The sequence below is a fragment of the Neobacillus niacini genome (assembly GCF_023715415.1).
GTDB lineage: Bacteria > Bacillota > Bacilli > Bacillales > Cytobacillaceae > Neobacillus > Neobacillus niacini_C.
In genome coordinates this window covers 57,672-173,014 of the sequence record NZ_JAMBOB010000008.1, presented here as the reverse complement: position 1 = coordinate 173,014, position 115,343 = coordinate 57,672, and the positions used below count along the sequence as shown (strand labels likewise).

The 115,343-nt window shown below is 37.5% G+C and carries 120 protein-coding genes and 3 pseudogenes (1 of these 123 only partly in view); 39 read left to right on the top strand and 84 right to left on the bottom strand.

Annotation, left to right across the window (positions count from 1 at the left end; genetic code table 11):
• From M3189_RS19615 to M3189_RS19605, 3 genes are all read left to right on the top strand, one after another.
• Positions 1-402 carry the end of a sodium-dependent transporter gene (locus M3189_RS19615; protein WP_251636878.1) on the top strand. The gene continues 1,104 nt to the left of window position 1, outside the view, so only the last 402 of its 1,506 coding nucleotides appear in the window; its start codon lies off the left edge, out of view; it ends in the stop codon at positions 400-402.
• A 1-nt stretch (position 403) separates the two neighbouring features.
• Complete coding sequence (locus M3189_RS19610) at positions 404-523, top strand: methionine/alanine import family NSS transporter small subunit (protein ID WP_251636875.1); 120 nt, start codon at positions 404-406, stop codon at positions 521-523.
• A 454-nt stretch (positions 524-977) separates the two neighbouring features.
• The gene (locus M3189_RS19605; RefSeq protein ID WP_251636873.1) at positions 978-1,466 is read left to right on the top strand and encodes a hypothetical protein; all 489 of its coding nucleotides are present in this window, start codon (positions 978-980) and stop codon (positions 1,464-1,466) included.
• Between the two features lie 62 nt (positions 1,467-1,528).
• Here the strand turns inward: M3189_RS19605 and M3189_RS19600 are convergent, their stop codons facing one another.
• From M3189_RS19600 to M3189_RS19580, 5 genes are read right to left on the bottom strand one after another with little or no spacing between them, the layout of a single operon-like run.
• On the bottom strand, positions 1,529-1,846 hold the full coding sequence (locus M3189_RS19600) for an antibiotic biosynthesis monooxygenase family protein (protein ID WP_251636871.1): 318 nt from the start codon (positions 1,844-1,846) through the stop codon (positions 1,529-1,531).
• A gap of 50 nt (positions 1,847-1,896) precedes the next feature.
• Entirely contained in the window at positions 1,897-2,844 is a 948-nt protein-coding gene (locus tag M3189_RS19595; protein WP_251636869.1) for a siderophore ABC transporter substrate-binding protein, read from the bottom strand.
• Between the two features lie 19 nt (positions 2,845-2,863).
• On the bottom strand, positions 2,864-3,625 hold the full coding sequence (locus M3189_RS19590) for an iron ABC transporter ATP-binding protein (protein WP_251636867.1): 762 nt from the start codon (positions 3,623-3,625) through the stop codon (positions 2,864-2,866).
• Positions 3,622-4,572 carry an iron chelate uptake ABC transporter family permease subunit gene (locus M3189_RS19585; RefSeq protein ID WP_251636865.1) on the bottom strand — a complete coding sequence of 317 codons (951 nt, stop codon included), beginning with the start codon at positions 4,570-4,572 and terminating at the stop codon, positions 3,622-3,624. Before M3189_RS19585 ends, M3189_RS19590 begins: the two co-directional genes overlap by 4 nt.
• Positions 4,565-5,515: an ABC transporter permease gene (locus M3189_RS19580; protein WP_251637102.1), complete on the bottom strand. Its 951-nt coding sequence runs from the start codon at positions 5,513-5,515 to the stop codon at positions 4,565-4,567. Before M3189_RS19580 ends, M3189_RS19585 begins: the two co-directional genes overlap by 8 nt.
• A 388-nt stretch (positions 5,516-5,903) precedes the next feature.
• Between M3189_RS19580 and M3189_RS19575 the strand changes: the two genes are divergently transcribed.
• Positions 5,904-6,647 carry a C39 family peptidase gene (locus tag M3189_RS19575; RefSeq protein ID WP_251636862.1) on the top strand — a complete coding sequence of 248 codons (744 nt, stop codon included), beginning with the start codon at positions 5,904-5,906 and terminating at the stop codon, positions 6,645-6,647.
• Between the two features lie 126 nt (positions 6,648-6,773).
• Entirely contained in the window at positions 6,774-7,220 is a 447-nt protein-coding gene (locus tag M3189_RS19570) for a redoxin domain-containing protein (RefSeq protein ID WP_251637100.1), read from the top strand.
• A 37-nt stretch (positions 7,221-7,257) separates the two neighbouring features.
• Here the strand turns inward: M3189_RS19570 and M3189_RS19565 are convergent, their stop codons facing one another.
• Positions 7,258-7,572 (bottom strand): DMT family transporter, encoded by a 315-nt coding sequence (locus M3189_RS19565; protein WP_251636859.1) that lies wholly within the window; start codon positions 7,570-7,572, stop codon positions 7,258-7,260.
• Positions 7,572-7,934, bottom strand: a complete 363-nt coding sequence (locus M3189_RS19560; protein ID WP_251636856.1) for a DMT family transporter — start codon at positions 7,932-7,934, stop codon at positions 7,572-7,574. Before M3189_RS19560 ends, M3189_RS19565 begins: the two co-directional genes overlap by 1 nt.
• Before the next feature lie 120 nt (positions 7,935-8,054).
• Here M3189_RS19560 and M3189_RS19555 point away from each other — a divergent pair, with 120 nt between their 5' ends.
• Entirely contained in the window at positions 8,055-9,821 is a 1,767-nt protein-coding gene (locus M3189_RS19555; protein ID WP_251636853.1) for an ABC transporter ATP-binding protein, read from the top strand.
• Between the two features lie 21 nt (positions 9,822-9,842).
• On the opposite strand, the gene M3189_RS19550 is transcribed toward M3189_RS19555, so the two are convergent.
• A complete protein-coding gene (locus M3189_RS19550) occupies positions 9,843-11,126 on the bottom strand; it encodes an MFS transporter (RefSeq protein WP_285889747.1) in 1,284 nt (427 codons plus the stop codon).
• Positions 11,127-11,319: 193 nt separating this feature from the next.
• Here M3189_RS19550 and M3189_RS19545 point away from each other — a divergent pair, with 193 nt between their 5' ends.
• The gene (locus M3189_RS19545; RefSeq protein ID WP_251636851.1) at positions 11,320-13,155 is read left to right on the top strand and encodes an LTA synthase family protein; all 1,836 of its coding nucleotides are present in this window, start codon (positions 11,320-11,322) and stop codon (positions 13,153-13,155) included.
• A 38-nt stretch (positions 13,156-13,193) separates the two neighbouring features.
• Here M3189_RS19545 and M3189_RS19540 read toward each other — a convergent pair whose 3' ends face one another.
• The 9 genes from M3189_RS19540 to M3189_RS19500 all read right to left on the bottom strand — a co-directional run bounded on the left by M3189_RS19540 (position 13,194) and on the right by M3189_RS19500 (position 20,588).
• Positions 13,194-14,219 (bottom strand): DUF418 domain-containing protein, encoded by a 1,026-nt coding sequence (locus tag M3189_RS19540; RefSeq protein ID WP_251636848.1) that lies wholly within the window; start codon positions 14,217-14,219, stop codon positions 13,194-13,196.
• A 15-nt stretch (positions 14,220-14,234) separates the two neighbouring features.
• A complete protein-coding gene (locus M3189_RS19535; RefSeq protein ID WP_251636845.1) occupies positions 14,235-14,735 on the bottom strand; it encodes a hypothetical protein in 501 nt (166 codons plus the stop codon).
• Between the two features lie 11 nt (positions 14,736-14,746).
• Complete coding sequence (locus M3189_RS19530; protein ID WP_251636844.1) at positions 14,747-15,622, bottom strand: aldo/keto reductase; 876 nt, start codon at positions 15,620-15,622, stop codon at positions 14,747-14,749.
• A gap of 223 nt (positions 15,623-15,845) precedes the next feature.
• The gene (locus M3189_RS19525) at positions 15,846-16,523 is read right to left on the bottom strand and encodes a DUF2642 domain-containing protein (protein ID WP_251636841.1); all 678 of its coding nucleotides are present in this window, start codon (positions 16,521-16,523) and stop codon (positions 15,846-15,848) included.
• 29 nt (positions 16,524-16,552) lie between these two features.
• On the bottom strand, positions 16,553-17,911 hold the full coding sequence (locus tag M3189_RS19520; protein WP_251636839.1) for an arsenic transporter: 1,359 nt from the start codon (positions 17,909-17,911) through the stop codon (positions 16,553-16,555).
• Between the two features lie 316 nt (positions 17,912-18,227).
• Positions 18,228-18,992, bottom strand: coding sequence for a type I 3-dehydroquinate dehydratase (aroD, locus tag M3189_RS19515; protein WP_251636838.1), 765 nt, complete (start codon positions 18,990-18,992; stop codon positions 18,228-18,230).
• Between the two features lie 33 nt (positions 18,993-19,025).
• Positions 19,026-19,529, bottom strand: coding sequence for a shikimate kinase (locus tag M3189_RS19510; RefSeq protein WP_251637096.1), 504 nt, complete (start codon positions 19,527-19,529; stop codon positions 19,026-19,028).
• A gap of 380 nt (positions 19,530-19,909) precedes the next feature.
• Entirely contained in the window at positions 19,910-20,134 is a 225-nt protein-coding gene (locus tag M3189_RS19505) for a hypothetical protein (RefSeq protein ID WP_251636828.1), read from the bottom strand.
• A 109-nt stretch (positions 20,135-20,243) separates the two neighbouring features.
• Positions 20,244-20,588: a nitrous oxide-stimulated promoter family protein gene (locus M3189_RS19500; RefSeq protein ID WP_251636826.1), complete on the bottom strand. Its 345-nt coding sequence runs from the start codon at positions 20,586-20,588 to the stop codon at positions 20,244-20,246.
• Positions 20,589-20,833: 245 nt separating this feature from the next.
• Here M3189_RS19500 and M3189_RS19495 point away from each other — a divergent pair, with 245 nt between their 5' ends.
• Complete coding sequence (locus M3189_RS19495; protein WP_251636824.1) at positions 20,834-22,024, top strand: MFS transporter; 1,191 nt, start codon at positions 20,834-20,836, stop codon at positions 22,022-22,024.
• Positions 22,025-22,063: 39 nt separating this feature from the next.
• On the opposite strand, the gene M3189_RS19490 is transcribed toward M3189_RS19495, so the two are convergent.
• Positions 22,064-22,486: a DUF4395 domain-containing protein gene (locus M3189_RS19490; RefSeq protein WP_251636822.1), complete on the bottom strand. Its 423-nt coding sequence runs from the start codon at positions 22,484-22,486 to the stop codon at positions 22,064-22,066.
• Positions 22,487-22,642: 156 nt separating this feature from the next.
• Between M3189_RS19490 and M3189_RS19485 the strand changes: the two genes are divergently transcribed.
• A complete protein-coding gene (locus M3189_RS19485; RefSeq protein ID WP_251636819.1) occupies positions 22,643-23,461 on the top strand; it encodes a PRD domain-containing protein in 819 nt (272 codons plus the stop codon).
• 55 nt (positions 23,462-23,516) lie between these two features.
• On the opposite strand, the gene nagE is transcribed toward M3189_RS19485, so the two are convergent.
• Positions 23,517-24,962: an N-acetylglucosamine-specific PTS transporter subunit IIBC gene (gene nagE / locus M3189_RS19480; RefSeq protein ID WP_251636816.1), complete on the bottom strand. Its 1,446-nt coding sequence runs from the start codon at positions 24,960-24,962 to the stop codon at positions 23,517-23,519.
• Positions 24,963-25,643: 681 nt separating this feature from the next.
• On the opposite strand from nagE, the gene M3189_RS19475 reads away from it, so the two are divergent.
• From M3189_RS19475 to M3189_RS19460, 4 genes are all read left to right on the top strand, one after another.
• A complete protein-coding gene (locus M3189_RS19475) occupies positions 25,644-27,134 on the top strand; it encodes a peptide MFS transporter (protein WP_251636814.1) in 1,491 nt (496 codons plus the stop codon).
• Between the two features lie 145 nt (positions 27,135-27,279).
• Positions 27,280-27,759: a glutathione peroxidase gene (locus tag M3189_RS19470; RefSeq protein ID WP_251636812.1), complete on the top strand. Its 480-nt coding sequence runs from the start codon at positions 27,280-27,282 to the stop codon at positions 27,757-27,759.
• A 13-nt stretch (positions 27,760-27,772) separates the two neighbouring features.
• Complete coding sequence (locus tag M3189_RS19465; RefSeq protein ID WP_251636810.1) at positions 27,773-28,210, top strand: MarR family winged helix-turn-helix transcriptional regulator; 438 nt, start codon at positions 27,773-27,775, stop codon at positions 28,208-28,210.
• A 127-nt stretch (positions 28,211-28,337) separates the two neighbouring features.
• Entirely contained in the window at positions 28,338-28,637 is a 300-nt protein-coding gene (locus M3189_RS19460; RefSeq protein WP_251636808.1) for a hypothetical protein, read from the top strand.
• A gap of 51 nt (positions 28,638-28,688) precedes the next feature.
• Here the strand turns inward: M3189_RS19460 and M3189_RS19455 are convergent, their stop codons facing one another.
• The 3 genes from M3189_RS19455 to M3189_RS19445 all read right to left on the bottom strand — a co-directional run bounded on the left by M3189_RS19455 (position 28,689) and on the right by M3189_RS19445 (position 31,485).
• A complete protein-coding gene (locus M3189_RS19455; RefSeq protein WP_251636806.1) occupies positions 28,689-29,369 on the bottom strand; it encodes a DUF2294 domain-containing protein in 681 nt (226 codons plus the stop codon).
• Positions 29,370-29,508: 139 nt separating this feature from the next.
• Positions 29,509-30,186, bottom strand: coding sequence for a Na-translocating system protein MpsC family protein (locus tag M3189_RS19450; protein WP_251637094.1), 678 nt, complete (start codon positions 30,184-30,186; stop codon positions 29,509-29,511).
• Positions 30,187-30,411: 225 nt separating this feature from the next.
• Positions 30,412-31,485 (bottom strand): ATP-binding protein, encoded by a 1,074-nt coding sequence (locus tag M3189_RS19445; RefSeq protein WP_251636804.1) that lies wholly within the window; start codon positions 31,483-31,485, stop codon positions 30,412-30,414.
• A gap of 324 nt (positions 31,486-31,809) precedes the next feature.
• Here M3189_RS19445 and M3189_RS19440 point away from each other — a divergent pair, with 324 nt between their 5' ends.
• The 3 genes from M3189_RS19440 to M3189_RS19430 are packed head-to-tail and all read left to right on the top strand — an operon-like array spanning position 31,810 to position 35,459.
• On the top strand, positions 31,810-33,288 hold the full coding sequence (locus M3189_RS19440; RefSeq protein WP_251636802.1) for a spore germination protein: 1,479 nt from the start codon (positions 31,810-31,812) through the stop codon (positions 33,286-33,288).
• A 10-nt stretch (positions 33,289-33,298) separates the two neighbouring features.
• Positions 33,299-34,399 (top strand): GerAB/ArcD/ProY family transporter, encoded by a 1,101-nt coding sequence (locus M3189_RS19435; RefSeq protein ID WP_251636800.1) that lies wholly within the window; start codon positions 33,299-33,301, stop codon positions 34,397-34,399.
• Positions 34,383-35,459 carry a Ger(x)C family spore germination protein gene (locus tag M3189_RS19430; protein ID WP_251636798.1) on the top strand — a complete coding sequence of 359 codons (1,077 nt, stop codon included), beginning with the start codon at positions 34,383-34,385 and terminating at the stop codon, positions 35,457-35,459. The genes M3189_RS19435 and M3189_RS19430 overlap by 17 nt, the downstream gene beginning before the upstream one ends.
• 55 nt (positions 35,460-35,514) lie before the next feature.
• Here M3189_RS19430 and M3189_RS19425 read toward each other — a convergent pair whose 3' ends face one another.
• From M3189_RS19425 to M3189_RS19400, 6 genes are all read right to left on the bottom strand, one after another.
• A complete protein-coding gene (locus M3189_RS19425; RefSeq protein ID WP_251636796.1) occupies positions 35,515-36,924 on the bottom strand; it encodes a GntP family permease in 1,410 nt (469 codons plus the stop codon).
• Between the two features lie 174 nt (positions 36,925-37,098).
• Positions 37,099-38,115 carry a 4-hydroxy-2-oxovalerate aldolase gene (gene dmpG / locus M3189_RS19420; RefSeq protein ID WP_251636794.1) on the bottom strand — a complete coding sequence of 339 codons (1,017 nt, stop codon included), beginning with the start codon at positions 38,113-38,115 and terminating at the stop codon, positions 37,099-37,101.
• Between the two features lie 20 nt (positions 38,116-38,135).
• A complete protein-coding gene (locus M3189_RS19415; RefSeq protein ID WP_251636784.1) occupies positions 38,136-39,023 on the bottom strand; it encodes an acetaldehyde dehydrogenase (acetylating) in 888 nt (295 codons plus the stop codon).
• A 59-nt stretch (positions 39,024-39,082) separates the two neighbouring features.
• A complete protein-coding gene (locus M3189_RS19410) occupies positions 39,083-39,916 on the bottom strand; it encodes an IclR family transcriptional regulator (RefSeq protein WP_353057456.1) in 834 nt (277 codons plus the stop codon).
• 134 nt (positions 39,917-40,050) lie between these two features.
• Entirely contained in the window at positions 40,051-40,320 is a 270-nt protein-coding gene (locus tag M3189_RS19405; protein ID WP_251636775.1) for an iron-sulfur cluster biosynthesis, read from the bottom strand.
• A 19-nt stretch (positions 40,321-40,339) separates the two neighbouring features.
• Positions 40,340-41,173, bottom strand: a complete 834-nt coding sequence (locus M3189_RS19400) for a TetR/AcrR family transcriptional regulator (RefSeq protein WP_251636773.1) — start codon at positions 41,171-41,173, stop codon at positions 40,340-40,342.
• Positions 41,174-41,273: 100 nt separating this feature from the next.
• On the opposite strand from M3189_RS19400, the gene M3189_RS19395 reads away from it, so the two are divergent.
• Positions 41,274-44,357 (top strand): efflux RND transporter permease subunit, encoded by a 3,084-nt coding sequence (locus M3189_RS19395; RefSeq protein WP_251636771.1) that lies wholly within the window; start codon positions 41,274-41,276, stop codon positions 44,355-44,357.
• A 19-nt stretch (positions 44,358-44,376) separates the two neighbouring features.
• Here M3189_RS19395 and mnhG read toward each other — a convergent pair whose 3' ends face one another.
• The 7 genes from mnhG to M3189_RS19360 are packed head-to-tail and all read right to left on the bottom strand — an operon-like array spanning position 44,377 to position 50,202.
• A complete protein-coding gene (mnhG, locus tag M3189_RS19390) occupies positions 44,377-44,772 on the bottom strand; it encodes a monovalent cation/H(+) antiporter subunit G (protein ID WP_251636769.1) in 396 nt (131 codons plus the stop codon).
• On the bottom strand, positions 44,750-45,034 hold the full coding sequence (locus M3189_RS19385) for a Na(+)/H(+) antiporter subunit F1 (protein WP_251636767.1): 285 nt from the start codon (positions 45,032-45,034) through the stop codon (positions 44,750-44,752). The genes mnhG and M3189_RS19385 overlap by 23 nt, the downstream gene beginning before the upstream one ends.
• Positions 45,031-45,510 (bottom strand): Na+/H+ antiporter subunit E, encoded by a 480-nt coding sequence (locus tag M3189_RS19380; protein ID WP_251636758.1) that lies wholly within the window; start codon positions 45,508-45,510, stop codon positions 45,031-45,033. Before M3189_RS19380 ends, M3189_RS19385 begins: the two co-directional genes overlap by 4 nt.
• A 41-nt stretch (positions 45,511-45,551) precedes the next feature.
• The gene (locus M3189_RS19375; protein ID WP_251636756.1) at positions 45,552-47,042 is read right to left on the bottom strand and encodes a Na+/H+ antiporter subunit D; all 1,491 of its coding nucleotides are present in this window, start codon (positions 47,040-47,042) and stop codon (positions 45,552-45,554) included.
• On the bottom strand, positions 47,035-47,373 hold the full coding sequence (locus M3189_RS19370; RefSeq protein ID WP_251636753.1) for a Na(+)/H(+) antiporter subunit C: 339 nt from the start codon (positions 47,371-47,373) through the stop codon (positions 47,035-47,037). The genes M3189_RS19375 and M3189_RS19370 overlap by 8 nt, the downstream gene beginning before the upstream one ends.
• Positions 47,373-47,798, bottom strand: a complete 426-nt coding sequence (locus M3189_RS19365; protein ID WP_251636751.1) for a Na(+)/H(+) antiporter subunit B — start codon at positions 47,796-47,798, stop codon at positions 47,373-47,375. Before M3189_RS19365 ends, M3189_RS19370 begins: the two co-directional genes overlap by 1 nt.
• Positions 47,782-50,202, bottom strand: a complete 2,421-nt coding sequence (locus M3189_RS19360) for a Na+/H+ antiporter subunit A (RefSeq protein ID WP_251636749.1) — start codon at positions 50,200-50,202, stop codon at positions 47,782-47,784. The genes M3189_RS19365 and M3189_RS19360 overlap by 17 nt, the downstream gene beginning before the upstream one ends.
• 156 nt (positions 50,203-50,358) lie before the next feature.
• Here M3189_RS19360 and M3189_RS19355 point away from each other — a divergent pair, with 156 nt between their 5' ends.
• Positions 50,359-51,042, top strand: coding sequence for a universal stress protein (locus M3189_RS19355; protein WP_285889753.1), 684 nt, complete (start codon positions 50,359-50,361; stop codon positions 51,040-51,042).
• Between the two features lie 197 nt (positions 51,043-51,239).
• On the opposite strand, the gene M3189_RS19350 is transcribed toward M3189_RS19355, so the two are convergent.
• The 16 genes from M3189_RS19350 to M3189_RS19275 form a co-directional block, all read right to left on the bottom strand.
• Positions 51,240-51,803 (bottom strand): tyrosine-type recombinase/integrase, encoded by a 564-nt coding sequence (locus M3189_RS19350; RefSeq protein WP_251636744.1) that lies wholly within the window; start codon positions 51,801-51,803, stop codon positions 51,240-51,242.
• Between the two features lie 182 nt (positions 51,804-51,985).
• Positions 51,986-52,285: a hypothetical protein gene (locus M3189_RS19345; protein ID WP_251636742.1), complete on the bottom strand. Its 300-nt coding sequence runs from the start codon at positions 52,283-52,285 to the stop codon at positions 51,986-51,988.
• Between the two features lie 287 nt (positions 52,286-52,572).
• Positions 52,573-52,962 carry a hypothetical protein gene (locus tag M3189_RS19340; RefSeq protein ID WP_251636740.1) on the bottom strand — a complete coding sequence of 130 codons (390 nt, stop codon included), beginning with the start codon at positions 52,960-52,962 and terminating at the stop codon, positions 52,573-52,575.
• Positions 52,962-53,660: an ABC transporter ATP-binding protein gene (locus M3189_RS19335; RefSeq protein WP_251636738.1), complete on the bottom strand. Its 699-nt coding sequence runs from the start codon at positions 53,658-53,660 to the stop codon at positions 52,962-52,964. The genes M3189_RS19340 and M3189_RS19335 overlap by 1 nt, the downstream gene beginning before the upstream one ends.
• Before the next feature lie 2 nt (positions 53,661-53,662).
• Positions 53,663-54,718 carry an ABC transporter permease gene (locus tag M3189_RS19330; protein ID WP_251636736.1) on the bottom strand — a complete coding sequence of 352 codons (1,056 nt, stop codon included), beginning with the start codon at positions 54,716-54,718 and terminating at the stop codon, positions 53,663-53,665.
• Between the two features lie 112 nt (positions 54,719-54,830).
• A complete protein-coding gene (locus M3189_RS19325) occupies positions 54,831-56,225 on the bottom strand; it encodes a HAMP domain-containing sensor histidine kinase (RefSeq protein WP_251636734.1) in 1,395 nt (464 codons plus the stop codon).
• Positions 56,226-56,897, bottom strand: coding sequence for a response regulator transcription factor (locus M3189_RS19320; RefSeq protein ID WP_251636731.1), 672 nt, complete (start codon positions 56,895-56,897; stop codon positions 56,226-56,228). It abuts the gene before it with no gap.
• Positions 56,898-56,902: 5 nt separating this feature from the next.
• Positions 56,903-57,424, bottom strand: a complete 522-nt coding sequence (locus M3189_RS19315) for a DUF1456 family protein (RefSeq protein ID WP_251636729.1) — start codon at positions 57,422-57,424, stop codon at positions 56,903-56,905.
• Between the two features lie 48 nt (positions 57,425-57,472).
• Complete coding sequence (locus M3189_RS19310) at positions 57,473-58,180, bottom strand: M48 family metallopeptidase (protein WP_251636727.1); 708 nt, start codon at positions 58,178-58,180, stop codon at positions 57,473-57,475.
• Between the two features lie 440 nt (positions 58,181-58,620).
• Positions 58,621-59,883, bottom strand: a complete 1,263-nt coding sequence (locus M3189_RS19305) for an MFS transporter (RefSeq protein ID WP_251636724.1) — start codon at positions 59,881-59,883, stop codon at positions 58,621-58,623.
• A gap of 148 nt (positions 59,884-60,031) precedes the next feature.
• Complete coding sequence (gene cysK / locus M3189_RS19300; protein WP_251636722.1) at positions 60,032-60,955, bottom strand: cysteine synthase A; 924 nt, start codon at positions 60,953-60,955, stop codon at positions 60,032-60,034.
• 412 nt (positions 60,956-61,367) lie between these two features.
• Positions 61,368-62,540 carry a sulfite reductase subunit alpha gene (locus tag M3189_RS19295; protein ID WP_251636720.1) on the bottom strand — a complete coding sequence of 391 codons (1,173 nt, stop codon included), beginning with the start codon at positions 62,538-62,540 and terminating at the stop codon, positions 61,368-61,370.
• Between the two features lie 152 nt (positions 62,541-62,692).
• The gene (locus M3189_RS19290; protein ID WP_251636718.1) at positions 62,693-63,769 is read right to left on the bottom strand and encodes an ABC transporter substrate-binding protein; all 1,077 of its coding nucleotides are present in this window, start codon (positions 63,767-63,769) and stop codon (positions 62,693-62,695) included.
• Positions 63,766-64,566 carry an ABC transporter permease gene (locus M3189_RS19285; protein WP_251636716.1) on the bottom strand — a complete coding sequence of 267 codons (801 nt, stop codon included), beginning with the start codon at positions 64,564-64,566 and terminating at the stop codon, positions 63,766-63,768. Before M3189_RS19285 ends, M3189_RS19290 begins: the two co-directional genes overlap by 4 nt.
• Entirely contained in the window at positions 64,567-65,370 is an 804-nt protein-coding gene (locus M3189_RS19280; protein WP_251636714.1) for an ABC transporter permease, read from the bottom strand.
• Positions 65,360-66,457: an ABC transporter ATP-binding protein gene (locus M3189_RS19275; protein ID WP_251636712.1), complete on the bottom strand. Its 1,098-nt coding sequence runs from the start codon at positions 66,455-66,457 to the stop codon at positions 65,360-65,362. Before M3189_RS19275 ends, M3189_RS19280 begins: the two co-directional genes overlap by 11 nt.
• A gap of 211 nt (positions 66,458-66,668) precedes the next feature.
• On the opposite strand from M3189_RS19275, the gene M3189_RS27010 reads away from it, so the two are divergent.
• Positions 66,669-66,791 carry a hypothetical protein gene (locus tag M3189_RS27010; RefSeq protein WP_285889745.1) on the top strand — a complete coding sequence of 41 codons (123 nt, stop codon included), beginning with the start codon at positions 66,669-66,671 and terminating at the stop codon, positions 66,789-66,791.
• A 54-nt stretch (positions 66,792-66,845) separates the two neighbouring features.
• Here the strand turns inward: M3189_RS27010 and M3189_RS19270 are convergent, their stop codons facing one another.
• Complete coding sequence (locus tag M3189_RS19270) at positions 66,846-67,802, bottom strand: tRNA dihydrouridine synthase (RefSeq protein WP_251636710.1); 957 nt, start codon at positions 67,800-67,802, stop codon at positions 66,846-66,848.
• A gap of 274 nt (positions 67,803-68,076) precedes the next feature.
• Between M3189_RS19270 and M3189_RS19265 the strand changes: the two genes are divergently transcribed.
• Positions 68,077-69,630, top strand: a complete 1,554-nt coding sequence (locus tag M3189_RS19265; protein ID WP_251636708.1) for an ABC-F family ATP-binding cassette domain-containing protein — start codon at positions 68,077-68,079, stop codon at positions 69,628-69,630.
• 94 nt (positions 69,631-69,724) lie between these two features.
• Here the strand turns inward: M3189_RS19265 and M3189_RS19260 are convergent, their stop codons facing one another.
• The 6 genes from M3189_RS19260 to M3189_RS19235 form a co-directional block, all read right to left on the bottom strand.
• The gene (locus tag M3189_RS19260) at positions 69,725-70,555 is read right to left on the bottom strand and encodes a carbohydrate ABC transporter permease (protein WP_251636706.1); all 831 of its coding nucleotides are present in this window, start codon (positions 70,553-70,555) and stop codon (positions 69,725-69,727) included.
• A complete protein-coding gene (locus M3189_RS19255) occupies positions 70,552-71,496 on the bottom strand; it encodes a carbohydrate ABC transporter permease (protein WP_251636704.1) in 945 nt (314 codons plus the stop codon). Before M3189_RS19255 ends, M3189_RS19260 begins: the two co-directional genes overlap by 4 nt.
• A 160-nt stretch (positions 71,497-71,656) precedes the next feature.
• Positions 71,657-72,961 (bottom strand): ABC transporter substrate-binding protein, encoded by a 1,305-nt coding sequence (locus M3189_RS19250; protein WP_251636702.1) that lies wholly within the window; start codon positions 72,959-72,961, stop codon positions 71,657-71,659.
• Between the two features lie 174 nt (positions 72,962-73,135).
• A complete protein-coding gene (gene dhaL, locus M3189_RS19245; RefSeq protein ID WP_251636699.1) occupies positions 73,136-73,777 on the bottom strand; it encodes a dihydroxyacetone kinase subunit DhaL in 642 nt (213 codons plus the stop codon).
• A 15-nt stretch (positions 73,778-73,792) separates the two neighbouring features.
• Positions 73,793-74,794 (bottom strand): dihydroxyacetone kinase subunit DhaK, encoded by a 1,002-nt coding sequence (locus tag M3189_RS19240; protein ID WP_251636697.1) that lies wholly within the window; start codon positions 74,792-74,794, stop codon positions 73,793-73,795.
• Positions 74,795-74,867: 73 nt separating this feature from the next.
• Entirely contained in the window at positions 74,868-75,683 is an 816-nt protein-coding gene (locus M3189_RS19235) for a sugar phosphate isomerase/epimerase family protein (RefSeq protein WP_251636695.1), read from the bottom strand.
• A gap of 267 nt (positions 75,684-75,950) precedes the next feature.
• Between M3189_RS19235 and M3189_RS19230 the strand changes: the two genes are divergently transcribed.
• A complete protein-coding gene (locus tag M3189_RS19230; protein WP_353057455.1) occupies positions 75,951-76,733 on the top strand; it encodes a DeoR/GlpR family DNA-binding transcription regulator in 783 nt (260 codons plus the stop codon).
• 121 nt (positions 76,734-76,854) lie between these two features.
• Here M3189_RS19230 and rpiB read toward each other — a convergent pair whose 3' ends face one another.
• Positions 76,855-77,340, bottom strand: a complete 486-nt coding sequence (gene rpiB, locus M3189_RS19225) for a ribose 5-phosphate isomerase B (RefSeq protein WP_251636685.1) — start codon at positions 77,338-77,340, stop codon at positions 76,855-76,857.
• 412 nt (positions 77,341-77,752) lie between these two features.
• Between rpiB and M3189_RS19220 the strand changes: the two genes are divergently transcribed.
• The 3 genes from M3189_RS19220 to M3189_RS19210 all read left to right on the top strand — a co-directional run bounded on the left by M3189_RS19220 (position 77,753) and on the right by M3189_RS19210 (position 81,039).
• A complete protein-coding gene (locus M3189_RS19220; RefSeq protein WP_251636682.1) occupies positions 77,753-78,652 on the top strand; it encodes an NAD(P)-binding domain-containing protein in 900 nt (299 codons plus the stop codon).
• Between the two features lie 76 nt (positions 78,653-78,728).
• A complete protein-coding gene (locus tag M3189_RS19215) occupies positions 78,729-79,433 on the top strand; it encodes a sialate O-acetylesterase (RefSeq protein WP_251636679.1) in 705 nt (234 codons plus the stop codon).
• Positions 79,434-79,896: 463 nt separating this feature from the next.
• Positions 79,897-81,039, top strand: coding sequence for a hypothetical protein (locus M3189_RS19210; protein ID WP_251636676.1), 1,143 nt, complete (start codon positions 79,897-79,899; stop codon positions 81,037-81,039).
• 119 nt (positions 81,040-81,158) lie between these two features.
• Here M3189_RS19210 and M3189_RS19205 read toward each other — a convergent pair whose 3' ends face one another.
• Positions 81,159-81,764: an SAM-dependent methyltransferase gene (locus M3189_RS19205; protein WP_251636674.1), complete on the bottom strand. Its 606-nt coding sequence runs from the start codon at positions 81,762-81,764 to the stop codon at positions 81,159-81,161.
• Positions 81,765-81,897: 133 nt separating this feature from the next.
• On the opposite strand from M3189_RS19205, the gene M3189_RS19200 reads away from it, so the two are divergent.
• The 6 genes from M3189_RS19200 to M3189_RS19175 all read left to right on the top strand — a co-directional run bounded on the left by M3189_RS19200 (position 81,898) and on the right by M3189_RS19175 (position 85,805).
• Positions 81,898-82,611 carry a cytochrome c biogenesis CcdA family protein gene (locus tag M3189_RS19200; protein ID WP_251636672.1) on the top strand — a complete coding sequence of 238 codons (714 nt, stop codon included), beginning with the start codon at positions 81,898-81,900 and terminating at the stop codon, positions 82,609-82,611.
• A 15-nt stretch (positions 82,612-82,626) separates the two neighbouring features.
• The gene (locus M3189_RS19195) at positions 82,627-83,325 is read left to right on the top strand and encodes a response regulator transcription factor (protein WP_251636670.1); all 699 of its coding nucleotides are present in this window, start codon (positions 82,627-82,629) and stop codon (positions 83,323-83,325) included.
• Positions 83,312-84,379, top strand: a complete 1,068-nt coding sequence (locus tag M3189_RS19190; RefSeq protein WP_251636668.1) for a HAMP domain-containing sensor histidine kinase — start codon at positions 83,312-83,314, stop codon at positions 84,377-84,379. Before M3189_RS19195 ends, M3189_RS19190 begins: the two co-directional genes overlap by 14 nt.
• An 85-nt stretch (positions 84,380-84,464) precedes the next feature.
• Positions 84,465-84,608 (top strand): hypothetical protein, encoded by a 144-nt coding sequence (locus M3189_RS19185; RefSeq protein WP_251636666.1) that lies wholly within the window; start codon positions 84,465-84,467, stop codon positions 84,606-84,608.
• Positions 84,605-85,231, top strand: a complete 627-nt coding sequence (locus tag M3189_RS19180) for a hypothetical protein (RefSeq protein WP_251636664.1) — start codon at positions 84,605-84,607, stop codon at positions 85,229-85,231. The genes M3189_RS19185 and M3189_RS19180 overlap by 4 nt, the downstream gene beginning before the upstream one ends.
• Positions 85,224-85,805 carry a peroxiredoxin family protein gene (locus tag M3189_RS19175; protein WP_251636661.1) on the top strand — a complete coding sequence of 194 codons (582 nt, stop codon included), beginning with the start codon at positions 85,224-85,226 and terminating at the stop codon, positions 85,803-85,805. The genes M3189_RS19180 and M3189_RS19175 overlap by 8 nt, the downstream gene beginning before the upstream one ends.
• A gap of 182 nt (positions 85,806-85,987) precedes the next feature.
• Here M3189_RS19175 and M3189_RS19170 read toward each other — a convergent pair whose 3' ends face one another.
• The gene (locus M3189_RS19170; RefSeq protein WP_251636659.1) at positions 85,988-86,479 is read right to left on the bottom strand and encodes a cytochrome c-type biogenesis protein CcmH; all 492 of its coding nucleotides are present in this window, start codon (positions 86,477-86,479) and stop codon (positions 85,988-85,990) included.
• A 241-nt stretch (positions 86,480-86,720) separates the two neighbouring features.
• On the opposite strand from M3189_RS19170, the gene M3189_RS19165 reads away from it, so the two are divergent.
• Entirely contained in the window at positions 86,721-86,897 is a 177-nt protein-coding gene (locus tag M3189_RS19165) for a hypothetical protein (RefSeq protein ID WP_251636657.1), read from the top strand.
• A gap of 15 nt (positions 86,898-86,912) precedes the next feature.
• Positions 86,913-87,227, top strand: a pseudogene (locus M3189_RS19160) (redoxin domain-containing protein); the annotation flags it as partial.
• A 425-nt stretch (positions 87,228-87,652) separates the two neighbouring features.
• Here the strand turns inward: M3189_RS19160 and M3189_RS19155 are convergent.
• The 15 genes from M3189_RS19155 to M3189_RS19085 all read right to left on the bottom strand — a co-directional run bounded on the left by M3189_RS19155 (position 87,653) and on the right by M3189_RS19085 (position 102,185).
• The gene (locus M3189_RS19155) at positions 87,653-88,111 is read right to left on the bottom strand and encodes a hydrogenase maturation protease (RefSeq protein WP_251636655.1); all 459 of its coding nucleotides are present in this window, start codon (positions 88,109-88,111) and stop codon (positions 87,653-87,655) included.
• Positions 88,111-89,517: a nickel-dependent hydrogenase large subunit gene (locus tag M3189_RS19150; RefSeq protein ID WP_251636653.1), complete on the bottom strand. Its 1,407-nt coding sequence runs from the start codon at positions 89,515-89,517 to the stop codon at positions 88,111-88,113. Before M3189_RS19150 ends, M3189_RS19155 begins: the two co-directional genes overlap by 1 nt.
• Positions 89,510-90,415: a hydrogenase small subunit gene (locus M3189_RS19145; protein ID WP_251636651.1), complete on the bottom strand. Its 906-nt coding sequence runs from the start codon at positions 90,413-90,415 to the stop codon at positions 89,510-89,512. Before M3189_RS19145 ends, M3189_RS19150 begins: the two co-directional genes overlap by 8 nt.
• Positions 90,415-90,942, bottom strand: coding sequence for a cytochrome b5 domain-containing protein (locus tag M3189_RS19140; protein WP_251636649.1), 528 nt, complete (start codon positions 90,940-90,942; stop codon positions 90,415-90,417). The genes M3189_RS19145 and M3189_RS19140 overlap by 1 nt, the downstream gene beginning before the upstream one ends.
• Before the next feature lie 55 nt (positions 90,943-90,997).
• Positions 90,998-92,005 carry a hydrogenase expression/formation protein HypE gene (gene hypE / locus M3189_RS19135; protein ID WP_435368108.1) on the bottom strand — a complete coding sequence of 336 codons (1,008 nt, stop codon included), beginning with the start codon at positions 92,003-92,005 and terminating at the stop codon, positions 90,998-91,000.
• Positions 92,006-92,010: 5 nt separating this feature from the next.
• Positions 92,011-93,117 carry a hydrogenase formation protein HypD gene (gene hypD / locus M3189_RS19130; RefSeq protein ID WP_251636646.1) on the bottom strand — a complete coding sequence of 369 codons (1,107 nt, stop codon included), beginning with the start codon at positions 93,115-93,117 and terminating at the stop codon, positions 92,011-92,013.
• On the bottom strand, positions 93,074-93,325 hold the full coding sequence (locus M3189_RS19125) for a HypC/HybG/HupF family hydrogenase formation chaperone (RefSeq protein WP_251636644.1): 252 nt from the start codon (positions 93,323-93,325) through the stop codon (positions 93,074-93,076). The genes hypD and M3189_RS19125 overlap by 44 nt, the downstream gene beginning before the upstream one ends.
• Before the next feature lie 34 nt (positions 93,326-93,359).
• Positions 93,360-95,678: a carbamoyltransferase HypF gene (gene hypF, locus M3189_RS19120; RefSeq protein WP_353057453.1), complete on the bottom strand. Its 2,319-nt coding sequence runs from the start codon at positions 95,676-95,678 to the stop codon at positions 93,360-93,362.
• A complete protein-coding gene (gene hypB, locus M3189_RS19115; protein ID WP_251636642.1) occupies positions 95,630-96,289 on the bottom strand; it encodes a hydrogenase nickel incorporation protein HypB in 660 nt (219 codons plus the stop codon). The genes hypF and hypB overlap by 49 nt, the downstream gene beginning before the upstream one ends.
• On the bottom strand, positions 96,286-96,645 hold the full coding sequence (locus M3189_RS19110; protein WP_285889744.1) for a hydrogenase maturation nickel metallochaperone HypA: 360 nt from the start codon (positions 96,643-96,645) through the stop codon (positions 96,286-96,288). Before M3189_RS19110 ends, hypB begins: the two co-directional genes overlap by 4 nt.
• Before the next feature lie 439 nt (positions 96,646-97,084).
• Positions 97,085-97,621: a CueP family metal-binding protein gene (locus tag M3189_RS19105; protein WP_251636637.1), complete on the bottom strand. Its 537-nt coding sequence runs from the start codon at positions 97,619-97,621 to the stop codon at positions 97,085-97,087.
• 158 nt (positions 97,622-97,779) lie between these two features.
• Positions 97,780-98,925: a YncE family protein gene (locus M3189_RS19100; RefSeq protein WP_251636636.1), complete on the bottom strand. Its 1,146-nt coding sequence runs from the start codon at positions 98,923-98,925 to the stop codon at positions 97,780-97,782.
• 338 nt (positions 98,926-99,263) lie between these two features.
• Positions 99,264-99,632, bottom strand: coding sequence for a hypothetical protein (locus M3189_RS19095; RefSeq protein WP_251636634.1), 369 nt, complete (start codon positions 99,630-99,632; stop codon positions 99,264-99,266).
• Positions 99,633-100,324: 692 nt separating this feature from the next.
• The gene (locus M3189_RS19090) at positions 100,325-101,689 is read right to left on the bottom strand and encodes a 4Fe-4S binding protein (RefSeq protein WP_251636632.1); all 1,365 of its coding nucleotides are present in this window, start codon (positions 101,687-101,689) and stop codon (positions 100,325-100,327) included.
• A 1-nt stretch (position 101,690) separates the two neighbouring features.
• The gene (locus tag M3189_RS19085) at positions 101,691-102,185 is read right to left on the bottom strand and encodes a hypothetical protein (RefSeq protein ID WP_251636630.1); all 495 of its coding nucleotides are present in this window, start codon (positions 102,183-102,185) and stop codon (positions 101,691-101,693) included.
• A gap of 247 nt (positions 102,186-102,432) precedes the next feature.
• Here M3189_RS19085 and M3189_RS19080 point away from each other — a divergent pair, with 247 nt between their 5' ends.
• Entirely contained in the window at positions 102,433-102,690 is a 258-nt protein-coding gene (locus tag M3189_RS19080) for a hypothetical protein (RefSeq protein ID WP_251636628.1), read from the top strand.
• A gap of 157 nt (positions 102,691-102,847) precedes the next feature.
• Here M3189_RS19080 and M3189_RS19075 read toward each other — a convergent pair whose 3' ends face one another.
• Entirely contained in the window at positions 102,848-103,429 is a 582-nt protein-coding gene (locus M3189_RS19075; RefSeq protein ID WP_251636626.1) for a YdhK family protein, read from the bottom strand.
• A gap of 230 nt (positions 103,430-103,659) precedes the next feature.
• Here M3189_RS19075 and M3189_RS19070 point away from each other — a divergent pair, with 230 nt between their 5' ends.
• Complete coding sequence (locus M3189_RS19070) at positions 103,660-104,352, top strand: response regulator transcription factor (protein WP_251636624.1); 693 nt, start codon at positions 103,660-103,662, stop codon at positions 104,350-104,352.
• A gap of 113 nt (positions 104,353-104,465) precedes the next feature.
• Positions 104,466-105,833 (top strand): sensor histidine kinase, encoded by a 1,368-nt coding sequence (locus tag M3189_RS19065; protein ID WP_251636622.1) that lies wholly within the window; start codon positions 104,466-104,468, stop codon positions 105,831-105,833.
• 137 nt (positions 105,834-105,970) lie between these two features.
• On the opposite strand, the pseudogene M3189_RS27335 reads toward M3189_RS19065, so the two are convergent.
• From M3189_RS27335 to M3189_RS19040, 6 genes and pseudogenes are all read right to left on the bottom strand, one after another.
• Positions 105,971-106,229 (bottom strand): annotated as a pseudogene (locus M3189_RS27335) (urease accessory protein UreH domain-containing protein); the annotation flags it as partial.
• An 869-nt stretch (positions 106,230-107,098) separates the two neighbouring features.
• On the bottom strand, positions 107,099-110,914 hold the full coding sequence (locus M3189_RS19060) for a GH32 C-terminal domain-containing protein (RefSeq protein WP_251637085.1): 3,816 nt from the start codon (positions 110,912-110,914) through the stop codon (positions 107,099-107,101).
• Between the two features lie 22 nt (positions 110,915-110,936).
• Positions 110,937-111,263 (bottom strand): annotated as a pseudogene (locus M3189_RS19055) (sugar ABC transporter permease); the annotation flags it as partial.
• On the bottom strand, positions 111,230-111,376 hold the full coding sequence (locus M3189_RS19050; RefSeq protein WP_251636620.1) for a hypothetical protein: 147 nt from the start codon (positions 111,374-111,376) through the stop codon (positions 111,230-111,232). The pseudogene M3189_RS19055 and the gene M3189_RS19050, both read right to left, overlap by 34 nt.
• 510 nt (positions 111,377-111,886) lie before the next feature.
• Complete coding sequence (locus M3189_RS19045) at positions 111,887-112,231, bottom strand: extracellular solute-binding protein (RefSeq protein ID WP_353057460.1); 345 nt, start codon at positions 112,229-112,231, stop codon at positions 111,887-111,889.
• A 15-nt stretch (positions 112,232-112,246) separates the two neighbouring features.
• The gene (locus M3189_RS19040) at positions 112,247-112,555 is read right to left on the bottom strand and encodes a hypothetical protein (RefSeq protein ID WP_251636616.1); all 309 of its coding nucleotides are present in this window, start codon (positions 112,553-112,555) and stop codon (positions 112,247-112,249) included.
• A gap of 39 nt (positions 112,556-112,594) precedes the next feature.
• On the opposite strand from M3189_RS19040, the gene M3189_RS19035 reads away from it, so the two are divergent.
• From M3189_RS19035 to M3189_RS19020, 4 genes are read left to right on the top strand one after another with little or no spacing between them, the layout of a single operon-like run.
• Positions 112,595-112,753, top strand: a complete 159-nt coding sequence (locus M3189_RS19035) for a hypothetical protein (RefSeq protein ID WP_251636614.1) — start codon at positions 112,595-112,597, stop codon at positions 112,751-112,753.
• Between the two features lie 20 nt (positions 112,754-112,773).
• Positions 112,774-113,043 carry a hypothetical protein gene (locus tag M3189_RS19030; protein WP_251636612.1) on the top strand — a complete coding sequence of 90 codons (270 nt, stop codon included), beginning with the start codon at positions 112,774-112,776 and terminating at the stop codon, positions 113,041-113,043.
• A complete protein-coding gene (locus M3189_RS19025) occupies positions 112,971-113,570 on the top strand; it encodes a recombinase family protein (protein WP_251636610.1) in 600 nt (199 codons plus the stop codon). Before M3189_RS19030 ends, M3189_RS19025 begins: the two co-directional genes overlap by 73 nt.
• Positions 113,571-113,617: 47 nt before the next feature.
• Positions 113,618-113,887, top strand: a complete 270-nt coding sequence (locus M3189_RS19020) for a hypothetical protein (protein ID WP_251636608.1) — start codon at positions 113,618-113,620, stop codon at positions 113,885-113,887.
• Between the two features lie 16 nt (positions 113,888-113,903).
• Here the strand turns inward: M3189_RS19020 and rlmD are convergent, their stop codons facing one another.
• A complete protein-coding gene (gene rlmD, locus M3189_RS19015) occupies positions 113,904-115,292 on the bottom strand; it encodes a 23S rRNA (uracil(1939)-C(5))-methyltransferase RlmD (RefSeq protein ID WP_251636607.1) in 1,389 nt (462 codons plus the stop codon).
• Positions 115,293-115,343: the final 51 nt, after the last annotated feature.

Here is a 115,343-nt window from a genome sequence, read left to right as displayed (position 1 = left end):
TTACTTTTCGCAACAAATGGAGGACTGTACATCCTAGATGTCGTTGATTATTTCATCAATAACTTTGGGGTTGTTACTGCAGGATTGGTAGAAGTAGTGTTAATTGCATGGTTCTTCAAAGGACTTAACGGATTACAGTCCCACTCTAATGCCATCTCAGACCTGCGTGTGGGAGCATGGTGGAAGATATGCTTAACTTTCGTTACACCGATTGTACTTGGTTATATGATGTTTGATAACATCCGCCAAAACCTAAAGGAAAATTACGAAGGTTACCCAACAGACCTTATCATGTACGCAGGTTTACTAGTAGTTGTGGTAAGTATCCTTGGAGGAATACTCCTCTCACTCAAAGGCTGGAAAGCAAATATGAATACAGAACAAAAAAAGGAGGCTGTTTAACATGTCAGCAAGTTCAATCACAATGATGGTAGTTGGAATGGTCATACTCTGGGGCGGTTTAGCAGCCAGCATCCTTAACGTAGTAAGAGTATCTAAAAAAGCATCCAAAAACTCTTTGTAAATCCAAAAGGATGGGGACCGCTCTGGTCCTCATCCTTTTTTTTGCTTGAAGTGTCCGCCTGAGGGGTGGAGGTGTCCACCCTAGGTGGAAAGTGTCCACGGGCGGTGCCTGTCACCGTTAGACGACCTTTATTTTATTTTAATCCGGCAGTTTTTGCACACTTTGATTGTTTGGCCGGTTTCTGCTTTATACGGATACAACAGTTTAATTCTTGTCCTTCCACATAAAGGACATGTCCCTCGGCCTCTTGATGGCAGGTAGTTAATTGTTTTCCCTCTGTTCCTCTTTGCCATTTTCACTCCATCCTTATCCCTAATTATTCTTGTCTCTTTATCTAATGTTGGACTGGCATAAAGATTGATAGGCATTTAATTGTTTTTTCAAAATCATTCCGATTTTGTTCATACATAGTGGACTTCCATTTGTTCATATAATGGTCGATGGAGGTGGGGTTATGCGAAGGAAGCGAATGTTAGCTGTGATGGTATTTGGTTTCTTTTTTATTTTAGCTGCGTGTGGCGGTCCTGTTCAGGATGACATTTTGAATTATATAAATGAGGAGATGAAGACAGCACAGGGGCTGGAGGAAAAGGCGGTTACAGCTTATGAGGGAGTTGCTGGGGCCAATTATAAGGATGATCAAACCATGTATGATGCTCTTGTAAACGTGGTACTACCCAACTACACTGATCTAATTACTGAACTTGAGAATGTACCCATTGAGACAGATGAACTTAAAGAGATTCATGACATTTATCTATCTGGAGCGAAGGTCCAATTAAGTGCCTTTGAGAAAATTATTGAAGCCATCGAAAAACAAGATTCTAACTTGATTGCTGAGGCCAATCAACTTCTAGAAGAAGGGCGTCTGCAAATCGAAGACTACAATGAAAAGCTAGACGAATTGGCAAAAGAACATAACGTGGAAATCGAAAAAGAATAATAAAAAAAAGGCTGATCACATTAGATCACAGCTGTGATTCTAAAGGTCAGCCTTTTCAAGATTTATCCTTTTACATAGTAAAGATCATGACTGGTTTCAACGATGTACTCAGGTTTTTCAGCAGCCGCACCTGCACTGCGCTTCGCCTTATGACCGGCAATATGCTCTGGACTCTTCTCCCAATTTTTCCAATCCTCTTCAGATTCCCATTGAACCATTACCATAACTTCCTCTTCGCCTCGGCGAACCTTCTTCACCAAAATCTGTTTTCCAATATATCCAGGTCGCTGAGCCATCAAGCCTCCTCGATTTGAAAAGTTCTCGACTACCTGCTCACTGAATCCCTCTTTCACTATGATTCTTCTAATCTGATAAAACATGAATATCCCTCCCTAAAAGTAAAGCCAGGCGGAAAACCTGGCTCGTCATTTTATAACGCAGCTTCGATTTCTTCAGCCATCAGTTTTACAGATTGTAGTCCGCCACCGCTGAGGTACCAAGCATCTGGATCTAAGTAAATGATGTTATTGCCTTTAAAAGCAGTTGTCTTTTTAACAAGTTCGTTTTCAATTACTTTTTCAGCTCCAGCTTCGCCGCCTACTGCTGAGTTTCGGTCAATCACAAACAATACGTCTGGATTCGTCTCCATAATGTATTCCATGGTAATGCTTTGACCATGCGTTGATACTTCAATTTTCTCATCTGCTGCACCGAAACCAAATACATCATGGATGACACCAAAACGTGAGCTTGGTCCATAAGCACTTACTTTTCCTTCATTTGCTAAGACGATTAACCCTTTTTTATCAAGTGCCGAGGCCTTTTTATTTACCTCTTCAACACTTGCTTTAATCTCTTCTACCGCACTTGCTACTTCATCCTTCTTATCAAAAATGTCACCAACAAGATTCATGTTTTTCTCAAATGACTCCATATATTTTGTATAATCTAATTCCACATAAACCGTTGGAGCGATTTCTGCGAACTGTTCGTATAACTCCGCTTGGCGAGTAGAGATGAAAATAACATCCGGCTGCATCGCATGAATCGCTTCAAAATCAGGCTCTTTTAAGCTTCCAACGTTCGTATATCCTTCACCAGCATATTTTTCTAGATATGCTGGAATCGCTGTTTGCGGAACTCCCGTTACTTCCACACCAAGTTCATCTAATGTATCTAAAATTCCAAAGTCAAAAACAACTATTTTTTCTGGATTCTTTTCAATAACTGCTTCCCCATATTTATGTTCAATCGTCATTTTCTCTGCTGCTGCCGTTTTTGCATCGGTTGATTCTGATTTGCTATCTTCCATAGACCCACAAGCTGCTAATAATAACATCATTGAAATCATTACAACTAAGAAACTCCACTTTTTCATTCCTAAATCTCTCCTTTTTTCATGAGCTAAAGTATACACAAATTCTGCAGCCATCCATCTTCTGGATGGGAATATCCATATCGTAAATTTCTTTTAATGCCGCCGATTCAATAATTTCTTCCGTAGGTCCATCTTTCACGACCTTACCATCCTTCATCGCTACAATGCGGTCAGAGTAAACTGACGCAAAGTTGATATCATGAAGTACAATGACAACGGTTTTACCAAGCTCATCCACCAGACGTCGCAGAATCTTCATAATTTGAACGGAATGCTTCATATCTAAATTGTTCAATGGTTCATCGAGCAAAATATACTCTGTATCCTGTGCAATAACCATCGCAATAAACGCACGCTGCCTTTGACCGCCTGATAACTCATCTAAAAAGCTATCCTGCATATCGGTAAGGTGCATATACTCAAGAGATTGATCAACCATCCGTTCGTCTTCCTCCGTCAACCTCCCCTTAGAATAAGGAAAACGTCCAAAGGATACCAATTCACGAATCGTCAAGCGAACATTCATGTAATTGGACTGTTTTAAAATCGAAACCTTCTTGGCAAACTCATTAGAGTTCATCTTTTTCACATCGAACTTGTCTATTAGTACTTCACCTGTATCTAAATCTAAAAGACGGCTTACCATGGATAGTAACGTCGATTTACCTGCTCCATTCGGACCAATAAAGCTCGTGATTTTCCGCGGCTGAATATCAACGGTTACATCCTCAACAACCGACTTTTTACCATATAACTTTGACAAAGCTCGGACCTGTATCATGCAGCTTTCCTCTCCTTTAGCAGTAAATAGATGAAGTACACTCCACCAATAAAGTTAATAATGACACTTAGCGTTGTTGAAAAACTAAAGACTCTTTCAACCACCCATTGTCCGCCAACCAGAGCGATGATGCTCATGAGAATTGCACCCGTTATTAGTACGGTGTGTTTGTAGGTTTTGAAAAATTGATAAGACAAATTGGCAACAATTAAGCCAAAAAAGGTAATCGGTCCTACTAAGCCAGTCGAGATTGAAATGAAGACTGACACAATTACAAGCATTTTTTTGACAATCGAATCATAGGGAACCCCTAAATTAATGGCCGTATCACGGCCTAAGGATAATACGTCTAGATACCTTAAGAACCGCCATGCATAGATCATTACAAGGCAGACAATCGCAATGGCCAGCCAGACTAAGTCTGAATTTATATTATTAAAACTCGCAAACATTTTGTCTTGTACAATCTGAAATTCATTTGGATCAATCAACACTTGGAAAAAAGTAGAGATACTAGAGAAAAACGTTCCTACAATGATTCCCACAAGCAATAAAAAGTAGATTGGCTGATTGCCCTTTTTAAATAGAAACTTATATAAAAAGAGTGCAAATACAATCATTACGACCACTGAAAGTATAAAATTCACCTGTTTATTAACAATTATTATGTGGCCTGAGCCTAAAAAGAAGATAATCAATGTTTGTAACAGCATATAGAGTGAATCGAGCCCCATGATACTCGGTGTTAAGATTTTATTATGGGTAATAGTTTGAAATACAACAGTTGCATAAGCAATCGTGACACCTGTTAAGACCATTGCCAGCACTTTTATCGTTCGTTTTGGCAGGGCATATCCATAGCTTCCGTTTAGATCATGAAATAAATAGACGGCACAAGCTCCCGCAGCGATCAGTGCGAGTATAGCCAATTTTACTGAGTTACGCATAGGCCTTCCTCCGGAACAATAAGTATAAGAAAATTCCGCTTCCGATTACTCCAACCATGAGACTGATTGAAATCTCATAGGGATAAATGAGCACCCGGCCCAATATATCGCAAATCAGAAGGAAAATAGCTCCAAGGAGTGCTGTGTGCGGCAACGTTTTTTGCAAATGATCACCTTTAAAAATCGATATGATATTCGGAATAATTAAACCTAAGAACGGGATAATTCCTACTGTTAAAACGACTGTGGTCGTAACGAGTGCAACAAGGATAAGTCCTATATTCACAACACGCCGATAAGCAAGCCCAAGGTTTTTTGAAAAGTCCTCACCCATACCAGCCACAGTGAAGCGATTAGCATAGAAATAAGCAATGATTAATATCGGAAGACTTATGTAAAGGAGTTCATACCTGCCCTTCATTATCATTGAAAAATCCCCTTGCAGCCAAGCAGACATATTTTGAATAACGTCAGCGCGATAAGCGAAAAAGGTTGTTACGGAGGACAAAATATTCCCAAACATCAACCCAACAAGCGGGATGAAAATAGCATCTTTAAATTTAATTCGATCAAGAATTTGCATAAACAAAAAGGTACCAGCAAGTGCGAACGCAAAGGCTACTGCCATTTTTTCAAGCATCGTTGCATTTGCAAACAACAGCATAGAAACAAGAATCCCCAGCCGGGTTGCGTCTAGCGTTCCCGCCGTAGTTGGCGAGACAAATTTGTTTCTGCTTAGCTGCTGCATAATCAAACCTGCAATACTCATCCCAGCTCCTGCAAGCAGGATTGCCACTAGCCTTGGAAGTCGGCTGATAAGGAAAATCTGGGTCTCCTCGGATTGGACATCCAACAAATCCAATGGTGATATACTGCTAACCCCAACAAACAAGGAAACAGCAGATAAGAGTATTAATCCTAGTAGTAAATAGCTTTTCTTCATCATCGTCGCAGTCCCCAACATTTCAATTATTCTCTCATTCTTATTCTAATTGAGAATCTTTATCACTTATAAACAAAAATAAATGACATTGAAAATCATTATCAACGTCCTATACATTTGATTATAAACAGTGTAATTTGTCTAGTCAATAAACAATTGAGAACTATTTTCACTAATTTCTGAATAATTTGTGACATAAAGATGGTGTTAACCTCGTAAATCTTCAATAGAGTGCTTTACTTTAAGGATTAAAATACTATTTGGAGGAGAAATCCCTTTCAATGGGGAATTTGTAATAATTAGGTAAAAAGTAGTAGCTTAGTTCAGCGACCATAGTATAAAATTCTAGAATCTTAGTTAGTTAGAAAAATAGAAAAGGAGTTCTTACATGAAAAATCATCAGCCAAAAAAAATAACATTGGTAAGTCTCCTTTTAATTTTTCCCATCTACTTCGCTTCTACCTTACCGATAAAAACGAGCGCAGAATATAAATCAGATGTTCATATGAATCGGACGGTGGTTGTATATCAAAAGGAGACCCTTATGAGAGAAAGCATACTATTGTCTGTTCCGGCCTTGATGCAATTTCCTGAACTACCCCGTGGCTGTGAAGTAACCAGCCTGGCAATGCTAATAAATTTTGCTGGCGTTCCAGTTGATAAGCTCACTCTCGCAGATGAAATAACCAAGGTACCTTATCTAAGTGATGGAATGTATGGAAATCCCCATCAAGGATTCGTTGGGAATATGTATACCTATAATGAACCTGGCTTAGGTGTTTATCATGAGGTAATTGAAGACCTTGCAAATCAATACCTGCCGAGTCAAATTGATAATATAACCGGAGACCCTTTTTCTTCTGTACAAAAAAAGCTTAACGAGGGTAAACCGGTTTGGGTGATCGTCGGAAGCACCTATACCTTTGTACCGGAAAAACACTGGGAAACATGGAATACAAATGAAGGTGAAGTCAAAATCACCCGAAAAGTCCATTCCGTTCTTGTAACCGGTTATGATGAGAATAATGTGTATTTCAATGATCCCTTTTTTCCCGACCAAAATAGATCAGCTGATATTGAAAACTTTGTAACGAGCTGGGCCCAATTTGGAAGCCAGGCCATTTCCTATTAAGTACGATGATGGTGCCAGGCACCATCTTTTTTTGTCTAATTTCCTATCAACTTGGAGAACCTAGCAATAGACTTAGTTTTTAGAAAGGAGTGATTTTTCTTGGAAGCATCCTTAAAGATTGGGGACATGGCCCCTGATTTTTCATTACCTGCAACAACTAAGGACCCCCTTTCACTTTCGGAGTATCGAGGAAAGATGAATCTGGTGGTTGCCTTTTATGGAATGGATTTTACTCCCGGCTGAATTAAGGAAATCGCCTCTTGGAAAGAGGACTACAAAAGATTTGAACAGTTAGGTGCTGAGGTTATTGGAATCAGTGCAGATCATATTCATTCGCACAGAGTTTTTGCTGCCAGCATGGGGACATTGCCTTATCCTTTAGTATCCGATTGGAAAAGGCAGACCATCAAAGACTATAAGGTGTTTAATGAAAAAGGCGAGGTTGCCATCCGCTCCGTCTTTGTAATCAATAGAGATGGGATGATCACTTACATAAACACTTCCTTTAAAGCGGATAAAAAGGAAGATTATGAAGCGGTATTTTCAGAGCTTGAGAAGTTAACTACACAATAAATGAAAACATCTCCCGATTATTCGAGAGATGTTTTTATTAATGTACGAGCTTTAAGCCAACGACTGAGAAAATAATACCTAATATACATGCAATCCGCAGCCAGCTCTTTGATTCCTTAAAGAATACCATCCCAACAATCGCTGCCCCTACTGTTCCAATCCCAGTCCAAACGGCATAGGCAGTTGATAACGGTATCGTTTCCATTGCCTGAACGAGCAGCTGGAAACTCATGATAAATCCTCCAATTAGTATGAGGTAATTGACAAAGTTTCCTTTATCAGCCGTCCTTTTTAAACCGATCACCCCAATGACTTCAAAACATCCTCCTAAAACAAGCATCAGCCAATCCATTAAACTTCACCATCCTTATTTGTTAATTTCAAGCCAATAATACAAGCCAGCAGTAATAAAATAAGGAGTATCCGTAATGGACTGACCGAGCCATTTTCAAAAATAACCTCGACAATGACAGTTCCTATCGTACCAATCCCGGCAAATACAGCGTAAACCGTCCCAACTGGGATAACTTTCGTGGCTCTAATAATTAAATCGAAACTTAATAAGATGGCTATAAGAACAACGAGGGTAGGAACCTCCTCGTATTTAAATCCGCTTGCCCAGACCACTTCGAGAAATCCCGCAAGAACAACGTACAACCATGCTCTGGATTCACTCGCTGTATTTGAATTTGTTATCACTTTTGATTCATTCATACTATCTATAATTCCTCTCTTTCTTTTCCTTGCTCCATCTTATCAAATTATCATTTGCATATCACTTCATATGAAAGTATTATGCATATTGAAGTAATTTTTTGGAATGGAGTCGTACGTATGAACCCTAATCAAGATGGTTTAAAGCCATTTATTTCCCTTATTTTATCAGCAAAAATCCCAAAGCTTGCATTAGGTATTGGATTGACAGCAAGTCTGATTACAACTCTTGCTGGCCTTCTTGTTCCAGTGTTAACGAAAAATTTAGTAGATGGATTCTCGGTGTCCTCTCTAAGTGTTCCGCTCATGATTGGGATTGGAGCAGCTTTTATTTTCCAAGCGGTCATCAATGGGGTATCGATATACCTTTTAAGCTTTGTTGGTCAAAAAATTGTCGCCCGGCTCCGTGAAAAGATGTGGGTCAAATTAATTCGTTTACCCGTAAGTTATTTTGATAAACAATCGAGTGGTGAAAGTGTCAGCCGTGTTATCAACGATACGAGTATTGTCCGTGATTTAATTTCAAATCACTTTCCGCAATTTATTACAGGTATTATTTCCATCATCGGCGCCATAACGATTCTCCTGATTATGGATTGGAAAATGACATTATTAATGTTAATCTCTGTTCCCCTTACCTTTATTATTATGATGCCGCTTGGCAGGAAAATGGCGAAGATTTCACGTGGTCTGCAGGATGAAACAGCTGCCTTTACCGGTAACATCCAGCAAACGTTAAGCGAAATCCGATTAATGAAGGCTTCAACAGCAGAAAAGCATGAAGAGACAAAAGGAATATCAGGGATCGAGAAATTACTAGGGTTTGGTTTAAAAGAAGCACGGATTACGGCGTTAATCGCTCCCATCATGTACCTGGTTGTCATGATGGTGATCGTGATGATTATTGGATACGGAGGCATGCGTGTGGCAAATGGAACGATGTCCACCGGTTCACTTGTTGCATTTTTACTTTATCTCTTTCAAATTATTTTTCCCATTACCAGTTTCGCTATGTTTTTTACACAGCTACAAAAAGCAAAAGGAGCAACCGAGCGGATAATTGAAATTTTGAACCTCCCTCTAGAAGAAGGCCAAAAAGGCATGGAATTGGACATCAGTAATAAGCCAATTCAGGTTCAAAATGTTTCCTTTTCCTATAGTGAAGATGAACCTGTCCTTCTTGATGTGTCATTTGAGGCGCAGCCTGGGGAAATGATTGCATTTGCAGGTCCAAGCGGCGGAGGAAAGACTACTATGTTCGGCTTAATTGAACGCTTTTACGAGCCGACCTCAGGAAAAATTATGGTTGGCGAAATCCCAATCACGGATTTATCGGCTGCAGCCTGGCGCAGTCAAATTGGTTATGTCTCACAGGAAAGTGCCATGATGGCGGGAACTATCCGCGAAAATTTATGTTACGGGCTTCCCGATGTTGAAACCATTTCTGATGAAAGACTCTGGAAAGTTACAGAAATGGCGTATGCAAGTGAATTTATTAAAGCCTTCTCAGACGGATTAGACACAGAGGTTGGAGAGCGCGGGGTTAAACTTTCAGGCGGGCAAAGACAGCGCATTGCGATTGCACGTGCCTTTTTACGTGACCCTAAGATCTTAATGATGGACGAAGCAACGGCAAGCTTGGACAGCCAATCAGAAGGAATTGTCCAGCAGGCTTTATCCCGATTAATGGAAGGCCGTACTACCTTTGTCATTGCTCATCGCCTATCAACCATAGTGGATGCAGATAAGATTATTTTTATCGAAAAAGGAAAAGTAACGGGAATCGGCACCCATCACGAATTAATACAATCCCATGATTTATACCGTGAATTCGCAGAACAACAATTAACTAGCCAAGAAAATACTAAAAAAGGTGCATTAAGTTGAGCTAAATGCACCTTTTTTATCCTAAGCATGAGGCTGTTTCTCTGTCATTGGGAGAATTGCCCCCTCCTCTTTTATTTTAAAAAGAGGAACAATGAGTAAAGCACCTAGCAAAAATAATATACCCGAAAGAGTGTAGACACCAGATATTGTCATGGGAACTTTTATGACTCCTGCCACTGACATTCCAATGACCATCGTTCCCATAAACAATGGATTAAGTACGCCATTTACCCGCCCAATGAAGTTTTCCTCTGTATACTTAAGAATAATCGTATTAATTCCTATATGAATACATGGGAAGAACATGCCGTTTAATACTTGTAAAACAAGCGTCAATACAACACTGGTAGACCAACCTACCCCAATAGTAAAGAACATACTTGCAAAGATTCCAAGCGCCAAGAGCTTCTGTGGGGAGATCTTCTTGGAAAAAGCCATCACAATTCCACCGCCAAGTAACATACCAGCACCATTTGCCATTAATAACCACTGGAGAAATTCTTTAGGCATTTGCAGTTTCTCCATCGTGACAAAAATTGCAAGAGGTGAAATCAAACCCACCGCTAAACCACAAACGGTAAAAACGCCGCCCATTGATTTTAAAATCTTTTTGGAGAGGACATAGCGGAAACCATCTCCCAATTCTTTCTTAAAGTTATTCTCCACATTCGTTTTTTCCTTCTCAATATCGCGAGGAAGGAACATTAATACAAGCCCGGAAAGTAAAAACATCGCTCCCATAACGCCAATTGAGATGTAAATTCCATATCTTTGATAAACAAGTGTTCCAATAACTGGCCCAATAACCATAAATATGGCCATTAACGATTGGAACATCGCCATAACAGATTGTAATTGTTCACCAGGAACATGCTGCTTTAAGAGCTTCATTGCTGAAGGCATGGAAAACTGTGATAGAATGGCTGAAACGAGTGTGGCTAAGAAGATTGCCTGCCACGATCCGTAGAGAAGGGCCAACAACACCAACCCAATCGATACGGCAGATAACAAATCGCACCAAACCATCGTTAGTTTAGGCTTCCAACGGTCTGCAAATGTTCCACCAATAAAGGAAAAGATAAAGATAGGTGCAAATTCAACGACAGAAATTAAGGAAACATATACTGGATTATTATTGGTAATATCCGTAACGTAAAGTAAAATGGCAAAGTTTCTTATCCAAATCCCTAACTGCAGTAAAAAGTTTGAAGACATAATGGCTAAAACAATACGATTGCTAAAAATACTTCCTGCAGGCTTACCTGTTTGAATGGTCATCGACCCCTCTTGATTATTAACCTCCATCATATTCCCCCTTTAATTGTTATAAAGTTATTTTTGCCAAAATTCTGCATAATCATATCATATTGGAAAAATTATTTCAGTGGAATCCCAAGGTTTCGCAAGAATTAATATTTATTTCTCGATTATTAGTTGATAGAATCGTAGATGTTTTGATAAGTTAAAGAGAGAAGAGTATCTTATAGAGGTGTTTTTTATGAATAAGATTTCAATTGCTGGTTTTCTTCATCCAATTGTATTGCTATTGGTTGTTTTGTTTATAAAAATTTATGCCTTTCAGGTTGTAGTTTTTGAAAACACATCGTTTTTTCATGTTTTACTTGTTGAGTTTCCAATGTGGGCTCTTATGTTATCAGCCCTTATGATCTTTTTAAAAAAACGGATCTGGTTCGCTATTTGGCTTTATAACTTATTCTTATCGGTTCTGTTCATTGTCGTCGTTTATTATACTCGCTATTTCTCAACCGTTCCATCTTATTACGACGTCAAACAAATTTATCAATCAAACTCCGTTGGTGGAACTGTTGCCCTGCTGGGAAGTCCATATGACTTTTTATTTTTCCTAGATGTTGTCTTAGTACTTCCACTTATTTGGTACTTCAAGAAAAACGCATCATCCTTTGTTCCGGCTAAAAAATTAGCCATTGGCTTTGGCTGTATGGGACTCATTATGACGATTATCGCTTTCCGCTACCCATTGATTGATGTTTCTTATTTTGCAAAAAAGCATGGCTATATCCAATCACAATTCGTTCAGGCCTATGAAAACAGTCTTGGAACAGCTTTTGCCAGTCAAGAGCATTTGTCTGAAAGGGATTTAGAAAAACTAAAAGGCAATACCTTTGTTCCTGCCGTTAAACATGACACCTTTGGTCTTGCAAAAAATCGCCATGTTTTCATTATCCAAGTGGAGTCCTTACAGGAATTCACCATCAATCAAAGGATTAATGGTCAAGAAATTACGCCAAATTTAAATACTCTTTTAAAAGAAAGTGCCTATTTCGATAACGTATATCAGCAAATTGGGGCTGGTAATACATCTGACGCAGAATGGCTCATGCATACTTCCTTATATCCAGAAGGCATGGACCCGACAGTTAATACCTTGGAGGGTACAGAAATTCCATCACTAGCTTGGACACTAAAGAAGAACGGCTACGGTGCTGCAACCTACCATGCGGATGATATTACCTATTGGAGCCGCGATAAACTATATCCTGCGCTGGGATTTGATTATATCTACACAAGCAACGAGATTCCTAACGAAAAGGAAATTGGCTTTGGCCCTGCAGATGAAGTGTTATTTAACTTTGTGGAGGAACAGCTGCCAAAACAGTTGAAATCACACAACAGGATGTATTCCAATATTATTACGCTCACAAGTCATACACCATTTGAAATGCCAGAGGAATTTGAGTTTCTAGACTTGCCTGACAACTATAAAGATACCTACGTCGGAAACTACTTCCAGTCAGTTCGCTATACAGATGAACAAATCGGGTTATTCATTAACCAGTTAAAGAATCTTGGTATCTATGATGAATCTCTTATTCTGATTTATGGTGATCACTCTGGCCTGCACGGTGCACCCGTTACCGAGGATGATAAAGTTCTTTTGAAAGAAGTACTTGGGCATGAATACACGATGCAGGATCGTTTTGTTATTCCGGTGTTATTCACGGTACCTGGTCTCTTTGAAGGTGAAACCTATTCCCATCTTGGGGGTCAAATTGACCTGATGCCGACTCTATTAAACTTGCTGGGCATTGAACATGATTCACAAATGATTGGGCACAATCTTTTTCACTATAAAAAGAATCTGTTAGGAATGCGCTATTATCTGCCTGGTGGTTCGTTTATCAGTGATAAAACCTTTTACACAGCACCAAGTGCGAAGCTTCCTGCATCCATCTATGACCGAAAGACGATGAAGAAAACAAAGAATACCAATCGACTTCAAGAAAGAATGGATAACACCCTATCCATCATGGAGTACTCGGATTATATCCGCAAAGAACAAACAGAGAAATAGGTAAAGGACCTGCATGCTGTCATGCAGGTCCTTTACCTTTACTGAATCTCTCTAACTCGTTTCCTTAAATGCGGAATCTCTAAGTACGTGAATGTACGCCAAATCCATTCCAAAGGACCATATTGGAAAAATCGTAGCCAGATGACACTAAAAATGAGCTGGATAACATAAATCGTTAGACAAAGAACCAGAGATTGAAGATATGTTAATGACTCAAACAAGTTGAATAGATAACCAGCTAAGTAGATAAAGACAGTTTGAAAAATATAGTTTGTCAGAGCCATCCGCCCATAGCTTTTCAATGGTGATAGCAGCTTTTGAACAATTGGTACTTGCAAAAGCAGGATTAGCACGCCCACATATAAAGCAGAAACAAGCGGTCCAATCATAATCCCTATACTTAAAAATTGGTAAGTTGCTTCATCCACTCCTGAATAAAAACCAAATGGACTAGCTGGGGCATGTTGATATTGATAACTGAGTCCCGCAATACTCATGATTAACAAAAGAGCGGTAAAGATTGATACCTTTTTTATCTTCTGAGCCAATCCTTCAAATAGGCGGTATTGACCTGCTGTAATCCCTAGCAGCATTAACGGTACCACTAAAAACAGCTTAAATGCCATCATACTTAGGACAATCAGGAGTATTAGAGCAATACCGAGGTTAATTTCTTTTTTCACTTTATAAAAAGCTAGTAGAAGGAGCCCAGTAACCGCATAAACCGTTAACGCTTCACCAGGATGGAACTTTACATGGAACCATCCTAAGATAAATAGTGCTGCGATTCTTCTCAAAAACAAAAGATAGCCATTTTTTCCCTTTGAGTTTGCTCTTGAAATAAATAGATAAAATCCTACACCGAATAAAAATGAGAAAAGTGTATAAAACCTGCCCTCAACAAATAAAAAGAGAAACCGCTGGTAGAATGCATCCGCCGAAGCAGGTTCAGGCACCTTAACTGCAAGCAATGGCAGGATATTCACAAGAATAATACCTAGTAATGCAACCCCCCGTAAATAATCTAGAATATCTATTCGTTCATTTCCTTCAGTTGGCTTCATTATCCTCACCTCAGGTTAGATTGGTATGAACATATGTATAAGGAATAGTAGAAAAAAGACCATTGCTGTTGTGAGATGAAATTTACGTCGAAACCCTGAAGCCTTTTTATGGCGCAAATAACCTGCAGATAATGTAAGAAGCATGATGGCTATGGCTAGATAGCCACTGATTAGTTTCAAATTGCCAAACCCAACAACAGGCGCAATTTCAAATAAATTAATAGCAGCGTGACCGATAATAATCGTTGTAGCTGTTATCGCTATTTTAATATGCCATTTCATCATAACTCTTGAAAACTTTGCAAGACGTATCTTTATCTGCCTTACCGATGATTTGCGTATCACTAAAAAGATGAAATACATATTGATATTAATTAAAAATAGAATCATTGCCATTTGTGCCAGAAACTGAGCAATTATTACCAAATTGCTGTCATGTGGACGAAAAAACCAAATATAAATAAACGAAAATACAATTAAAATACTATTTACTGCAATCCAGAGTTTATGAGGCAAGCTTTTTCCTCCTAATACGTTACCAAACTCATTCCTTCATTTGTTTTTGGAAAGTAAGAATCAATAATCTTTAGGTCTTCTTCCGATAAGGTCAACTCTAACGCTTTCAAGTTACTTTTAATATGCTCAATGTCTTTCGCTTTCGGAATCGCAATGATTCCTTCATGCCTTAGTATCCAGTTTAAAGCAACTTGATAAGGAGATGCTCCGTATTTCCCACCAATCTCGTCCAACACCTGACGTTCCTTTGTACCTGGTTCCGGGAATCCGGCTCCGCCAAAAAATTTTGGAGCATAGCCAAATGGAGAGTATGCCATAACCGCTATGCCTCGTTCTTGGCAGTAAGGAATCACATCGTTTTCTACCCTTCGGTCGTTTAAATGGTATCCTACTTGATTACATGTAAGAATATGTTCACCTAAAACGCCTTGAGCTACAGTCATCAATTCAGTGGTAAAATTGCTTACTCCTATATATTTTATTAACCCTTTTTCCACTAAATACATCATTGCTCTCATGGTTTCTTCTACCTGATGCTCTTTACTAGGCCAATGTTGGAGATAAAGATCAATATAGGTGGTCTTTAATCTCTCCAAACTTCTCTCTACAGCCTCAATAACTCCCAAATAGGAACAATTTTTGGCTGAGACCTTTGTTGTTAAAAAGATTTCTTTACGGCAATCCTTAATCGCCTCTGCCACTATTCGTTCAGCTCCGCCTTGGGCATATTCTTCCGCAGTATCAATTAAAGTCATTCCATTTTCTATCCCAAATCTTAATGCTTTTACTTCTTCTAATTCCAAACCTTTATTTTCCCCATATGTCCAAGTTCCTTGACCAATTATCGCCACATTTACATTTGTCATTCCAAGATTTCTTTGTATCATTGCGATCCCCTTTAACAACATTTTTATCTGTTAACCTGAACAAAGTGAATCATCCAATCATATTTTATTAATACAATAAGTATAACAAAAATAAACCGCGGCCCCTATTACCACGGTTCACTATTACCTGCGTACTGCAAAAGAGTAATCCATCCTTGTCAGCCAAACAAGCTTGGATTATTTTTTGTTTTCTCTCTTATAATCGACTTAAATTCCATTGTGTTCACGTGAAATGAATCGTTTTAACATGTTTTAAATTCCGATACACGATTTCCCTTTCTGCTGTAACGAGTGTTAGTTGGGAATTCAAGACCTTTTGAAGCAATCCTATTTTTTCACTGCTGTCGCCGCCATCAATAACTACAAGATGATTTTCTAACTTTTTGCACTGATCTTCAAAGCTTCTCGCTAATGGAATGGAGGCAGGTGCTGCTGGAAGGGTCTGATTGATGATGGAATAGGGAGCACTATGTTCAGGATAGGGAATGAGCCATTTAACATGATCCATCGAAATAAACACGGTTTTGAATACAGGTGAGTAAAAGACAAAGTGATTGTTCATGATACTCGTCAAATAGCCGTGAATAGATTTATTACCTGTTACATATACCTCGACAAACCTCCCCTTTGCACTCGTCAATATTCCACGGAATGATATGGAAAGGGAATCAGGTTCAATCGGTTTTTCTGTTGGAGGTTCATACACAATCGAATTTTGTTCCATTGTCACCTCTTTCACCCTCTGAATATGAACGGCTGGAATATAAAGAAACCTTTGACTTCTACCCACATATAAAACAAGGATATCTAATCCCGAATCAACCATAGTCCCAGAGTGAAATTTCCCCCCAGAAATCTCTACTTCTATATTTTTTCCCACTAATTCATTAAACGTCTTCATTTAATTTCTCCTTTATTCGTAACTTCTCTTTACTGCAGTGCTCCGCCAAATAACCATGAAACCCAATAATATAAAACAACTAAAGTAAACAAAGTCGCTGGTGGAATAACAACAAAGGTGATTTTTACATATTCCCACCATGTGATCAAGACTTTTCCTTTTCGAACGATGTGCATCCACATTAGCGTTGCGAGCGTTCCCATTGGCAGTAATAATGACCCCATATCGCTTCCAATCACATTAGCTAAATAGGAGACTTTTAAAGCTAGCGGACTAAGGTCCATATTCATTAACGTAAGCGTTCCGACCATGAGAGCTGGATGATTATTAAAGATGTTAGAGAGAACCGTTAATAGTGCACCCATCATGACACTCGCATGGAGCAGGCTTCCTGATACCATCGGACGCATATAATCAATCAGCAAATTTGTCAAACCAATATTATGCAGCCCGTAAATAATGACATACATGCTAAATGCGAATATGAGAATATCCCATGGGGTTTTCTTCAGCATATCGACAGGTGATACTTTTAAATAAGCCCATCTCCAGCCTAAAAGGACAAGTGATCCTATCACAGCCATTACTGATACAGGTATAGCAAAGTATGATGCGACAAAAAGACTGAGACGTACGGCAAACACGAAAAGAAGGATATTTCGCATAAACCGAGACCGTTGTTTTTCAGAGGAATAAGTCGGACCCGGTTTAAGTGGATGATAGGAGTTTCTAGTCAATCCGAATACTTTAACCGGAACCGTTTTTGGTATTACTTTTTTAAAGCGAAGAAACAGGAGCCCTACAAGTAATAAGAGTCCGAGTGTTGCAGGGACAAACATCATCGCCGTATGCAGCCACAAGTCCATTTCTACTATTTTTAAAGCAATAAGGTTGACGATATTGCTGACACCAATGGGAGCACTTGATGCCGTAGCAATTAAACCACCTGATAATAAATAGGGGATCTTCTGATGATTCTTCAACCCCATATTGTTTAATAACATGACAAGTATCGGAGTCGTGATTAAAATACTTCCATCATTATTGAAGAAAAGTGTCATGAGAAAGCATAAAAGGTTAACGTACCAGAATAAACGAATACCTGACCCCTTTGCTTTCGCTGCGAGCTTTTCTGCTACCCAATTGAAAAACCCAAAACTTTCTAAAACAATCGCCATGACGATGGTTGCCATAATGGTTATGGCTGCACCCGAGATGGTTTCCGTAATAACTCCAAGATCTGTAAGCGAAACACTTCCACTGATTAATACAAATATCGCACCTATTGTGGCAGGAATGGCTTCGTTAATTCCTCTAGGTCTCCACAGAATAAAGATGAGTGTAGCCACAAAAGCTAAAATGGTCATCCAAACCATAGGTTGAATCATTTTTTCCCCTTCCAATCTAGTTAGTTTTCATGATGTTCCATGAGACGACTCTACCTCCTCAGGTGATCCAAGTCCGCTCATGTCCCCCCCTTCCATCTATCCCTGTTGTCAGGTTGTACTTTATTTATATGTATCAGGAAGTGAACACGCATTAGGTTTGTACCCTTTTCCTCTATAAATCCACTGAAATCTATGGACAACTGTCTTTAATGAACCAACCCATGCCTAAGAAATTCAGTAATTTAAGCCAAAAAAAAGAGACAGTCATGAGGAACTCTCATGACTGTCTCAAATTAAAGGGCTACTACCTAAAACATTATAAACTTCTATTTATCAGAGATAAAATATTCCGTAACTCGGTGACAGGCACCTGACCAGGAGCTGATGATTTCTTGGCCGCACCGAATGTCAGAGCAGATCCAAATATTTCACCTGCTAATCGGCTGATAACTCCCTTACCCGCCATAGACATCGTAATAATTGGTGTGTCATTATAATGCTCGTTCATGGTATTTGTTGCATCTAAAAGGGTCAAAACATCCGCTGCGCTTTGTGGCATGACGGCAATTTTTGGAAGATCACCGCCTAATTCTTGAGCCTTGCATAATCGAGATATAATCTCCTCTTTTGCGGGTGTTTCATGAAAATCATGATTTGAAATAATCACATACACATTGTGGTTACGTGCAACCGAAATGAGTGTTTTAATGGATTCTTCATTATTAAACAGCTCGACATCAACGATATCAATCAGACCACTTTCCACCATTACCTTATTTAATTCAAAATAATAGGATGTGCTGACTTCCTTTTCTCCGCCCTCTTTTGCACTCCGGAAAGTGAAAACAAGCGGTGTATCAGGCAGGATAGAACGAATTTCTCTCAGTGCATCTTTAACCTTGTCCAAATCTTCTACATCAGCAAAAAAGTCAACACGCCATTCTACTACATCTAGATCTGTTGTTTTTAGAAAATCTGCTTCCTCTGTTAATTCTGGTATCGTCTTCCCTACCATAGGAACGCAAATTTTCGGAGCTCCTTCGCCAATACTTATCCCCTTTACGGTAACACTTCTTTTCATCTTCTCCACTCCACTCCACTCCACTCGAACCTTTTACTTCGTTTCATGCAACTCCCAAGATAATTTTAAGGTTTCTACAATGCTATCAGCTAAGTCATCCATATTTTGATTGTTTATTTGAATACTTGAGTGAAAGTTATTCGTATAGATTTCTTTTCTTCTATAAAATAACTCTTCGATTTCATCCATTGACTTACCCTGCAGAACTGGACGGCTGTCAATAATTGAACTTAACCTTTTCTTCCAAGCATCCCAGGTGATATCTAAATAAAATACGATACTTGAATTGAGGCATACGTTACGGATTTCTTCTTGAAGGAATGCTCCTCCCCCCACTGAGATAATCTTTAGTTTATAGTGACATAGATTCTGAATTAATTCTTTTTCCTTCTCTCTAAAGGCTTTCTCACCAATTTCAGCAAATATTTTCGGTATTGGCATGTTATATTCTTTTTCAATTTCTTCATCAATATCAATAAAATCACGATAAAGTTTTTTAGCAACCAGCTTTCCAATCGTTGTTTTCCCAGCACCCATAAACCCAATAAAGACAATATTCTTTTCTCTTAATGACAATGTTTTTCATCTCCCACGGACAAATAATATTGATACCATTATAAGCTTTTAATCCTATAAAACCAATCATGGTTAATTTTTAAGCTTAATTGGGAAAATAAGATTATTAGCCATCAAAGAAATTTTAAAATCGGATAAGTCCATTGATATTGTCATCATCGACGAACTTGAGAATGCACCAATGGTCGAGAAACAGTTGTATTATGTTCGCGGTGACGCTTTTTGTTATTTGCGATAAAGAGACACTAACGAAGATAAATCCGGAATACAAACCCCAATAATAAAAAATAGGTCCTATCTATTGGATAGAACCTATTTTTATTGTCTTTATTTATGACAACTTACCCTAATTTTATTTTGTCCTGAGGATCTTCTAGCTTCATATGCTCAAGCTCGAGTCTCATTCTTTCTGTTTCAATTAAATAATTCTGGTGTTTTAGTTTCTCTAATTCAAGTTCCCCCTGAATCATTTTGTATTTTATTTTATTCTGCTTTTGGAAATGGGCCGTCAAAATAGCAATGATTGGAATCGAGAATACCATAATTACTGCAATTGTCCCCGTCATACTACTCACTCCTCTTTTGGTACAAAATATTCTTGCCTTCTAGATCAATAATACCAAATTCTAGAAATAGTTTGTACAGAATTGTCAAAAAATAAAAGCGTGGAAAATGCTATTCCACACTTTTAATTTGTTTCTTAGGTTTATTGAGCAGATGTTTTACGGAATAGACCGGATGGTACAACAGCATCCATGGACCTGAATAACGCATCACCGATTTCATACTTAGCCGATATTTGGGTTTATAACAGTGTACAGAACAATTAGAGCAAGCACTTTTTTCTTCTCCAAATCTACATAGTGAAAGTCTCATATGAGCATAGGTTTTTAAATTCTGACATTCCTTACATAATTCATCAGGTTGTTGATGCTTTCGCCGACAGTACAGCGCAATCATCTTAGTAACCATTTCTTTTTCCTTTAGAATATTTGGACCCGTATTTAACTGCCTTTTCATTGAACGTAAACCCCCTTTAAAAAGATAGATCTACCACCCAAATGTGTTCTTACTTAAAACATATCACAGAATCTCATCATAAATATCACGAATCTTTAACAAATTCCTAACAAGTAACGATCTTTATCTTTTCTAAAAATACTTTCTCTTTGACAAAAGCCTGTATACCTATATATGATAGTAAACAGTGTAAAAGGTTAACACTATATTTGAGTGTGCAATCTTCATTAGAAGGGTGGCTTTATATGACCGGAGATCAACAAAAAAAAATCATCATGTTGATGATCAACATGTTTATAGCAATAGGGAGTTTTGGTATCATTATTCCCATTTTACCATCCTATTTGGAATCCATTAATCAAGGTGGAACTGCTGCAGGACTGTTTATTGCTATTTTTGCAGGAGCACAATTCATCTTTTCCCCGATTGCAGGTAAATGGACAGATCAATATGGCCGCCGAAAGATGATTATCTATGGACTAGCAGGTCTTACTCTTTCGATGTTCATTTTTTACTTCTCTAATTCAATCTGGGTACTTTACGCCTCTCGAGCGGTCGGTGGAATTGGCTGCGCTATGCTTGTACCAGCAATTTTCGCTTATATCGCAGACATTACGACGATGGAGCAACGAGCAAAAGGGAACAGCCTAGTTTCGGCAGCGATGTCTCTTGGGATTGTTGTTGGTCCTGGAATCGGTGGTTTCTTTGCAGGCTTCGGATTGAAATTTCCTATCTTAGTATCCGCACTTGTCTCTCTTGTTTCCGTATTATTTTCTATTCTCCTTTTAAAGGAGAGCAAACCAGCTTCGTCTGGAGAAACTTCAGCAATTCTGACGGATGAGTCAATGACTCGCAAAATTGCCCGCTCAGTAAAAATGCCATATTTTATCCCGCTAATAATTACATTAGTGATGAGTTTCGGATTAATTGCGTACGAATCGGTTATAGGGTTATACCTTGATAATCAATTTCAATCATCTGCGAAAGATATTGCGATAATGGTTACAGCAACAGGAGTTGTCAGTGTTATCGTTCAGCTCTTTGTTGTTGATAGAATTGTGAATCGTTACGGGGAACGTACTGTGTTGAATATATTTATCGCTGTTGCTGCAGCTGGATTTCTATTCTCGTTGTTCGCATCCAGTTACACTTTATTCTTTGTCATTTCACTATTTATTTTCCTATCCACCTCTATTCTCCGTCCGGTGTTGAATACATTGATATCCAAACTCGCAGGGAACGAACAGGGTTTTGCAATGGGAATGAATAATGCTTATATGAGTATCGGTAATGTACTTGGACCGACATTAGCTGGATTGCTTTATGATGTTAAAATCACCTATCCATTTATTTTAGGATTTGTTTTATTAATACTTACCTTATTCATTACCTTTACTTGGCAAAAACGGTCACTTAAAGCAAAAGCAATTATATAGGAAGAAAAGACTGATGCGGCATGAAGCGCATCAGTCTTTTTAATTTGCTCTTTTATATTGATACATTTTCCACTGATAATGAATAAAACAGCCAATGCAAAATCCGAGGATAGCTACAAATGCCGCAGTCGCCACCATAATCGTGAACACATATCCCACTGTATTCCAGCCAAGCAGAAAACCGATGAACCCAGCTCCTAAACAAAATACAGCGATTTTTTGATTAAATTGCTGCTGCTCCCATTCCTCCGGGATATACTCTTCTGGTTTTTTCTTTAGAAAAAGCTTTGCAATATTCATTACGGGATTATATTTAAAAACAATTCCTGATATTCCTGCAAGTAACGGAACAATCAAAAACCATCCTTCAGCAAAAACTAGTGTTAAAACTGCGCTAATAACGATTACCCATTGATTCGTTTTCACTAGCGGTCTTGGGATAGAACGTACTTTATTAGACAAAACAAAACCCACCTTTCTCATTGGAATTATTGGTGATTTATCTTTAAGTTTACCTGCTTTATGCCGTTTTGTATAGCTTTGTTTTATTAAAGGTAGACCCATTTTGTTTTAAAATGTAAGATAAAAGTAAGGGCTTTTACAAGGAGTTGGCATTTGGTGAAAATCAAAAAAATCCTCAATAATAATGCCGTTGTCGTTTCAGACAACAACCAAGAAAAAATAGCGATTGGTGCTGGCATTGCCTTTCAAAAACGGAAAAATGACGTTATTAATCCAAGCAAAATCGAAAAGCTATTTGTTATGAAGGAAAATGAAAAATTCCAACAGCTCTTGCAGCAAATACCCGTAGAGCACTTCTCCATCTCGGAAGAAATCATCTCTTATGCAGAAGAATGTCTTGGATTAAAATTAAACGAGCATGTCCATATTGGTCTTACCGACCACATGTCTTTTGCCATCGAAAGAGCTACACAAGGAATCCATCTTAAAAATAAGCTGTTTGATGAAATAAAAATCCTTTACAAAAAAGAATTTGATATCGGTATGTGGGCCATCAGATATATTGAAAAAAAGACTCATGTTAAAATGCCTGTAGATGAAGCTGCTTATATTGCTTTGCATATACATACTTCAAAGCCCCAAAGCGGCGATATGAAACAAACTTTAAGGCAGACCGCCATCATTGGTGAAATGATTCAAATCATTAAAGATTCACTTCATCTCTCTATAGAGGAAGATAATCTTTCCTACCAGCGGTTAATGACCCATCTTAGATTTACTCTATCCAGACTCCAAGATGAATCACAGCCAATCATGGATGGTGAAATGCTGGCGATGCTTAAGAAAAAATTTGCTGATTCCTACAAAATTTCACAGAAGGTCGCTAAGTTTCTTGCGAAAAACCATAGTATCAAACTTCCGGAACAAGAACTGGGTTACATAACTATACATATTGAGAGAATTAGAAATCGATAAACATAAAAAACCGCTTGGACATATTTGTCCAGGCGGTCTTTTACTAACTACCTTTTTATTTTCCCGTACGGATTTTCATGATTTCATCAGCTACGAATTGTACATTGGTACCAACAATGACTTGTATGCTGTTTTTACCGACAACATTAATCCCCGGTACGCCAGTAGATTTTATTTTCTTCTGATCAACAGCACTCATATCTTTCACTTCTAAGCGTAGACGTGTTACACAATTGTCCACAGATGTTACATTTGCATCTCCGCCTAAGCCTTCATAAATCTTAGCAGCCATTACAGCAAATTTATTTCCTGCTGCAACACCCTCCTCCGTTTCTTCATCAATATCTTCCTCACGACCAGGAGTCATTAAGTTGAATTTTGTAATGATAAAACGGAATAAGAAATAATAGATAAACGCAAATACTAGACCTTGAACAAGTAACATAAATGGTTGATTTGCAATAGGAATCTTTAAACTTAAAACAAAGTCAACTAATCCAGCACTGAAGCCAAATCCTGCTGTCCAATGGAACGCAGCAGCAATCGCTAATGAAAGTCCTGTCAATAGAGCATGAACAAAATATAATGCAGGTGCCACAAACATAAAGGCAAATTCTAGTGGTTCTGTTACCCCTGTAAAGAATGCAGCGAAACCAGCTGCTAACATCAAGGAGGCCACTTGTTTTTTCTTAGTAGATTTTGCTGTATGATACATAGCAAGCGCAGCGGCCGGCAGACCAAACATCATGACTGGGAAGAATCCGGCTTGATACATTCCTGTTATACCCTTTTCTCCCTTACTAGCCCAGAAATTACCGATATCGTTGATCCCAGCGACATCAAACCAGAATACTTGGTTTAATGCATGGTGTAATCCTGTTGGAATTAAAAGTCGGTTAAAAAATCCATAAAGCCCTGCACCCGCAGCACCTAATTCACTGATACCTTTACCAAATGAGATTAGTGCGGTATAAATAACCGGCCATACAAAGAACAGTATTAAAGAAACAGCTAACATAGAAACCGCTGTCATAATTGGAACTAGTCGTTTTCCACTAAAGAATGCTAAGGCATCTGGCAATTTCACATGGCTGAAGCGATTGTACATAATAGAGGCAATCACCCCTGAAAGTATCCCAACAAAAGCATTTTTGATTTTTTCAAAAGCTGGATCAACTGCTGTGGCATCTACTCCTTGCAGCATGGCCACAACATCAGTTGAAAGCAACGTTGTAATGACTAGAAAGGCAACCAACCCACTCAACGCCGAAGAACCATCTTTGTCTTTAGACAAACCTAACGCAACCCCTACGGCAAATAAGATTGGAATATTGTCAATAATCGAACCACCAGCTTTAATTAAGAAAGCAGCAACAGGACTTTCAGCACCCCAGCCGATTGGGTCAATCCAGTACCCGATTCCCATCAATATCGCAGCTGCAGGTAAAACAGCTACTGGCAGCATTAAGGAACGTCCTAGTCTTTGAAGATATTTCATCATTTTTTTATTCCCCCTATTTTTTTACAAACAATTAAAGAGTTGCCTCAAATCTCACTATTACAAGGATTCAATAACTTCATTTCCAGCCTAGAGCAGCTGCAAAAAAATAAATATAAGGGCTTTGTAACTTGAAATTACTAATTATCTATCCTTGTCAGTAAATTGAGTTCACATGACTGGCCAACACTCTACACCCCTATCATTTACAATATTTGAAGTCTACCACCCCCTTTACTAATAAGATATCCTTTAGCAGCCTGAGATTATTACAGTTTTCACCTGAATGGCACCAATTCTACTATTAGAGTTTTTTTAAAAAATAAAAAAGGCATGGGGGTACAATAAAAGGGCAGAAACGCCGCCTTTTTATTTACCACCATGCCTGAAAAATATCAGTAACATGTGATCACTATTTATTTTAATAACACAATTATATCATTAAAACAATAAAACTCAATTGAAAGCGATAACATCTCACAATTTCCTTTGCAATCGTTTTCACAATAGTATATTTTATCAAAATAGAAATACTATTTTAAAAAAACTTTCTTTTCTCTTTTACACTACTAAGATTCCTGTTATATCAATATTGTTAACCCTTATAGGTAGAATTGCCAAAAATAGTTTTTGACAATTGAAAACAATCGAAAGTATTATAATATAATAAAGGGAGGTAGAATTATGTCGAATTATAATAGGCAGAAAATTGTGGATAGTGTCCCTCAGAAAGGTTTCTTCGGACATCCAAAAGGATTATTCACTCTATTCTTCACAGAATTCTGGGAGCGTTTCTCTTACTACGGAATGAGAGCCATCCTAGTCTACTATATGTACTACGAGGTATCAAAAGGCGGATTAGGGCTAGATGAAAACTTAGCTCTTTCCATTATGTCCATTTACGGATCACTCGTTTATATGTCAGGTATTATTGGCGGCTGGTTAGCTGACCGGATTTTCGGTACATCTAGAGCTGTATTCTACGGTGGAGTACTGATTATGCTCGGCCATATTGTTCTTGCGGTACCTGGCAGTGTTGCCATGTTCTTTGTATCCATGGTGTTAATCGTACTTGGAACAGGGATGCTGAAGCCAAATGTTTCTACTGTAGTAGGTGAAATGTACAGCGAAACGGACGACCGTCGTGATGCTGGATTCACTATCTTCTATATGGGTATCAACGCTGGGGCATTCTTATCACCACTAATCGTCGGAAGTGTAATGGATTATAGCTTCCACTTAGGTTTTGGTATTGCTGCTGTTGGTATGTTCCTTGGACTTGTCATGTTTGTACTAACAAAAAAGAAAAATCTTGGTCTTGCAGGCACTACTGTTCCAAACCCACTTTCAGAAACAGAAAAGAAAAAGACCTTTACTATCATCGGATTAGGTGTAGTGGTTCTAGCTGTTTTATCTGCTGTTTTAATTCCAATGGGAGTATTAACATTCTCAAGCTTTATTAATATTGTTACATTCCTAGGTATCTTAATTCCTACTATTTACTTTATCGTTATGTACCGCAGCCCTAAAACTACAACTGTAGAACGTTCACGTATAATTGCTTATATTCCATTATTTATTGCAGCTGTTATGTTCTGGTCGATTCAAGAACAAGGCTCAACAATCCTTGCAAGTTATGCAGACAAACGTACTCAATTAGATTGGATGGGAATCAACATTTCTCCAGCATGGTTCCAATCTTTAAATCCTTTATTTATTATCATCTTTGCACCAATCTTCGCTGGATTATGGGTTAAATTAGGAAAACGTCAGCCAACAATACCACAAAAGTTTTCATTATCCTTATTGTTTGCTGGTTTGTCATTCCTTGTCATTCTTATTCCAGCATACCTTGGAGGCACGGATTCCTTAGTTAGCCCAATGTGGCTTGTTCTAAGTTATTTAATTGTTGTATTTGGTGAATTGTGTATGTCACCTGTAGGGTTATCTGCAACTACAAAATTAGCGCCTGCCGCATTCTCAGCACAAACTATGAGTTTATGGTTTTTAGCAAGTGCTGCAGCCCAAGCCCTTAATGCACAAGTCGTTAAATTTTACTCACCAGAGAATGAAATGGCGTACTTTGGCTTTATCGGTGGTGCAGCTATCGTATTAAGTATTATTCTATTTGTATTAGCTCCGAAAATTCAGGGCCTAATGAAAGGTATTCGTTAATTTTTATGAAAGCAGTATCCCAGCAAAACGGGATACTGCTTTTTTGTTCTCTTGCCAAATTCAATTTAATCGCGTAAGATTAAATCGTACACGATTAAATTGAAAAAATCACTTCTACCATCCACTTTTTTAGGAGGAAATGACAATGACAACGGTATACGACTTTACTGTAAAAATGACGAATGGCCAGGAAAAATCACTAAAGGAGTACGAAGGTAGACCCTTACTAATTGTTAATACCGCCAGCAAATGTGGATTGACACCCCAATTTAAAGGTCTTCAAGAGTTATATGAAAAATACAAGGACCAAGGTTTAGAAATTTTAGGATTCCCGTGTGATCAATTCAATAACCAAGAATTTGATAATATTGATGAAACCACTCAGTTTTGCCAATTAAATTACGGTGTTACCTTTCCAATTTTCGCAAAGATTGATGTAAACGGGGAGAACACAGATCCTTTATTTTCTTTTTTAAAGGAACAGAAAAAAGGGATTCTATCCAAAAATATTAAATGGAACTTCACTAAATTTCTTGTCGACCAGAACGGACAGGTTGTAGAACGCTATGCACCAACAACTGAACCACTGAAAATGGAAAACGATTTAGAAAAGCTACTTTCTTAATTAGGTGGTTTGTATGGAAGACTTTGTGACACTAAAGAAACAACTATGCTTTGCAGTTTATGAAACTGCTGGAGAATTTAATAAGTTATATTCAAGTGTTCTTCAGCCCTTTGGTTTAACCTACCCGCAATATTTAGTCTTAGTGGCTTTATGGGAAAAGGACGGAGTGAGTGTAAAGGAACTCGGAGAGAAATTAAATTTAGGCACTGGCACATTAACTCCAATGGTTGCACGAATGGAAGCGAATGACTGGCTTAGGAAAGAACGCTCTAAAGCAGATGAAAGGAAAGTATTTATCTATTTAGAAGAAAAAGCCCGTGCAGAAAAGCTAACTATTACCAGTAAGGTGGCAGAGGTTATTCAATCCTGTCAGATAGAGCTTGAGGAATATGAGCAGTTGATGAAGCAGTTGAATACTTTACAGAATAAAATGAAAGAACGAAGATTATAACTAACCTTTCCCACCCAAAAAAGCTGTCCATTAAACTTGGACGGCTTTCATTAATTCCACGAAACACTCATACCCAACCCATTTCAAGGAAATAGTAACTATAGTACAGCAGAAGGAGGCTCTTTAGATGATTGATAGAAATAATAACGGTAATAATATGTTACCCTTTATTGGTGTAGACAGTGATGCAAATGGTAATGTGAAATTAAATGAAGATCAATACGAGGTTTATGTGAATGGAGTTTTTGTTGGGAGTAAAACACTAAAAACCCAAGGGGAAGATTTATCCGATATTGACGACTTCTTACGAATCCAAGGATTCAGTGACTTTACCTCTTTCGTTGACGGTGACCATTATATGATTCACGTCGATCATCAAGACAACGATATCTCAAATGCCCTGTCTGTCTACTTTAATAATCGGTAACCATACAATACTATATCTAAGGGAGTCTTTCTTAATGAAAGACTCCCTTTCCTAGGAATTTAAGATAAAAGCCATTAACGACTTATCATCCTTAAAGTTCCAGTCAATAAAAATATCCCTGACGGATTTATGAAAAATGTCTTCAAACCTGCCATATCGGTGAAAGTAACTTTTCTCCAATTCATCTTTAGTGAACCGAAGTTCGTTTTCAAAACCCTTATCAATTAATGCTTTTTCTATTTGAACAAGAATACCTCTTCGTTCAATAAGAAAGATGGATGAGGAAATTGGGCAGGTAATCACTTTATCTGGTACTTTTTCTACCAGCAAGCTGATTCTGGCTACTTCCATTTCTACTCTTTGGATATCAATATCGGGTTTGATTCTCTGACCTGCTTCTGTATCTAAAACAAAAATAAGAATACCTGAGTTATTTGGAAAATTCCAATCATGGTAATATTCTTCCACTTCAACATCTAATGTAATTTGTATAACTCCTTTTATTTCATCCAGCAGGTGGTTAATAATCACGTTTCTTGCATGGTCGACATATTTGCTCTGTCCCTGCTGTAACAGAATATCCTCCATCGGTGATAAAAATCCACCTATATAAGTGACAAGATAATTATGAGATATTGTAGTTTGACAGTTGCGAGGGCCTCTGCCGAATTTTTTTCTTAACAACTTGCTTATGTAACTGCTAATATACTCTTCCTTTTTTACATCAATCAATATGCTTAACTCCTTCGTTTCCATAATTGGAAGGTGGCTGATATCCAATTAGTATGTACGAAAGCAAGCTTTATTAAAATAATGAAATAAAAAACACATTGTATTTTAGGAAGTCCTTCTTACAACATGTTTTTTTCAATTATTTCATTGTATATAACTTGTTAAAGATAAACACAAGATAATTTCTATTCTTTTTATAATCCCACATAATAAACATATCCTCAATCATACGATTAAAGAGGCATTCAAATAGCTCTTTGTTCCTCCAATAACCTTTTTTGATTTCCCACGCCTGATGGAGCAATAATTCCACATTCCCCTTTTCATAAACGATTCTCTCTAGTGGTAACAATACTTCTTTAGATTCAATCGCACAAATATTTTGTGTAAACTTTACAACTTTTAAGCTGGCCGGTTTTTTATAGTAACTTGACCTAACACTCTCTATTAAGGTGAAAAGATTACTTTCGAAACTGTTGTCTATATTCTCCTCATGGTCCGATTGAGAATTATCCAACAAAAGGATTCCGGTATTTCTATCATAATTCCAGTCATGAAAGAAAGAATCAAAAGATATTCCCAAAACCTTTGATACTTCCGGTAAGTATTCCTCGGTTACTGCATCGATTATTGCAGAACGAAAATCCATCGCCAATTCTACCTTTTTCTGTTTAATTAATACTTCCTCAGCCGGGGTAATAAAATTCCTCATATAGACGTAATACCTATCGCCTTTAAAAATAACATTACAGGTTTCTGGACCTTTTCCGAACCTGCGTTTAAGTAATTTACTTAAAGTACTGCTAAGATAGACCAGATTTTCTTGATTTGATTTAATATGTATTCCTCCTAACTAAATTAAAAATGGCCTAACTTCAAAAAGAAGTTAGGCCACGGTTCAGACGACTATAGTAATAGTTTCTTCCATTTACCAGACAGTTTACAAGTATTATTTTTATGTATAATATATGAATACAAAACTAATGACAGCAAGACATTAGACTCTCTTATTTTACCATTATTTTTACTATACTGCAATTATTTAGGTAGCGGTCGGTAATATCACTTCAATACAGGTCCCTTCTGTATTACTGATTATATTAATCCTCCCACGATGCTCCTCAATGATTTCATTGCTCACTTGCATTCCAAGACCCATCCCATTTTCCTTCGTTGTAAAAAATGGTTCATTTATCCGTTTTAATATCTCTGGGGGAATTCCACTTCCATGGTCAATAATTCGAATATGAACGCTTTCATTTAAATGAATGCCTTCCACAATTAGCTTCCCTCCCTCCTTCATTGCTTCAATTGCATTTTTTATATAGTTGATAAACACTTGTTTCATTTGGTTCTCGTCCCCTACTATCGTTACCTCTAAAGCATAGAAGTTTTTTATCACTTCGATATTTTTTAATAGCGTCTGCGACTCCATCAACGTTAGGACTTTGTCTAATAGAGAACGTATATCCAGCTTTTTATAATCAATTTTTGTTGGCTTTGCAAGAACCATTAGTTCCTTTAGAATCATTTCCACACGGTTAATCTCTGATTCCACAATTCTGAAGTACGTCTTTTCTCCTTTATGCTCGCCCATTATTAACTGCATGAAGCCCTTTATTGCGGTAATGGGATTACGAATTTCATGTGCAATCCCAGCGGCTAATTGACCTGCCGCTGCTCGCTTTTCCGTAAGTAACTGTCTTTCCCTCTTAATCAATGTTATATCTTTTAACACTACATAGTTCCCTACTACTTCATTATTAAAAAGAATGGGAAAGGTAGTTACATTAACATCAATCATACTTTCAGGTCTAATATTGATTTTTGAATCAAAATTCATTAGCTGTTCCCGTTGTTTTTCAACGAAGAAGGTTTGCGTTTCACTTAAAGCAGAAGAAATGAAGACTTCACTCAGTTTCTTTTTATTTAGTTCATTTCTAGAGCATTGCAAAAGCTCTTCACAGACCTCATTGACATAAATGATTTGACCAGCCATGTTTACTATAAAGAATGGATCTATTTCTTTTGATAGTACTGAGAAATCCTTATCGACATTCACATCTACATATATTTCAAGTAAGAAGTTTAATCGTTTCAGCTCATCCTTATCCATGTAATCCCTTCCCTCCTATTTTTGGATAAATAAAAAAAGCCAAAATAAGCGTAGTGTCCCTACGTCTTATTTTGGCTTAAATTCTAGCATCTACATATCTAGAAAATCATTACCGATTAATAATGAATGAATCTCAGAATTGAAAATGAATTGTAATTGGTAGATTAGAGCATATATCCCTATATCCACCTTTATTATATACTATTTTAACTAAATTTTCAAATAATAGGAATTTTTATCTATTTACGCTAATTTCCTTCTGAAACATAAACTTTTCAATATTGGAAACACTACTTTTAGTCTCTTCCAAAAAGGAGAAGAATTATGTTTAACTTTTTTAAAAATTCCGAGAAAGAAAGTTTAGACAAGATTTTGGCAAAATCTGCTGATTTTAAATGCCTTGAGTATTATAACAATAAATCAAACATCTCTTTTACTTTGAAATTCTTAGCCACTCTTGTTGATGAGAAAACAATTCAAGATAGTGTTCTACCCTATTTATTGGAAGGAAATTTCAAACAAATAGAAGATGTCAAACAAATCGTTCCCCTCCCTGATATTAAACTCTCAGAGGATATCTCGCAGATTGAAGATATGATATTTAACGGTTCAGTCCTATTAACGGTTAACGGTAAAGATAACAAGTTTTGCTTTTTGGGAGCAAAGAAGGAAATCGGTCGAAATATAAGCCTTCCAGAAGTTGAATTCAGTGTAATCGGACCTAAGGAATCCTTTGTAGAATCGCTAGATCAAAATCTAAATCTGATTAGAAAAAGAATCCCTGTTAAAGAACTGGTCATTGAAAAAAAAACGGTCGGAACACTTTCAAAGACAAAAGTAGCGATTCTTTATATAGATGGGATTACTAATACCGAGAATGTAAATACGGTCCGACAGCGAATTGAAGGTATTGAATTTGATGAGATTACAGATAGCTCTTATATCGTGCAAATTATTTCTGATAATCAAAATTCGCCATTTCCACAGCTTCTAGATACAGAGCGGCCAGACCGAATTTCTGCCATCCTGGCAGAAGGAAAAGTAGCAATTTTTGTCGATGGTTCACCACACGCATTAATTGGTCCTACTACACTAGTCGAATTTTTCAGCTCATTTGAGGATTATTATTTAAACTGGATTCTATCTTCCTTCTTCCGCTTGATTCGTCTATTTGCTGTTGTGTTTTCTATTCTGGTTACACCTGTATATGTAGCAACACTGAGTTATCATTATGAATTAATACCACAGGATCTAATGAGTACCTTAGTAGCTTCTCGAAGGGCTATTCCTTTCCCCCCTATTTTGGAAGCTTTATTTCTAGAATTAACGATTGAACTTTTACGAGAAGCCGGGGCTAGACTACCCACAAAGGTTGGTCAGACCATCGGTATCGTAGGCGGGATTGTTATTGGGACGGCTAGCGTTGAAGCTGGTCTCACGAGTAACATTCTATTAATTTTCATTGCATTAGCAGCACTTGCTTCCTTTACAACCCCTGTATACAGAATAGGTAACACGATTCGATTACTGCGCTTTCCCTTTTTACTTTTTGCGGAAGTTTGGGGACTTCTTGGAATAATAGTCTGCTTTTGTTTTTTATTGACCCATCTTATTCGTCTTACTTCATTAGGAAGGCCATATTTAGAGCCTTTGTACCCTCCTAGGATGCAAGACCTAAAGGATGCTTTTATACGGTTATCTTTTGATAAACAAAGAAAACGACCCTTCCTGCTGAATACAAAGGAACCCTACCGTTTTCCCAAAAAAGCTAAAAAGGAAAAGAAAGATATAGAAGATGAATAGAGGGACCATTATGAACGCTAACGTTCCAGACAGTAAAAAAATATCTCCTTTTCTCGTATTTTTTCTAATTCATACCATGCAGACAGGAGTAGGTATTCTGGGATTTCAAAGATTTATTGCTAAAACCGCAGGATATGATGCTTGGATGTCCATCATTCTATCGGGGTTAGTGGTCCATATACTTTTGTGGATGATGTTTAAAATGCTAAAAATAGCAAATGGCGATATGACTTCGATTCATACATTGATACTTGGAAAAAAAATCGGGAAAATCCTTAGCAGCCTTTTTATTCTTTACTTTAGTTTATATACCGTTACTATTCTTCGCAGCTATATAGAAGTGATTCAAGTATGGATGTTTCCGGAACTAAAAACTTTTTGGTTTGCCCTTGCGTTTCTAATATTAGTTATCTATATTGTGTTTGGTGGTTTTAGGACGGTAGCAGGAATTGCCTTTTTTTCAATCGTTTTGCCATTCTATATTGCGGTACTGTTTATTATTACCATTCAGTATTCTGACTTTACCAATCTCCTTCCCATTTTCGATCATTCAGTTAAGGAGATACTACTTGGTAGTCGTGATATGACATTTACCGTCTTAGGATTTGAAACCTTATTATTTTTTTATCCGTTTATACAAAATCCAGAAAAGAGTAAGAAGTGGGCTCACCTTGGTGCATTATACACAACAATGATTTGTATTTATTTGGCTATTCTAGCCTTTGGCTTTTTTTCGGAAGCACAATTACAAAAAAACCTATGGCCAACATTAACCATGTGGAAAATTATTAAATTACCATTCGTTGAACGCTTTGAATATATCGGCATTGCAAACTGGGGCATAGTGATATTACCCAATTTATGTATTTGTTTATGGTGTGCAAGTCGATTAGCTAAACGGATTTTTTCCATTCGTCAAAAAACTTCGATTCCGGTCATTGCAACACTTTGTTTAATAGCCACCAGTTTGCTATCAACAAGAGACCAAATTAATATCGTGACTGATTTTACTGCAAAGGTTGGTTTTTATTTCAATACCATTTACATTCCTTTATTGTTTGCAGGTACATTAATAGCAAAGAAGGTGAGAAATCGTGAGACGCACTCTTAAATTGATTGCTTCTGTTTTCCTAGCCTCCATTCTAAATGGCTGTGTCCAAAAAGAAGTATTAGATGATATTACGTTAATTGAAGGTATAGGCTTTGACTATATCGATAGCAAAAACATTCTTGGAACAATTGTTATCCCTGTTTACCTGCCTAAACAGGCACCTAAAAACATCACCTTCTCAGCAAAAGCTGAGATAAAAAAAAGTATGCTGCAGGATATTCAACGACAAACAGCTGACCCGCTAGTAACCGGAAGCCTTGCGGTGGTTTTATTTAGTAAGACATTAACTGAAAAAGTAGGAATTCTTCCATTGGTTGACCCCTTTCAGAGGGATCCCGGAGTGGGGTCCGGTCTCTATTTAGCTGTGGTGGATGGAGAAACAAAGGAATTACTTGGAGGCAACTATGGAATAAGAGGAAATGCCACTTATATTTCAAATCTGATGAACCATAATATTAAAAATGAAGATCTGCCACAAACAAATCTTCAATGGTTTCTTGCTGATTTTTATCAAGAGGGAAAAACACCTTTCATACCGCAGATAAAACAAATTGGAAAGGATAAATTAAAAATCACTGGGATTTCGCTTCTCAAATATGGAAAAATGGTTGATTTTATTGAAGCGGAGGATATGTTTTTTTTCAAGCTGCTAGTAGACAAATACAGCGAAGGCTTACACAGAGTTAAAATAGAAAGTGGTGAAGCAGCTGTCCGAAGCATTCGTTCTTCCCACAATTTTGAATTGACGAAAAGAAATCCAATGGAAATCACGATTCATATAAAAGTTGATGGAATCATCAATGAATTTACAGGTCAAGAGCTTACTCCAAAGAATATCCAAGAATTAAAACAACAATTCTCAAAGGACATTCAGAAAGAATCCCTTAAATTGGTACAGCGTTTTATAGGTAAACAAATAGACCCAATAGGAATAGGTCATTATGTAAAAACACAGACCAGAAATTTCGACTTCAATAATTGGCGAGAAAATCAATATAAAGATATTGTCGTAAAGATAAAACCGGATGTCAAAATCTCAGAATCGGGTGTAATAGAATAAAGAAAAAGCAAGTAGAATCGTCTAAAGTTAGACATAATCTACTTGCTTATAACACTTATACGATTCCAGTTAAAAGATATACAGCTATGATAAAGAACGCTGCAATTGTTTTAATAATCGTGATTGCAAAGATATCTCGGTAGGATTGCTTATGCGTCAACCCTGTAATGGCCAATAAGGTAATAACCGCCCCGTTATGCGGCAGTGTATCCATACCACCGGAAGCCATAGAGATGACACGGTGCATGACCTCGAGAGGAATATCAAATTGATTAGCTAGTTCAATGTATTTTTCTGACATCATCCCAAGCGTGATGGCAATACCGGCAGACGCTGATCCAGAGATAGCAGAAAGAATATTGGTGGTAACAGCCCCATTTAGCAATGGATGACCAAATACTTTGGCAATCCCATCTCTTGCGATAGAGAAACCAGGTAAATTTGAAATAACTGCTCCAAATCCATATTCTGTTGCTGAGTTCATAATAGCAAGCAACGCGCCTGCTACTCCGACTTTCATTCCATCTTTGAAATTCATCATAACTGGTTTACGGTTATAAAGAATCGTAGCGATAATACCGACTAAAAGTGCAATCTCAACCGACCAAATACCAATAACCTTTGAGGTTTCAATGCTAGGAAAACTCATTCCAATTGCTTCGAAGTCGAAACCATTTGGATACCATTTTGGAATTACCGTTGTTAATACTTTGTTTAAAACTGCTACTAATAGGACAGGAACAAAAGCAAAAATCTTTCGGCCGATACTTTCTTGTTCCTCTAAATTAATGGTTACTTCATTGTCATCCTTAATGGTACCAAAGCTGTCATAACCTTCCCCAGCTTTTTCTGCTTTAATACGGCGAGAGTTCAAATACCACATTCCAAGTATAAAGATAAAAATAGCTCCGATAATCCCAAGCGTAGGTGCAGCATAAAGATTTGTTTTAAAGAAGCTTGTTGGAATGACGTTTTGTACTTGCGGCGAACCAGGTAATGCATCCATTGTAAAAGTGAATGAACCAAGTGCAATTGTACCTGGAATTAAACGCTTTGGAATATTCGATTCTCTGAAAAGATGCGCAGCAAATGGATAAACTGCGAATGCTACCACCACTAAGCTAATTCCACTATAGGTTAAGATAGCGGCAAGTAAAACGATGGCTAACATTCCTCTTTTTTGACCAACAACTTGGACAATCGTAGAAGCAATTGTTTTGGCAAGTCCGGACATTTCTACTACCTTACCAAAAATCGCTCCTAATAAGAAGATTGGAAAATAAAGCTGTATGTACTCAACCATTTTCCCCATAAATACATTCGAGTAAAATGGTAGAATCCATCCTGGTTCGGTTAAAAGTACGGCAAATAGCGCACAAATAGGTGCAAAAATGATAACGGTGAATCCTCGATATGCGATAAACATCAGCATTCCGAGTGCTAATAGTATAATGACTAATTCCATGATATTTCTCCTCTACCCCTAGGATGCATAACTCTACATGAAGGACTACTTGAATAAATCTTAAAGCGTTTCCAAACCTATCAATTTGTTAGTGAAGCAAGATATCGAGTTCTCACTTCACTAAACTTTTAATTGTATTCTTGTCCCTCATTAAATCTACTAATCTATTTTCTATTAGCGATTCTTATTTTTAGCAATTTCCGCAGCAACTTCAACAATCATATCCTCTTGACCGCCAACCACTTTACGTTTGCCAAGTTCGATTAAAATATCACGAGAATCTACGCCATACTTTTGAGCCGCACGTTTTGAATGCAAGGCAAAGCTTGAGTAAACACCCGCATAGCCTAGTGTGAGGCTGTCTTTTGTAATTTCTTGCGGCACTGGTAATAATGGCGCAATGATGTCTTCGGCTAGATCCATCATTTTATATAAATCTACCCCAGTTTTAATTCCCATCCGTTCACAAACGGCTACTAATACTTCTGTTTGCGTGTTACCGGCACCGGCACCTAAGCAACGAACACTTCCGTCAATACGGGTAGCTCCTTCTTCAATTGCTACAAGTGTATTCGCCATCGCAAGCGATAAATTGTTATGAGCGTGGAAACCAATGTTGATGCCTACAGATTGCTTAAGCGCACGAATCCGTTCACGAACTTGACCTGGAAGCAGATATCCTGCTGAGTCTACAACATAGACTGTATCTGCACCATAGCTTTCCATTAACTTCGCTTGTTCCACTAATTTGTCAACTGGAGCCATATGGTTCATCATTAAGAATCCAACCGTTTCCATCCCCAGTTCTTTTGCATAAGCAATATGCTGTGGAGCCACATCCGCTTCTGTAACATGTGTTGCGATACGAGCCATCTTTGCTCCTAAATTAGCTGCTTCTTTCAAATCATGCAATGTGCCGATACCTGGCAATAAGAGGACGGCAACTTTGGACTTATCTGCAACAGAAACCGCTGCTTCAATTAATTCCATTTCATTTGTGTGTGAAAGTCCATATTGTAATGAAGAACCTGCTAAACCGTCACCATGAGACACTTCGATGAATGGAACGTTCGCATCATTCAATGCTTTCGCTACTTTTAGCACTTGATCTACGGTAAATTGGTGAGAGACTGCATGACTTCCATCTCGTAAGGCAACCTCAGTGATTAAAATATCTCTTTCGTTTGTCATTATTTTCCCCTTTCTACAGCTTAAACTGTTTCTTTCTTTAATAGATTTTTAGCAAACTCTTCAGCAATTTTCACACCAGCTGCTGTCATAATATCAAGGTTTCCTGAGTATTTAGGCAGGTAATCACCGGCTCCCTCAACTTGAATAAAGATGGTTACTTTATTTCCTTCAAAGATCGGTTCCGTACGGAGCTGATAGCCTGGAACATAGGATTGAACAACTTCTGTCATTTCAGCAATGGATTTTCTAATACCCTCTTCGTCCATTTTTCCTTCTTCTACAAGGGTATAAACGGTATCACGCATCATAATTGGAGGCTCAGCAGGGTTTAGTATCATGATTGCCTTCCCTTTTTTCGCTCCACCGACTACTTCAATCGCACGTGAAGTTGTTTCGGTAAATTCATCGATATTCGCACGAGTACCCGGGCCAGCACTTTTACTTGAAATGGTCGCAACGATTTCAGCATACTCTACTGGACTTACAGTGTTTACAGCATGAACCATTGGGATGGTTGCCTGTCCGCCACATGTAATCAAATTGATATTATCCTTTTCTAAATGCTCGTCAATATTAACAGCCGCACATACATATGGACCAACAGCTGCAGGAGTCATATCAATTACTTTAATCCCCGCTTCTTTTAACACCTTTGCATTATAAAGATGAGCTTTTGCAGAAGTTGCATCAAAAACGATATCCGCTTTTAGTTCAGGATCTGCTAGAAATCCATCAATCCCAGTCGCAACCCCTGCATATCCCATTTCCCTCGCACGGCGTAAACCGTCCGATTGCGGGTCAATCCCAATTACTGCGGTCAATTCTAAAATTTGCGAACGACCAAGCTTAATCATTAAATCTGTACCAATGTTACCTGAGCCAAGAACAGCAACTTTAACTTTTGACAAAATAATTCTCCTCCTAATGATTACTTTATTTTTGTATGTTTTTTTACTCTAGCTTCTTATTAAACGATATTACCTTTATAACCTAATGATTTTGAAATCTCAGATGCAGCCCTCTTAATCCCCGCTATGACTTTAGGAAGCATTTCTTCATCCAGTCTCATTTTAGGAGCTGCACAGCTAATTGAAGCGATTACATTTCCTTTATGATTGAAGATTGGTGCGGCGATACATTTCAGCCCTAACTCAATTTCTTCATCATCGACAGCATATCCAGTCTCTCGGACAGAAACTAAATGTTTCTTAATTTCATTCACATCTGTCATCGTGTACTCTGTAAATGCATTTAAACTTGCTTGTGATAACAGCCTATCCGCCTCATTTTCACTTAAATGGGCAAGTATTGCCTTCCCCACACCTGTACAGTGAACGGGCGCTCTTTTTCCAATATGGGAGTAAATTGTCAGAGCTCTTGGCCCTTCTACCTTTTCAATATAAACAACTTCATCACGCTGTAATGTAACTAAGTGAACGGTTTCATTTAATTCATTCGCCAAATCTCTAATAATAGGTCTTGCTATGTTTCCAATATCGAGATGTTTACCCACAAAGTTACCTAGTGTGAAAAGTTTAATCCCCAGCTTATACTTCAAATCCTCTGAGTTTTGCTGCAAGTAACCTCTATGTTCCAAAGTCTTGATAATTCCATGAACGGTGCTTTTTGATAAATTAAGCTTTTCGCTAATTTCCTTAACACTAAGTTCTGGATTTGTGGCCAAAAATAATTCAAGGACATCAGCTGCTCTTTCAATCGATTGAATCAAACGTTCAGACATCGTCTTCCTTCTTTCATTCGCCATTGTCGAACGGCGTTCGTAAATATTTAATCGATACATTTATCCTACCTCGCAACTACTAGTATGTCAATAAAATTGAATTCATTATTCTTAAAAAAGTCTCTGCATTTCTATCCCAAAATATAAAAAGAGCCCATTCTTATTAGAATGAGCTCTTTAGCGTTTAGAAAATATTAAATGACTTCAAACTGTTTAAAACCAGTTTGGTCTGGGATAAAATCCAGTTTTTTATTACGAAAATAATGACATTCGCCATTGTCGATGATGAAATTCAAGCCTTCTTTTACTATCTGACTATCATTTTCTTGAACAGATTCTTCTACTGTTACTTTCACCTTCATAAAACAACTTTTACGCATTTGTAATCGGATAAACTTAGCCGAATCTGATAATTCCAAGCGGTTTTGTATTTCAGATTTTGCTGCCTCTGTTACAATAAACACCGTATGCCCACCTTTCACTCTACAGATTGAAAAAACTACCCAGTAAATAAGAGATCCATTTGGTTTGGGGATGAATTCGAATATTTTCTAGTAAACCTTTAATAATTGCTCTGCCAAATGTTTGTTCATGCAGCTGCTCTTTTAATAAGACCAAAGATTCCTTTTCAACTGACTCGTCCATTTCTTCTATTGCTTGATTGATCAGAAGGAGAATCTGATCTTTTGTTAATTTCTCTAATCCTGGCTCCTCAAAAACCTCAATCAGCCCTTTTGAAATAAAAGGAACTGTGGAATTTCTTGCTAGGAGATTTGTTTTTTCCACTAATGAAGTCGACAACAAATCCAAATCTAATGGTACATTATAAAATAAAAATAGCTGGGAATACATACTCATAAAGCCCTTGATACAAAATACTAAATCATATTTTATCTCTTTTACTTTATCATCTCCATACAAATGCTCCACCATCGAAAGAATGGTTTTATCCATTAATCTGTCGTAATAACGCATTTTCACGATGAAATCCTGATTAAATGAACGAGACTGCTCCTTGATTAAGATTTTCCCAAAATCAGAATGCTTTTGAAATGAGTTGAATATCGCATAATAAAATTTATATAGAAGATTTTCTTCCTCTCTCTCACTTCTGACTAGATAGTCAATTTCAGAGGTAAATTGAATCATAAAGTGATCGATTATCTCGATGATTAATTCATCTTTCGACTTAAAAGATAGATAAAATGCACCTTTGGAAATGCCGCAATGTTCTGTTATTTGCTGGACAGATGTAGCCTCAAAACCCTGTTTAGCAAAGAGCTCGATTGCCTTTTCCATAATTAATTGTTTTTTCATCGTTTATTGTTCACTCCTAGGCTCAATCATTGACAGATGACCGGTTAGTCAGTATTATAAATAAATGGGTTAGATAAGTCAATTAAGGGTAGGTGTAAGTGTGAAAGGTTTAGTTAACTTTGTTCTAGGAAACAAACTAGCAGTATGGTTACTTACAATCATTATTACGGTATCTGGTATTTATTCAGGTACTAAAATGAATATGGAGACCATTCCAGATATTTCAATACCATACTTAATGGTAATGGACGTATATCCTGGGGCAACTCCAGAGCAAGTAATGGAAGATGTCTCCAAACCTTTAGAAAAAGCAATAGAAAACTTAAAAGGTGTAAAATCCGTTTATTCCAACTCAAATGCGAACATGGCTAGTATTCAAGTGGAATATGAATACGGTGAAGATATGGACGAAGCAAATCGCGCATTAAAATCTGCTTTAGAGGCCGTTAAGCTGCCAGAAAATGCACAAGAACCAATTATTACAGCCATTAGCATGAATATGATGCCGGTTATGGCACTTAGTATAAGCAGTACAACTGAGGATATCGTAGAATTAACATCCACCGTTGAAGACATTATTCTTCCAAAAATCGAGAAGATTGATGGTGTTGCCTCCGCAACCATTACTGGTCAACATATCGAAGAAGTTGAGTTAACGTATGACGAAGCAAAGATGGCTCAATATGGTTTAAAGGAAGATACTGTCAAACAAATGATCCAAGCAAGTGACCTAGCAGTTTCATTAGGTCTTTACGAATTTGAAGCGGGCGAACAAGCAGTAGCAATCGATGGAAAGTTCATGACCGCTGATGAATTAAAGGAAATGCTTATTCCTGTAACACCATCAGCAGAGCAGCCTTCTCCATTTGTGAAGCTTAGCGACATCGCTGAGATTAAAGTAGTTGGTAAAGTACAATCGATTTCACGTACAAATGGTGAAAATGCGATTGCCATTCAAATTGTTAAAGGCCAAGAAGCAAACACTGTAGATGTTGTAAACAGTGTGAAGGATTTAGTCGATGAACAAAAGGAAAAAATCGATGGTCTTGTCATCGATGTATCACTCGACCAAGGTGCACCAATCGAAGAATCGGTTAAAACGATGGTGGAAAAAGCACTATTTGGTGGTTTAATTGCCGTTTTAATTATTCTTTTATTCCTACGTGATATTAAATCAACCATTATATCAATCGTTTCGATTCCAGTTTCTATTTTCATGGCATTCTTGCTGCTTAATTGGATGGAGATTACGCTCAATATTATGACGCTCGGTGCCGTTACGGTTGCCATCGGCCGTGTAATCGATGACTCAATCGTAGTAGTTGAAAATATCTATCGACGCCTTCATTTAAAAGAAGAAAAATTAACAGGTCGTGCACTTGTTCGTGAAGCTACAATTGAAATGTTCAAACCAATCCTGTCATCAACATTAGTAACGGTTGCAGTATTTGCACCTCTTATCTTCGTTGGCGGTATGGTCGGTGAGCTATTCATGCCGTTCGCACTAACGATGACATTTGCTCTTGGTGCTTCATTAATTGTTGCGATTACCATCGTTCCTGCATTGTCACACTTCTTATTTAAGAAAAAATTATACAGCGAAAAAACTGAAAGCAGCCATAAAGAAGTTGGTAAGTTAGCGAACTGGTACAAAGGCATCCTAAGATGGACACTGAACCATAAAGTGATTACCTCCGTTATTGCGGTTGTGTTGTTAGCAGGCAGTTTGGCATTAACACCATTAATCGGTTTTAGCTTTATGGGCAGTGAAGAAGAAAAGGTTATGTACTTAACGTACACACCAAAAGCAGGTGAGCTAAAGGATGAAACATTAGCAAACGTTGAAGCAGTTGAAGAAGAAATGCTAAAACGTGGGGATATCGACATTGTTCAGATATCTATTACCGAAAGTGGAGATCCGATGGCTGCGATGATGGGCGGCGGCGGTGATGGTGCGCTAATGTACCTTATCTTTGACCCTGAAATGGAAAACTTCCCTGAAGTTCGTGAAGAAATTGAAGAATATGTGTTTAACATCGGACAATCCGGCGAATGGAAGAGTCAAAACTTCGCTGCTATGTCGATGTCAACAAATGAAGTTAGCTACACGTTCTACAGTGAAGATTTAGATAAACTAAATGAAGCTGTAAAAATGGTAGAAGGCGTTATGGGTAAAAATGACCGCTTAGAAGATGTTTCTTCAAGTGCTGAGGAAGCATACGTTGAGTATACATTCAAAGTAGAACAAGATGAATTACTGCAATATGGTTTAACAACTGGTCAAATCGTCATGATGTTAAACCCAACCAAAACACAAGATGTATTAACAACGGTTGAAAAGGATGGTAATGAATTAGAAGTTATCGTTCAGCAGGAACAAGCTGCTCAACCAAAATCTATTGACGATATTTTAGCAACACCAGTACCGACAGCACTTGGTACGACGATGCCGCTTTCAGAATTAGTAACAGTTGAAAAAGGCACAACGCTAAATACCCTTGCCCGCAGCAAAGGTGAATACTATGCAACAGTTTCAGGAAAAATTCTTGATGAGGATATTTCTAAAGCAACAGCTGAGGTAGATAAAGAAATAGATAAATTAGATTTACCGAAAGGTGTTACCATTGGTGTTGCCGGTGTTCAGGCAGATATGACGGAAACATTCACACAGCTTGGAATGGCTATGCTTGCGGCGATTGCAATTGTATACTTTATCCTAGTTGTAACCTTCCGTGAAGGTGTCGCACCGTTTGCCATCCTATTCTCATTACCATTTGCCGTTATCGGTTCATTTGTCGGTTTATTAATCGCAGGTGAAACCATTTCCGTATCTGTCATGATGGGTCTGTTGATGTTAATCGGTATCGTTGTGACGAATGCAATTGTACTCGTAGATAGAATTATTCATATGGAACGTGACGGTATGACGATGCGTGAAGCTGTACTAGAAGCTGGTGCAACCCGTCTGCGTCCAATCCTAATGACCGCTATTGCAACAATTGGTGCCTTAATCCCATTAGCCATTGGCTCAGGCGGCGGCGGATTAATCTCGAAGGGTCTTGGTATTACCGTAATCGGCGGTTTAGCAAGTTCAACATTATTAACACTAATTGTTGTCCCAATTGTCTATGAAGTGTTATCGAAGATGTTCAAGAAAAATCGTAAAGATATAGTAGAAGACTAACAAAAAACCCCTACAAGTCTTACAACTTGTAGGGGTTTTTTTCCATATCATTTCTGCTGTTTTCCTTTGCTAGACCAATTACATCCTTCAAGTCATCCTGTACGCTTTCCTTAGCTAGAGGGACATTTGAGCGATACGCTGCTCTGACAATAATATGTCCAGCCACAGGTGCAGTAAGAAATACAAAGAATATACCCAGAAATAAACGAATACTAAAAAATCCTTCTAGCACGAAAAAAAGGAAAGTTCCTACAAGCGTAAATAGAACGCCCATCGTTGACCCTTTTGAAAGTGCATGAGAACGGGTATATATATCAGGGAGACGAATTAATCCGACTGCACTTAAAAAGCTAAAGATGGTACCAATCAAAATCAATAAAACCGCAATGTGTTCACTCGGAATTATTACGCTCAATGACCACACCTCTTTCTATATATCTCGCAAAGGCAATTGTCCCGATAAAGGAAAGGATTCCAATTAATAAAATAACTTCAAAAAAACCAGTACTTCTTATAAATACCGAAAAAATAGCAACTCCAGAAATGATATTAATTCCTAATGCATCCAGCGCCTGAATTCGATCCGGCGCAGAAGGTCCTTTTACCAAACGAAATATAGTTGCAAAAATAGCAAAACTAAGAAATACTAATGAACAAATTAAAATCCCCTGTATCATGCCCGTGTCACCTTCTTTATAGCCTTTTCAAACTTAATTTTAGATTGGAGGGCTGCATTGCTTGATTCTGGGATATCCATTGCATGGATATAAAACTTCTTACTATTTGAAGAGACTTCAATTACCACAGACCCAGGGGTCAGGGTTAACAGAAGGGCTAGTAAGGTAACCTCCAGATCCCCTTCTAACTCAGTTTCCAAAGTAAAAATACCTGGAGTAATATTGATTTTTGGACGAAGTATCTGTCTAATCACTAATATACTTGATGTAAACAATTCATAAATAAACACAATAAAAAGTTGAAAGATAGCAAGTAATGTGACCAAATAGAATTTAGTAGGAAGATATCTGCGTAATATATAGAGCACCAATAAACCAAATAGGTAACCGCTAAAGAATGTTAATACACTCCAATCATCCTGAAGAAACATCCAGATTACACCAATTAATAAGTTAACTAATACTTGCATGGGCATTGGTATCACCCCTTTTCATTAATCAAAATAACACTTTTGATCTATTGACTAAGATTGCCACCCAAGACAGCTTCAATATATATACTTGGATTCATTAAGCCTTCTACCGCCATATCAACGTACTCATGAATTCCTTGTGCACCTAATCCGAGCGCAATCGTTATGATGGTAAGGATACCTATTGGTAACATTAACCCCTTTGTTGTCCCTTTCTCTTTCTCCTCTGTTAAGTCGGTATACCCCCAAAAGACATTCATAAAGATTTTCATGATCGAATACAGGACCATAAGGCTGGTAAACAATCCAATTCCACCCAGCCATAAGTAGCCAGCTTCAAAGGTTCCCTCTGTTATGAAAATTTTACCTAGGAAGCCGCTTAACGGCGGAATCCCTGACAGTGACAATGCTGCAATAAAGAACATCCATCCTAATCCTGGGTGCAAGCGGATAAGACCGCTTATTTCTTTCAGCTTACTCGTACCAGTAAGATGTATGATTGTTCCTCCTAAAAGGAAAATCAGCGCCTTCACAACCATATCGTGAATCAGATAGTAGAGAGACCCCGTCATCCCTTCTGTTGTATAGGACGCAACCCCTGCTAAAATAAATCCCACACCTACAACTACGTTATAGGTTAATATTCTTTTAATATCCCAAAAAGCGACTGCCCCAATTGCTCCTAATAGCATCGTTGCCGCAGCCAATATTCCGATAAATAAATGCGTCACCTCTGGCTCATGATAAAAGACCAGTGTAAAAACTCTGATAATGGCATAGATTCCTACCTTCGTTAACAAAGCGGCAAAAATAGCGGAAATCGCTGTTGGAGGAGCACTGTAGGAGCCTGGCAGCCAAAAGAAGAGAAAAAGCCCTGCTTTTAAACTAAATACAATTAAAAATAAAATGGCAACTGTAGTCATGAGACCCTCTTGTCCAATCTCGGCTACACGAATCGAGAGGTGTGCAAAATTCAGTGTGCCGGTCATTGCATAAAGGAATGCGATAGCAACTAGAAAAAGGAAGGAGGAGATGATGTTAATCAATATATATTTTATAGATTCGCTTAGCTGAATTTTCGTACCTCCCAGTGAAATCAACACATACGATGAAACCAACATCACCTCGAAGCAAACAAATAAATTAAAAATATCACCGGTGATAAAGGAACCATTAACCCCTGTAATTAAAAACAAAAAGAGCGGGTAAAAGTAGTTGGCTTCTCTCTCTTTTCCAATGGAGTGAAAAGCATATAGTAAACAACAAAGTGAGACGATGCTTGTCACAAGAATCAGTAATGCTGAAAACATATCAGCCACCATACTTACCCCAAAGGGAGCTTTCCAGCCGCCTAAATGAAGAGTTTGAATCCCGTTCGTATGAATTTGAGTGATTAGTAATATTGTCGAAATGCTTATCGCTATTGTAGATAAAACACTAAAAAATCTTTGCAATTTTATATTTTTTCTAAAGATCACCATAATCATTCCCGCTATAATGGGGATAATGATTGGCAAAATGACCAAATTATTCATCCTTAATACCTCTCAATTGTTCCGTATCATCCGTGCCTAACACTTTATAAGCACGATAACTCAGCACTAAAAAAAGAGCTGTTGTTGCAAAATTAATTACGATTGCTGTTAATAAAAGGGCTTGTGGTAATGAATCTGCATAGGTTAGATTCTTTATTCCTAAGAGCGGCGGCCCTCCCTTTTTTAACCCTCCCATCGTGATAATCAGTAAATTGACACCATGACCTAGAATCGAGGTCCCCAAAATGATTCTTAATAAGGTTTTCGTCAAAATCAAGTAAACTCCAATGGCAAATAATAGACCAACAAGGATAGACATTAACGTTTCCATTATCGATCATCACCAATACTCATTATTATCGTCATAGATGTTCCAATAACCGCTAAAGCTACCCCTACATCAAAAATCACTGCTGTAGCAAGCTCTGTCTTCCCGAATATCGGCAACTCAAAGTAGCCAAATGATTGAGATAAAAAGGGAGCATCTAGAACCATCGCACCTACTCCCGTCAAAACAGCAATTAACACACCTACTGCAGCCACCACTTTAAAATCGACGGGAATATTATGACGAACCGTTTCCATATCAAATGTTAAAAACATCAGGATTAAGCCTGAAGCAAAGACCAAGCCACCGATAAATCCACCACCGGGAAAATGATGTCCTGAGATAAAAAGATTAATGGCAAACGTAAAAATAATCACGACTGCCACTTTTGTTACACTTCGAATGATAACATCATTTGGCTTCTTCATTTTTATCCCCCCCGCCAAGTCTAACCTTGATTAATGTATACACACCAATACCAGCGATACATAAAACGAGAATCTCAAGCATCGTATCAATACCGCGAAAATCCACGAGGATTGAGTTTACAATATTTTTTGCGCCTGCTAATTCATAGGAATTCTCATAAAAGCTTGAAATCGATTCAAATAAACGGTTGCCATTTGCCGATAAAGCAACAAGTGTAACAACGACACCAACCCCAATGGAGATGACCGCATTTACCGCTTTGAACTGTATACGGCTTACTTCCTTTCTCAACTGCGGCAAGTGATAGAAGCATAGCAAGAATAGTGCAGTTGTAACTGTCTCCACAACTAGCTGCGTTAATGCCAAGTCAGGTGCTCTAAATAGCACAAAGAAAAAGGAGACTAGAAATCCAAGTGCACCAACAGCAACAATGGAGGTCAACCGGGTTTTTGAAAACAGTACAGTTATTGCCGTAATGATCATCGCAGTCATTAATCCCGCTTCAAACATATTGGCAGGAGCATCTTTAGATGGGTCAAAGGAAAATCCATCAAAGAACCACATCGCTCCCCCGACAACAAGGATGATAAATGAAAATATATAGATTAAATAATCACGGATAAACCCTGTCATGTACCGCTCTGTTATGAACTTCGATAGGCTTTCCATTTTTACAAGACAAAGATCATACACACTATTTAACGTGAAATTCTCCGGATATAGGTGATAAATTCGATACCATTTTTTCAAATAAATGTACAACAATGTGCCCAGTCCGATGACTCCAAAAGTCATAAATAACTCAGTATTCCAGCCATGCCAAGCACTAATTTTCACTTTCATTTCACCAGTATCAGCCAGTGTAGGTAACACTGCATTCATAGCAGGCTTTATTAAGTATTGTGAAAGGACATTCGGAAAAAAGAAAATAATAATAACGAGAGAACCAAGGACAAGTGGTGAAAGTAACATCCCAATCGGTGCCTCATGTACTACCCTGCCTAATTTTTCAGGCTTATTCTTCCCTCTAAAGGTTTTAAAAACAAGAATCATGCTATAAATAAAGGTAAAAACACTAGCAATCCAAGCGATGATTGGTATAGCTATACCAAGTGCATCTGCATTAAACACCGACATTGTTGATACATTTAGAACGGCAGTAAAAAACATTTCCTTACTTAGAAAACCATTAAATGGCGGCAGGCCGGCCATTGCAAAGCTTCCAATTACGGTTAGGGTAAAAGATATAGGCATTAAATGCATCAAGCCCCCCAACCTGCGGATATCTCGAGTTCCTGTCTCATGGTCAATAATACCAACAACCATAAACAGACAACCTTTAAATGTAGAATGATTAACTAAGTGGAAAATCGCAGCAAATATAGCCATGGCATATACAGAGGAATCCGTACCAACTCCATAATATAAGGAGGCAGACCCTAAACCAAGAAGGCTCATGATTAACCCTAATTGACTAATCGTAGAGTAGGCCAATAAAGCCTTAAGGTCCGTTTGTCTCACTGCATTTACAGATCCATATAATAATGTTATCAATCCTACCCCTGAAACAAGCCAAAACCATTCTGCTGCACCACCGAAAATCGGTGTCATCCGCGCAACTAAATAGATCCCCGCTTTAACCATTGTGGCAGAATGTAAATAAGCACTTATGGGGGTAGGCGCCTCCATTGCATCGGGTAACCAAATACTAAATGGGAATTGCGCTGACTTTGTAAATGCACCGATTAATAGTAATATCATGGCTGGAATAAACAATGAATGCGTTGATAGATCAGCTGAATTGCTTATCATTTCACGAATACTATACGTATCCGTAATCATTGAAAGCATGATGAAGCCTGCCAGCATCGCCAGCCCGCCAAAAATTGTAATCAACATTGATTTTTGTGCACCATATCGTGATTTTTCACGTTCATACCAATACGCAATTAATAAGAAAGAAGAAATACTTGTTGTTTCCCAAAAGACATATAAAACAAAAATATTATCAGAAAACACTAGACCGAGCATAGCTCCCATAAATATCAATAAATACACATAGAAATTATTAAGTGCTTCCCGATGTTTAGACAGATAGAAAATAGAATAAAGGATAACTAATGTACCAATACCGGAAATTAACAATCCGAGAATTAGGCTTAATCCATCCATATATGTTATGAAGTTAATATTGTAGGCTGGGATCCATGGAACAGTTTCTGTGAAAGTATTCCCTTCTGAAATATTGGGTAAATAAGTGAATAAATACGCAAATATCACCAAAGGAATAGATAGGACAAACCATCCCGTATGAATACGTGGTGTCAATTGTTTATAAATATAGGGGACACCGATTGCAAAAAGAAACGGTATAAAAATCATAATGTGTAACCAAGAAGACATCATATCCCTCCCTATTAGTTTTTACAAAATACTACATTATTGTAATTAGATTGACTGAAAGTGTAGCATGGGTTATAGTCATACATAGTCTATTAAAAGTGGTCGATAATCGGGTTTCAGTAATTACGATTCCGAGGTGAACGAAAAGTGAAAAAAATGAAAGAGCGCATGGACGAAAGTATCCTCGTATGTGTTTATTATGGTCCTAATGGTGAACGTCTCATCCAACGTGGTTGTAAAATTGCCAATATGCTAGATTGTCCACTTTACATTCTAACCGTAGATCCTAAACCATTTGATGATTTGGATGCAGAGAAATCAAACTATATTGCTAGATGGAAACAATTAGCTTCCGAGCATAGTGCTGACGCATTTATTATTAAGGATAATGAACAAAGACCGATTTCAAAAGTGATTGCAGAGGTTGCCAGAGAAAAGAACATTACACAAATCATACTCGGTCAAACTGCTCAAAGTCGTTGGGAACAAATCGCTAAGGGGTCGATTATTAACTCTTTACTCCGTGAAATTCCATTTGTTGATCTTCATATCATATCTGTAGCCCGTTTTCTAAAAAATCCTGATCGACATTTCGAAAAAGGTGTACGAGCGTATCTCGTTAAGGATAATAATAACTACCGCCTAATCTTTAAACATACAAAGGATATAGCGTTTGAAGGGATTTTCTTTAAGGAATACGGAACTGATTTTAATAATGGTATTTTCAAATTTATGAAGGACAAGGAAACATTACAAGTCCAAGTAAATGAGAATATTGTTAAGGATTTAACAAACGTTGATATGGATACGAACTTATCTTCTGATGATGACTTCTTATAAAAATATCTCCTCCAGTTGAGATGAAGTGATTTCCTTCACCTCAACTGGAGGTTTTTTTATTTATAGGCTGTGTTAGACTAGGCTGTTGATTTGCGCTCCAGGCGCTATGCTTTCCGCGGGCTCGCCCGTGAGCCTCCTCGCAGCTTCGCTCCAATCAACAGGTTCTAAAATCAACAGTATCCTTTAACACAGCCTATTTATAAATTTACATCCAATTTGATCAACGGTTTCTCATTTTTACTTATCCCAATATATCTTAATGTTTCTGATGGAGAATGATGATGATAAATACTCATTAGAATGGAAATGGCAATCCCTTTTCGATAGGCGTGATAGCCGAATGTTTTTCTTAGTGTATGAGTACCTATTTTACCTGGAATCCCAACTTCTTTTGCGGCTGTATTAATAATTCGGTATGCTTGCTGACGGGTGATTGGCTGATTATTCTTTTTGGACTTAAACAAATAATCACTATCGTTAAAAACATACGTTTTCAAGTAATCCTCAAACGCAAGTTTAACGTTATTATTTAGATAGTAAGCTTTTGTTTCATCACTAGTGGTTTCCTTTAAATACAAAAACTCCTTTATCCCCGTACCATCCCAAATATCTTCAATCTTTATTGAAAGTAAATCACTAATTCTTATTCCAGTATTAATTCCAAGAACAAAAAGCAAAAGGTCTCTTTTTGACTGCTTCCGTAATATTTCTTTTATCGCATTAATACTTTCAACGTCTCTTATAGGCTCAACATACTCCATAGGCGGCCTCCTAGAACCTCCACGTATTCCACAATATAAGTTACATAACTACAACATAACATAGACTAAGTTACATTACAAAGAATTGAATCGCCATTTAATCGAACTTTTCACTAGATATTTTTACAAAAAAATCATCCGTCGTATGGAAGACGGATGATTTCTTCTTTCCTTTATCATTTTCAAAAGCACCTTTTTTTATTTAATATAAAGAGAGTTCCTCCGAGTGTAAACACAGAAATAAATTTACTTGCTAGGATTAGATAGGAAGTGATTTGATTATCTAGGGTAATATGAGGAATGAGAAATAGGCCATAAACCACCAGGAGACCAAAAGCGAGAATCGAAAAAGCATTTTTAAAAGCTCTATCGATGATTACCCTGCTTTTTTCCTCTTCGGAGTTTGTGGAAATGGAAACTGCATATGCAATAACTAGGATGATAAGATAGGTTAATCCAATAACCGCATAATAGATGTGCATGTTTGACTCCCTCCTTTTCAAATAATGATTGAGAAGTAATCATTCATATTGACGAGCAGCCTAAAATAAAAATATCGTCACGAACCAAAACAATTGCTATATACGAAAAGTCCGCCGCAATAGGACTTAATGATCCCAGAGTGACAGACTCCATCTAAAAAAACAACTTATTACTTATTTAGCAATTATTATATTTTCATCCTTATTATCTCATAATGATTTATGATTTTGAAGTATATTGTCCCCTGTATTTTATTGATAATCCTTTCAAAAGGTTCTAATTGTATTTATCTTCCTTCAGATTTTTGAGTAAATGTTAATAAGCAAAATAAGCCGAAACTAAGCAGCAGTGTTGCTCCGCCGCCAATATAAACGATTAAGTTGGCTGCTCTTGGAAGGAAATTAAAAATATTTAGTGCCATCCCCGCTGTTAAACCGACAACTCCAATGATCGCTGAATACACATGTAACGCTGACAGTATTTTCGCACTTGGTTGAAATACCCGATAATAAACCGCCCATGCAAAGATTGAAAGCCAGCCGACAACTAATACATGAGCATGAACAGGTCTAAATGCATAATCATACGACCCTGCCATATGCCCTCCCATTACGGCGCCGATTAAGCCGAAAACCGCTGATAACCTTAATAATAAATTACTATATTTCATATTCATTATATGAATTCCCTCTCTTTTTCTACTAAATTTCCATCCTTCATCGTAAATATACGATCACATAATGGCAGAATTTGCTCGTCATGTGTGACGATAATGGCTGCTTTATTATACTGTTTTACCATATTAGAAATTAGCTCCATAACTGCTAAACTTCTGCTGGAATCTAAACTTGCTGTAGGCTCGTCTGCCAAAATAATTTCTGGATGGTTTACGAATGCTCTTGCAATCGCAGCTCTTTGTTTTTCTCCCCCAGATAGTTGGTATGGATAGTGCTTTGCCCTGTTGAGTAATCCCACCTTTTCTAGAAGAAGATGACAAAACTCTTTTGATGCCACACTCCATTGTTTGGCCATTTTAAGGACGAAAAATAAATTCTCCTCCACATTTAAATAGGGAACTAGATTAGATGTTTGAAAGATATAGCCGATTTGATTCAGTCTGACATTTGCTTTATCAGACTCATTACAATTATTTATAGTAACACCATTAACAATCACTTCGCCATCATCAGGTGTTAACAAAGCACCGGCTATCGATAGAAATGTACTTTTCCCTGACCCAGAAGGACCTATAATCGCAATCATTTCTCCATTTTTTATATTAAATGATAGGTCCTTTAGGATAATGGCTGTCTTATCGCCATCTTCATACATTTTAGTAACACTTTTTAAACTAAGTGGATATTGGCTTTGCATGATTATTCCACCCTTCCCATTGCCTGAATTGGGTCTGCTTGAATAATATTAAAAGTTGATAGTAAACTTCCAAATATAGAAACAATCGCGATGATTCCTGAGAATTTCGCTATTTGAATAGGATCAAAAAGGAACGGAATATCCTCTGGAAGAACCAAAAAGATGGCCCAGGTAAATCCAACTGCAGCAATCAAACTAATCATCGTCAATATCATTACCTGTAACAGGGTCGATTTACATAAATAGGCTGTTTTAGCCCCGATGGCTTTCAATATTCCGAACTGATTCGTCTTTTGGATGGTCATGATGTAGAAAAAGGCACCCAATACGAAAACCGCAATGACAATTAAAAAGGCAAGCATCATAAACAATGAATTTTGCTCTGCTTCATATCCCGGAATTCCTTTTACAACAAATTCTTTTTCTATCCAACCTCCATCATTAACTTTGTTTGAAATATCCTCCATCGAATCGCTGCTATTTTGAACGACAATGGCGCTATAGAATGGTTCGAGATTAATTTCTTTCCAAGTGTCAAAAGTGATAAAGGCAACGGGCGTATGACTAAAGGTTTGATTGCTTGTGAACCCAATGACCTCAAGCCAAACTCCAGATTTTTCATCCCTTAATTTCTGACCTAATTTGATTCCTTCTTGTTTCAATGAATCATCAAGAACTACCTCATTGACTTTCTTATTACTTAATCCCTTTCCTTCTTTAGCAATAGGTTCAAGGAAACTTGCTGAATTGATTGCCATTAAAGTCACTTCAATATCCTTATCGGATTTTTCTATACCCATTGAAGTCATACTGATGCCGAGGGGCTGCATGTTAGCAGAAAAATCGTCCTCACTAATTTCTCCCATCGTTAACTTAGAACGATCGATACGGTTTTCAGAATCTTTATCAAGAAAGAAGGATTCTGCGTTCATTTTTTTAATTGAGGAGGCATTGTCCATAGACAAGCCATTTGCTAATCCGTTAATAATAAATACTAAGGATGCTATAAAAAACAATATAAATAAGATGAGTAAATATCGAACCTTATAAAAGATCATTTCTTTTATGGAGTGAGATAACAAAAAATTCACCTTCCCTTTTCATGATTTCATAAAGAGTGTACCTTATGAATATGAACGGAAGATGAATTTCAAATTACAATTCTATAGGTTACTGATTCGGCGGACCTTTGCAGGGAAGAATAACTGTAAAAGTAGTGCCAAAATCTTTATCACTTTCTACTTCTATTTTTCCTTTATGCATTTGTACAATACTTTGAACGATTGAAAGCCCCAAACCTGTTCCTTCCACCGCTTTAGATCTTGAAGGATCTGCTCGGTAAAAGCGGTCATAGATTCGCTCTATTTGCTCATGTTCCAGCCCAATTCCTGAATCCTTAAATTGGACTTCAATAGAGTCATGAGTGCTTGTTAAGGTAATATCGATACTGCCATTCTCCACATTATATTTTATTGCATTGGTTAATAGGTTTTCCCAAACCGAATGTAACAAAAAAGGATCCCCCTTCATTTTTGTTTCTGGAAGGGAGTAGCTCAGCATAAGTTGCTTTTCATTTATTCTCCAGCGATATTGTTCAATAACACTTTTTATTTGACCTGCTGCGTCGAATTCTTTTATGTCGATTAAATCCTTCTTGCTCTCAATCGATGAAAGAAGGAGCAGCTGTTTTGAGAGATTAGATAAACGGTTGATTTCCGAATGGATTACTTTTATGTGATTTTTCTTTTTCTCATTTGAAAGTCCCTCATCGTCTAGTAAATTCACATACCCTTTTATATTTGTAATGGGTGATTGGATATCATGGGAGACATTTGATATAAACTCTTTTCTTAACTGATCTACTTTGGCCAACTTTCTTGACATATTCATAAAGTTTCCGGCTAAGTCACCTATTTCATCTTTTCGATTAATATCCAAATGAATCGTGAAATTCCCTTCAGATAAGACTTTGGTTGCCTGATTTAATTTGACAATTGGTTTTACTAAGTAGTTCGAGCTTATTAAAACAAATAAAATACTTAATAAAATGGAAGTAAGCAAAAGCCAGGCAAACAATAAATGCATCTCATTAAACATCAATTTAATATCAGGACGGATGAATAAAGCAAATTTTCGTTTTTGGTATGTAAAAGAAACTCCAACACTATTCTTTAATTCATTGGCAAAAAATCCGGTAACAAATGTCTTATGAGGAAAATGCTCAATACCATGATAAATTTCACCAGCAAGAACAGCGGTAATTGCCTTCTTTGAAAGGCTTCTTTCCCGGTAGTTAGTTCCATAAAACTGTTCTCTCCCATGATTATTAATGGTATATAGTTGATAACCAATCGACCCAATATGCTCCAAGTAATCATTCAAATCAATGTTTGGATTCCTCTCAATATATTCCGAAATCTCCAATGCAAAATTTGTGATTTTAAAATCATTTTGGGATTTAAGCGAATGTTGATAATACACATTTGAAATAACAAAGGATAAAACTCCACTAAGCACCATAATGAATATGGTCGTAAGCGCAAACTTACCATAAAGGGATTTCATTTACTGGACCTCCAAGGAGTAGCCTACACCTCTAATGGTCTTAATGAAAATCACTTCAGATACATGCTTAAATCTTTCTCTTAAACGTTTAATATGAACGTCCACTGTCCTTTCGTCACCTTCATATTCCAATCCCCAGACTTGCTCAATCAATTGATTTCGATTGAAAACCTGATTAGGGTAGGAGGCCAGGAAGTACAGTAGATCGAATTCCTTTAAAGGTAACATATACGTTTTTTGAGCTATTTCCACTTCATAACTCTTTTTATTAATAAAAAGATTTCCTATTTTTATATCGGATTCATTCAACCTTCCGTACCTTCTTAGCAGGGCATTTACTCTAAAAAGCAATTCCTTTGGCTCAAAGGGTTTTACTAAATAGTCATCTGTTCCTGAGTGAAATCCTTTTTCCTTATCTTCAATTTGGCTCTTGGCAGTAAGCAAAATGATAGGGATATCATTAAATTTGCGGAGTTCTTTGGTCAAACTGTAACCATCCATTTTCGGCATCATGATATCTATGATAGCTAAGTCGCACAATTCCTTCTCAACAAGCTTTAGCCCCTCTTCTCCATCTGCTGCCTCTAAAACCTTGTAACCTTCTTTCATTAATAAATCCTTAACTAAATAACGGATATGCTGATCATCATCAACAACTAAAATCCTCTTCATGGAACTCACCTATATACAATGGCTAAGCCTTTCAAGAAATTCCGGGCGTATTTATCAAGGCACTGCTTATAATTCTTATGACCTTCTTTTCTTAAAAACGCGCTTAATTCACCTTTTGTTACGGTAATTCCTGCTTTTTCAAAGATATCGAGCATATCCTCACTAGTTAATGCCAATGCTATCTTCAACTTCTTTAATAGCAAATTGTTGACACTTTCTTTACTCTTTGCAGGAGGAGGTGAATCAGGTTGACCGGGCTTTGGTTCTTGTTTACCTCTTTTAAACGTAATAATACCATTTAAAAATGACTCTAACATGCTGTTCGTACACTTAATGTACTCTTCATCCTCCGTTAAATCATCATAATAGTAATCTTCGTCATCGTAACTGTCATTTGGTTTCGTCAGTATTTTGAGCACGTCATCTTTTGTTACATCAATGCCGCCTAGTTTAAATATCTCAACCATATCTGTATTTTTAATATCCAGCGCATACCGTAATCGAATTAATATATCATTATTCTCCATGATTAAACCTCCAATATAATAGCTATTTTAGTATATCCGTTTCAAAAATTAGACAGTCATTTTCCAGCTTGATAAAGCTAACCAGTTCTCCTGCTCCTCATAATCTGGGATTATTTTACCCACAAGACGCCAAAAGGAGCGATCATGATTCAGGTGGACCATATGACACATTTCGTGGACGACGACATAGTCGATTACCTTTTGTGGTGCCATCCCCAGCCTCCAATTGAAGGTTAACTGCTGCTTGGAATCACAGGTTCCCCAATTGGTCTTATTGTCTGTAATACGGATAGAACGTGGTTTTACTTTAAAGTTACTTTGATAGGAACGAATACTCTTTTCTACTAACATTTTGCACTGCTGATAGTAAAACCGTTTTAAAGCTTGTTTTACTTTTTCATCTTCAAGTTGTTTCACAACTATATGTAACTTTTCCTCTTCAAATCGAGCATAGTCTTGTTGGGCTTCCGTATCTTGAGTAATTTGGATGGGATATTCTTTTCCTAAATAAAGAAAGCTCTCCCCATGCTCATAGGTTTTCACCGTTGGTCCAAGGGTTCTATCCTTCATTTCTTTAAGTTTTAGCTGAATCCAATCCCATTTTTCCTCTAATGCTAGAATCACGCGTCCATCGGATATCCCTTTAGGAACATGGACTTCAACATATCCAGTACCATCTATATGAATGCTCATCGATGTACGCCTTTTATACTTAATCTCAAAGTTAATACTCTGACCTAAATAGGTATGAATCATCTTATCACCTCGGGGACCAAGGGGACGGTTCTCTCCTGGTCATAAATTTCAAAAAAAAAATTAGAGTAGAAGTAATAATTCTACTCTAACTCAATTATGAATGTAAACATGCTTACTCTTATACTACTATATATACCTATATAACAACAAAATTCAATGCTATTGTATGTTAATTAATCGTTTGATTAAAAGCAGGCCAAGCTCTTCGTTTGTAGGAGTTCCAGGCTAATTTCCCATGCAATAATTGTCGAGGAAATAATTACTTACATATTAACCAACCGATTATTCTCTGTATAAAAACTAAAAATCAACAAACTATATCAATTTCCTCATATTTCGATATCAATCAAACGTTTGATTAGATTCATAAGAAATCCCTTTATATCAATGGTTCAAGCGATAAAATGAGTATAAATTTTAGCGAAATTCCACAAGAAATTTTAGCTTACTTCTGGTTTTTCTGCTTCAATACGCTTTTCCTTAATACAACATACTCCGATCAAGCCAATCATAGAGAAGATAACTGGAGTAATAAAACCGTAGAAGTATCCCTTAACCATACTGCCTGAAGCAATCTGAAAATAATCTAAGACCATTCCAAAAATACTGGGCAGCAGGGCTGCACTTAGAAATCCACCCGTATTCGCAAACCCAGAGACAACCCCAGAATCAATGATAGGAAATGATTGACGGACGACAGCAAAGGTTAAAGCACTTGCTCCAAACCCAAAGCCAATAATAAAAAGCAGTAAAATGAGCATGAACAATGGGGGATTCCCTTTGAATAAAAGAAATGCTGCCCAACACACCAAAATAGTGGTATGAACAATAACATATGGGCGTTTAATTGTTCCCAAGCGACTTGAAAGCCAACTAGTCAGCGGAGCGCCCAACAGTGCCCCAATCATACCAATCATAATAAGCTGGCTAATATCTGAACGGGTCATTCCATACACATTCATCCCATAAGGTACTGCCCATGAACCGATAAATCCCACATATGCGCCGACAATTCCAAAATGACAAAAGAATAAAGCCCATGCCTGCCGGTCTGAAAAGATTCTACGAATTACGGCCATTGTTTTTTCACGGTGGATCTCATTTTTGGCAGCTTTCGGCTCATTAGGTGGTTTTAGTTTGTATATGAGGACAAAATAAAGAAGTATCCCGCATAGACACAATAATAGCCCCACAGAAAAAAATGCCGGCCTCCAGCCTAGAAAACCAATCCATGCGGTAAATGGAACGGTTGCCAAGAGGAATCCCAGACTTCCAGCCATTCCCGCAAAACCAATTAAGCGAACAAATTCCTTCACTTTAAACCATTGGCCCAAAATCAACACCATATTGACCCAAATAGTCGCGTCCCCTATCCCCGTAAGAATTCTGGCAAAAAACAGGACAAATTCATGCGTCCCCAGACTATAAATGATTGTACCTAAACCCGTTAGGATTGCACCTATAATGAGAAAAAAATTAGGTCCATACCGATCAGCCATAACTCCCATTGGAATTTGCAAACCCGTGTATACAAAAAATTGAATACTTGTCAGTAATCCAATCGTTGATGCTGTTACATTAAACTCGCTCATCACTTGGTCAGTAATCAATCCCGGAGCGGTTCGCTGACTCGCCATTATTACATATGTGAACAAAACAGTAGCAAATACAACCCATCTAAATCGGCTATTTTGTTTGTCCATGATATCTACCCCTGTTAGCTTTTACTCCTATATATATGGATTTACCGTGAGTGTAGAAACATAGTTTTAAAAAAGCATAAAAAAAGGTAATACCCTTCGAGGGAAGTTACCTTTATTCTGTAGGGATATTTGAATGCGTTCTAAAAAATCATGCCTGAAATAAGTCAGAGGACAGATAACGTTCTCCCGTGTCCGGAGCTAAACATAGAACTCTTGCTGTAGATGGAAGTTTACTTGCTACCTCAACAGCAAAATAGGCGGAAGATGCTCCTGATGCACCTACAAAGATTCCTTCTTCTGCAGCCAGTCGGCGTGCTGTCACTTGGGCATCTTCATCCTTAATAAGCAAAATTTCATCAAAAATAGAGCGATTTAAAATGGTTGGGATAAAACCAGGTCCCGTCCCTGGGATTTTATGCGGCCCAGGCTCACCGCCTGATAACACAGGTGATCCAAACGGTTCTACTACATAGATTTTTAAGTTAGGTATATGCTTTTTCAGCTCTTCTCCTACCCCTGTAACTGTTCCACCTGTTCCTGCCGTCAACACAAGAGCATCCAATTTCCCTTCAAACGCTTCTAAAATTTCAACTGCAGTCGTTTCACGATGCGCATCGGCATTTGCAGGATTCTCAAATTGCATAGGAATAAAATAATCAGATATAGATTCAGCTATTCGGTTTGCTTCATCAATAGACCCTTGCATCCGTAAACTCGCTGGAGTTAGGTGGACTTCCGCTCCATAGGCTTTCATGATTTTGATTCGTTCTTTTGTCGCATTATCAGGCATTGTAATGATACAGCGATATCCTTTTACCGCACATACCATAGCAATTCCAATACCAGTATTACCAGAAGTCGGCTCGATAACGGTACTCTTTCCTGGTATTAATTTCCCTTCTTTTTCTGCAGTTTCAATCATATTAATGGACGCACGATCTTTTACACTTCCTCCAGGGTTAAACGATTCCAATTTTATATACACTTTCCCGCCAGTTGGATTAGGTAATTTATTTAATTTTACAATCGGAGTTTTTCCAATTAAGTCAAGTATGGATCTGTAAAGTTTCAACGCCCTTTCCGCCTTTCGATATAAATTAATAAAATCCCCTACTGTAAATCATTATGGGGGAATACAACTATCATTATGCCCTTCATTCAATCATATACATTGAACCTATTTATTTAATAAACCATTAAATCCCTATTCGTTTACTCTGTATTTTAGATAATTTTATTATACTACCTAAAAAAAAACAATCAACATGAATGAAACATGGTCATGGGGACAGTTCTCATGATCATGTTTTTGGTCTTAAGAACCCTCCAAGATTGCTGAAAAAGTCAATCTTTGAAAACAAAAAGGCAATCACCTACAATATGTAGATAACTGCCTCCTTTTATTTAAGGATAATTCGTGTTCATTGTTCTAAGCTATCACTTTTTTAGTGGTCTCGAACAGTCCCCAAAGGTCTACATGACTTTTAATACACGTCACGTTGATAACGTCCTTGCTTTTGCATATCTTTAAGATATGCTTCGGCGTCTTCTCTGGACATGGCACCTTCTTTTTCAATCACGTTAATGATTGCTTCGTTAACGTCCTTTGCCATACGTTCTTTATCACCGCAAACATAGAAGTATGCGCCATTTTTAAACCACTCAAATAATTCCTTGCTATTTTCAAGCATTTTATGCTGTACATATACTTTTTGATTTGAATCACGTGAGAATGCAGTATCGACCCTTGTCAAAACTCCATCCTGTTGATATTTTTCCAATTCATTTTGATAAAGGAAATCCACCGCCTCATGCTGATCCCCAAAAAACAGCCATGCACGGCCCTCTGCTTTATTCACTGCACGTTCCTGTATAAAAGAACGGAATGGTGCAATGCCTGTCCCTGGACCAACCATGATAATATCTTTATCTTGAGAATCCGGCAAATGAAAATGTTTATTTGCTTGAACAAAGACAGGAAGCAGATCTCCTTCCTGAACTCGGTCTGCACATAAAATAGAAGCAACACCTTTTCGATTACGGTTGTGCGAAGTGTATCGTACAGCACCAATGGTGAGATGAACCTCATCAGGATTCGCGGCAATGCTGCTTGCAATTGAATAGAGACGAGGAGTCATTTTTCGTAATAATGAAACGATATCCTGTGCAGTTGCCTTCCATGGTCCAAACTCACGCAGCATATCAAGCAAATCACGCCCATAGCAGTATTCCTTAAGTTGGTCTGCATTTTCAGCTAATACTAGATTTTGCAGCTCAGTATTATCTGTAAGCCCAGCTGCCTGCTGTAGAATCTTCCTAGTCAACAATGTAATTTCACAATGGTCTGTTAGCGCTTTTCCAAGCGGTAGTGTTTCACCTTGCTTACCAACCGTTACGACCGCTTCTTCATCCCAATGCATCTCTTCAAGAATGGCAGCTACAAGTTCCGGGTCATTTGAAGGGACAATCCCAAGTGCGTCACCAGGGTTGTAAGAAAGGCCTGAACCTTTTAATGATAATTCAATATGTCTCGTTTCCTTAGTAGAACCTGACCCGTTTAAATTAATATTTTTTAGGACCTTCGCTTGAAAAGGATTCGTCCTTGAAAATGGAAGTTTGTCACTTTTGGTATTTGTGTTTTCCAAAGTTAGTTGCATAATTATTTCAACCTCCAAAAGTATTATATATAGAAAATATCACAGTATTAGCATATCAGAAGTGTATTTTAACACACAATACCAAAAATTGGTCTTTGGGGAGGATTCTCATGGTCATATTAAACCCAGTGGAACCGTCCCCATGGTCACACTTACTTTAGTGACATTTTAAATTCTAAAAAGTATTCGTTATATTTTCCCAGCAGTTCAAGACCTAGATTTTCATATACTTCTAGGTTGGTGCGACTTTCTTCGCGTGGGTAAAACCGTTCATCGTTTACCACTTCATCATCTAATAGTTCCCAGGCTGCTTTATTCGGAATCGCATATCCTACATAATCCGTATTTTGTGCAGCCACTTCAGCATCCAGCATAAAATTTATAAACTTATGGGCACCTTCCACATTTGCTGAGGTTTTTGGGATAACCATATTATCAAACCATAAGTTTGATCCCTCTGAAGGTACTGCATAATTCAACTCTTCGTTTTCGAACATCATGTCGGCTGCCTGCCCGGAAAATGTTACGGCTACTGTAGCTTCATTATTGATCATTAATGGAGTAATTTCATCTCCAATGATTGCTTTGACATTGCCATTTAGTTGTTTTAATTTTTCTACGGCTTCACGTAATTCTTTATCATTACGTGAATTTAAGGAATATCCTAAACTATTTAAGCCCATACCGATAACTTCACGAGCACCATCTACTAAAAATACTTTGTCTTTTAGTGCCGGATCCCATAAATCGTCCCATGACTCAAAGGTGAGATACTCTGGTATTTTATTTGGATTATAAACGACACCAACCGTTCCCCAAAAGTATGGAATGGAATATTTGTTTTTCGGGTCGAAGGGTAAATCTAAAAAGAAAGGATCAATATTTTTCAGGTTTGAAATTTTCGAATGATTGATTTCGATTAATAAATCTTCTTTAATCATTGTTTCAATCGTATATTCTGATGGGACCACCACATCATAGGAGGTGCCTCCCTGTCTAATTTTGGTTAGCATCGCTTCATTTGAATCGTACGTTTCATAAATAACCTTAATGCCTGTTTCTTTTTCAAACTGATTAATCAGCGCTGGGTCAATGTACTCTCCCCAATTATATACGACTAAAGTGCCCTTTCCACCGGCTGAGCTTCCTGCCTCAAGTCTTGACGCAGCAAACGAAAGGAGGCCACATACTATCACAATTGTAAGCATTATTTGAATTAGAGATTTCATTGAATCGAGCCCTCCGTTTTCTTCGACCGCATCGTAATGAAGTAGTACATAACGACGATAGCGATTGTCACGATAAACACTAGCCCAGAGATGGCATTAACCGTTAACGAAATTCCTGCACGTGCCATAGAGTAAATTTCAACAGATAAGGTACTAAAACCATTACCGGTAACGAAAAATGTAACAGCAAAGTCATCTAAGGAGTAGGTTAGGGCCATAAAGAAACCGGCTAAAATTCCAGGCTTAATATAGGGAACAATAACACGGGTTAATACATCGCGACGATTTGCACCTAAATCAAGTGCTGCATCAATTAAGTTCGTATTCATTTCCAATATTTTAGGCAAGACCATTAATACAACGATTGGGATACTGAAGGCAATATGTGAAATTAATACAGACGTAAAGCCAAGCTTAACTCCAATCATGGTGAATAAAATTAAGAAGCTTGCCCCAATCACAACGTCTGGGCTGACAATTAAAATATTATTTAAGGATAATACGATGTTACGTAGTTTGTTATCTTTTAAAGAAACAATACCAACTGCTCCTAGTGTACCTATAATGGTTGCGATTAACGCAGATAGCAATGCAACAATCACGGTATTGATTAAGATAACGAGTAACCGATTATCGTCAAATACGGCTTGATAATGTTCTAGTGTAAAACCTTCAAATGAACCCATTGAACCGCCGCTATTGAATGAATAGAAAATCAAGTAGAAGATCGGTGCATATAAAATTACAAACACGATTGCTAAAAATACTTTAGCACTAGTCGTTAACTGTGATCGCATTTATACTCGACCTCCTTTTTTCTTTGTGCGCGTAAACAACATGATGGCAAACATACTTAGTATTAAAAACACCGCAATAGTTGAACCCATTCCCCAGTTTTGGGCGACTAAAAATTGCTGTTCTATCGCTGTGCCAAGTGTAATCACTTTGTTCCCCGCAATTAGGCGAGTAATCATGAAGAGTGATAGTGCAGGGATGAATGTTACTTGAATTCCTGATTTTACCCCTTCAATGGTTAAAGGAAAAATGACACGTCGGAACGTTGTAAGCGGTGAAGCACCTAAGTCACGTGCTGCGTAAATTAATGACGGATTCATTTTGTCTAATGCGTTGAAAATAGGGATAATCATAAACGGTATAAAAATGTAGACCGCAACGAACACGAAACTAAAGTCGGTAAATAAAATCTGTGTTGGGTCAAAGCCCACTATTTTCATTAAGGCATTGACCGGGCCGTATAAACCGAAAATCCCGATAAATGCATACGTTTTTAACAATAAATTTATCCATGAAGGAATAATAATGAGCATAAGCCATAAATGCTTATGCTTTGTTTTTGTTAAAAGATACGCTGTTGGATAAGAGATTAGCAGCGTAAAAAACGTAATGATAAATGCATACCAAAAGCTCGTTAGCGTCATCGTTAAATATGCGGATGTAAAAAAGTTTTTATAGTTTACTAGCGTAAATTCTCCGTTTAGATCAAGCATCGAATAGTACAAAACGAGCCCAATTGGTGCAATAACGAAGAGCGCAATCCATAGTAAATATGGGACGAACGCTGGTTTTGACTTAAACTTCATTCGTATACGCCTCTATGCGTGCGTCAAATTCTTCTTCTGTTTCATTGAGACGCATTATATGAATCGCTTCTGGGTCGAAATCTAGACCTACTTGTGCACCTACTTCAGCCTGTTTCAGCGAGTGTACAAGCCACTCATTTCCATCTTTGTCATATGTTGATAACTCGTAATGTACACCGCGGAATAACTGCGTATCGACGCGCACCACAATTTTACCTGCTTCAGGTGTTGTGATGTGTAGATCTTCTGGACGAATGACAACATCGATTTTTTCGCTCGACTTTATGCCGCCATCGACACAGTCAAATATTTTTCCGGCAAATTTAACTTTATAGTCTTCAAGCATGACGCCGCCAACGATGTTTGACTCCCCGATGAAGTCTGCAACGAAGCGGTTAATGGGCTCATCATAAATATCAACGGGTGTACCAGATTGCTGAATAATCCCTTCGTTTAAAACGAAAATTTCATCACTCATCGCTAAAGCTTCCTCTTGGTCGTGCGTAACAAAAATAAATGTTTTGCCAAGGCGCTGCTGCAGTTCGCGCAACTCGTATTGCATTTCAGTTCGCAGCTTTAAATCCAGTGCCGATAATGGCTCATCAAGTAAAATCACATCTGGGTCATTAATGATAGCACGTGCAATCGCAACCCGTTGACGCTGACCGCCTGACATTTCGGTAATTTCACGATTTTCGTAACCTGCTAAGTTTACGAACTTTAAGGCTTCTGCTACACGCACTTTAATTTCAGATTCTTTTACTTTTTTAATGCGTAAACCGAATGCCACGTTTTCAAATACATTTAAGTGCGGGAATAGGGCATAGTCTTGGAATACAGTGTTTACTTGACGCTCGTTTGCTGGTACGTCGTTAACACGCTTGCCGTTAATGTAAATATCCCCTGTGGTCGGTTTTTCAAAGCCTGCAATGATACGTAAAATCGTCGTTTTCCCACAACCTGAGGGGCCAAGTAATGTATAAAATTTTCCACGTTCAAGCTCAAAGCTCACATCTTGTAAAACCTTCGTGTGACTGTCATAAGATTTTGTTACGTTATCAAAACGGATAATAATATCAGTTGCCATAGAAGCCTCCTATAAATACGAATAATTAAACTCTACTACTATATTGATTCATTTATTTAATAACAGTGACATACAGACTCGTCTTATTAGCGAAAGGTATCGAATTGAGTGTAGTCATACAAACAGCAAAAATCAACCATTTTTTTCTAGCTTTGGTGGTACATGGTACATGGGGACGATTCTCATGGTCACACCTATAACTTAGAATCTTATGAAGAAAAGTCATGAGAAGAATGAAATCGTTAATGCAATGGCTCTTAAAAGCACACTCGGACCAAAAATACACAAAAGCCCGACTAGCTTCTATCCGCTAGTCGGGCTTTATCATGCGTAAACTTCCGAATGTCCACAAGAACCGACCCCATGGCCATGGTCACCTGGACAAAAATTATTTTCCAAAGTTATCAAGCAATGCACGTACTTCATCTGTGGATTTTGTGTTCATTAAACGATTTCTTAATTCTGCAGCTCCAGGGAAGCCTTTGACATATATTTTGAAAAAGCGATGAAGCCCTGTGATGGAACGTGGCAGTACTTCCGCATATTGATCCTGAAGATCAAGCTGCAGTCTTAAAAGATCAAGGTGTTCTTTACTGCTATGCTCTTTTGGCTCTTTTTCAAAGGCAAATGGATTCTTAAAAATACCGCGACCAATCATAACGCCATCAATACCATATTGCTCAGCAAGCTGAAGCCCAGTTTGACGGTCAGGAATGTCCCCATTGATGGTTAGCAGCGTATTCGGTGCAATACGGTCACGTAATTCTTTGATCTCCGGAATTAGCTCCCAATGCGCATCAACTTCGCTCATTTCCTTTCTCGTCCGTAAATGAATCGAAAGGTTCGCAATATCCTGTTTTAAAATATGCGTTAGCCATTCCTCCCACTCCTGAACCTCCTTATCGCCAAGTCGTGTTTTCACGCTGACAGGCAGGCCGCCCGCTTTCGCTGCTTGAATTAGTTCTGCCGCAACGTCTGGACGCAGAATAAGGCCGCTCCCCTTCCCTCTCGATGCCACATTCGGCACAGGGCATCCCATATTAATATCGATGCCTTTAAATCCTAGCTCTGCCATGCCAATACTCATTTGACGGAAATTTTCGGGGCTATCCCCCCAAATATGTGCCACCATTGGCTGTTCATCTTCGGTAAAAGTCAAACGGCCGCGCACACTTTTCATGCCCTCTGGATGACAATAGCTATCCGAGTTTGTAAACTCTGTGAAAAACACATCCGGTCGGCCGGCTGCACTGACTACGTGTCGAAAAACAAGATCTGTCACATCTTCCATTGGTGCAAGTACAAAAAATGGTCGTGGTAAATCACGCCAAAAATTATCTATCATATTTATATTCAATCCTCTCATTATGGGCTACCAGACAAAACCGTTATCCCAAAATAAAAAAACAGAATGTCTCTGCTTCTTTTACACTTATACCATGCTTTAGCACCTTTTATCAAACTGATTGCAATGGTTTATTTTCATCAAATCAAGGTTTAGAGTCCTAATGATTATTTTACCTTCACAATTTCTGTAAACAAGAAATAACTTCAAGTAGAAAAAGCAGCAAAAATCTAGTAAGATATCCACATGTGACATTAGATAAGGGGTTAAAAAAATGAGCGTATTAAATGTAAAGAATTTAAGTCACGGTTTCGGTGATCGTGCGATTTTTAATGATGTGTCTTTTCGCCTTTTAAAAGGAGAGCACGTTGGACTAGTTGGGGCAAATGGTGAAGGTAAGTCTACTTTCATGAATATTGTAACTGGGAAGCTGCAACCCGACGAGGGGAAAGTGGAGTGGTCCCGCAAAGTTCGTGTTGGTTATTTAGATCAGCATGCTGTACTTCAAAAAGGCACTACGATGCGTGAAGCTTTGAGTACTGCTTTTCAATATCTATTTGATGCTGAAGCAGAAATCAATGAGCTTTATGGAAAAATGGGTGATGAAGGTGCTGATATTGATGCACTGCTTGCTGAAGTTGGAGAGCTACAAGAAACGTTAGATAGTAATGATTTCTATCAAATTAATGCAAAAGTTGAGGAAGTTGCTCGTGGTCTGGGGTTAGACGATGTTGGACTTGACCGGGATGTAGATGATCTTAGCGGCGGGCAGCGTACGAAAGTTTTGCTAGCTAAGCTATTGCTGGAAAAGCCTGAAATCCTATTACTAGACGAGCCTACGAACTATTTGGATGAACAGCATATCGAATGGTTAAAGCGCTACCTGCAGGAATATGAGAATGCATTTATCTTGATTTCACATGATATTCCATTCTTGAACAATGTAGTTAACTTAATCTACCACATGGAAAACCAAGAGTTGAATCGCTATGTTGGTGATTATGATAACTTCTTAAACATACATGAAATGAAGAAGCAGCAGCTAGAGTCTGCTTATAAACGTCAACAACAAGAAATTGCAAATTTAAAGGATTTCGTTGCTCGTAACAAAGCAAGTGTTGCGACTCGTAATATGGCAATGTCTCGTCAAAAAAAGCTCGACAAAATGGAAGTTATTGAATTAGGGAGAGAGAAGCCAAAACCAGAATTTAATTTCAAAGAAGCTCGTGCAGCCAGTCGTTGGATTTTTACAGCTGAAGATCTTGTTATTGGTTACAATGAACCACTTTCTCGCCCTTTGAATTTGAAAATGGAACGCGGACAAAAAATTGCATTTGTGGGTGCAAACGGTATTGGTAAGTCTACTCTTTTAAAAAGTATTCTTGGGTTGATTGATCCGCTGGACGGTAAAGTGGAACATGGGGAGTATCAACACATCGGTTACTTCGAGCAGGAAGTGAAACAATCCAATTACAACACTTGTATTGAAGAGATTTGGAGCACGTTCCCAAGTATGAATCAGGCAGAAGTCCGTGCTGCTCTTGCTAAATGTGGATTAACGACGAAACATATTGAAAGTAAAGTCGAAGTTCTTTCCGGTGGCGAAAAAGCCAAAGTTCGATTGTGTAAAATTATTAACACAGAAACGAATTTACTAATTCTAGACGAACCTACCAATCACTTGGATGTTGACGCTAAAGAAGAATTGAAGCGTGCTTTAAAGGCATATCGCGGAAGCATTTTGATGGTATCCCACGAACCTGATTTCTATCGTGAAATTGCGACCGATATTTGGAATTGTGAGGACTGGACAACAAAAGTGTTCTAAATAACAAAAGTGGTACCCCATGAATGATAATTCACTTGGGTACCACTTTTTATTAACCATCCTAAATTTTTAATAAATAATATTCAAGCAGACCTTATCCTTTAACCGATCCACCCATCAAGCCCTTTACGATTTTCTCTTGAGCTATTACAAACGTAAGGATTACTGGAAGGCTTGCAAGAACCAATGCGGCCATCAGGCCGGGAACATTTACCGAGAATTCCCCGTAGAACTTTTGAAGACCGATAGGAAGTGTCATCTTTTCAGGACTTTGTATCAAAATCAAGGCAAATATGAATTCATTCCAAATGTGGATAAAGTTGTAAATAACAACTGTAGATATCGCAGGTTTCACATTTGGAAAAATGACCTTCGAAAAGATTTTCCAATGTCCCGCACCATCAACTTTGGCAGCTTCTTCAAGCTCTGCCGGAATTTCACTCATGAATTGAGTGAAGATAAACACAGAAATAGGTAATGCGAATGCGACATATGGACCTAGGAGTGCAAGCAATTTATCATAAAGTCCAAGGTCATTTGTCATAACGAATATAGGAATCAAAGTAGCATGGATTGGCACCATCATACCGATAATGAACAAAGTGAATATAGATTTGTTGAGGCGGAATTTCAGCCTGCTCAACGGGTAACTTGCTAGTGCAGCGATGATAACTACAAGGGCTACTGCTAAAACAGTAATTACAATACTGTTCAGAAAATAGCTGGATAAGCCCATATCAAATACAGACGCATATTGTTCTAGAGTAAATGAATCCGGTAAAGCCGAGAACGGGTTGGTAAAAAACTCATTCATGCTTTTAAACGAAGTACTTATCATGTAAAGGAATGGATAGCCAGCAAATAATGCAATAATTGCAGCCATGACATATAGCATTGATGTTTTTACAAGTTTTAAAGTACTCATGATAAACCCCTTTTTCTTTTCTGGATTGAATCAATAACCTGGATAATGACTACACAGATTAATGCAATGATAAACATCATCGCGGCAATTGTACTTCCGTAACCCATCCTAAAATTCACAAAGGTCTCTTCGTACATAAACGTACCAAGGATTGCTGTAGAGGTTCCCGCCCCACTCCCGGACATAACATAGAAAAGGTCAAAGGTCTTCAAGGAACCAACAATAGCCAGTACTGAAGAACTTATTAGTATCGGAATTAGAGAAGGAAGTGTGACATAGAAAAACTTTTGAATATCGTTAGCTCCATCCATGCCCGCTGCTTCATAAAGCTCCTCAGGAATCCCTACCAATGCTGCTTTAAATAGAATCATATAAAAAGGTGCGAATTGCCAAGCCATGACAATTAAAATTGCAATCAGTGCGGACGGACTTCCTGCAAGCCAGGTAACCGATTCAATTCCAAATGAGTTTAACGTTTTGTTAATAGGGCCGTTTGTCGGATCAAACATGAAAACCCATAACAAACCGACTGCTACAGTTGACATGAGATAAGGTAAAAAGAAGATGACATTGAGAAGCTTTTGTCCTTTAATATTGCTATTTAAGACTAAAGCCATCATTAGTCCAAGCGGTATCTGGACGAAAACAGAGACTCCCACCAGATAGAAATTATTTGTCAGAGACTGCCAAAAAGTAGGGTCTGAAAATAACTCCGAATAGTTTGCAAAACCGACAAAGGCTCTGTTTGTTTCTATACCGTTCCAATCATAAAAACTATAAATAAAAGTGGAAATAATCGGATAAAGTATGAAGAGCGTATATACGAACAAAGCCATGAACATAAATGATAGAATTACCAATTTCTGTTTGCTTTTTTCTTTTCTTTTGACAGTATTTATATCAAGCAAATTCATGCTATTTACTTCTGCTGCGGCTTTCATCTGTATCCCCCTTCCTGATGATCTTGTAAGAATCTCCGTTATAGTTGGCTTTTTCTTTGCACTAATCAGCAAAGCTCATTAATCAACGCTATCCTATAACAGAGCCAATATAAAGAATAGGAGAAAGGCTAAGTAGTTAGCCATTTCTCATATTCACTTTTTATTTCTTTTCTAGTTCGGCAGCTTTTTTCTCCATAGCTTCTGCAGCTTCTTTTGGAGTCATAGTTTTGCCAAACAATTTAAAGGTTGTTTCTTTGTGAAGCTGTGCAAGTTCTGGAGCTAGTGTTTGATCGTATGGGAACTGGATTGAATTTGCTGCATTGATCCACTCAGTAAATGTTTTTACATATTCGTCCTTAGGTTCAACGCCTTTGATTGCAACTGGAGTTCCTGACATATCAGCGTAAGCTGTTCCTGTTTCTACGCTTGTAAGCTCGTTAATGAGTTCTACTGAAAGCTCTTGCTGTTTGCTGCTCTTAGAGATTGACCATACAGGTGAAATTCCTGCACTGATATTTGTTGAATCGCCTTTTCCATCTTCTAATGCAGGGAATTGGAATACTCCCATTTTCTTTTCAAATTCTGGGAATTCATCACGAACATTATTAACAAAACCAGAAGTCATAAGCATCATTGCTGCTTTTCCTGTGTAAATCATTTGGCGTGCAGCGCCTGCATCATACGGAAGACCATTAAACCCTGGGTTGAAGGCTTCACGATCGACCAAATCCTGAATCATTTCTCCTGCTTTCACATAAGTTGAGTCTGCAAAGCTGCCGCCTTCCCTGTTGTAAGCACTTTTGAATACATCTTCTCCGCCAATGCGGTCAGCTAAATACATAAGGTAGAATGCACCAGGCCATTGTGGCTGGTTAGCCAATGCAATTGGATACAAACCAGCTTTTTTCAATACGTCGATTGACTCTAACAATTCATTATAGGTCTTGGGAACTTCTATTCCATTCTTTTCAAAGATTTCCTTGTTATAGTAGAACTGATAGGTTGAAATACCCAATGGCAAGCCATAAACTTTATCACCAAACTTAGAGTTTTCTAGAGCTACATCCACAAATCTTGAGTAATCAATATCTTTATCTGTTAAATCTACAAGTTTATCAGAATCTGCAAATTCCTGAAGATATCCGCCACCCCATGATGCAAATACATCAGGTGCGTTCTTCCCGGCCATCGCAACGACTAAACGCTGCTTGTACTTATCATTTGGAATTAAAAGCGGCTTAACTGTAACATTTGGATGTTCTTTTTCAAAACGTTCAATTGCTTTAAAATAAACCTCTTCTCTTTTACCTGGGTCAAAGTGCCATAAGTTTAGTGTAATCTTTTCATCGGAACCTTTAGAGGATGATTCCTCTTTTGAAGTAGATGTTTTCTCTTGCCCACAAGCAGCTAGTAAAAATACTCCCAAAACCATAACAAAGGCCATAATTGCTTTCAAACTTTTCATTTTCTCCACCCTTTCATTTTTTAATAATTTTATTCGTCTTCTTGAAGCTGCCGATAATCAAAATAGCCAAAATCCGCATATTTCTTTTGCCCGGCTATATCCTGTGCTTATTAGATTCATTGTCATTCATCCTCTCATTTTAGAAAAGGATTTTAAAATATATCAACAATTTCACTAGAGTTCTTTTACAAACTTGAGAAAGGCAGATAGAATGAAATAAGCTGAAGTTGCGCCCGGATCTTGAACCCCAATGGATCTATCCCCTAAACGGCTGGAACGGCCTATTTTTGATACAAGTTCAATCGTTGATTTCATTCCTCTTTCGGCTTCGATAACTGCTTCGTTAAACGCATTCGTAAAGTTCTGGGAAGCTTCAGCGTTATCCTGTAAGGCAATGAGTGCAGGCTCTAATGTATCAATCATGGTCTTATCTCCTGCCTTTGCCTGTCCACGATCTTTTACCCCATTAATAAAAGCAATCCAAAACTCTACCAAATCTTGATCGGTAAGCTCTGACTTTTGAGCAACCGCTTTTCCACCCCTTAGGAAGCCTGTTGCATACAGTGGCCCTACCGATGAGCCTACAGCATTTAAAAACGTCATCCCAATGGTCGAACTGATTTTTCCACAGTCTTTCTCATCTGCCAACTCGTTATTTAATTTCTGATTAACTGCCTGCCAGCCGATTGACATGGTCACCCCATGGTCTCCGTCACCCAGTTTACGGTCAAGCTCACAAAGATAGTCCTTTTCTCTTTCAATCATTTCAGCTACGGATTTGAAGTATTCAATAAATTCAGCTGCTGTAATCTTCATTATTCCTAAATCCCCCTACTTCTGGACAAACATTGGGCAATCCGCAGGATAGTCCAGCATTGTTTTCAATTCGCCGTCCAATTTAATAATGGTAATCGAACATCCGCCCATTTCAAGTGATGTAATATAGTCGCCAACATAAGAGCGGTAAATCTTAATGCCTTTTTCTCTTAGAATTTGCTCTGCTTTTCTAAACATAATGTAGAGCTCCATTCGCGGTGTCGAACCGAGGCCATTCACTAAAACAGCTACTTCTTCCCCTTCGTTAAGCGGCATATCCTCTAGTATTGCCGCCACAAGTTCGTCAGCAACTATATCTGCTTTCTGAAGCTTTGCTTTTCTAATTCCTGGTTCCCCGTGGTGCCCAAGGCCAATTTCCATTTCATCTTCGCCTAATTCAAAGCTAGGCTTACCTGTTTGCGGCAAAGAACACGGAGTCAGCCCGACACCCATCGAACGTGTATTTTCATTGGCTTTCCTTGCAATTCTTGCAACATCCTCAAGGTTGTAACCTAGGTCTGCCGCCGCTCCGGCAGTCTTGAAAACAAATAGTTCACCGGCAATTCCGCGCCGTCTATGTTTCTCCTCCTTTGGAGCTGAAGCAACGTCATCGTTGCCAAGGACCATTTCCACGTTAATTCCTTCCATCTCCGCTAGTTCTGCTGCCATTCCGAAGTTCATTACATCGCCGGCGTAATTGCCGTATAGGTAAACCACTCCTGCTCCCTTATCAATCGCTTTTGTCACTTCCAGGATTGGCGCCGGAGGAGGGGATGCGAAGATATTGCCGACAGCAACACCGTCTGCCATACCGTCCCCTACATATCCCAAAAATCCCGGTTCATGTCCTGAACCTCCGCCTATTAAAACCCCTACCTTGCCTTCACGAGTAGTTCTGGCAGTAACCAGCGCACGGTCATTTTCGGGAAGGACCTTGATATAATTTGGATGTGCTTTAACATAGCCGTCCAGCATTTCTTCCACTACGTATGTCGGATCATTAATCAGCTTTTTCAAATGTACTGCTCCTTTCAAAAGAAACGGATTCTTTTCTATTAAAATTTAAAACTGAATTTCTCTCAAATGAGTCTTATACTAAAATCGGGTACAAGTTCTCCCTTACATACTTTCCGATTTCAGCGATAGTTTCTGTTGTTTTTAATTGTGCTTCTGGGGTTTCTTCTTCAACCATGATCCAGCCTTTGTAGCCGCCCTCTGTTAGAACCCTTACACAGCCAGCAAAGTCGATGTCACCTTCGCCCATTTTCTTCCACTCACAATTATTCGAAGCATCCTTAAAGTGTACATGTTTAATGAGTGGTAAATATTGCTTGAAGATTTTAACTGCATCCATTCCGCCAAATGTAATGTGGCCAACGTCCGGCGTGTACCCCATATATTTTGGATTCAATCCTTCAAGAAGCACTTTGTAATCTTCTTCGAATCTCCAATATGAAGTTTTATAGGATATTGGGTGCATGGAAGTAGTAATTCCATTTTCATAGGCACGCTTTCCAAGCTCATTGGCACCTTGGATAATTTCCTTTTGCCTTTGGACTAAATTGTCGCGGTTTAGTCCTACCCTGGAAGGAACGTTCATAATTGCACCAGGAAAATGTTTTAGGTAATTTATGTAGTAATCAGCCTTTTCTCTTTCTTCCGAGGATTCCTTTCCACCTTCAAAAGCCATCGGCAGGGTTAATGCAGCTAATTCTAGGCCTCTTTTATCTAGTTCCTCTTTTAGCCTCTTCGGTTCTTCACGATATCGACCAAGCAATGTAACTTGCATATCAAGACCTTTAAAACCGCCATTTTTAATATCATCCATAATTTTATCTAACATATCAGCTTCGATATCATAATCTAGCATCCACGTTGAACCTTGACATCCAAATTTAATAGTCATTAACAGTCACTCCTTGATATTTTCAAATTTCAAATATGTATCCGTTATCAATAAAATTTGTTTCCCAATTTCAGGTTAATTATTTATTGTCATTTTGTCAATAATATTTTGATGAATTGAAAGAAAATGATTTATTTTGAGAAGAAATGATAATTATATGATAAAAAAACTACTAAAAACAATAAACTTCGCTAATACTTATTGATATTATGCCTTTTATAAATTAATATTAAACTGAATAAACGATAAGGACGAAATGAAATGAAAATGTTTGTAACAGAAAGACGTAATAAGATATTAGCACTTTTAAAAGAAAAGCAGCGATTAACTGTTTTAGAACTTGCTACCAGCCTGAATGTTTCGGAGGCTACTTTACGTTCTGATCTTACCAAAATGGAAAAAGAAGGACTGTTAACCAGAACACATGGTGGTGCAATACTTAATGATTTAGCTGCTGCTGACACAAGTTTTTCAGCCCGCGTTAAAAAAAATCAAAAAGAAAAAACGCAAATTGCAAAAAGGGCCTTTCATTTTGTTGAAGATAAACAGTGTATTTTACTTGATGCAAGTTCAACAGCATTGGAATTTGCCAATTACTTGAAACAGCAGTCCATTAGACTTACTGTTGTAACTACCAGTGCCAAAGCTGCCTTAGAATTAAATGAAAATCCCGATATTACTGTCATCTTAATTGGCGGGATGATGACTAAAGGATCTTCTGCAATCGAGGGGACATTAGGATTAAGCATATTAGATCAAGTTAATATTGATATTATGTTTACATCAGCAAATGGATTTACACCTGAAACCGGCCTAACAGATTTTAATTTATACGAAGTTCAATTAAAAAGAGAATTAGTTCACAGAGCCAAAATAGTAGTCGCATTAATAGACCACACTAAAATCGGAAGTAATTCCAGTTCAATATTTGCAAAAACTAACCAGATTGATACTATTATTACCGACAAAGAATTGGATGACAGCATAACGAACCATTCATTTATGAAGGATGTCCGAATCATTGTGGCTGCCACTAAAAATGAAAAATAAAAAATAGGCTATCATACCATTAGTATGTTTAGCCTATTTTTTTGTCATTTTTTCAATTTTTACGGTTGGTTCAATCTTTATTTACTTCTAAAATGAAGCTTTTTACCTTTTCAATATTTCTTTAACTGCATTTATTCCCCTTCATATCCTCCAATAATACGTTTGTAAAACTATTTTCTTTTTCTATAATTTTATTGACTTTCCGTTCAGAACCGCCGGCCCACTCCGCATTTAAATAGGCGTTAACTACCTTCTTGCCAACTTCTACCCCGATTATTTGGGCTCCCATCGTAATTATTTGAGCGTTATTGCTTAGCTGGGCTCTTTCTGCTGAATATGTATCATGTGTAAGCGCAGCACGTATTCCTGGATATTTTCCAGCGGCAATCGCTACACCAATACCGGTTCCGCAAATTAAAATCCCACGTTCAATTTTCCCCTCACTTATTGATTGGGCTACATCAAATGCTACATCCGGATAGTCAACAGGGTCACTAGAATGGCAGCCATAATCAATGACTTCATGCTCAGTAGTTTCTTCTATAAACTTCTTTATCTCTTCCTTAAGTGCAAATCCGATATGATCACTACCGATACCAATTTTCAAGAAAAAATTCCCCTTTCGTATTTCAAAAAAATTATTTATTATTATTTTCACATTAATTCTATTATATTTAATCGTTTTATTCAACTTTTCTTTCGTTTTTTTTTATTTTGCTAAGTAATTATAAAGAAAAGTAAATTCATATAGTGAGTAGTCTATTAATTTCATTTTTCCTTAAAGAAAGTAATTAATCCCTTAAAAACCTCTGTTTCCGCTATGTATTTCACAGAAACTTGAAGAAAAAAGGGTTTTTTGATTACATTTTTTGTTGATTTCCTTATCTTTTACTATCGTTTTCTTTCGTAGGTTTACGAATTTAATTTATTTTTAACAAATTACATAAAAACATTATGTACACTTTCATGGCAATGGTATAAAATTGAAGAAGGAAAATAATTAATTGGAGGTTTTTAATATGAAAGTTGGATTTATTGGATTAGGTATTATGGGAAAACCAATGGCTATGCACTTAATAAAAGATGGTTTTGATACCTATCTTTTAGATTTGAATAAAGATGTTGTAAAGGAGCTTACCGCTTTGGGCGGACATCCTTGTGAATCAAATAAGGATATTGCGGAAACCTGCGATGTAATCATCACAATGCTTCCTGCAGCAAAACATGTTTCACAAGTGTTATTTACTGAGGATGGAATCGCTAAAAATGCTAAACCAAACACAATTGTTATTGATATGAGTTCAGTTTCAACTGAGGATTCCAAATTATTTGCAAGTAAACTTAAAGACTATGGTATATCCTTCATCGATGCACCTGTTAGCGGGGGAGAACCAATGGCCATTGAAGGAAGGTTATCCATAATGGCTGGTGGAGATAAAGAACACGTAACAAAAATTCTTCCTTTACTCCAATCAATGGGAGAAGATGTGGTTCATGTTGGTGAAAACGGAACAGGCTCGACAGCAAAATTAGCAAATCAAATAATGGTTAGTATACATCTTGCTGCACTATCCGAAGCGTGTGTATTTGCAACGAAGGCTGGTCTTGAGTTAAATAAACTGTTTGAAGCTATTCATGGAGGACTTGCAGGCAGCGCTGTAATGAATGCAAAAATGCAAAGAATAATTGAAAGAAACTTTGAACCTGGCGGTCGTATTGAAACAAACTTTAAAGATCTAAACAACGTACAAGCAACAGCAAATGCTCTAGGAGTGCCTCTGCCTATTACTAATTTAGTGAAGGAAATTTTCAGCGCTGAAATCGCAATTGGAAATGGAAATAAAGATCATTCATTTATTATTGATTTCTTTGAAAGAATGGCTAATATCCAAACACCTAAAGAAGAAGTAAAAATTTAATAGAATTCCTTGACCTTTACTAAAGGAAGTAAACCTCCAAATTTTACCTTATTTTTGATGGGAGGTGGGATTGATTTTGATAAATTCATTTCTATTAATCGGACAGTCCAATATGGCAGGAAGAGGCCTAATCCACGAAGCAGATACCATATATAATGATAATCTTTATATGTTTAGGGACAACACTTGGATGTTAGCAGAGGAGCCTTTACATACTGATAAACCAGATTTAGCAGGAATCGGATTAGGAATGAGCTTTGCTGATACCTTACAAAGAAAATTCGATAAAAAAATTGGGCTTATTCCTTGTGCATTTGGAGGAACCTCCCTTGCTGAATGGAAGCAAGGAGAGCTACTTTATACCAATGCTGTGAGTGAAACAATAAAAGCACTTGAGTCAAGTAGCTTAAAAGGAATTCTGTGGCATCAAGGGGAAAGTGACGCAGACCACTTGAGCACTGCACAGAACTATAAAGACAGATTTCAAACATTTATCGCCTCTTTGTTAGTGGATATTAATCAAACTAGTATACCCATCATTATAGGGGAATTAGGAGAGTTTTTACTTAAATATGAAAACTGTGCATATTCACCAGTAATTAATAATCAGCTAAAAAGTCTTAGTTTGGATGATAAATACTATGCATTTGTTTCTGCAAAAGATTTGACTGATAATGGAGATCGTCTACATTTTAATTCTAAATCTCTTCGTGAATTTGGTATACGTTATGCTAATAAATGGATGGAGTGTAGCCAAAGGCTAGGAATTTCACTAGAATAAAAAAACTTGTTATTATAGATTGAATATTAATCCCAATCAATAATCATTTTAGTAATAAGAGACAGCTCCAACCACCCCATGGGGTAGTATCAGCTACTCTATAAATGATAATGTCTTTGGCCTGCAGCCCAACTTGTACCGTCCAGGTATAAGTTGGGCTGCAGGTTGTTACTTTTTTGTCCATTGTTACGAAAATACTTTATAACCATTCTTCTGGGTAAATTCATTGTACAGGCTGTCGAACTCTGCATACTATGAACACAACTATGATGGAAAAAAGAATTTAGGTATGGCCAGTGTATTTTTCACCTTTCCTCATGTTTCCGAAGGCATCCATCATCATCCTCACTAAACACTCCTTTATAACTAACGGTAATCGTCGATATGTCTCATTCGTTTTTCCATAAGAGGAATCCAATTCAAACATAGCTGTTATTAGCTGAAAAAGGGGGAATTGTATCAAATGATATTTCCAAATGGTACAGATTTAAGTCGTTTAAATCGGAACCAGGTTATTAATCTTCTTTTAGCCTCGATTGGCTTTGAAGAGCTTGCGCTAGGCTACTACTTGGTTAAATCTGAAGCTGATTTGCTTCAAATAGCATTAGGTAAACTGTCTGTCAACGGTAGTGGAAACGATGGTCCAATGGTCAGATCATTAGATGATTTGTTGCGACTAAATCGCAGTATTAACAAAACATTGAAAACCATCACAAAAAAAGAGAGGCTACTTTTATTAAAGCTGAAAGAAGTGGCTGATTTAATTGGGGATGTCCCAGCGATAGAAAACTTATGCTTTGCCACGGCTGCAACTGGCGAGGCGGTTGTGGATGCTGCCTATATAAATGAGGAAATGATTGACTTTAATGTAACTGTGGATCATATTGATCTTTTTATAGGTGAGAATTGTACAACGGAAGATGATAGAATCCAGTTGCGATTTTCACGTGGAGGTTGTCCATTTGCGGCCATCACCTTAGTTGAAAACACAGCAGACATTTTCTGCACCCCCGCATTTAACACAGCTTTAATTAGAGCTAGAGTTAATGTCAGTGCTTCCAACAATCAGTTGAATGGCGAATATAACGCATTCATTACCTTGAATGAGAATGGGAATATGACGATTTTCTTAGTAAATGAACAAAACCGTCTTCTTTTTAAAATTTCGAATGCCGTTGTCGATGTGGAAGAGTGCCAAGATGAGGGGCTTGAACCTGTAAACAATTGCGCCTGTGCCGTAACAATCTCAACGGTTCAAAATACAGTGATTACAGTCACTGGGGATAATGTGTTTTTTCCAGCAACAATATCCAATCTTTTTATTAATGTTCCGTGTAATTGTGATGCTGCGAATAGTACAATATCCGTCGTTATTAGGGAGGAGTTTGTACAGATTCTTATTCCGGGAGAGTTTGAAGACGGAACCATCTCTACGGTGTGCGATGTAAATGAAGCGGTGATTCAAGCGGGAGTCATACTTGGAGGAGCTTTTTATCGTGTATTTATTGTAGCCAATCAGGATGGAACAGTAACAGCAACCTTTGACGGAGCATCTACCTTTACAATCACACTAACTGGAGCCAATGTTGTGATTAGTGGTTGTTAGCAGGTGCCTGGCACTACTACCCATAATTTGTCGATGACACATCCAATTGGGATAGGAGTAGCGGAATTGAATCGCTAACTCCTATCCTTATCTAACTAAAGGTTTTCCGTCCCAAAATTTTAATCCCGATATGGTTTTTGACCGACAAACTGAATAACATGAGACAAACCATTATGAAGTTCGCCTTCATTACGTACAACCTCTCCCATGAAAAAATGAAGAATACGCCAATCAGCAAAGGTTTGCCAAAACTCTTCAGGCCTATATAAAAAATTAATATCGCGGGGTCCCCCACTATTATAGGGAATCTGTTTTTGCGAATATACTTCCGTTATGTAGTATCCCCCTGGCTTAACAGCCTCTCTTACTCCTGCAAGTGTTTTTTTACGTAATTCCAGTGGAAAATGACCAAAGATACATACTATTTCATCCCACGCATCTGGTGTCCATTCTGCATTGTTTAAATCAACAAGTTCAGTTTGAATATTAACTCCGCGTTCTTCAGCGAGTTTTTTGGTTTTATCTAGGCCAGATTCTGCATAATCCCATGTTGTGACATTCATTCCTTGTTCAGCTAGGAAAACACCATTACGCCCTTCACCTTCAGCAATAGCCAAGGCGTTACCCGACAATTGGAGTTTTCTTATAGTTTCTTCTAAAAAAATATTTGGTTTCTTTCCATATACATAATCCTCTGCTTGAAAACGAGTGTTCCACTGATTCAATGTTTTACCTCCAAATTTATTAGTTAATATTCATATATAATCGAATTACATGGGATAAATAACATTTTATTTTTTGTTCTTAATTAATCCTTAACAAATATCACCCATAATTAATCAAAAGGAGTGATTATTTGTGAATGATATCGGAATATTTTTTGCCATAGCTAGTGGTATCCTGTCCTTTTTTTCTCCATGTGTTTTTCCCCTCCTTCCAGCTTATATTACCCATTTAACTGGGGGGAAAATTGAAGACTCTAAAATGCAGGTAGATCGGACAAAGCTTTATATTAGATCAATCGGATTTATTATCGGGTTTGGTATCATTTTTATTGCACTGGGTGCCTCAGCAAGCTTTATTGGTAAAATATTGATGAATTATCGGATTCTGATTATGCAGATTGCAGGTCTTTTAATTATCATTTTTGGCTTACAGATGGCCGGACTGCTAAAATTTAAATTATTAATGAAAGAAAAAAGAATACAATCAGAACTTAAACCCAAAAGTATATTTAGTTCTGTTTTACTTGGAATGGCATTTGCCAGTGGATGGTCCCCTTGTGTAGGACTCGCACTGTCGTCGATATTATTATTAGCAAGCGCTTCAGATACTTTATCCGAAGGAATATTCCTGTTAGGAGCCTATTCTCTTGGAATGGCTATACCATTTTTTATTATTAGTATTGTTATATCTTATTCTTTAAAAACAATGAAAAAAATCAATAAATATTTATCAAAACTTGCATTTGTAAATGGGATTTTCATGGTTATGCTAGGATTTTTAGTTTTAAGCGGACAAATGCAGAAAATTAGTGCATGGCTGTCAGCTTACAGTTTATTTCAGTTTTAGAAAGGGAGAGAATTCTTGTCACCAAAGAAGCTAATTGGAAAAACCGTCTTAGTCGTGGAAGATGACCCTAAAATTCGTCAGCTTGTAAAAATCTATTTAACTCAAGAAGGCTATGAAGTAAGTGAAGCAGCTAATGGGTTAGAAGCCAAGGAGAAAATCGAACATTTGGATCCTTGTATCCTCATTCTAGATCTTATGCTGCCCGAAATCAGTGGTGAAGATATCTTAAGATGGGTTCGAGAAGAATTAAAAAGTATGATGCCTATAATTATTCTTTCTGCTAAAGTATCTGAAAAAAACCGAATCCACGGGTTTAAATTAGGGGCTGATGACTATGTGGTCAAACCCTTTAGCCCTGCTGAACTAATGGTTAGAATAGAAGCCGTTTTAAGAAGAACCGCAAGCCGTTGCGGAAAGCTCAGCTTTACTGGGATTACAATTAAACCAGCAAAAGGAGAAGCTTGGATTAACGGTGAACAGCTAGAGTTGACTCATTTTGAATTTAAGCTGCTTCATACTTTTATGCAACATCCAGATCATATCTTATCTAGAGAACAATTACTCACCTATATCTATGAAAAAAATGAAAAAGCTGTTTCAGACAGAACCATAGATGTCCATATAAAGAATTTGCGGGAAAAAATAAAGGAAAAGACACCTAAGGAATATATCCAAACGATAAGAGGAATGGGGTATAAGTTTGTGGGCATTTAAAAAATTATCCAACCTTATATCAAAGCTAGTTGCCCTTAATTGCATAGTCATTCTGCTCGTTATACTACTTGCAGGATTCTCAGTAAAGGAGTACGCCTGTTATTTAGTTAATTCGGAAAATATGGTTGGAACAGACCTTATCAATATACTTAATGAATTTCTCTGGAAAGTGGCATTCCTTGCTTTTATCATCGCGGGATTTTTTCATTACGTAACGGTAAAGAGAATTGTAGAACCTATAAAACATTTAACAAAATCTGCTAAAGAAATCAAAGAAGGCAAGTCTCCTTCTTTAGTTAAGTTAAATTCAAGCGGTGAATTAAAGGAACTAATTGAAAACTTTAACACAATGGCCCAAACACTCAACTCTGTTAGGGAACAACGGGATGAAATGCTTCGTGATATCGCCCACGAACTTCGAACTCCTTTGACGAATATAAACGGTTATCTGGAGGCACTGCAAAACGGCGTAATTAAAGGAAATCCAGATTTATTTGGCTCCCTGCTTGAGGAATCTCGCAGGATAACTAGAATTGTTGAACTTATAACAGAATTAAATTCATGGAATAACGGAAATTACTTTGCAGATAAACAGTTTAACCCCGTTGCAATCGAAAAGGTTCTGGATGAAACATTAACTGCATTCCAGTTAAAACTGCAACAACGTTTCAAAGAATTGAAAATTGATATTGAGAAAGAACAAATATTAGGGAATCAGGACGGTCTAATACAGGTTTTCACAAACATTCTTCAAAATATTCTAGATTATAATACAGGTAGTAAATTGACTATTAGCGGGGTAAAAAATGTTGATATGTATTTCATTACTTTTGAACATCAAGGGCAATTCATTGACCCGGATAAAAAAGAACGAATCTTTGAACGTTTTTATCGCCTGGAGGAATCAAGAAGCACCAAATCCGAAGGGGCCGGCTTAGGTCTTACAATTTCAAAAAGCATTATACTAGCCCATGATGGAAAAATCGGGTTAGAGACGGATGGCTGCCAGCATATCTTTTGGATTGCACTACCTTTAATGGAAATAGTCGAATAAATAATTTAAATATATATTTGAATTCTTATTTCTTAATCATTGCTTAACAAATGAAAAGGATAATCTTGTTCTAAGGAGTGATACTATGAAACTTACAATTGAAGATGAAAAAATTAGTGGTAAATTAGGGTTCGGTGAAATCTCCATTTCCCCCAATGAGAACAATGGTTATCGCCCATACGAATTGTTTGTTTCTTCTTTAGTTGGGTGCTGCGGTGAATACGAATGAGTTATTATCAAATAGGAAACTTTTCCCTACCTTCTTTGTGGCTTGCTGTCTTAACTACACTTTTTGGAGCATCCCTATTATATAAGCTGCTAACAGGTGCAAAAGTTGGGGAATGGTATTGGAATAGCTTTTTTCTCTACTTTCTAGCGTGGAAACTAAGTTACATCCTGTTTAATATAACCATGTTTATAGATTTACCCCTTTCTATTCTTTATTTCAACGGAGGCACAAAGGGACATTTCATAGGATTAACATTGCTGTCTCTATATTTATTGTTTCTAGCAGGTAAAAAACATCCTGGATTGCAAAAAGAAGCTGGCAGCATTTTTCTTCTCTTCTTTTTCACATATGAAGTGATTAGTAAACTTTTAGAAATGCAATGGATAGAAGTGTTTTCCCATTTCGTCGTATTTGCCGGATATATTGTCCTCTTTTTATTCCTAAAAAGAAAAAGCAAACCTATCACTGGGCCAATCATCATTGTGTTGATACTCATAGAGCTTTTGCTCTTCAGCATTTTCAGTACATTGTTTTCTTTTAAGGCACTTACATTAACTTGGATTGGTTTAACTGTACTTTCACTTTTTAAAAAAATGGACAAGGAGGCCGAATTACTTGAATAAAAATCTTTTATCAATTGCTATTATCCTGCTGGCAGCCGCAATTATCCTCGTAAATTTGTTAAAACCATCCGTCACAGAGGGAAACAAAGAAATCACTTCAGCAGAGGCTCCTACTTCTGAGGATATTCCAGGTGTAGATCTCTCACAAGTAAAGGAAGGAAATCCAGCTCCTAATTTTGAATTAACTACACTAGGAGGTGAAACAGTACAGCTTTCTGATTATAAAGGTAAAAAGGTCATTTTGAATTTTTGGGCTACGTGGTGCCCGCCATGCAAAGCAGAAATGCCCCATATGCAAAACTTTTATGAAAAAAACAAAGGAAATGACATTGAAATAGTGGCTGTCAACCTGACAAATATGGATAAGGGAAAAACAGAGATTGAGAATTTTGTAAAAGAATATGGTCTTACCTTTGCTATCCCCCTAGATGAGGAGGGAACAATTGGTGCACAATATCAAGCCTTTAGTATTCCAACAAGCTATATCATAGATTCAAAAGGAATCATTACAAAAAAAATAATTGGTCCAATGGACGAAGATATGATGAAGAACCTTACTAATGAGATAAATTAAGAATGTTCCTTTATACAGTCAATGATATTGTCGTAAAGGCGTGGAGACAAACTTCTATGGAAGACTCCCCGCCTAATTTTTGTAAATCTATTAAGAACAGGTTCTGGACGTGTGCCTTAATATAGGATAAAAATTATGGATGTATGAAGTTCATTTCCTACAACTGAAAGTCTCCCTGTTTTCTATATAAATTTCTTTCGCTCATCTTCAATTATAGATTCATAAATATCATCCATTTCAGAATCACTGAAATCCCCCTCATCAGTAGAGACCTTTTGGTTCTTTTTCCACTTCCTCATCACAAAAAACAAAATAATTAAGACTAAAGTTATTAATAGGAACGGGGTTATCCAAAGACTAAGATTGAACCCTTTTACTGGTGGAGCATTTAATGCTTCTACCCCTAGTTCATTTGAGTAGTAATCTAGAATTTCCTTTTTTGACATTCCTTTTGTAAAAAACATCTCTGCCACTTCTTCGTAATACAATTGTTTCACACTGCAGTTAGATAAGTCATCATTACTATGCCCGTCCATATATAACATATCAACAGTAGCCATGAATTCCCGATTTGTATAATCATAATTTTTTTCTGATAATTGTTCCTCTGCATAGACTTGCATAGTTCCTAAAAAAAGAGTAATTAGACTAAAAATTACTAAAATACGCTTCAAAGATTGAACACCTCCCTTAAATATATTACTAATAACTTTATATACCCCCTATAGTATAAAACAAAAATCGTTAGCTACTAAGATAGAAGCGTGAAACTTTTATGACATAGTGAATCATTCATGATATCTAGGAAGTTTTTCCTGTAACAAGTTTGTTTTTTATTCATAATTAACTCAAAAATACAATTACCCCACGAGGTATAATTAGTACAATGCTTAAAGGAAGGAGGTAACCTGTCCGATGTATAAAAAGAAACATTTCATTCTTATCCTTTCCTTATTGATGTTAGTCATCATAGGGGCTGGATGTACTCCTAATGAGGAAAGAAGTGCTTTGAAAGATGAACAAGGAAATACTGTACGTTTAGATACTAAAGAAAAACCTACATTACTCTTTTTCTTCACTGGAGTTGGCTGAGACTACTGTAAATCGCAGCTGGTCGAGCTGCAGAATAATAAGGACCTGTTTGTTGGTTTTCCAGGAGATATATACGCTTTAAGTGCAGATTCAGTAGAGAAGCATAAAGAATTGAAGGCTGAATTAGGTGTTGAGTTTCCTATATTAGCTGATAAATACCTAAAAGTAATTGAAGAAGCAGGTCTTAAGGACCCAACTGAACCAAAATCATTAAGGGGATTCGCTATTTTGAATAGTAAAGGTGAAATTATTGAGGCCCAACAATTAGATCCTTTTGGGGAAGAACTGGCCAATATTATTTCATATGCTTCTCAAAAAGTAAGTAATTAATAATTAAACTTAAAGCATTAATTCCAAGGTGGCTATAAAATGAATCGAGTCTCGCACTTATTAAGTAATATTACTAGTAGTAGTCCTTACTGCATGTGGAATTAGTTCCGAAGGATATAGAAATGTATCTTCAGAGGAAGCGAAGCAACTCATCGACAACAAGGAAGTAGTTGTACTAGGTGTTAGAACCCCCGAAGAGTAAAATGGTACCCACCTTTAAGATTTAAGTATATAAAAAATACCTATAGATAAAACACTCTTTTTTCAAGTGTTCTATCTTTAGGTACCATAGTATAATAAGATCCTTGTTTTCTTTTAAAGTTTAATCCTGGTAAATTCAATTCCTAAAAGTAAAGCTAGTTGTTGCTGCTCCCTCCTTAGAAAAGCTAGTTTTAGAGGTATTTGAATTAGTTTATACATCACACTCAATTAATCTTAGCAATCAACTTATCAATGGTTTGTGATACATCCTGTACTATCGTTTTCCATTTTTCTCTTAAAGTTTCGCTTAATCCAATATGGAACCTAATCTCATAAGGTTCCACTCCTATGAGATACCCCTTTATTGATTCTTTCTGTTGATACAATGATTGAAACAAGTGAAAGTTATGCGCTGAGATGTCTAAAGTTTGATATTCATGTAAATGGGCAAGTGGAAAAACGGTCAGCTCCCCTGGTTCGTTTCCGGATAATACAGCATCCACAATGATTACAAATGTAGCGTTCATTATTTGATCCATGCAGTAATCAATATCTGATTCTCCAATCAAAAAAGATACATGAGGTGTACGATTCAGCTTGGATAGTTGCTCAATTAGATCAATTCCAATTCCATCATCCATCATTAATATATTGCCAATACCTAAGACGATTATTTTTTCCATTAAAACACCTTTATCGTTTTTACTTGTTTTCCTGGACTATATACATGAGTCGCACATGACATACACGGATCAAAGGAACGAAGAATTCTGCCAATTTCCGCAGGTTTATCTGGATTCTGAATAGGTGTACCGACCAAGGCTTCTTCAGCCGTACCTCTAAAACCATTATCATCCCTCGTTGAAAAATCCCATGTGGAAGGAGTGATGATTTGATAGAAGGAGATTTTCTTATCTTGAATCTTTAACCAATGGCCTAGTGCTCCTCTCGTTGTATCTACTAACCCCCTTCCAGTTGCCAATTCTGGAAGTTCATATTTTTTTTGCACATCTACTCCTGGAATTATTTGCTGAAGTAATATTTTCATAACTTCTGAGATTTTCTTTGCTTCTAGTGCTCTGGCAATCGTTCGATCCATAGCGGAGATTCCATTGTTATACGTTCCACTTAATATTAATCTGGCCAGCGGTCCGACCTCAAAAGGGAGACCCTTATATCTTGGTGCCTTCACCCAGGAATAGGCTTTTTCTTTGTCCATATCCGGCTCTGTCACTTCTTCATTTGGTTGATTGCTGTTCGTTATTGATTTGTAATAGGAGTAATCTATTTTTTCTTGAATATTACTTTCATCAAATGCTTCAACAGATTCCAGTGTGGATACAAGCGGATCCACATATAGTGTGCCTAACTCCTTATAATGGTTAAAGGCACCGTAGGTTAAAAGGTTGCCATACCCTCCGCCTAAGCGAAAATAGTCTGCATAGAAGCGCGCAATGTCATATACATCTGGAATCATTTTTTCATCAATAAATCTTGCAATTTTCCCTAAAATAGAATCGATATGAACGACTTTCTCGGCTGTTGCCTGTGTTGTGATCCCTCCAATAAAAACCCCATGATTATGTGGGGCTTTACCGCCTAAAACGGCTAACATTTCATGAGCTAGACGACTGTACTTAAGGGAGTCAAAGTAATGCTGTGAAATCCGGTCATTAATGCTTTTCGGTAATCGAAAATCGTCATGGTCGGCCTGGAAAAGAGAGTTTTGTTCAATCTTTACATAGTCAGGAACAGTATATTGATAAAAATGGCGGATATGATTTTGTAAAAACTCACAACAATGGATGATGTCTCGTAAATATTTTCCTTGTTCCATTGGTTCAATGTTTAATGCATCTTCTAAAGCACGGGAGGAAGCCATTGAGTGGGCTGCAGAGCAAATGCCGCATATTCGCTGAGTAAAATAAACGGCATCGAAGGGACTTCTGCCTACTAACATTTGCTCAAAGCCACGAAATAAATTTCCTTTTGTTTTAACATCAACGACTTGATTCTGGTCAATCATCACATCAATTTCCATAAAACCGCTAATACGTGTCAAAGGATTAATCACGATTCTCTTACTCATTCTTCACCACCCTTGTTGTGTCATAGCTAATGAACGGCGCCATGGCATCTGGAAAACCAAACTGAGCACAGCCAATGCATGGTGTATTATCTCCAATCGGCCAATTCACATGACCATTCCATTGCCTTGTTGGACAATCCACTCTCGTCACAGGGCCTCGGCATCCAAGCTTAAACAAACATGTTTTATCCCCTAATTTTTCAGCAAAAATCCCTCTGTCAAAAAATGGCCTTCTTGGACAACGGTCATGAATAAGCGTGCTGTAAAACATTAAAGGCCGGTCTAGGTTATCTGTTTCCGGCTCCCCATATAATAAGAGATGCGCTAATGTCCCTAAAAACCAGTCTGGATGAACAGGACATCCGGGAAGTTTGATCATTTTTTTATCAGGCAGGACCATTTGCAGCCCCACAGATTGGGATGGATTTGGTTTTGCTGCTGACACCCCGCCATGTGTGGCACAAGCCCCCACAGCTAAAATATGCGAAGCCTTTTCCCCTAGCATCTTTGCTGCTTGAAGTCCTGTCAGAGGCTTACCTTGCCAGCTCCCAATAATATTGTATAAACCATTGTTTTTTAACGCGACAGCTCCTTCAACTGCTAAAATATACTCGTCGTCCATCGCTTTCATTAGTTTCTCGATCGCCGGCTCTCCTTCAGCAGCCATTAAACTATTGCAAAACTTAAGATCAACCATTGAATTTAGCGTGTACTCAAAGTCGGGATTCTGCCCATTCAACAAGGAAATGATATTACCGGAACAACCATTTAATTCTAAGTAAATAAGGTTTTTTTTCTTGATAGTCCTCTTTTTGAGGCTCTTCAGTGCCGTACTTGTTAACCTCTCTGCAATGGCTTCATTTGTTAAAGACTCTGGCGGCAAAATTTGTCCTTCCATTAAACCAACCTCCCTACAACGGGTAGTGTAGCTAAGATCGATTGTTGACCAGCATGACAAGAAGCAAATTCCTGCGTATAATCTTTGCCTGCAAGTAAGCCAAAGTGGGTAGCCGCAGCCCAAGCCCTGTTGTTAGTCACATCATAGACAATGCCATTGACCGCAACATAAGCAGGTCTCCCATTTTTCCCAGTAAATGTAGCTAATTCTCCAATTGTAAACGTTCGTTGATTAGACTGTGATATAGGTGGAGTAGGTAAAGGAGTAATGGGAGGAATTTGTGACTGATTTAAATTCCCTGAAGGAACTGGAATAGATGGTTGTGAAGGTAAAAAATGATAACTAGTCTTCGCTTGATTAGCCAGCCATTCACTAAGAAAATGAATCGTTGATAGTGCATCCCATAACCGTTGAAGAATTTGTGGTTTCATGGAAGTATCACTCAATGTAGATAACGTATAGATATCATGACGTGCTTGTGTAACAAGATAATTTATTTGCATGCTAATCATCTCGATGTTTTGCATGATGTTCTCCCCTTTTGGCCTTTTCCCCCTATCCTATGCTTACATATCAATATAATTAACAAATTCTGGGCAAAAGCTGACCAGATAGGCGATTAAGTCTTCTTGTTGTACCCACAGTTGTTTTTATAAGCAGTTTCCCGGTTTGAACATGACAGGAAGTAATTTGACCAATCACACTTGCATTCTTTCCCATCTCATAATTCTTCAAGATAGCAAGCACCTTTTGTTCTTCATTTGAGTCAACAATGATAACTACTTTCCCTTCATTTGCTAGATATATAGGATCATAACCTAAAATATCACAGGCACCTTGAACTTCCTTTCGCACTGGAATAGAAGCTTCATCCATTTCAACTGTAAAACGAAAGTCTTCACATAGTTCTACTAGCGTTGTGGCTAACCCTCCCCTTGTCGGATCCCGCATGATTCGAATTCCTTTGATTTCCTCTAATAGTTCATGAATCAGGAGGTTTAATGATGCACAATCACTCCTAACATCTGTCAACAACCCAAGCTCGTTCCGTGCACTCAAAATAGCGACTCCATGATCTCCTATTGTTCCGCTGATGATTACGGAATCTCCTTCTTGAACTATTTCAGGTTTCAATCGATGCTGTTCTTGCATTACACCAATCCCAGTCGTATTAATAAATAAGCCATCCACACTCCCCTTTTCGACCACTTTTGTATCACCGGCAATGATTCTCACCCCGGCTCTTTCTGCTTCCCCTGCCATTGTGTTTACAATCTCTTTTAGACTATTTATTGGAAATCCTTCCTCAATAATAAATCCAGCAGTTATCACGTGAGGAATAGCACCACTTACAGCTAAATCGTTCACTGTTCCTGTTATCGCCAGCTTCCCTATATTTCCACCTGGAAAGAAAATAGGTTTTACCACATAGCTATCTGTTGTTACTGCAATAGTTTGTGAAGGAATGGTAAGAACGGCGGAATCTAACTTTGTTTGCTCTGAATGTCCAAATGATTGAATAAAGATATCTTGTATGAGTTGGTGTGTTAATTCTCCACCTTCTCCATGAGCTAGACTAATTCGCTGCACCAAGGTTACTCCCCCCTCATGAATTGATAATGTGCCGAACAGGTGCCTTCTGTTGATACCATACAAGGGCCAATAGGATGAGCGGGAGTACAGCCCTTATTGAACAACACACACTCTTCTGGTGTAATTAATCCTCGAACGATTTCACCACAGCGGCATTTGGTTACTCTCGGCTCCCCTATAGAAATGTTAAACTTCTTTTTTGCATCATGCTGCGAATATTCTTCTTTCAGCACTAACCCACTTTTAGGAATGGTACCTATACCTCTCCATGCCTCGTCATCCGCTTCTAAATATTCTTCTATTAAACTTTGAGCAACTACATTTCCCTTATCACTTACAACATATGTATAATCATTGATGATTTCAACCTTTTTTTCCAGCTGAAGATGTATCAGCTTATAAATCCCACTGAGTAATTGAACGGGTTCAAAACCTGTAATGGCACCGGAAATATTAAATTCTTCAGCCAAATATCGATAATTCTGTTTTCCTAAAACCACGGAAACATGACCAGGCAAAAGGAATCCATCAAGTTTTACTTCTCCTGAACTAAGAAGTGCTCTTAAGACAGGTTCCACCAATTTTGTTGTCATCCATATTGAATAGTTTTTTAACTCCTTACTTGAGGCTTCGCGAACCGCAAGAGCGAGAATCGGAATTGTTGTTTCAAATCCTATTCCTAAAAAAATGACTTCCTTATCGGGGTTTTTTTCTGCTATTTTCACACTGTCCAACGGCGAGTATACCACTCTGATATCCTTTCCGCCTGTTTTCGCTTTCATTAAGGTAGATTTAGAACCAGGAACACGCATCATATCGCCAAATGTACAAAGAATGGTGTTAGGTTCTTCTGATAATTGAATCATCGCATCAATCGACTTTTGATCTGTGACACATACAGGACACCCCGGTCCGGCAATCAGCTGAACATAATCTTTCAATCTCGTTTTTATTCCTGTTTTGGCCAATGCCATCGTATGTGAACCACATACCTCCATGAAAACTGGAATTCTGCCTTTTTCTTCTTTAAATCGCTTCGCTAAATCGATAACCGCTTCAACTGAATCACGAGTTAAGGTCGGTTCTGAAAAAAGGTCCATGTTTGCCATCTAACACATTCCTCCATTCTTCTATACTCTCTTTGGCATATTCCTCATTTACTACGGTCATGGCCTGCCCGGCATGGAGTAAAACATAATCATCAATCTTGACCTCTGGAACAAAAAAGGTCCCAACATACATCCTCGAACCCATCACATCTACTAGAGCTCTTTGCCCTTCTATTTCAATGACTTTAGCTGGCACGCCTAAGCACAAATCAATTCACCACCTTCATTTTCTTTTATCATCCTTATAACTGATGAGCAGCAATGATGATTTGACCTAATGACAAGCCTCCATCGTTACATGGGACATTTCTATGCGTATAAACGGTAAAGCCTTCTTTTTGAAGACCTTTCCGAATCTCACTGGCTAGAAAAACATTTTGAAAAGATCCTCCTGATAGTACGACTGTTCTATTTAATTCCGGTCTGTTCCTCAATAGTTTTAAAACCATCTGTATACAGCAAGACACCAATGTAGTTTGAAATTTCTGTATGATTTCAGTAACGGATTGTTGTTGAAGTTTTTCCTGAATAATTTGATAAATCATTGGAGATACGTCAAGTTCTAGTAGGTTAGGAGTATTTGTTTTTATATGAAATGAATACCTCTCATCTGTACTTTCCAGTACGGTTTTATTCATATAATCAGATAATTTGACCGCTGCCTCTCCTTCATACGTTGAAATCGAACAAATCCCGAGAATGGCACTAATGGCATCAAATAAGCGTCCGCATGTTCCAGCCATAGGCGTATTCAACTGATGGACGATCATTTGCTCCATCATGTTTATTTCTTTTACTCTGTCAGGAAAAAGTTTCATACAAAATTCTTTTCCCTCTTGAGGCCAGTAAAAAAGCAGCATCCCCACTGCATTTCTCCACGGTTCTTTCACGGCTTTTTCTCCACCTGGAAGAGGAGTGTATTTCAGGTGAGCCAGACGTTCAAAAGATTTTGCATCTCCATATAGAAATTCAAACCCCCAAATATTTCCGTCCTCTCCATATCCTGTACCATCTAATATAATTCCTAAACAAGATTCGTTAAGACCGTTATCTTCCATACAAGATACATGGTGTGCATGATGGTGTTGAATGGATATGATGTTACGATTGAGTTTGTTTGCAATAGAAGTAGATGCGTATAATGGGTGCTTGTCGACAGCCACATTCACCTCTTTAACCCCTAGAAATGCTTTATAATGATGGAGGTGTTCTTCAAAGGAGGCAATCATTTCTTCATTTTCTAAATCACCTATATGAGGACTGATGACAATGTTATTCTGTTTTCCAACGGAGAATGTATTCTTTTGGTTTCCTCCTAATGCAATAATATGATCCACATTGGATGTTGTTTTGAGCGGCTCTGGAACAAATCCTCTAGCACGCCGTACAAATATCGTATTTTCTCCATCACATTGAACAACTGAATCATCAATGGGAAAATCGATTTTACGGTTATGCGTTAAGAAATAATCACATATGTTTTGTAAGTATTCTAAATGATCTTCACGATATAAAATGGGCAGACCGGAAGGATTCGCACTCGTCATTACGATGCATTCCAACTGTTTATTTCCAAACAAAAGATGATGTAAAGGAGTATACGGCAGCATCACTCCAATAGTCGATAAACCTGGAGAAATATTTGGTGGTAATCCTCCATTTCTTTTTCTTTTTAAAATAACAATCGGCATTTCGGGGCTTGTCAGGAAATCTTCTTCTAGGCTGGAAATATAACAAAGGTTTCTTACCACCTCTAAAGACTTGACCATAATAGCCAACGGTTTCTGTGGTCGTTTCTTTCTATTTCTTAATTGGTCAACCGTCTTCTCTTGATAAGCATCACAAGCTAAATGGAAGCCACCTATTCCTTTTATCGCAACAATCTTTCCTTGTTTGATAAAATCAATCGTTTGGATGATGGCTGATTGGTTTTCAGCCAAAGATTTCCCACATTGATTATAGAGCATAACAGTAGGTCCGCAAACTGAACAACAAATAGGCTGAGCATGATGCCGCCGATTTGATGGATCTTCATACTCCACTTGGCAATCATGGCACATAGTAAATTCCTTCATTGTCGTATTTGAACGATCATATGGAAGACGATTGATAATCGTATAGCGCGGTCCGCATTGAGTGCAATTAATGAATGGATATTGAAAACGTCGATTATATGGGTCGTTCATTTCGTCTAAACAATTCCCACAAATTGCCGCATCACTAGGTATCCAGGGAATAGACTCTCCGTTTTTTCGGCTGGGAATAATCGTAAATTCCTTATAATGGGAGAGTGGAATTTGATGAACGTTAATCTCACTAACTTTCGCCAATTTAGGCGGATTCCTTTTGATTTCGTCCACCATTTTCTCTAACTGTCCATCCTTTCCTTCAGCCAAAATGGTGACACCATCAAAATTATTTTGGACCGTTCCATTGATGTGATGTTTTTTTGAAAGAGAGTAGATAAAGGGGCGAAAGCCAACTCCCTGCACCTTTCCTTTTACGATTACTTTTATGGCTTTGTACATTGACGATAAGCATCCTTTATCCAATTGATCCATTCTTCCATCCCTTCACCAGTTTTGGCGGATAATGCTTTCAATTGCGCTTGTGGGTTAATTTCTTCTAAATTTATTTGCGCTTCTTCTAAATCGAAAGATACATAAGGAAGGAGGTCGATTTTATTAATGACCGTTACATCGGTACGTCTAAACATGACGGGATATTTCGGAATTTTATCATTTCCTTCAGGGACACTTAAAACCACCACTTTATAATCTTGTCCTAAATCATAACCTGATGGACAAACCAAATTCCCAATATTCTCAATAAAGAGAATATCAATAGTGTCTAGTTCAAAATCTGGTAATGTTTTCGCAATCATCCTTGCATCAAGGTGACATCCTCCTACTGTATTAATTTGAACCGTTTTGACTCCTAGTGAACGTAATCTTTCTGCATCCAAATCCGTTGCTAAATCGCCTTCTATCACAGCAATATGAAACTCATTCCTTAACGCTTTAATTGTTTCTTCTAGTAAAGTCGTTTTACCCGCTCCTGGAGAGCTCATTAAGTTAATGACCAGAGTATGGTTTTTTTTAAATGTTTCTCTATTGAATGCAGCAGCTAAGTTTTGATCTTTTAACACATCTTCCTGTAGCCTGATTTTCACAGTTCATCACTTCCTTCGTATGATTCAACCCTAAAGGTTTCACCGGAAACGAGTAAACAATTTGGCAGCATGCACTTTGGACATAGCGCCATTCTATAGTCGGGGGTAAACTCAAACAGACACGTTTGACATTTTGCTTTCGCCACTTCACGTATAATTTCGAATTCCGTATTTTCATCAAGCATGCCTAATCCTTGTTTCCGAAAATGGAAAAACGCTAACTCTAAAGCATCAGGCAGTACATTAGATAAATCACCGACAATCACAACTATACTATCTACTTTGCTAAAACCATGTAATCTAGCATCTTCAGAAACGATTTTAATAATTTCAGACATAAGCGACATCTCGTGCATCCTTAACACACCTTCTTATTATCTCTCTTAAATGTTTATGCTTGGCTTTATTAAAAAGAACCCTATTAACATACCGCTCATGAGTTAGTCAGTATAAGTGGACATGGGAATAAAGGAAATTCTGCAGCGTTACCCATTAACACAACCATGAATATTTTTGTTTATATAACATAAAAAAGTCCTCCCATCAGTTCAAAAAAGAGCCTCCCAACTCAGGAAAGGCTCTCTACTCACTATTACATCTTTAATTATCTTTGCTTACAAAATTAACTATGATAGGAGTAGCGGAATTGATGCTAACTCCTATCCTTATAATCAAATTGAATTAACAGCCAAGCACAAAAAAAACACCGTGTTAATTACGGTGCCTTTTTGCGTGATATATTATAACTTTTTGCTTCAAAAACAGAACTTGCTCTTGTTACTTAAATATGTGCCTTTAAGTTAACTGCATAGTTGTAATGCACGTTCCGTCATTCTCAAATGTAGAAATTTCTGATTCTGATACTTTACCGTCATGGTCAATCTTTATTCGAAATTTTTTATCCCTAGGAAGCCATAAGTCGAAAAATCCGTTTGTTTGGGATTTCACTTTTTCATCCATAATTACATTGCCATCCATATCTTCAATGAATACATCGAATTCTTCTTCAACCAACTCACCTTGACAACCTGTCAAGCTATGATTCGTTCAGGGGTGAGTTTTATTAATGTAGGGTGCAATAGAAACGAAAAAGTCTTCCCCAGACAAGTCATAAGCTGACTCCTTCCCATCACTTTTCTCAATAATTAACTCTTGAGAAGTAATGGATGCAGAATCATTTGTTGTTTTATTTGAACTATAATTGCTTACTAATTCTCTAATATTTACAACTTCTTTTTCATTTAAAGAAGCTTCATTATTGGAATCCGCTTGTCCGCAACCAACTAATACTGCTGCCATAAATAAGATTGGCAGGAAAACTTTTGCCTTCATAAAACGTCTCACTTCCTTTCCTTTCTGTCTATAAAACTAGTATACCATCTTTATTTTTTTCAAATATGTGGGGCTTACTTTTGTCACAAAATATTAAAGTAATGACATTCTGCCCACTATTGCAAGGACTTTATCGCCTCTAATTTTTACATATTCAATTATTCTATAGAAATCCCATTCGGTTCCATCCCTACATTTACAGTTGCAATAACTGTATTATCATTGTTATTAATGACGCTCATAGTATTTTCGTACATGTTTGTCACATAAACAAATTGATTATCATTACTTGTAACAATTCCATGGGCACCTTTTCCAACCTTAATTGTGGCAACTACTTCTTTGGTTTTAAGTTCAATTTTTGAGACACTATCTGATGGCTTATCAGGAGTTCCTTGATTTGCAACAAATGCATATTTTCCGTCGGATTGTATATAAACTTGTGCAGGACCTTCACCCACTTGAACCTTTTCAACCTTATCTGTGGTCAAATCAATAATCGCTAATGAATTTTCAGCATTTAAAGTGGCAATTAATGTTTTTCCGTTTGGCGTAACACCAGTTGTAACAGGTGTATTCCCCACTACAATTTTTTTACTTTCTTTCATACCCACTAAATCAATTACACTTACAGTGTTCTCACCCATATTAGCAATGTAAGCCGATTTGCTATCTGCTGTGATTCGGAATCCATGTGGTCCTTTTCCTGTTGAGATCCTTTGGATTACTTTATAAGATACTAAATCAATAACGGAAAGGTTATTGTCTTCATTGTTTGTTACCAATGCATATTTCTTATTTTCCGTGAACACGATATGAGCTGGATGAGACCCAACTTCAACTTTCTTAATTAATTGGTCTGTTTCAGCATCAAAGAAGAGAGCAAAGCCATTTGTTTGTCCATGTTCTCCTTCATCGCCCCCATGTCCTTCACCATTCCCTTCTTCATGTCCTTCTTCATGGTTACATTCGCTACACGCTTGTTCTCCATGCCCTCCTGTTCCAGGAACAACCGTAGCACCCAATGTTTTTCCATCTGGAGATATTTGAACATTATGAACAGAACCTTCAACCTCTATGGTTTTAATTGTTTTGTTGCTAGTTGCATCTACTTTGGTGATAGCACCCTGTTCAGCTGTATAGATGAAGGCAGTCTTTTCTTTTTCTGATTTATCTTTTTCTGATTGAGAGCTCTTTTCGGGTTCGGTGGTGGTGCCTTTCGTTTGATTGTCCGAGGAAGTCCCACAGGCAGCTATAAAGATGCTTACAAGGAACAAGAGGCTAAACATCATAATTTTTTTCATTTAATACACTCCTTAACTTTAATAAGTTAACTATAGTAAATAAATGTGCAGAAACTTTGAAGAACTAGACTTGAAATATGACAACTTTGTGAAACAATAATATTTTCGCACAAAAAGATTGGAGAAAATATTTGTTTAAATGAATAAAGTTTGCCTTAGTGTTCTGCATAAATTCTTTACACTTGATTTACTATGTGGAGGCAACAGAATAAAAACGGTATTTATATTAATAATCCTATTTATTTAGGTTTTAATTAAAAAGGACCACACCTCAATGTGATCCATTTATAACGAATTGAATCTTGGATTAGTTGACATTCTTTTTTACCTCTTTTATGTTAGGTAAAAACTGTCATTAAGAAATACATAAATCCGCCAAAAAACACAAGAATTCCAAAGAAAGTAGCAATTCCATTTACGGTTTCCCTTTTTTGCAGTTTTTTGTACTCTTTATAAGTAATTTCGCCTTTTGCAAACCTTACCCCATTAGGATTAGGTTCTACAGTATATAGAGTTCCGTCCTTATCTTCAAGGACTACTCTGGTTATTAATGCTGATCCATTTCTCGTGTTATCAACTTGTGAATAAGACCCTTGATCGCTACCTCCAGAATAATCTACCCTTATAAAATCGTATACAGAACTTTTCTTTATCTTTTCGTACATTTCATAAGCTTGTAGTTCAATAGCATTATTTGGAGCACACACGCATATCACCTCGTTAAATTATTTTAAGGCGCGTTGTAAATAAATCTATTTAATGCAATTTTCCTTTAACCTAATAAATTTACTTCGACCAACTTTTAATTTATTGTATGGTTATCATTACATTTTGACAACAAAAACCCTGTTTTGCTGCCTTTTTACCTTTTCAATAAAGGCTCTTTTCGTATAGAATGTTGTTTATGTTATACACATGGACCGTTCCTTTTCGCTACAGGTGCTTGCTTTCCGCGGGGAGGAAGTCGAGCCTCCTCGACGCTACGCGTCTGTGGGGTCTCGACTTTTCCTCTACATCCCGCAGGAGTCAAGCACCTTTCGCTTCAATCCACTCTGTGCTTTCAATATTAATAATAGCAACAATCTTTTAGAAAGAGCCTCAATAAAACATCAATCACTACAAGTAGACAAACAATGTTTTTTCAAATTATAAATATTAAGAGGAATCTTTGAAAACTCTCTTATTTCTCTTATTGTATCCCATCCATCTTTATCCGGCATCAAAACATTCATAATAATAAACTGAGCAATCGTAAAAAAAAGCCCATCAGAATTAGTTCTTTCTGATGAGCTTTTAAATGCTAGACTGCTTCGTTAATTTTAGAGTTACCATTACACCAAAGTGGGTCAGGCAAGCTCGAGAGCTTACCTGGGTGTCCACTAGTAAACATTTTCTTTTATTAAACTCTGTGACTCATAGGAAGTGAGAATAAATAAATATTCGCAACTGCTAGTGCAAACATCAGGACATAGTATGGCAGCATCGCTTTGAATGATTCCTTTTTGCCCATTCTGTATACTACATATGTTGTACCAACTAAACCTACTAAAATAATTATATACTGAATCATTTGTACTGTTGGAGTGGATGCAAGACTTAAGCTAGTTGGATTTGATTTTACTCCAAACAAACCAATAGAGTTATACCAGATAGCCTTTCCTTCAGTAAAGATATGGAATAAATTATGTCCTAAATGACCTGCTAGATCTAAAGGAATAATTGCATAACCAAAACGGGTAAAGTTCTTTTTCACTGTACCTTCCATTCCAAAAAATGATGCAATCTTTGCAGTACCTAACAATAGAAGAATAGGAATGGCCATTGCAATGATAAAAGCTACAGTAAAGTTGACAACATAGCTATCTGTTCTAGTAACAGTGCCAATCGCATTTAAAATAGCCTGCCATGGTTCAAGCATCGTAATGTTTTGTACAAACACAATCCCCATGATAACAGCAGCTAAGGACGCATGCTCAAGTTTTGGATTCTTTAAGCCCCACAATTCTTTAGTAGGAATCCTGGTAGTAATCTTAATGGAATCATTCGGACAGTTCTTAACGCAGTTTCCACAAATATTACATTCTGCACTAGACTCCATTGTTCGTGGAAATTGGAACATTGGACATCCTTCTACTTTTTCCGTTCCTTTATAGCATGATTGGACCTTACATGTTTTACAAATATCAGGTGTTGCCTGTACTTTTACTGCTCCAGACCGTGCATAGTTACCTGCCAGCCCTCCAAGGAAACAGAGTGTCTTGCAGAATGTTCTTCTTTCATAAAAAACAGAAGTTGCTACAACCATTGTTACTAATAATAGAAGTAAATAACCAGATCCTCGCGGCGATTCTACAATTCCCCATACGTGATCACTATATGTAATCGCAATAAAGAATAAATCAATTAGCCAAATTCCATACTTCCTTAAAAACTTAGGCATTGGGCGATTGGCACCAATCGTTTTACGGATGATATCACTTAACTTACCGAAGGGACAAATCGCACACCAGAACCGGCCGGCTACTAGAAACAGAATAGGGATTATTGGCCACCATAACACCCAAGTCATCGTTGTACCAAAGTTTTTACTTGGGTTAACTGTACCCATTACTAACTCAAAAACGATGATTGAAAACACCGTGATAACAATCCATTGAAAGATTCCTGGATACCATTTACTTTTGACAAACTTTTTAACCACCGGAATAGATAAGAGGTCAAATGGTTCCTTTTCTGGTTTTAAGTTTTTCTCAGGCATTGCCATATTAATTCCCCTTCCTTCTGAACCATTTATTCCATACACCTATTAAGATAAATGATAGATTTACTGCTCCATATGACCCTAGCACTTTATAGTTTGGCGGAGTTTCTACTACTGGTCCATGATGATCACCAGCTTCTGCTTCATCTCCATGAGTTTCTTCCTCTTCAGTATGGGTACCTGCTTCTTTATCGTGAGAGTCTTCCTCCTCACCGTGTGCGTCTGCTGCTTCAGAATGAGCATTTGCAGCATCAGAATGAGCATCGGCAGCTTCCGAATGAGCGTCTGCCTCTTCAGGGTGAGCTTCAGCCTCTTTATCATGGGCCTCTGCTTTTTCTGAATGGGAGTCAGCTTCTTGAGAATGAGTATCTGCTTTTACACTATGTTCGCTATCAGTCTCTTGTTTTACATTTTCGTCATGTCCTTCGTCTGCCAATACTGAAAGATTAAAGGACAAAATAAATGCTACTACGAATAAAAAAATAAAACCCTTTTTCAATTTTTCCACCTCCAAAAAGTTAATTACTAATAAAACATTTCTATTGATTACAACTATAATTTAATGGGTATATTTGCAGTTTTTATGCATTTTTAATGGAGATAATATGTCACGATGCTTATATTTACTATTTGTTCATACTTTTGTAATAAACAACCTTTTTTCACATTTATCATTTGAATCTTCATACATTCTACAAATTTCTGCTATATGATAAAGGTGATAAAAAGAAAGGAGTTGTAAAAGTATGAAAAAATGGGCAATTGGAATTTTGAGTTCCGCTTTAATTCTTGGAGCAGGAACAGCTGTATTTGCAGCAGGAACAAACAACTCAGGGGAAGGTACAACTTTTGAAAAAATGCTACCTTTCATGCAAGAAATGCATCCAGATTCATCCAATGAGGATCTACAAGAAATGTACAATGCTTGCCATAAAGATGGAGGGATGATGGACGGAAACAACCTAGAAGGAATGAATAGTGAAAATATGATGAACCGGTTTTAATATTTGAAAAAGTTCTTCCAAAAGGCTCGGTATGCTTACCAAGTAAAGGGTTACTGAATGTAATAAACGAAATTGAAGAGGATACATTTGGGACTTAATAATCAAGTGAAAAGAGCTTATCCCCCTATCAGGATAAGCTCTTAACATTGTTCAATCATTATTTTGTTGGTGATAATTCACTTTCTGTTACCCATTTATGATTTGTAACTTCTTCTCCATCTGTGGTAGTAAAATCAACCATATATACTGTCGTTGCTTCTGCTGAATCAATTTCAGCTGTCACTCCGTCCATTCCTTCCATATGCTCTGCATTTATTGTGACTTCTGATCCAGGTTTAAATGGTTCATCACCAGCATCTTTAATTTCCTCGTGAATTACCCATTTATGATTTTCCACTCTTTCCCCGCCATCTGTTGGAGTGTAAGAGATAGTATAGACAGTAGTATCATAGGCACCGACAATGGTTGCTTCAGCACCTTTCATTCCTTCCATGTGATCTGATTCAATAATTGCTTGTGTACCTACTTCATATTTAGGATTTTCAGCGACCTTCAAGCCTTCAGGGACTTCACTTGAACCTGAGTGGTTCATATTAGAGTGTGCACTGTGTGTGCTTTCACTCGATTCAGTATCCTTTTTTTCTCCGGTTTCATCATTAGCGTTTGAACATGCTCCTAAAATAAGGATAAGAGCTGCCAATAATAGAAAAACAGGCTTTTTTAATCTTTTTTTAAACATCTAATAACGACTCCTTTACCTTTTATTTAAACCTTTTATAGATTAGCACAAAAATGTGCAGAAAATATGGAAATCGATGATAACCTCTAGAATTATCACTATACTCATTATGTTTTCCCCATTTTATAAGTACATAATATAAAAAATAAACATCTATCTAAAATCTGCAAACATTCTTCATATTTTTCTTATATTATTATGATATAAACAGTTTTTAAGGTGGTGGAATTATGGTAACTATTTTACTTGTCGATGATGAAACCCGAATGCTGAACCTTTTAGGTCTATATTTAGAACCCCATGGCTTTAAATGTATAAAGTCGGAATCTGGTAAAGATGCCTTGAATGTATTAGAAGAAGAAAAAATTGATATAGTGATTCTTGATGTTATGATGCCTGAAATGGATGGCTGGACAACTTGCAAAAAAATAAGAGAGTTTTCCAAAGTTCCGATTATTATGCTTACAGCAAGAAGTGAAACTGTTGATGTGATAAAAGGATTAAAATTTGGAGCAGATGATTATGTGACGAAGCCTTTCAACGAAGAAGAATTATTAGCACGAATTGAAGCCTTATTAAGAAGAACAAATGATTTAAAAGAAACTCTACTGGTTTTTAAAGGTTTAGAATGGAAAGAAGAATCTGTTGAATTAAAATATCAAAACCAATTTATTCAAGTAACTCCTAAAGAATTTGCATTAATTGGTTTATTTTTAAAAAATCCTCACAAGGTATTTTCACGAGACCATTTATTATCTACCATTTGGGGATTAAACTCACATATTGATGATCGAACGATCGATTCTCATATTCGAAATCTCCGTGAAAAATTACGAAATGCAGGATTTCCTGTAGATAACCATCTATTTACGGTTTGGGGCATCGGATATAAATGGGTAACTGAGGACCATGAAACACCCTAAAGAATTCAAAAAAATCGTTTCCAATAGGAGACGATTTTTCATATGACCATCTGCATACTTTCTTCACATTATTTTAATAAAATAACTTTATTAATTCTATGAGGTGCTTATGTATGAAAATTTCCGTAAAACTAGGGTTATGGTTCTCTGTATGTATATTGTTGATAGAAATTGTTTCTATGACCTTTTTACATAGAAATTTAGTTCATTCCCGGGTTCATCAAGAATTGGAACTACTTCAAAATATGGGAAATAGTCAACGTGATATATTAGAAATTAGTTATGACACCCACACTCTAAGTCATATTAAATTATTGGGAGTTCACTCAGATACCCAGGTGGTGGTCACAAATATTAAGGGAGAGATAATCATTTCGTCTGTTAAGATTAATAGCCGCATAAATGATATTCTAAATACTCCTATTTCTAACTCACTTCCTAGAAACGGTAAAATAATTCAACCTGACTGGAAAAGTGAACATTATATAGCCACCGTAACACCATTTAAAAATAACGGTAAGGAATTTGGTTATGTATATATACTTAAAAACACCACTGATGTACAAAAGCTTATATCCCAATTAAATAAACATATGTTTGTTGCATCACTATTAATCGTATTTTCTGTTCTAATTTTCATTTTCTTTTTATCCAAAGCTTTGACAAAGCCATTGATTACTATGAAAGAGGCAACAAAAAAACTAAGCAAAGGTGATTTTACTGTTACTTTACCCAAACTTTCGAATGATGAAATAGGGGAACTATCACATAGTATTCAAACTCTTGCGAATGACTTAAATTACTTAAAACAGGAAAGAAATGAATTTTTAGCTAGTATTTCTCACGAACTTCGTACTCCATTAACCTATATTAATGGATATGCTGATATAGCTAGACGAACGAACCTTAACGAAAAGGATAGAGTTCAATATCTTGAAATTATCAAGGAAGAGTCCCAACGTGTAACTAGTTTACTAAAGGAATTATTTGACCTGGCAAAATTGGATCAAAATACGTTTTCAATAAATAAAGAAAAAATTAATTTTTGCAACTATTTTCACCCAATCTATGAACGGGTTTTGCCAGCCTTTAAAAATAAGGGAATACAATTAACTTTAGATTGTCCAGCCAACATATTAATTGATATAGACCCCATTAGATTTGAACAAGTTTTTATAAACTTATTAGATAACTGTCTTAAATACTCAAGAGAAACTAGTACCACATCTGTAAGGGTAATAGAAGAAAACGAAAAAATTCAAATCACTATTAAGGACCAAGGAGTAGGTATTCCTGATGAGGATCTTCCACACATATTTGACCGCCTTTACAGAGTGGATAAATCTCGTTCAAGGGCCACGGGTGGATTCGGTCTTGGCCTGGCTATCGTAAAGCAACTAGTCGAAGCCCATGGCGGAGAGATTACAGTTGAAAGTCACGTTGGTAAAGGAACTTGCTTTACTATCATTTTAAAAAAATGATAGTAGTGGGATATTATTTGCTCATTTATTGAAAATGGTGTCCTTATTGATTTAGAAAAATCACTTTAAATATAAAGCGAAAAAAACAACGAAAGGATTCGTTGTTTTTTCGCTTCTAATCAATACATTCTTTTATCTTATGAGTACCAATATGTTAATGTATCAAAAATGCCTAAGAATAATAGTAGGACCCCTGCAATCAATTGAATAACCTCACCGAGATACCAAATAATAAAAATGAAGATTAATAGTGGAATACTGTTCCAATGGCAAATAATGAGGGGAGAATAAACCATATCCATTGGACATAACTACTGGCATTAGTGTGACGAAAAATAAGATAAACATAGTTGGGCAGAAGGCTAGTGAGAAACTAAATCCTAACATAAATGACCCGGATGGAGTCTCATCCTTGTATTCCTTTATCCCTGAAATAATTTAAATGTCCCTCTTAATTTTATTATTAATACTCTAGCTGGTAACACGGACATGTTCGGCCTGTACGCATGGATATATGAACAGGAGTCACAAAGCACTAGTAATCGTGTTAAAGAGACATTACAAATTAGAGCAAAAAAAGGACTTTATAAAGAATCTAACGCCCCGTTTGGTTATGTGGTCACCCGAGATCTTGCATCGCTTTATAAATCGTATTGAAGTAAAGGTTGATGGAAAACCTTTCATCCACTATCATTTTTCGGCTTCCATACCTGATTAAAATGCAGCAGAATCCCCTATTTGGGGTCTGCTGCTTCTTTTAAAACTATCTGCGACACGCACTCAACGTGGCTTGAATAGTGATCGCAGATATATTGATGTAGTGGTGTTTACCTTTTAAAGCAGTTTTTCTACAGTTTCTTTTTTATTTTGAACAGCATTCTTGTACTGCGCAGCAAATAACTTGGTATTTTTATTTATAATCTTAAACATAAGCTTCGTTTTTATAAGTGTATTATTTCCAAACTCGTACAAAAGGTATAGTTTTACTTACTGACTATCCGGCCAAATTGAGGAAATGAGGGGATATTCCAAAAATATCACTCTTTCTTTAATCGAGGAAAAAATATTTTTTAACATTATTTTTTCTCCCCTTAAACTCATTTAAAATGGAGATTAGCCTAATCCGCTAATCTCCATCTTATTATTTTTAATCTTAAATACTATCTAGTTGTAACGGAAGGCTGATAATCCAATACTTCACCGAATGTGGCTATAACTTTATTATACCGATCAAAGCTCTTCTTCTTGTATCTCTTCAAATCTTTTTAATTTTTATCAGAAGAAAGCGCCCACTGCTGAAGCTCCTGATCTGGATTCAAATCATCAAGAGTCAAAATTCCATCTTCTGTTATTTCGAGTGCTTTCCCATTATGAACAGAAGTGATACTAACAGTCCCATTATTATTTTTAGTAATAATCCAGCGCTGATTATTATAGCCAAGATAGTTGTACAGCTGAATTTTATTTTGCCCAGTATCCATATCAAGCGCTTTGCCGCCATCTGTTCGGATTGAATAGGAACCATGCTCATCACCTGTTGGAATCAGGGTCCAGTTAGTAGCCTGGTCTGCATCAGCTATAGTCACCGGCTCCCCGTTCTGAGACTTGGATGTATAAAGAGCTTTTCCTGTTACTATATTCGTAAAGCTTGTTTTCATTAAGTTTGCTTCTGAGGCATTGATGACATTAACATGTTGATAAGTTGCTTGACCTCCAAAGACATTTACACCAAAATGCCCTTCGGCAAATGTTCCATCCTGTAAATCCATGATTTTCTGACCGTCCACATAAATCTGGATGTGGGGACCCTTCGCCTCGATTTTCACTTTATATGTCTTTCCTGGTTGAATAAAGGCAGGAACTTTCCCAATTACCATACGTTCCTCAAAGCCTCCGTCAATCTTGTAAAATAGACGAAAAGCCTTCATATTCGGATCAAGATTAAAGTAATATCCGCTTCTACCATCTTCACTTGCCCGGAATAGAATGGAACCTGCACCGCCTGCTTCTCCCAGCATCATTTCTGCTTCATAGATAAAGTCTCCCGCAGTTTCCTTAGCCATATAGTTTGCATCACTTGTATGCGTACCACGGATTCCATTTTCGGTGATAGTCCATTTTGATGCCGAAAGGTCTGATCCCCATCCAGTTAAATTAGTATGAAATTCACCATCATATACTTTTACCACTACACTTGCAGAAGCCTTTCCATTCGGCGTAGACGCTGTTATGATTGCTTCTCCTTTGCTTCCCGCCTTAAGTACTGCGCTGGTGTTAGTAGAAGAGGCAACCTCCACTATATTCGAATCACTGGATGTCCATTTAATAGGCTGAGTACCCTTTCCATTTCCATTTTTCACAGATGCAAATAAGTTTAAAGCATCACCAATATTCATCTCCCTTTGATTTGTATCCATTACAATACTTGTACCATCTTCCGCATTGTGACCCCAAGTGTCTGTAAGTGAATGTACTTGTAATGATACAACATTCACTTCGCCTCCCTTGGCGTAGAAGTGAATGTTACGACTCGAAGGATCAGGGAATATAACATCAGAAAAAACTATCTTCCCATCATTAGCAAATACCTCAATGGATGAATCATCTACAAAGATATTCATCTTAATACGTTTATTATCCGGTTTTAATGGAGCCTCATGTAACGTTGAGAAAAGGCTGGAGAAATCAGATTCACCTGACTCAGCACGATCTACAAAAATTTTGTTATCTGCTGATTTGTATCCAACAACTGTTTTTTGGTCCGCACCTTCACGAACTTGAAAACCAAATTCGGTTATTTGGCTTGTAGAAGGAATTTCAATCTCAGCTTCTATTTCAAAGGCTCCTGATTTGATTCCCTTTAACAAGTTTGAAGCATTAGTCGGATTTATTATTTTGTTCTGTGTCTGGTATATGGTGCTGCGAATGGACTGTAGTTCCTTAATCGGAGCTTGTGCGAGTCTTATCCCTTCATCTGTGTTCACCAATCGTACCTCTCGCGGAATCGTCAGTTCTCCCTTCCAACCCGTAGTTGGAAATGCAAACGGATAATCCCAGTTGGTCATCCAGGCCAACATTACACGGCGATTATCCGGCATATTGGAGAATGACATTGATGCATAGAACTCCTTTCCGTAATCCGTTTTAAGTACTTTCCCAGTTGGATTGTCATTGATGAATTTACCATCAGCTGTCAACTGTCCAACAAAATACTCCGCATCAGACCCTTGCGTTTTTGAATTTGCCCCAGTACTAATCATCAAAACCCATTTTTTCTCATCTGTCCCTTCAACCTGAAGTTCGAAGAGATCAGGGCATTCCCATACTCCGCCGCGCACATAATTTCCATAACCAAAATTATCAGTAAGCTTCCAATCTATTAAGTTCGTAGAAGTAAAGAAGCGAATGTTATCTCCGCCGGATACAACCATAACCCATCGATTGTTTGCATCATCCCGGACGACTTTAGGATCACGGAAGTCCCAGCCTCCCGGATCATCCCCATTCCTGCCGGGATTCTCAATTACAATCGGGCGTTCCTTTGAATAGTTCCAAGTACGTCCCTGATCGGTACTATAGGCAAGACCAATACGCTGGTTCCCATTCCGTCCATCTGGATTAAACGAAGTGTAATATGCAATAAGTCCTTTCCCTCCCGTATTCGTAAATAAACCGGAAGCATTATTTAAATCCGCTACAGCTGATCCAGACCAGACATGCCCATGATCATTCCATGGCAAGGCAATAGGAAGTCGACTCCAATTCACCAAATCCTTACTTACCGCATGGGCCCAAGTCCCACCATCTTGATGGAACAAATGATACTCGCCTTCGTAGTAGACCAGACCATTCGGATCGCTTACAGACCCGCGAGCTGGAGTATAATGATAGTCTGGCCGATATTTTTCTTTGTAATAGCTGGATGTTGGAACTAGATAAACATCTTGGAAGTAGGCAGAACCTGATGTTACGTTAAATCCTGCAAGCCCAGCCTTGTAGCTTCTATCCGTCACCTTAACAGCAGCTTCAGAGTAGCCATCAACATACAGTTCGATTTCATTGCCATTTGCTATAATTTCAAGATGGTGTTTGGTACCTTCTTGAGATTCATAGGTATGGTCCGATGTTTTAAGTACTGTACCGTCCGCCCTTTTCAATTGCACCTTGACTGTATGACCTTCTTTATAAAGCACCGCCTGGTAACCAGTTGTTCCCTGTTCATTTGCACGAAAAGCAAGTGCAGCTTCCGATGGGTTTTGATCAAAAGAAACATTTCCTTCAAGTACAAAGTCGCTTGCGCTTTTATTATAGATTTGCTTTGCTTTCACAGCATTATCAGCTATTCCTTTCAAACCTTTGATAGCTGGTTCCCAGTTTCCTTCCTTATATAGGGTTGAACCAAGATTTGTTGAGAGCTCGCTGACTTTTACATTTTGAAATAATGCTGCCCCATCCCATACGTTAAGTCCAAGAAACCCCTTGTTATATGAAGCATTTCTTACCTCTATTATAGGAGCGTACTTGTTCTCCCAATAAACTTTGATCGTATCTCCTACCACCTTCACCTTCAGATGATAGATTCCACCCTCTTGCAACTTAACCTTGCGTTCCTCTTTTAATCTCTTTTCATCACGAGCATCATGAAGGCGAATGATTCCCGCATTAGGAACGATTTGCAGCATATAGGAATCCCAGCCATCCTCATTAGAGCGGAATACTAAGGTGGCATCCGCATTCTTGTCTATTACTTTCACATCTGCTTCATAGATAAAATCTTCAGAGATGACATCTGAAACCGCCATTACATTTTCTTTTGGTTCTGATGTTAGCAATAGTCCCTGTTCTGTGTCTTCCAGTGTGCCTTTCCCTTTAATTTGCCAGCCTGTTAGATTTGTAGTTGCTTTGTTTGTGTTTTCAAAAATAGTTGATTCCACCTTCGTTTCTTCCCCTATGGTTTGATTGGGTACAGCTGCCAAGCCTTTCGAAGGATAAACAAGATACGTTCCCACAGAGGTAGTAATAATTATAGTTGACAAAAATATTGAAATCCATTTTTTCAAAATTAGTTTCCTCCTTGTCATTTGTTCCAAAGTAGTTTTGCAGTGCATATAGCACAAGTTGTATATTTTTCTTAATTGCTGCCCTTCTTTGTTGGTTCAGCATTAAAGCTAAAATGATAGGGACTGGAAACCCAATAATAAGTCCATAAACACTCAACAAAAGCGTATTCATAAATATGTCGCCAAAATTTGGTGATGTTAGGAAATCTCTGAAATGCTCCAGTCCAACCCAATCACTTCCTAAAATCCCTTTCATTGGGCTAAAATCCTTAAATGCAATAATCGATCCATACATAGGTACATATTTAAAAATAATGGTTAGAATAATGGCAGGAGCTAAAAACAGATACAGTACGTAATTACGCCTGATGTATTGAAAAGAGTACCACTGGTTTCTTTTTTGACCTCTACATGCTCTAACTCTAGAGTATTAGACTTTATATTCTTCCTATAGGCTGTAACCTTTGGTATAAGCTTTGTCATATCTCGATGGCCCCCTCCTAATACAGAAATTTTGCAACACTTCTCTTGTGTGCAGTATGTTATTCCCAATCAATAATCAAGATATTTGCCACCCTTAAACTTGCTGTTACTATTTAATCATGACTAGCAAAAATCCCGTCTGTCTACGGGTGTTCCACAAATTTTTTTCTAATTGCTGCCTCCTTTGTTCTTAATTGGCAGAAGCAAAGTTAACATACAGATACAGCTTTCGTATCTGTTATAACATTTAAAGCGGTTTCATTTTTGGTATTAACTTACTCTTGCAATCTCTTAACCTTCTATGAAGAATTTTATTGCTTATTTGCTTTTAACTATATCAGGTAGTATAAAAGTTAGATTCCAATATCTTTGGATAGGGGTATTTAAAATTTTTGGCACTTAAATACAATTTCATTCCCATAGGTTTAGGGTGAGCAGGTTTTGTACTAATATAAGACTTTTTTATTCAATAAAAAAACCTCTAGCTTATTTACTAGAGGAATAACAGATTTATGGTTTCTGTATTTCATTTATACCTATGTTGATTTTTTCCACCGCTTCTCTTGCGGAAGCCTCTACATTTTTCCTGCCGATTCCGACATCTTCAAATAATGTCTTGATTGCATCGCTGACAACAGGATATGCAGGTATAACCGGTCGATTTCTGGAAAATTTTTGTGCTTGCTGTAAAAAAATATTTTTAGGATATTCATTCAGCTCAGGGAAATCTTTTGCGACAGAGTATCTGGCAGGTATATCACCTGTTATGGTTACATATGTTTTCATTCCTTCGTAACTTGTCACATATTTGATAAACTTCCATGCTTCCTTTGGATGTTTAGATTTTGATGAGATTCCGAGCGACCATCCTCAGTTGGGAACAACTTGAGTTTTAGCCTTAGGCATTGGAGCAATCCCAAAATCCTCTCCCAGTTTAAAATCAGTATTTGCCTCAAAATCCTTTAATGTCCAAGATCCCATCACCGTCATCGCTAACTTACCTGATTCAAAAGCAGCTGACGGCAATTCAACAGAAGCAACATCATATTTATGATATAAATCCTGGTAAAATTGTAAGGCCATAAGAGATTCCTTTGAATCTAAATATCCACTTGCAGTAGTTCCATCAGGGCTTACAAGGGGGCGTTTCCTTAGAAAACTTACTCGAACTTCTATCATACACCAAATCTTTGAAATTATATTTAGGGGGAAACACAAGTGAAAGTAAACAGATTTTATCCAAAAGATAAGGTATCTTTTTTGGATATCTTAGACCCTTTCATCAATTTAAAAATTGATGAAATAATCAGTTCTTCGAAAAATAGGCAAACCACCATCACATCTCAAAATAAAAATAGTAGAGTTGATGAAATATGAATTGTGCTTTATACATACTTGTGTCAAATGATAACGTCATGGGTATAATTTCAGAGTACAAGCAAAATAACCGTGTTAAAGAAACCTTGCACACCCGTGCAAAAAAAGGGCTTTACAAAGGTTCTAATGCCCCCTACGGATATGAAGTTCAAGAAGGCAAACTTGTTATTAAAGATGACAAACCCCAAACATCGTTAGAAGAATTTTTGAAGAGTACTTGGCTGGAAGTGGCCGTGATAGTATCGCAAAGCGATTATACAATGAGGGAATCCCTACACCTGCTGATGTAGGTGGCAAAAAGAATGCAAGTGATAAATGGGATGACTCAACAATTAAGCTTATTCTTACCAACCCTCACTACGTAGGTGACTTAGTACAGAATCGTTCAACTACAGTAAGTATGACAAGTAAAAAGAGAAAAAAGGTTGAGTCTGAAAAACTAATAATTGTTGAAAAGGCTCATGATGCAATAATTATACGCGAAGTATTTGATGCCGTTCAGCAACAAATGAAAATTAGAACAAAGTATATTACAGCACCTAAGAAGCATCTATTTACCAATATTCTTTTTTGCAAAGACTGCGGTACAGGAATGTGGTACAGGAGTAATCGTGAAGGCTATATTTGTGGAAGTTATGCACGTCAAGGTAAAAAAGCATGCAGTAATCATCTAATTAGAGAGAAATTACTGAAAGAAACAATTCTAACTGACATCCAGAAGTTAGTGAAACAGATTGACAAGCAGCAATATTTAAAAAAGTTAGAAGCTCAATCAAAAAAATCGAAGCAAAACATTGAAAACAACTTGAGAAATTAGAAAAGCAACTCGAGGTCATTAGGCGTCGCAAAAGAAAGTACATCAATATGTTAGCCGAAGAGATAATTACTCAAGAGGAATACCGTGAAAATGTAGAGGCTAATAATATTGAAAATAACGAGTTAGCAGAAAAGAAGAACGATCTTTTAACAGCGATGGAAAGTGAAAAAACGGCAGATAACATCGAGAAGTTCAAACAAGAATTACTTCGATTTCTAATTTTCGATGAGTTAACACCCGAGATAAATCGTACTGAAGTAAAGGATAATGGAACACCTTTCATCCACTATCGTTTTTCGGCTTCCATACCTGATTAAAACGCAGCAGAATCCCCTATTTGGGGTCTGCTGCTTCTTTTAAAACTATCTGCGAGACGCACTCAACATGTGTCGTCTGAGGGAACATGTCAACCGGCTGAACTTCGACTGTTTTATAGCCGCCATCTTCTAGAATACGTAAATCCCGTGCAAGTGTGGCTGGGTTACAGGATACGTAGACAACCTTTTTAGGTTTCATTTCAATAATCGTTTGCAAGAAAGTTTCGTCACAGCCCTTGCGCGGCGGGTCCACCACGAGGACATCTGCAGAATTCCCCTCTTTATACCACTTTGGAATTACAACTTCCGCTTCCCCTGCAGCAAACTCTACATTCGTCATGCCATTGAGCTCTGCATTCCGTCTCGCATCTTCAATCGCCTCAGGAACAACTTCTACCCCGAAAACCTTCTTTGCCCTTTGAGCTAAAAATAGGGAGATGGTTCCAATTCCACAATAGGCGTCGATCACAGACTCTTCTCCACTAAGCCCTGCATATTCGAGTGCCTTATCGTAAAGTACCTTCGTTTGAACAGGGTTCACCTGATAAAAGGAAAGAGCAGATATAGCGAACTTAACGTCACCTATTAGGTCATAAATCACTTCATTGCCCCATAGGATTGTTGTCTTTCCGCCAAGAATCACATTCGTGCGCTTTGAATTAACGTTATGTACAATCGACTTTACTTTCGGCAGTCGAGAAATAATTTCTTCAACTATTTGGTTTTTGTTTGGAATATCAGCAGTCCTTGTAACAAGGACCACCATCAGATCACCTGTTTGTTTTCCATAACGTGCCATAATATGGCGAAGAACACCCTTATGGGACTCTTCATGATAAGCGGTTACCCCTAACTCGCTGCATATTTCCTTAACAGCCTGAACCGCTTCATTAATTTCAGGAAGCTGGATTAGACTCTCATCTGTATCAACAATTTCATGACTTCTCGGTTTAAAAAAACCAGCAATCAGCTTACCATCTTTTTCTCCCACGGGAACCTGTGCTTTATTTCGATAATGCCATGGGTTGTCCATCCCTAGAATCGGATGCACAATCACATCCTCTAGTTTACCAATCCGGGAAAGCACCTGCTTGACTTGATTTTCCTTATATTTCAACTGCCCTTCATAGCTGATGTGCTCGAGCTGACAGCCGCCATACTTATGTATCTCACTGCTAGGAACCTCAATGCGGTACGGGCTTTTTTCATAAATTTCGATCAAACGTCCGAAGCCGTAACCCTTGTTCACTTTGATCACTTTAACCTGTGCTTTTTCCCCTGGCAGTCCGTTAGGTACGAACAAGGGAAAGCCATCCACCTTCGCAACCCCAGCACCATCATGTGTTAAATCTTCAAATACCACATCTATAAAATCATTTTTTTTTACCGGTATTGTTTTTTTCATTTTTTACTTCCTTTACTCCGATTTGACTAGCAAGATTGTATCATAAACCCA

Excerpts from the sequence above, each read along its gene's own strand:
- M3189_RS19555 (WP_251636853.1), top strand. The coding sequence starts at position 8,055 with ATGAACCCTAATCAAGATGGTTTAAAGCCATTTATTTCCCTTATTTTA.
- M3189_RS19500 (WP_251636826.1), bottom strand. The coding sequence starts at position 20,588 with ATGAAAAGGCAGTTAAATACGGGTCCAAATATTCTAAAGGAAAAAGAA.
- M3189_RS19145 (WP_251636651.1), bottom strand. The coding sequence starts at position 90,415 with ATGGAAGGACAAATTTTGCCGCCAGAGTCTTTAACAAATGAAGCCATT.
- nagE (WP_251636816.1), bottom strand. The coding sequence starts at position 24,962 with ATGATGAAATATCTTCAAAGACTAGGACGTTCCTTAATGCTGCCAGTA.
- M3189_RS19065 (WP_251636622.1), top strand. The coding sequence starts at position 104,466 with ATGAAAATTTCCGTAAAACTAGGGTTATGGTTCTCTGTATGTATATTG.
- M3189_RS19610 (WP_251636875.1), top strand. The coding sequence starts at position 404 with ATGTCAGCAAGTTCAATCACAATGATGGTAGTTGGAATGGTCATACTC.
- M3189_RS19185 (WP_251636666.1), top strand. The coding sequence starts at position 84,465 with ATGAAACTTACAATTGAAGATGAAAAAATTAGTGGTAAATTAGGGTTC.
- M3189_RS19425 (WP_251636796.1), bottom strand. The coding sequence starts at position 36,924 with ATGGAATTAGTCATTATACTATTAGCACTCGGAATGCTGATGTTTATC.
- M3189_RS19290 (WP_251636718.1), bottom strand. The coding sequence starts at position 63,769 with ATGAAATCTCTAATTCAAATAATGCTTACAATTGTGATAGTATGTGGC.
- hypF (WP_353057453.1), bottom strand. The coding sequence starts at position 95,678 with ATGGATCAATTGGATAAAGGATGCTTATCGTCAATGTACAAAGCCATA.
- M3189_RS19365 (WP_251636751.1), bottom strand. The coding sequence starts at position 47,798 with ATGAAGAAGCCAAATGATGTTATCATTCGAAGTGTAACAAAAGTGGCA.
- M3189_RS19385 (WP_251636767.1), bottom strand. The coding sequence starts at position 45,034 with ATGATACAGGGGATTTTAATTTGTTCATTAGTATTTCTTAGTTTTGCT.
- M3189_RS19585 (WP_251636865.1), bottom strand. The coding sequence starts at position 4,572 with ATGCGTAACTCAGTAAAATTGGCTATACTCGCACTGATCGCTGCGGGA.
- M3189_RS19375 (WP_251636756.1), bottom strand. The coding sequence starts at position 47,042 with ATGAATAATTTGGTCATTTTGCCAATCATTATCCCCATTATAGCGGGA.
- M3189_RS19560 (WP_251636856.1), bottom strand. The coding sequence starts at position 7,934 with ATGAATGAATCAAAAGTGATAACAAATTCAAATACAGCGAGTGAATCC.
- M3189_RS19260 (WP_251636706.1), bottom strand. The coding sequence starts at position 70,555 with ATGAGTACTTTAAAACTTGTAAAAACATCAATGCTATATGTCATGGCT.
- M3189_RS19075 (WP_251636626.1), bottom strand. The coding sequence starts at position 103,429 with ATGTTTAAAAAAAGATTAAAAAAGCCTGTTTTTCTATTATTGGCAGCT.
- M3189_RS19580 (WP_251637102.1), bottom strand. The coding sequence starts at position 5,515 with ATGAAGAAAAGCTATTTACTACTAGGATTAATACTCTTATCTGCTGTT.
- M3189_RS19340 (WP_251636740.1), bottom strand. The coding sequence starts at position 52,962 with ATGAATATGAAATATAGTAATTTATTATTAAGGTTATCAGCGGTTTTC.
- M3189_RS19230 (WP_353057455.1), top strand. The coding sequence starts at position 75,951 with ATGTTTGTAACAGAAAGACGTAATAAGATATTAGCACTTTTAAAAGAA.
- M3189_RS19605 (WP_251636873.1), top strand. The coding sequence starts at position 978 with ATGCGAAGGAAGCGAATGTTAGCTGTGATGGTATTTGGTTTCTTTTTT.
- M3189_RS19275 (WP_251636712.1), bottom strand. The coding sequence starts at position 66,457 with ATGGCAACTGATATTATTATCCGTTTTGATAACGTAACAAAATCTTAT.
- M3189_RS19400 (WP_251636773.1), bottom strand. The coding sequence starts at position 41,173 with ATGAAAAAACAATTAATTATGGAAAAGGCAATCGAGCTCTTTGCTAAA.
- M3189_RS19310 (WP_251636727.1), bottom strand. The coding sequence starts at position 58,180 with ATGATTCATACCTATTTAGGTCAGAGTATTAACTTTGAGATTAAGTAT.
- M3189_RS19335 (WP_251636738.1), bottom strand. The coding sequence starts at position 53,660 with ATGCAAAGCCAATATCCACTTAGTTTAAAAAGTGTTACTAAAATGTAT.
- M3189_RS19510 (WP_251637096.1), bottom strand. The coding sequence starts at position 19,529 with ATGGGTGCTGGGAAAACAACGATTGGAAAGCTGGTTGCTAAAAAACTT.
- M3189_RS19150 (WP_251636653.1), bottom strand. The coding sequence starts at position 89,517 with ATGAGTAAGAGAATCGTGATTAATCCTTTGACACGTATTAGCGGTTTT.
- M3189_RS19545 (WP_251636851.1), top strand. The coding sequence starts at position 11,320 with ATGAATAAGATTTCAATTGCTGGTTTTCTTCATCCAATTGTATTGCTA.
- M3189_RS19295 (WP_251636720.1), bottom strand. The coding sequence starts at position 62,540 with ATGCAACTAACTTTGGAAAACACAAATACCAAAAGTGACAAACTTCCA.
- M3189_RS19600 (WP_251636871.1), bottom strand. The coding sequence starts at position 1,846 with ATGTTTTATCAGATTAGAAGAATCATAGTGAAAGAGGGATTCAGTGAG.
- M3189_RS19020 (WP_251636608.1), top strand. The coding sequence starts at position 113,618 with ATGTTAGCCGAAGAGATAATTACTCAAGAGGAATACCGTGAAAATGTA.
- M3189_RS19265 (WP_251636708.1), top strand. The coding sequence starts at position 68,077 with ATGAGCGTATTAAATGTAAAGAATTTAAGTCACGGTTTCGGTGATCGT.
- M3189_RS19280 (WP_251636714.1), bottom strand. The coding sequence starts at position 65,370 with ATGAAGTTTAAGTCAAAACCAGCGTTCGTCCCATATTTACTATGGATT.
- M3189_RS19575 (WP_251636862.1), top strand. The coding sequence starts at position 5,904 with ATGAAAAATCATCAGCCAAAAAAAATAACATTGGTAAGTCTCCTTTTA.
- M3189_RS19380 (WP_251636758.1), bottom strand. The coding sequence starts at position 45,510 with ATGCCCATGCAAGTATTAGTTAACTTATTAATTGGTGTAATCTGGATG.
- M3189_RS19165 (WP_251636657.1), top strand. The coding sequence starts at position 86,721 with ATGTATAAAAAGAAACATTTCATTCTTATCCTTTCCTTATTGATGTTA.
- M3189_RS19040 (WP_251636616.1), bottom strand. The coding sequence starts at position 112,555 with ATGATAGAAGTTCGAGTAAGTTTTCTAAGGAAACGCCCCCTTGTAAGC.
- M3189_RS19525 (WP_251636841.1), bottom strand. The coding sequence starts at position 16,523 with ATGAAGACGTTTAATGAATTAGTGGGAAAAAATATAGAAGTAGAGATT.
- M3189_RS19595 (WP_251636869.1), bottom strand. The coding sequence starts at position 2,844 with ATGAAAAAGTGGAGTTTCTTAGTTGTAATGATTTCAATGATGTTATTA.
- aroD (WP_251636838.1), bottom strand. The coding sequence starts at position 18,992 with ATGAAAAGAAGTGTTACCGTAAAGGGGATAAGTATTGGCGAAGGAGCT.
- M3189_RS19325 (WP_251636734.1), bottom strand. The coding sequence starts at position 56,225 with ATGAAATCCCTTTATGGTAAGTTTGCGCTTACGACCATATTCATTATG.
- M3189_RS19320 (WP_251636731.1), bottom strand. The coding sequence starts at position 56,897 with ATGAAGAGGATTTTAGTTGTTGATGATGATCAGCATATCCGTTATTTA.
- M3189_RS19435 (WP_251636800.1), top strand. The coding sequence starts at position 33,299 with ATGAACGCTAACGTTCCAGACAGTAAAAAAATATCTCCTTTTCTCGTA.
- M3189_RS19235 (WP_251636695.1), bottom strand. The coding sequence starts at position 75,683 with ATGACTATTAAATTTGGATGTCAAGGTTCAACGTGGATGCTAGATTAT.
- M3189_RS19345 (WP_251636742.1), bottom strand. The coding sequence starts at position 52,285 with ATGCACATCTATTATGCGGTTATTGGATTAACCTATCTTATCATCCTA.
- M3189_RS19315 (WP_251636729.1), bottom strand. The coding sequence starts at position 57,424 with ATGGAGAATAATGATATATTAATTCGATTACGGTATGCGCTGGATATT.
- dhaL (WP_251636699.1), bottom strand. The coding sequence starts at position 73,777 with ATGAAGATTACAGCAGCTGAATTTATTGAATACTTCAAATCCGTAGCT.
- M3189_RS19370 (WP_251636753.1), bottom strand. The coding sequence starts at position 47,373 with ATGGAAACGTTAATGTCTATCCTTGTTGGTCTATTATTTGCCATTGGA.
- M3189_RS19100 (WP_251636636.1), bottom strand. The coding sequence starts at position 98,925 with ATGAAAAAAATTATGATGTTTAGCCTCTTGTTCCTTGTAAGCATCTTT.
- M3189_RS19590 (WP_251636867.1), bottom strand. The coding sequence starts at position 3,625 with ATGATACAGGTCCGAGCTTTGTCAAAGTTATATGGTAAAAAGTCGGTT.
- M3189_RS19350 (WP_251636744.1), bottom strand. The coding sequence starts at position 51,803 with ATGGAGTATGTTGAGCCTATAAGAGACGTTGAAAGTATTAATGCGATA.
- M3189_RS19410 (WP_353057456.1), bottom strand. The coding sequence starts at position 39,916 with ATGTATCGATTAAATATTTACGAACGCCGTTCGACAATGGCGAATGAA.
- M3189_RS19460 (WP_251636808.1), top strand. The coding sequence starts at position 28,338 with ATGATTGATAGAAATAATAACGGTAATAATATGTTACCCTTTATTGGT.
- M3189_RS19360 (WP_251636749.1), bottom strand. The coding sequence starts at position 50,202 with ATGTCTTCTTGGTTACACATTATGATTTTTATACCGTTTCTTTTTGCA.
- M3189_RS19220 (WP_251636682.1), top strand. The coding sequence starts at position 77,753 with ATGAAAGTTGGATTTATTGGATTAGGTATTATGGGAAAACCAATGGCT.
- hypD (WP_251636646.1), bottom strand. The coding sequence starts at position 93,117 with ATGGCAAACATGGACCTTTTTTCAGAACCGACCTTAACTCGTGATTCA.
- M3189_RS19255 (WP_251636704.1), bottom strand. The coding sequence starts at position 71,496 with ATGAAAGCCGCAGCAGAAGTAAATAGCATGAATTTGCTTGATATAAAT.
- M3189_RS19440 (WP_251636802.1), top strand. The coding sequence starts at position 31,810 with ATGTTTAACTTTTTTAAAAATTCCGAGAAAGAAAGTTTAGACAAGATT.
- M3189_RS19210 (WP_251636676.1), top strand. The coding sequence starts at position 79,897 with ATGATATTTCCAAATGGTACAGATTTAAGTCGTTTAAATCGGAACCAG.
- M3189_RS19180 (WP_251636664.1), top strand. The coding sequence starts at position 84,605 with ATGAGTTATTATCAAATAGGAAACTTTTCCCTACCTTCTTTGTGGCTT.
- M3189_RS19285 (WP_251636716.1), bottom strand. The coding sequence starts at position 64,566 with ATGCGATCACAGTTAACGACTAGTGCTAAAGTATTTTTAGCAATCGTG.
- M3189_RS19475 (WP_251636814.1), top strand. The coding sequence starts at position 25,644 with ATGTCGAATTATAATAGGCAGAAAATTGTGGATAGTGTCCCTCAGAAA.
- M3189_RS19140 (WP_251636649.1), bottom strand. The coding sequence starts at position 90,942 with ATGCAAAACATCGAGATGATTAGCATGCAAATAAATTATCTTGTTACA.
- M3189_RS19110 (WP_285889744.1), bottom strand. The coding sequence starts at position 96,645 with ATGCACGAGATGTCGCTTATGTCTGAAATTATTAAAATCGTTTCTGAA.
- M3189_RS19540 (WP_251636848.1), bottom strand. The coding sequence starts at position 14,219 with ATGAAGCCAACTGAAGGAAATGAACGAATAGATATTCTAGATTATTTA.
- M3189_RS19550 (WP_285889747.1), bottom strand. The coding sequence starts at position 11,126 with ATGGAGGTTAATAATCAAGAGGGGTCGATGACCATTCAAACAGGTAAG.
- M3189_RS19495 (WP_251636824.1), top strand. The coding sequence starts at position 20,834 with ATGACCGGAGATCAACAAAAAAAAATCATCATGTTGATGATCAACATG.
- M3189_RS19465 (WP_251636810.1), top strand. The coding sequence starts at position 27,773 with ATGGAAGACTTTGTGACACTAAAGAAACAACTATGCTTTGCAGTTTAT.
- M3189_RS19080 (WP_251636628.1), top strand. The coding sequence starts at position 102,433 with ATGAAAAAATGGGCAATTGGAATTTTGAGTTCCGCTTTAATTCTTGGA.
- M3189_RS27010 (WP_285889745.1), top strand. The coding sequence starts at position 66,669 with ATGAAGAAAAGTCATGAGAAGAATGAAATCGTTAATGCAATGGCTCTT.
- M3189_RS19155 (WP_251636655.1), bottom strand. The coding sequence starts at position 88,111 with ATGGAAAAAATAATCGTCTTAGGTATTGGCAATATATTAATGATGGAT.
- M3189_RS19050 (WP_251636620.1), bottom strand. The coding sequence starts at position 111,376 with ATGACAAAGCTTATACCAAAGGTTACAGCCTATAGGAAGAATATAAAG.
- M3189_RS19505 (WP_251636828.1), bottom strand. The coding sequence starts at position 20,134 with ATGACGGGGACAATTGCAGTAATTATGGTATTCTCGATTCCAATCATT.
- M3189_RS19330 (WP_251636736.1), bottom strand. The coding sequence starts at position 54,718 with ATGATCTTTTATAAGGTTCGATATTTACTCATCTTATTTATATTGTTT.
- M3189_RS19070 (WP_251636624.1), top strand. The coding sequence starts at position 103,660 with ATGGTAACTATTTTACTTGTCGATGATGAAACCCGAATGCTGAACCTT.
- M3189_RS19305 (WP_251636724.1), bottom strand. The coding sequence starts at position 59,883 with ATGGACAAACAAAATAGCCGATTTAGATGGGTTGTATTTGCTACTGTT.
- M3189_RS19520 (WP_251636839.1), bottom strand. The coding sequence starts at position 17,911 with ATGATTCAACCTATGGTTTGGATGACCATTTTAGCTTTTGTGGCTACA.
- M3189_RS19060 (WP_251637085.1), bottom strand. The coding sequence starts at position 110,914 with ATGACAAGGAGGAAACTAATTTTGAAAAAATGGATTTCAATATTTTTG.
- rlmD (WP_251636607.1), bottom strand. The coding sequence starts at position 115,292 with ATGAAAAAAACAATACCGGTAAAAAAAAATGATTTTATAGATGTGGTA.
- M3189_RS19445 (WP_251636804.1), bottom strand. The coding sequence starts at position 31,485 with ATGGATAAGGATGAGCTGAAACGATTAAACTTCTTACTTGAAATATAT.
- M3189_RS19090 (WP_251636632.1), bottom strand. The coding sequence starts at position 101,689 with ATGGCAATGCCTGAGAAAAACTTAAAACCAGAAAAGGAACCATTTGAC.
- M3189_RS19470 (WP_251636812.1), top strand. The coding sequence starts at position 27,280 with ATGACAACGGTATACGACTTTACTGTAAAAATGACGAATGGCCAGGAA.
- M3189_RS19250 (WP_251636702.1), bottom strand. The coding sequence starts at position 72,961 with ATGAAAAGTTTGAAAGCAATTATGGCCTTTGTTATGGTTTTGGGAGTA.
- M3189_RS19355 (WP_285889753.1), top strand. The coding sequence starts at position 50,359 with ATGAAAGAGCGCATGGACGAAAGTATCCTCGTATGTGTTTATTATGGT.
- M3189_RS19530 (WP_251636844.1), bottom strand. The coding sequence starts at position 15,622 with ATGATACAAAGAAATCTTGGAATGACAAATGTAAATGTGGCGATAATT.
- dmpG (WP_251636794.1), bottom strand. The coding sequence starts at position 38,115 with ATGACAAACGAAAGAGATATTTTAATCACTGAGGTTGCCTTACGAGAT.
- M3189_RS19270 (WP_251636710.1), bottom strand. The coding sequence starts at position 67,802 with ATGATAGATAATTTTTGGCGTGATTTACCACGACCATTTTTTGTACTT.
- M3189_RS19565 (WP_251636859.1), bottom strand. The coding sequence starts at position 7,572 with ATGGATTGGCTGATGCTTGTTTTAGGAGGATGTTTTGAAGTCATTGGG.